Below are 115,343 nucleotides of genomic sequence, written 5' to 3' on the forward strand. Positions count from 1 at the left end.
TGTTCAATGCGCGCGCCATCCCCTGCTGACGTATCATTGCGGAATTCGAGCACCAACAGATCCGGGTTTTCCGTGCTGTATACGGTCTTCGCTTTACCACGATACAACTCAGCTTGCTTTTGCATCTTCAATACTCCTGGGTGTGAATTTGTAGTCGAAACGGGAAACATTATGCCACGCACACGTTTGCGTAGCACGAAAATAAAAAGGGCCGGATTTCTCCAGCCCTGTATTTTTACTTGCTAAACGCTGCCTGGAAGACGGCCACCAGCGCGTCGTTCTGGCTCTGCGTCAGGGTATGCCCCTTCGGATCGATAAACTGCATGCTGCTGCGGTTGTCTAAGTCACCGACCTGCAGCTTATAGTCGCCGGACGCCAGGCCCGGATCGCTTGCGCCCAGCTCACGCCAGTCGCTATCAGACAGCGGTTTGTACGTCACCGCCATGCTGCCCTGAGAGCGGGTGCTGTCGGTTACCTTCATGCCTGCCTTCTCCAGCGCGGCGGGCAGACGCTGCCAGACAACGTTGAACGGACCACGCACGACCAGCATCGGTAAACCGGTCTCATCCGCGGCGCTCTGCACATCCATAGTAGCGGCGGAGCGGTTCTGCGCGGCGTTCGCGGCGTCATTCGCGGTCTTATCAAGACCCGCGGAAATAACGTTCATCATTTCCGCGCTGTAACGTTGCAGTGAAGCGGCGTCAGCAACCGGCTTACCCGCCTGTTCCAGATTAACCAGTTTCACCATCACCGCCTGCTGATAGCCCTGCGGTTTCACCGAAATCTGATAACGGCCACGGTACTGCTGGTCTTCATCAAGACGGTTCCATTCAACCCAGTCGGTTGTCAGGGTCTGGCTGGCGTCGTCACGCTTTTCAATCGTGTAGTTTTTAGACTGAATCACGCTAACGACCTGCGGCCACAGCGTATTACCGCGTCCGTTTTCCACCAGCAGCGTTGCGGTATCGCCAGCAAACTGGGTACGCGCCCCGCTAACCAGCGCCAGCGGCTGAGCAGGCGGACGGATGTCCAGCGCTTTTCCGACAGCGCCGCTGCCGTTGGTCACCGGAATGTTATAGTCACCCGTGGTCACCGGCAGAATCATACCCTCTGGAGCATGGAGTTCAGCAAGCGGTGCGGCATCCAGATAGGATTCATCACCGCTCACCTGGCGCTTGTAGCGCGAATCAGAACTACAGGCAGCGAGCAGCAAAACAAGCGAAACACCCGCAACCCTGGCCAGGCGCGACTTTTGTACTGAGTAAGCCATCAAATCTCCCTAAACTTTACAGCAAACCGGCGTGCTTGAGCGCCGCTTCGACGATGTCACGACCTTTGTCCGTGATCGGCGTCATTGGCAGGCGCAGCGTATCGGTCGCCACAAGGCCCAACGCCTTACATGCCCATTTCACTGGGATCGGGTTGGGTTCGACAAACAGTTTGTTGTGTAACGGCATCAGACGCTGGTTGATCGCCCGCGCTTCGGCAAAACGCCCTTCCGCCGCCAGCTTGCACATTTCCGCCATGTCGCGCGCGGCGACGTTAGAGGTAACGGAGATTACGCCATGACCGCCTAACTGCATAAAGTCCATCGCGGTCGCATCGTCGCCGCTAAGCAGCAGAAAATCGTCAGAAACCCGCTCTTTGATCTGATGAACGCGACTTAAGTTCCCCGTGGCCTCTTTAATGGCGACAATATTTTTCAATTCCGCCAGACGGCCTACGGTTTCCGGCAGCATATCGCAGCCGGTACGGGATGGCACATTATACAGAATTTGTGGCAGGTCAGTATGTTCCGCGATGGCTTTGAAATGCTGGAACAACCCTTCCTGCGTCGGACGGTTATAATACGGCGTCACCGTCAGGCAGCCGACAATTCCGCTGTCATTGAAACGCTGCGTCAGACTAATGGCTTCTGCGGTCGCATTGGCGCCCGTTCCGGCAATCACCGGGATACGGCCATCGGCTAACTCCAGGGTCATCATCACCACGTCGCCATGTTCATCATGGCTCAGCGTAGCGGATTCGCCGGTGGTACCCACAGAAACGATCGCCGAGGTGCCGCTGGCGACATGATAATCAATCAGTTTTTTCAGGCTTGACCGGCAGACATTACCTTTCTCATCCATCGGCGTAACAAGCGCGACAATACTTCCCGTGAACATGGGCCATCCTCTGTGCAAACAAGTGTCTCAATGGTACGTTTGGTACGGTAATAAAAGCAAGTGACCAGAGCCCTTCTGGTTGTTGTATGCCGGTTTTTTTTATGCTTTCCTTATGATTACCCCACCTATCAAAGGAAGAACAGGTTTGACACCTTCATCGCAACATTATTTGGTTATTACTGCGCTGGGTGCCGATCGCCCGGGAATTGTGAACACGATCACCCGTCATGTGAGCAGTTGTGGCTGCAATATTGAAGACAGCCGACTGGCCATGCTGGGTGAGGAGTTTACGTTTATCATGCTGCTGTCCGGTAGCTGGAATGCCATCACCCTGATCGAGTCGACCTTGCCGTTAAAAGGCGCAGAGCTGGATTTATTGATAGTGATGAAGCGCACCACTGCCCGTCCTCGTCCGCCGATGCCCGCCACAGTATGGGTTCAGGTCGATGTGCCGGATTCACCTCATTTAATTGAGCGTTTTACAGCCCTGTTTGATAGCCATCAAATGAACATTGCGGAACTGGTTTCGCGCACGCAACCCGCTGAAAATGAAACGCCTGCGCAGCTGCACGTGCAGATTACGGCGCACAGTCCGGCATCACACGATGCGGAAAATATCGAGCAGGCGTTTAAAGCCCTATGTACAGAACTCAATGCACAAGGCAGTATTAACGTTGTTAATTATTCACAACATGATGAACAGGATGGAGTTAAGTAATGAATCCACTGAAAGCCGGTGACATCGCACCGAAATTTAGCTTGCCGGATCAAGACGGGGAACAAGTAAATTTGACCGACTTCCAGGGACAGCGTGTTCTGGTCTATTTCTATCCGAAAGCCATGACGCCGGGCTGTACCGTTCAGGCCTGCGGCCTACGCGATAACATGGATGAGTTGAAAAAGGCGGGCGTGGATGTGCTGGGTATCAGCACCGACAAACCCGAAAAACTTTCCCGTTTTGCCGAAAAAGAACTGCTGAACTTTACCCTGCTGTCTGACGAAGATCATCAGGTTTGCGAACAGTTTGGCGTCTGGGGTGAGAAATCCTTTATGGGGAAAACCTATGACGGTATTCACCGCATCAGCTTTTTGATCGACGCAGACGGTAAAGTTGAACACGTTTTCGACGACTTCAAAACCAGCAATCACCACGATGTCGTGCTGAACTGGCTGAAAGAAAACGCCTGACCGTTACCGGCCTACAGGCTATCTTTTGTAGGCCGGCTGCCACGCGTTTTACTCAAACGTGCCTTTTACGCACGCTTTTTTGTCCCGCACCATGACTTTGCCTTTCGCCCACAGATGTGTCACTTCCAGCGCTTCATTAAGCACCAGAATATCAGCGTCGCATCCGACCGCTAACCGGCCTTTATGGGCAAGGCCCAGGAATTCGGCCACCGTACGCGTAAGCGGGCACAACGCCTGCTCCAGCGGCAGATGATGAATAGTGACTAACTGGCGCAGCGTCTGTGCCAGCGAGTCGAATCCCGCCACGCCGATGCCGATCAGATTGCCGTTTTCATCAAACTCCGGCTGGCTGCCGTTACCATCTGAACTGAGGGTGAGACGCGACAACGGAACATCATTCTGTAGCGCGGTAACGATCGCCGTGGCGGGATCGACAGGCTCATCAATGCTGCTGGTGATGTCGATATAGCCACCGTCGTGCGCATATTCCAGCGCCGCATGGAACAGCGACTCGGCGCGGTTAACATGTGTTGGCAGGAGTTTTGTGATGGGCACATCGGCATTCGCGAGGATCTCATACAACGGCTCGAGCATCCTGGGGCTACTGCCCATATGAAACACGCTCACGCCCGCTTTCTGCCCCAGTAGTCCGCCGACGCGCGCCTGTGCGGCCATATTGGCCAGCGCGGCGGCGTCCGGGGCAGACGAGCGGTGATCGGAAATCGCGCACTTCACCCCAATGACCTTATCGATCAGCGCCACGTCACGATCGACGCTGCCGGTGAGGGTCGGAGAGGGCAGCGAGTAGGCGCCGGTGAGCATCCACGCGCTGATACCTTCCGTTTCCAGCGCGCGGGTCTTCGCGAGGAGCGACTCCGGATGGCGGGTTATCCCATCAGTCCCCAGTAACCCGACTACGGACGTGATCCCGGCCTCCACCAGCCGCGACAAACGCACTTCCGGCGTGCGGGTATGAGGCCCCGCTTCGCCTCCGCCGCCAATCAGGTGCACATGCTGGTCGATAAAACCCGGGCAGACAACGGCGCCTGCCAGATCAATACACTGGCAGCCAGGAAAATCGCCCGGCGCGATAGTGGGAGCAATCGCCACGATTTTGCCGCTGGCGACGAGAATATCCTGTACGCCAAGATCGTCAGGGGCGTAGACATGTCCACGCTGAAACAGCGTCAGGTTCAGAATTGAACAGTTCATAACCTTCCTTGTTAAACAATAAGTTGCATGACCCAGATCGACACCAGCGCGTTAATCACGCACACGGCGATGATGTGCGGATAATACCGCGGATCGACACCCGATGTCCCGAGGCAGCGTCCGACGTTTTGTACCGGGTTGCCCATCAGGTAGATCGCAGGTAAAAGGACGGTCGCGTCATGCCCCGTCAGCGATCCCGCCACCACCAGGCTCGCGCAAACGCCTACGCCACCGCCCATGCTCATTACCGCAGCCAGCAGTACGGTGGCAGACTCGCCTGGCAAGCCCCAGAGCGCCATCACCGGCTCGCAGACGCGGCCAACGATATCAAGCAGTCCTGTCACCGTCAGCGCCTGGATAATGACAAACGCCATCACCACGTTGGGAAGAAGGCTGGTAGTGGCGATGGTAAAACCGCGCCGCGCGCCGTCGATAAACATATCCATGACATTTTTACGTACCTGCGCGCTCATCTCAGGCCTCCCGTTGCAGACGACGATTTTCCAGCAGCGATATCCACAGCCTTAACAGATTCGCGCCGACAAACTTAAAGACCAGTATCACCGCCAGCGGGGTAATGACCGGCACGGTAATCATGGTGAACAGCGCTGCGCCAGAAGAAAAATAATTGGTTATGCAGGCGCTACCGCTGGTTTGCCAGGTGGCGAAAATCGCGCGCTCCTGCCCGGTAATGAGCCCCTCTTCCGCCATTTCTTTGGTCATCCCTGCCGCAGCGTCGGTATTTTGCAGGTTCGCAATCAACGCCAGCGAGCAAATCCCTGGAATCCCCAGTAAAGGACGCAGAACGGGCGTCATCAACTGTTGGGCGGCGCGCAGGCCACCCAGCCCTTCCGTCACCGAAATAATCCCTAACGACAGAATGACCGACGGCGCGAGTTCGAGGGCGAAAAGAAATCCGTCTTTTGCTCCCGTTCCACCGATCCCGCGAAACGAGAGGGCTTTATCTCCCGCCGCGTTGATCTGACCAAACGTGCCGTTGAGCACGGTAAAATCGAAAACCCGCCACCATTCCGTGCTTTTCGCAAACATCCCTGAAAAAAAGAGAATCGTAATGAAAAAGGCGAGATAACCGCCCCACCCCGGTTTCTGTTGCGTGTGTGTGTTGTGACCCATTTTTTTCTCCTGTCGGTCTTTTCCATGCGTGACAAAAATTCATCACCCGGGTCACGTTAAAGACAAAAAGGACGAAAAACGACAGCGTGGCGGTATATTCAGAAAACATTTAGAGGGGAGAAGCAATCCGGTAACAGAACGTTACCGGATGAAAAGAGTTACGCTGCGTCAACGCGCTGCGCATCAGGCCAGGCATGGACCACCGCTTTAATTAAGGTCGCTAACGGAATCGCGAAGAAAACGCCCCAGAAACCCCACAGGCCGCCAAAAATGACCACGGAGAGAATGATCACCAACGGGTGCAGATTCACCGCTTCAGAGAACAAAACCGGCACCAGCAAGTTTCCGTCAAGCGCCTGGATGATCAAATAGACCGCGAAACAGCTCCAGAACTCGGTCCCCAGACCAAACTGAAACAGCGCCACGCCCACTACCGGGATCGTCACCACGAAGGCGCCGATATAGGGGATAAGAACCGAAAAGCCGACCAGCACCGCCAGCAGTAGCGAATAGTTCAGGCCAAACAGCAGGAAGCCCAGCCAGGTCGCCACACCCACCACCACCATTTCCAGCACTTTCCCGCGGATGTAGTTGGTGATTTGCTGATTCATCTCTTTCCAGACCTGCCCCGCCAGCCCACGGTTGCGCGGTAGCACCCGGCGCACCGCATTCAGCATCTGCTCTTTGTCCTTCAGCAGGAAAAACACCATCAGCGGCACCAGCACCAGATAAACCGCCAGGGTCAGCAGGCCAACCAGAGACGCCAGTGAGTATTTCACTACGGAATCGCCCATCGTCAGCATGCGGGTACGCATGTTTTCCGCCATGGCGTCAATGATGCCCGCGTCCATTAACGCAGGATAACGACGCGGCAATGTCGCGGCGAAATCAGAGAGTTTATTCAACATGCCGGGCATGTCGCGGATCAGGTATATCCCCTGCTGCCAGGCCACCGGCATCACCACAAACGCCATAAGCAGTAAAATGCCTACAAACAGTACCAGCACAATCGACGTCGCCCAGCGGCGTGAACAGCCGATCTTCTCCAGGCGGACGGTCGGCCACTCGAGTAAATAAGCCAGCACGATAGACACCAGCAGCGGAGCCAGTAATCCGCTAAAAAAGAAAAGGATGCCGAAACCGGCAACCAGGATCACCAGCAAAGCAATCGCCTCCGGGTCGCTAAAGCGACGGCGATACCATTGCATCAACATTTCGAGCATAAAACCTTCCCTGAACCTCATTAGCGGGATTGCGATCCCGAATTGTATCGAAATGTCACAAAAAAGACTTCGCTTTTTATGACTGATTCAGGAAACTGAAAAGTCATTTGTGCAGGGTATTCATCCGCAGGTTTCACCGCTACACTGCCCTTGCAGGCAGAGCGGGAACGATACTGCCCGGCATCGGTCAAATGACTATCTCAAAGAAAACAGGACAGAGGTTATGTTCAGGCAGTTTAAGAAAAACCTGGTGGCTACCCTCATTGCCGCACTGACCCTCGGTCAGGCGGCGCCCGCGTTCGCAGACGCTGCGGACTCATTGCCGGACATGGGAACGTCGGCTGCAAGCACCCTTTCCATCGGGCAGGAATTGCAGATGGGCGATTATTATGTGCGCCAGCTGCGCGGCAGCGCGCCGTTGATTAACGACCCGTTGTTGGTTCAGTACATTAACGGACTCGGGATGCGCCTGGTTTCCCATGCCGACTCGGTCAAAACGCCCTTCCATTTCTTTTTGATAAATAACGACGAAATCAACGCATTCGCCTTCTTCGGCGGTAACGTCGTGCTGCACTCCGCGCTGTTTCGCTACTCTGATAATGAAAGCCAACTCGCCTCGGTCATGGCGCACGAAATTTCCCACGTTACCCAACGCCACCTGGCGCGGGCGATGGAAGATCAAAAACGCAGCGCGCCGCTCACCTGGGTTGGCGCACTGGGCTCCATATTATTAGCAATGGCCAGCCCGCAGGCGGGGATGGCGGCGCTCACCGGGACGCTGGCGGGCACGCGTCAGGGAATGATCAGCTTTACCCAGCAGAACGAACAGGAAGCCGACCGTATAGGGATCCAGGTGCTTCAGCGCGCCGGATTCGATCCACAGGCTATGCCGACATTCCTGGAGAAACTGCTCGACCAGGCGCGCTACTCCTCCCGTCCGCCGGAAATCCTGTTAACCCACCCCCTGCCGGAAAGCCGACTTTCTGATGCCCGTAACCGGGCAAACCAGATGCGTCCGGTCGTGGTGCAATCATCGGAAGCGTTCTATTTAGCGAAAGTGCGCACCCTGGGGATGTATAATTCCGGACGCAACCAGTTAACCAGCGATCTGCTGGATGAACTGGCGAAAGGCAACGTCCGCCAGCAGCGCGCCGCGCAATATGGCCGGGCGCTTCAGGCAATGGAAGGCAGTAAATATGATGAAGCGCGCAAAGCGCTCCAGCCGCTGTTATCGGCGGAGCCGGGGAACGCCTGGTATCTGGATCTGGCCACCGACATCGATCTCGGACAGAAGAAAACCCATGACGCGATCGCGCGTCTGAAAAATGCGCGCGATTTGCGGGTGAACCCTGTCCTGCAGCTTAACCTCGCGAACGCGCTGCTGCAGGGTGGACAGGCGCAGGAAGCCGCAACGATCCTCAACCGCTATACGTTTAATTATAAAGACGACAGCAATGGCTGGGATCTTCTTGCCCAGGCGCAAGCTGCGCTGAATCATCGCGATCAAGAGCTTGCGGCCCGCGCGGAAGGCTACGCGCTGGCGGGCCGTCTCGATCAGGCGATCTCATTACTCAGCAGCGCCAGCTCACAGGCGAAGCTGGGCAGCCAGCAGCAGGCGCGTTACGATGCCCGTATCGACCAGTTGCGTCAGCTGCAAGAACGCTTTAAGCCTTACACCAAAATGTAATTATCTGTCCTTTGCCCGGATAGCGATACAAGGAGAAGTCATGTCAGAAGCGGTAAAAATCTACCATAATCCGCGTTGTTCCAAGAGTCGCGAAACACTGAGCCTGCTGCAGTCCAACAGCGTGGAGCCGGAAGTGGTGCTTTATCTCGACACCCCCGCCGATGCGGCAACACTGCGTCAACTGCTGAAAATGCTGGGCATGACCAGCGCCCGCGAACTGATGCGCCAGAAAGACGATCTCTACAAAGCGCTCAATCTGGCAGACAGCAATCTGACGGAGGCGCAACTGATTCAGGCGATGGTAGAAAATCCCAAACTGATGGAGCGCCCGATTGTGGTGGCGAATGGCCAGGCACGAATCGGACGACCGCCAGAGCAGGTGCTGGACATCGTCCGCTAACCGCCCATGCGCCGCGTCAGTATCGATTGCGGCGCTTTTCTATTATTTGGCTCTCAATAATTTTCCGAGGCTACTCGCATCCTTGCCGCTTCTTTCTCTTCTTTATTTTTCTTTCTGCTAGATTGCGGACTATTCATTAAAGAAGGAAAAGGATGCCATGAATAAAAAGAACACCTCGACACCGCATGATGCCGTGTTTAAACAATTTTTATCCCATCCCGAAACCGCGCGTGATTTTTTGGAGAGTCATCTACCCCGTGCGCTGCATAAACTTTGTGACCTCAGTACGCTTCGTCTGGAGTCTGCCAGTTTTATTGAGGAGTCGATGCGCGCCTATTATTCGGATATTCTTTACTCATTAAAGACGCGCGCAGGTAACGGTTATATTTACGCGTTAATTGAACATCAGAGCTCTCCCGACCGGCACATGGCGTTTCGCCTGATGCGCTATGCCATTGCCGCCATGCAACGTCACCTTGACGCCGGACACGACACATTACCGCTGGTGATCCCGGTTCTGTTCTATCACGGTCTGGTTAGCCCTTATCCTTACTCAATGCGCTGGCTGGATGCGTTTGCGCTGCCGTCGCTGGCAGAAAACTTCTATAATCACGCCTTTCCTTTAGTCGATATTACCATCATACCCGATGATGAAATTATGCAGCATCGACGAATGGCGATTCTGGAAATAGTGCAAAAACATATTCGCTTGCGCGATTTAAATGAATTAACAGATAAACTAGTAATATTAATCAATCAAAACAACATCACCCACGAGCAGCTTAAAACAGTATTGCTTTACGTATCAAAAAATGGAAAAGTAGAAAATCAACGCGCTTTTTTCCAGACACTGGCAAACCAACCAACCGAATATAAGGACACAATTATGACGCTGGCAGAATATCTGAGAAACGAAGGACTCGAAGAAGGTCTGGAAAAAGGGCAAAAGCTCGCGGCGTTACGTATCGCAAAAGAGATGCTGAAAAACGGGCTCGACCTGCCACTCATTCTCACCGTGACGGGCGTCAGCGAAGCAGAATTACATCAGACAGACCCAGAGCAGTCTGCGGTTAAAGCTTGAGGATCTCTTTGACGAACGGAATCGTCAGCTTACGCTGGGCGGTAATCGAGGCATGATCGAGCTGGTCCAGCGCCATAAACAGCGTACGCATTTCGCGATCCAGCCGTTTAAGTAAAAAGCGCCCCACGTCTTCGGGTAGCTCAAAGCCACGTAGCCGGGCGCGCAGCTGGAGCGCCTGAAGTTTGTCTTCATCCGACAGAGGCTGAAGCTTGTAAATTTGCCCCCAGTCCAGCCGCGAGGCCAGATCGGGCAAGCCGAGATTAAGCTGACGTGGCGGACGATCGCCGGTAATCAGCAGACGCGTTTTTCCAGACTCGAGGATGCGGTTGTAGAGATCGAAAATCGCCATTTCCCACAGCGCATCGCCGGCGACACATTCGATGTTGTCGATACAGACCAGCGAAAGCTGTTCCATCCCGTCGAGCACCTCCGGAACAAACCAGGTGCGCTTGTCCAGCGGCACATAGCCGACCGCGTCGCCGCGCTGCGACAGTTCCGCGCAGGCGGCATGCAATAAATGACTGCGGCCCGCGCCTTCACGCGACCAGAGATAAATGTATCCGCTATGCTCCTGACGCAACACGTTTTGCAGTGCGGCCAGTAAAGAGGCGTTATCCCCCGGCCAGAAACTTGCGAAAGTTTCGTCGTCAGGAAGATAAAGTGGCAAGGAGAGCTGTGCCGGTGTGTTCAGAGATACCTCAACCCAGATTTCATTAAATCGCGATGAGTTTAACACAGAATTCCGCTGTGATAGAACCGGGCAGCGTTCCTGCCCGGTTTCTGCGTTACTGCTGCGGCGTATCCGCGTCTTTCGCATCCAGTACCACTTCTTCCGGACGCAATACTGAGATTAACTTGAAGATCAGACTCAGGCCAATCCCGACGATGGTGGCCAGCGCCATGCCTTTCAGTTCAGCGGCGCCAATGTGAACCTTCGCGCCGCTGACGCCAATGATCAGAATAACGGAGGTCAGGATCAGGTTCTGCGCTTTGTTGTAATCCACCTTCGATTCAATCAGCACGCGGATACCGGACGCGCCGATCACTCCATACAGCAACAGGGATACCCCACCCATCACCGGTAGCGGAATGATCTGGATAGCCGCTGCGAGTTTGCCTACGCAGGAGAGCAGGATAGCGAAGATCGCCGCGCCGCCAATCACCCAGGTGCTGTACACGCGGGTAATTGCCATGACGCCAATATTTTCGCCGTAGGTGGTGTTCGGTGTAGAGCCGAAGAAGCCGGAGATCAACGTTGATAAACCGTTAGCGAACATGGAGCGATGCAAACCCGGATCGCGTACCAGATCTTTTTTAACGATATTCGCCGTAACCACCAGGTGCCCGACGTGTTCAGCAATCACCACCAGCGCCGCTGGCAGAATGGTCAGAATAGCGAACCACTCGAAACGCGGGGTGTAGAATGTCGGCAGCGCAAACCAGTGCGCCTCGGCGATCGGTGTGGTATCGACAACGCCCATCGCGAAGGAAAGCGCATAGCCCGCCAGTACGCCAATGAGGATCGGGATAATCGCCATAAAGCCGCGGAACAGTACAGAACCGAACACGGTCACCGCCAGCGTCACCATGGAGATAATAATGGTCTTCGCATCCGCGGACTGACCTTCCGCCGGCAGCAGTCCGGCCATGCCAGCAGCGACCCCCGCCAGTTCCAGACCGATAACGGCAACAATGGCGCCCATCGCAGCAGGAGGAAACATCACGTCCAGCCAGCCAGTGCCTGCCTTCTTCACGATGAAAGAGACCAGGCAGAACAGCACGCCGCACATAATAAAGCCGCCCAGCGCCACCTCATAGCCTAACGGCAGCAGGAGCAGCACCGGGGAGATAAAGGCAAAGCTCGACCCTAAATAAGCCGGGATTTTCCCTTTACAGATAAACAAATACAGCAGCGTACCAATGCCGTTAAACAGCAGAACGGTGGCCGGGTTAATATGAAACAGAACGGGCACCAGCACGGTTGCGCCAAACATGGCGAACAGGTGTTGCAAACTAAGCGGGATTGTCTGTAAAAGCGGCGGTCTTTCACTTACCCCGATAGCACGGCGCGTCATAGTGTTTTCCTCTGTGTGTTTTGTTATTAGCAGTTGAGTTGTTTTATTCAAAAAAAAGCCGACTCTTAAAGTCGGCTGATATTTAATGATTCACTTATTTCGTCCCAAAGATCTTATCACCGGCATCGCCAAGCCCCGGAATAATGTATCCGTGCTCGTTCAATCCCTGGTCGATCGACGCGGTGTACAGTTCCACGTCCGGGTGCGCTTTTTCCAGCGCGGCAATGCCTTCCGGCGCGGCAACCAGCACCAGCACCTTGATGCTGCTGCAACCGGCTTTTTTCAGCAGATCGATGGTGGCGATAACGGAACCTCCGGTCGCCAGCATCGGATCAACGATCAGCGCCATACGCTCGTCGATGTTGGACACCAGCTTCTGGAAATAAGGAACCGGCTCCAGGGTTTCTTCGTTGCGGTACATCCCGACCACGCTGATACGCGCGCTTGGTACGTTTTCCAGTACCCCTTCCATCATCCCCAGACCTGCGCGCAGGATAGGCACGACGGTAATTTTTTTCCCTTTAATCTGGTCGACTTCAACCGGGCCATTCCAGCCTTCAATGGTCACCTTTTCGGTTTCCAGGCCCGCAGTCGCTTCGTAGGTCAGCAGACTGCCTACTTCCGAGGCGAGTTCACGAAAGCGTTTGGTGCTGATGTCGTTTTCACGCATCAGACCCAGCTTGTGTTTGACGAGTGGGTGTTTGACTTCCACGATCTTCATACTCTTCTCCTTTCCTCAGACGAGTGGCAACCACAAAAAAAATCGCCGGATTATACCGCTTTTCCTCCTGGGCGCAACATAACGTATGCATGACCTGGATCAAGCAAAGTTATTTACCTTTGGCTGATGAGTATAAAACACGCCCCGCATTCTGCGCGGGGCGGCGGGTCAAGTCGCTGAAATCAGAGCGTTTCACCGTTGCTTTTAATCACCTGCTGATACCATGCGAAAGATTTTTTAGGCTGCCGGGCCAATGTGCCGCTCCCGTCATTATTTTTGTCGACGTAGATGAAGCCATAGCGTTTTTTCATTTCGCCCGTGCCAGCGGAAACCAGATCGATGCATCCCCATGGCGTGTACCCCATCAGATCCACGCCATCCTCCACCACCGCTTTTTTCATTTCGCGGATGTGCGCGGCCAGGTAGTCAATACGGTAACTGTCGTCCACCGATCCGTCAGGCTGCTGAACGTCAATGGCGCCGAAGCCGTTCTCAACGATAAACAGCGGCAGCTGATAGTGGTCCCAGAACCAGTTCAACGAATAGCGCAGGCCGACGGGATCGATCTGCCACCCCCAGTCCGACTTCTGCACGTAGGGGTTGGCGACCAAATGCTTCGTTTCGTCATAGTCAAGCTGTGGATTATCCTCCGTCGCTTTGGTGGTAAACGACATGTAATAGCTAAAGCCAATGTAATCAACGCAGCCCTCAGACAACGCGGCGCGATCGGCGTCGGTGATATCCAGCGCGAAGCCGCGCCGTTCGAAATAATTAAGGATGTGCTGCGGGTATTTACCGCGTACGTGGACGTCGGTAAACCAGTAGCGGCGGTGCATGGCGTTCATCGCCATCATCATGTCGTCCGGCGCACAGGTCAGCGGGTATATGGGGCACATGGCGATCATGCAGCCGACCTGTAGCGCCGGGTTGATTTCGCGGGCGGCTTTCACCGCCAGCGCACTGGCGACCAACTCGTAGTGCGCCGCCTGGTACATTATCGGTTCGCGATCTTCGCCCGGCTGGTATTTCAATCCGGAGTTAGTAAACGGCGCGAAGTCTTCATGATAATTCGCCTGGTTGTTAATCTCGTTAAACGTCATCCAGTATTTCACTTTATGCTGATAGCGCGTAAACGCCACCTTCGCAAAGCGCACGAAAAAGTCGATGAGCTTACGGTTGCGCCAGCCGCCGTATTCCGTCACCAGATGGTACGGCATCTCGAAATGCGACAAGGTGATCACCGGTTCAATGCCATATTTCAGACACTCGTCAAAGAGGTCGTCATAAAATTGCAACCCCGCTTCATTGGGCTGGGTTTCGTCTCCCTGTGGAAAAATACGTGTCCAGGCAATGGACGTGCGGAAACACCTGAAGCCCATTTCCGCGAACAGCTTTATGTCCTCTTTGTAGCGGCGGTAAAAGTCAATGGCGTGGTGATTGGGATAATTTTTGCCTGGCAGCACGCCGTCGGTGATTTCCCGCGCGACGCCGTGCGCGCCTGCGGTCATCACATCGGCCACGCTGATTCCCTTTCCGCCTTCCTGCCAGCCGCCCTCCAGTTGATGCGCCGCGACCGCCCCACCCCACATGAAATTCGCTTTAAATCCCGACATAGATCCCCTCGTTAATTCGCATTAGCAAAACAGAAACCGGTTTCAGTACGATACTGAGCAAACTTAGCGGCGCATTCAAGCAACGAAATGTACCCGGTTTCATTTTCGTGGCGCAGGTCATAAAAACGGCGCCGTACGAGAAAATCGCAGCAAAAATCAACATATAAAATCGGATGCAACGCAGGCTCGCAAACGTTTGCTTTCCCTGTTAGAATTGCGCCGAATTTTTCCTTTTACCGCAAGAAATAACGTGGGGAACCAGGCAGTGACCGATAAAACCTCTCTTAGCTACAAAGATGCCGGTGTTGATATTGACGCGGGCAATGCTCTGGTCGATCGAATCAAAGGCGTAGTGAAGAAAACCCGCCGCCCGGAAGTAATGGGGGGTCTGGGTGGCTTCGGTGCGCTGTGCGCGTTGCCGCAAAAATATCGTGAACCGGTACTGGTTTCCGGCACTGACGGCGTAGGGACCAAACTGCGTCTGGCAATGGATCTTAAGCGTCACGATACCATCGGGATTGACCTGGTGGCGATGTGCGTGAACGACCTGGTGGTTCAGGGCGCTGAGCCGCTGTTTTTCCTCGACTATTACGCTACCGGGAAACTGGACGTGGACACCGCAGCCAGCGTCATTCAGGGCATTGCGGAAGGTTGTCTGCAGTCCGGCTGCGCGCTGGTCGGAGGGGAAACCGCTGAAATGCCAGGGATGTACCACGGTGAAGACTATGACGTCGCGGGTTTCTGCGTCGGGGTGGTGGAAAAATCAGAAATCATCGACGGTTCTAAAGTTGCCGACGGCGATGTGCTGATTGCGCTGGGATCCAGCGGCCCGCACTCAAACGGCTATTCGCTGGTCCGCAAAATCGTTGAGGTTAGCGGCTGCGACCCGGAAACCACCGAGCTTGACGGTAAGCCGCTGGCCGATCATCTGCTTGCGCCGACCCGTATCTACGTGAAATCGATCCTGGCGCTGATCGAGAACGTCGACGTGCACGCCATCGCCCACCTCACCGGCGGCGGTTTCTGGGAAAATATTCCACGCGTTCTGCCGGACAACACTCAGGCGGTGATCGACGAATCTTCATGGCAGTGGCCTGCCGTGTTCAACTGGTTGCAAAACGCCGGTAATGTTAGCCAGCATGAAATGTATCGTACCTTTAACTGCGGCGTCGGTATGGTGATCGCCCTTCCGGCAAGCGAAGTGGACAATGCGCTGGCATTGCTGAAAGCAAAGGGTGAAAACGCGTGGAAAATCGGTATCATCAACGCTTCTGATTCCGAACAGCGTGTGGTTATTGAATAATGAATATTGTGGTGCTTATTTCCGGCAACGGAAGCAATTTGCAGGCGATCATTGATGCCTGCAAAGAGAAGAAAATCAACGGCACCCTTCGCGCAGTATTCAGCAACAAGGCCGATGCGTTCGGCCTTGAACGCGCCAGAAAAGCGAACATTCCTGTGCATACGCTGACGGCCGATCAGTTCGCCAGCCGTGAAGCGTTTGACCGGGAGCTGACCCTTGAGATCGACGCGTATGCGCCTGATGTAGTGGTGCTGGCCGGTTTTATGCGCATTCTTAGCCCAGCCTTTGTCGCTCATTATCACGGACGCCTGCTGAATATACACCCTTCCCTGTTGCCCAAATATCCCGGCCTGCATACCCACCGCCAGGCGCTGGAAAATGGCGACGAGGAACACGGCACGTCGGTGCACTTTGTCACCGATGAGCTTGATGGCGGTCCGGTCATTTTACAGGCGAAAGTGCCCGTCTTTGAGGGAGACGACGAAGACGAAATCACCGCGCGCGTTCAGGCCCAGGAACATGCCATTTATCCCCTGGTTGTGAGCTGGTTCGTCGAAGGCCGTCTGAAGATGCATGACAACGCCGCGTGGCTGGATGGTCAACGTTTGCCGCCGCAGGGCTATGCGGCTGACGATTAATTCGGTCCCTTCACAGGCCAGAAGCGCCGTCTTCTGGCCCTGACGCGTCCGTTCGCCGGATAGCGGCAAAATACCCTCTCCGGCCTACTTTTCTTCCCGCCTTTATGTTATCAAACAGTTTATTGTCATACTTTTCTGGCACAGTTGGACATCTCAGAGCATTGCTCGCCATAATGATCAGGTCGTGTCCCGTGAATCAAACGGAGTATAAGTATTAATGGGTCAGGAAAAGCTATACATCGAGAAAGAGCTGAGCTGGTTAGCGTTTAACGAACGCGTGCTCCAGGAAGCGGCGGATAAATCTAACCCGCTAATCGAAAGGATGCGTTTCTTAGGCATCTATTCCAATAACCTTGATGAGTTCTATAAAGTGCGTTTCGCCGAGTTGAAGCGCCGCATTATCATTAGCGAAGAACAGGGTTCAAATTCGCATTCTCGCCATCTGTTAGGCAAGATCCAGTCCCGTGTGTTAAAAGCCGATCAGGAATTTGATGGTCTTTATAACGAACTGTTGCTGGAGATGGCGCGCAACCAGATCTTCCTGATTAACGAACGCCAACTGTCAGTGAATCAGCAAAGCTGGCTGCGCCACTACTTTAAACAATACCTGCGCCAGCATATCACCCCCATTTTGATCAACCGCGAAACGGATCTCGTTCAGTTTCTGAAAGATGATTACACCTACCTCGCGGTGGAGATCATTCGTGGTGATTCAATACGCTACGCGCTGCTGGAAATTCCATCGGACAAAGTGCCGCGCTTCGTCAACCTGCCGCCGGAAGCCCCGCGACGCCGCAAACCGATGATCCTGCTGGACAACATTCTGCGCTACTGCCTGGATGACATCTTCAAAGGCTTTTTTGATTACGACGCCCTGAACGCTTATTCGATGAAGATGACCCGCGACGCCGAATACGATCTGGTGCACGAGATGGAATCCAGCCTGATGGAGCTGATGTCCTCCAGCCTCAAACAGCGTTTGACCGCTGAACCGGTGCGTTTTGTTTATCAGCGCGACATGCCCAACGCGCTGGTCGAAGTGCTGCGGGAAAAACTGACCATCTCGCGTTATGACTCCATCGTGCCCGGAGGGCGTTACCACAACTTCAAAGATTTCATTAACTTCCCGAATGTCGGCAAAGCGAATCTGGTGAATAAACCGCTGCCGCGCCTGCGCCATATCTGGTTTGATAATGAGAAGTTTCGTAATGGCTTTGACGCCATCCGTGAACGCGATGTGCTGCTCTACTATCCATATCACACCTTTGAGCACGTTCTGGAGCTGTTGCGTCAGGCCTCCTTCGACCCGAGCGTACTGGCCATCAAAATTAACATCTATCGCGTGGCGAAAGATTCACGGATTATCGACTCGATGATCCATGCTGCCCACAACGGCAAAAAAGTCACGGTGGTGGTGGAGCTACAGGCGCGCTTTGATGAAGAAGCCAACATTCATTGGGCGAAGCGCCTGACGGAAGCGGGCGTACATGTGATCTTCTCCGCGCCGGGCTTAAAAATTCACGCCAAGCTGTTTCTTATTTCGCGTAAAGAAGGCGACGACGTGGTGCGCTACGCGCATATCGGCACCGGTAACTTCAACGAAAAAACCGCGCGCCTGTATACCGACTATTCGCTGCTGACCGCCGATGCGCGGATCACCAACGAAGTGCGCCGGGTGTTTAACTTTATTGAGAACCCGTACCGTCCGGTAACGTTTGATTATTTGCTGGTTTCGCCACAAAACTCGCGTCGCCTGCTGTATGAAATGATTGACCGTGAAATCGCCAACGCTCAGCAGGGACGCCCTTCCGGCATCACCCTGAAGCTGAATAATTTGGTCGACAAAGGGCTGGTTGACCGCCTGTATGCGGCGTCCAGTTCCGGCGTGACGGTAAATCTGCTGGTTCGCGGAATGTGTTCGCTGATTCCTTATCTTCCAGGCATCAGCGATAATATTCGCGTCATCAGCATTGTTGACCGCTATCTGGAACATGACCGTGTTTACATCTTTGAAAATGGCGGTAATAAGCAGGTGTATCTGTCCTCCGCGGACTGGATGACGCGTAATATCGACTACCGCATTGAGGTAGCGACGCCGCTGCTTGATCCACGCCTGAAGCAACGAGTACTGGATATTATTGACATCCTGTTCAGCGACACGGTAAAAGCCCGCTATATCGACAAAGAACTGAGTAATCGCTACGTGCCGCGCGGGAATCGCCGCAAAGTACAGGCGCAACTGGCGATTTATGACTACATCAAATCACTCGAGCAACCAGACTAACGCTATGCCAATACATGATAAGTCCCCACGACCGCAGGAGTTTGCGGCAGTCGACCTCGGCTCAAACAGTTTTCACATGGTCATTGCCCGCGTGGTGGATGGCGCAATGCAGATAATTGGCCGTCTGAAGCAGCGTGTCCATCTGGCTGACGGCCTCGGCCCGGATAACCGGTTGAGTGAAGAAGCCATGGAGCGCGGGCTAAGCTGTCTGTCGCTGTTTGCCGAACGTCTGCAGGGGTTTTCGCCCTCCAGCGTCTGTATTGTGGGGACGCACACGCTGCGTCAGGCGTTGAACGCCACTGACTTTCTCAAGCGTGCGGAAAAGGTTATCCCCTACCCTATTGAGATCATCTCCGGTAACGAAGAAGCGCGCCTGATTTTTATGGGCGTTGAGCACACGCAGCCCGAAAAGGGGCGTAAGCTGGTGATCGACATCGGCGGCGGCTCAACGGAACTGGTGATCGGCGAAAACTTCGAGCCAAAGCTGGTTGAAAGCCGTCGTATGGGGTGCGTCAGCTTTGCGCAGCTTTATTTTCCCGGCGGCGCGATCAACCCGGAAAACTTCCAGCGCGCCAGAATGGCGGCGGCGCAAAAGCTCGAAACCTTAACCTGGCAGTTTCGCATTCAGGGCTGGAACGTCGCGCTGGGCGCCTCCGGCACCATTAAAGCCGCACATGAAGTGCTGCTGGAGCTGGGGGAAAAAGACGGTTTTATTACCCCGGAACGTCTGGACCGTCTGGTGACAGAGATACTGCACTATCGCAATTTCGACGCCCTGAGCTTGCCGGGTTTATCCGAGGAGCGAAAAGCGGTGTTTGTGCCGGGTCTGGCGATTCTTTGCGGTGTCTTTGATGCGCTGGCCATCCGCGAGCTTCGCCTCTCCGACGGCGCGCTGCGTGAAGGCGTCCTGTACGAAATGGAAGGCCGCTTTCGCCACCAGGACGTCCGTAGCCGTACCGCCAGTAGCCTGGCGAATCAGTACAATATTGACAGCGATCAGGCCAGACGCGTACTGGATACCACCATGCAGATGTACGATCAGTGGCAGGCGCAGCAGCCAAAACTGGCCCATCCGCAGTTGGAAGCGCTGCTGAGATGGGCCGCAATGCTGCACGAGGTAGGCCTGAATATCAATCACAGCGGCCTGCATCGCCATTCAGCCTATATTCTGCAAAACAGTGATTTACCCGGCTTTAATCAGGAGCAGCAAACCATGATGGCGACGCTGGTTCGCTATCACCGCAAAGCGATCAAGCTGGACGATCTGCCGCGCTTTACGCTGTTCAAGAAGAAGCAATACCTGCCACTAATCCAGTTGCTGCGCCTTGGCGTTCTGCTGAACAATCAGCGCCAGGCCACGACTACGCCCCCGACGCTGACGCTCATCACGGACGACAGCCACTGGACGCTCCGTTTTCCTTATGACTGGTTCAGCCAGAACGCGCTGGTGCTGCTCGATCTGGAAAAAGAGCAGCAATACTGGGAAGCGGTCACCGGCTGGCGTCTGAAAATAGAGGAAGAACGTTCACCGGAAATCGCCGCCTGAAGGCCGCTCAGGTGCCGGTAACCGGCACCTGCGCTTTCAGTATGTCCCTTAGCGGTTGGGGTTCGCCGATTAAATATCCCTGCATATAGTCAATGCCCAGCGAGGCGACCGCGCTGCGGATCTCCTCGCTTTCAACAAATTCCGCCACCACCTGCATTTTCTTCATGCGCGCCAGATGGCAGATAGAAGCAACAATCTGGTAGTCGAGGCTGTTCGATACCATATTGCGGATAAAACTCCCGTCAATTTTTAAAATGTTGGCGCTGATATTTTTCAGCCGGGCATAGCTGGCATAGCCGGTACCGAAATCGTCAATCGCAATTTGACAGCCCAACTGTTGCAGATTATGCAGCGTTACCTGCGCCTGCTCGGCATTCAGCAGCGCGTAGCTTTCGGTGACTTCGAAGATCAACTGCCACGCCTCGATCTGGTATTTGCTCAGTAGCTTGCTGACTTCCAGTGAAAACTTCGCACGACAAATTGACGGAGCCGAAAGATTCAGGGCAAAACGGCGCGCGGGCATCTCTGCACGATTATCGGCCATAAAGCGTAAGGTATGTTCGATGACCCAGAGATCGATTCGCGAGGCCAGACCGAACTCATGCGCAACGGGCAAAAATACCTCTGGCGAGATCAATCCGCCGTCACTGTCTTTCAACCGCAGCAGGATCTCATGGTAGACATCGCCACGCAGGCCTTCGATAGGTTGCGCCATCAGGCAGAAGCGATCGTGTTCGAGCGCGTGCTGCAGGCGATTCATCATCGCCACTTTATCTTTCACATTGCGCTGCAAATTCACAGCTCCACGACGCTCCAGATTCTCCGGCGTGTTGGTCATAATCGACAGTTCAGCAATGGTACTAAGTTCGCCAAGCAGCAGATAAATATGGTTCACCGGAGACCGCACGTAGCAGTAACTCATGCCCACCTGCGGCTGGAAAGTCATACCGTCCCAGATAAAGCGAAACCGTTTGATGTGCTCGTCCAGGAGATCAATACGCTGCTGGTGTGATTCGGTGTTTAAGCGCAGCAGCAGGTCCGGGCCAGACATTTGGTAGACGTTTTCATCCGGCGACAGCTTTTCATTTATCCAGTGTGAAAGCTGCTGCTTATACTGAATCCGCAGCATAATGCCATAATTCTTCACCAGCACTTCGAGCTCAGGAACATGCAGAAAACAGAGCGCGGACCATGGGGCATTTTTCAGGGCGCGATTGAGCGCGCGGAGATTGGGCAGATGAACAACGGGATCGAGGAAAGCCAGCCTGCGCGCGCGGCTGTTGACAACCCGCTGACGCGTGGCCAATACCGCCATGTAATTGACGATAAATGAAAAAACCAGAAAGCTCGACGACGTGATCGCCAGTTGGACATCATAACCAGAATAATAGGGGGTATAGCTCTGGTAATTATGGATCGCAATAATCAGCACGGGCGCCCAAAGCAGAGAGATGAAGCGATAGCCATAGCGCATCGCGCCCCAGAGCATAACCGGCAGTAATAATGACATTGTATAATTTGTGCTGAATATTGAGCTATTTACATTCAGGGGCATACATAGCAAGGTCATTAATACAATGAGGATTAATAACCATAAGGCAACCTCTTTCTTCGAGGCTTTTGCATCAAACTGCAGTTTTAACTGGGAATAATAGCCGCGTAAATGAAGCGGGTTACGAATCACGCGAAGGAGAAAATAGAAAAACGGGACGCCAATTAAATTTCCGACAAGGATCCCCTGATAGTTAATTAATGCATTGATGTTAAACGGGGTGACGCCCATCAGATTCAGTCGGCTTTCATACATTCCGACAAACGCCGCAAACTGAAAAAGCACCAGAAACAGCGTAGCGGAGCAAAATACCTGCCAGAAAATTCGCTGGAACACCAGTCGCGGCTCGCCGTGTGAGACGCAATTCCGACGCGGATTAAAGACGCGATAGCCGCCCCAACTGAGGACGATAGCGATGAGGAAATGGGCGATTACCGGTAGCGTTTCAGCCAGCCCCACCTGCGGATATTTGCGTAAAAAGATGGCAAGAATAATTCCTGGTAATGCCGCCCAACTGAAAAAGTGCATCATGCTCATCATTAATGCTAACGGAAGATATAAAAGCACCACATCCCCGGAAGCCATATGCGCATAAGTATTGACGTGGCTCACTAATGGCAGCATTAAACACGGCAAAACCAGAGGAAGCCCCCACCACTTATCTCTGATTGCAATATAATTTTTATTCAGTCTCATAGATGCTCAGCAGAAACCCCGACTCCCGATGGGTTTTATCAGACAGGCATCCCCCCTGACCGCAAAAAGGCGATGAAAAGATCATCACGTGAGGCAACGATTTTAGTTGCCAGCGGAAAGCAAATTTTGACATACATCAAATAATTTCACCGCCATTAATTAATTATTACCTTTATTCCGGCGTGTTATCATTTATATATTATTAATGTAAATAAGATTACTAACTTCCATAACAACCCCCCATGAACAAGCTAACGCATTTTTACAACGTCATGAATTGACCATTGCGGCGCAGTATGCCTTAATGTGCTTATCGCCCGCAGGGGCATCTCTTAAGGAACCTTTTGTGAGTCAGGCTACCAGTATGCGAAAACGACATCGATTTAACAGTCGCATGACCCGTATCGTACTGCTTATCAGTTTTCTCTTCTTCTTTGGACGCTTTGTCTACTCTTCTATTGGCGCCTGGCATCATCATCAGGACAAAAAAGACGTTCAACAGTCCAGCCTCTCTGTCGAAACGCCCGCACAGCGTTAAGGTTTCTCAGCGCGATAAGATACCGACCACATGCCGCAGTATCGCTAACCGTTAATAGCAGCGGATGAGCATGCTCACGAGATTCGTATTATTGCCGTACAACACGGTTCAGAATTATCAGGCCATGATCAGACGCGTAAACAGCCGCTACTGGACGTTTGTTGAGAAGATCGGCGGGCGTTTTGGGACACCTGATGAACCGGCATCTGAACGGATAGTTCGGAATGAAGAGCGCTGGCGTAAGTCCCGGGATTACCGCCAAACGCCTGCCGGACCCTCTCATTTTACAACACCTCAACCACTTCAAATTCTTCTGCGATCAACTCCATATCTTCAGAAAAGTGACCTTCGCGGGTGAAAAATCGCTGATGCTCTTTCTGCCAGTATTGAAGGCTTAAATCGCCTTCCCCTTCTTTGCGAGCAAAAGCCTCAGTCACGTCACAAAAACGCACCAGTCGCATTGAAAGCAGCCTGGTCACGCAGATCGGGACATTCTGACCATCAAGGATAATATTATAGCTTCCAATTCTCGGGGCAGACTCTCCCTGCAGGTAAGAGGCAAACGATCCACAGGAAGCCGTTTTGATTCCTTTTTTAATCAGGTCCGCAAGCTCGCTGGCAAGTTTCGGGCTATCGCCCATTTGCCAGGCCTCTGCGCCTGGATATTTCGCTTTGAGTTCCTCAACCGCAACCATAAAAGCCCTTTTGAATTGTCGATGAAAAGAAACGTTATACCGGTTTCATCATAAGCTGTCCCGTCAATAACAATGATGTCTTTCTTCAAATATTGTGGCCCATTTTTCGCGCTAAGCAGTCATTGTAAATGTGAATAGATAAAAATAAAAAACCCGTAAAAACAGAGGGTTGAATTAATATTCGAACAGAAATGATTAGCTATAAGTTAGCGGTTCATCATTATTCCCGTGCAGTCTGGTAAAGGATAAAACAGAATAACTCTCTGAATAATACAGTTAGCCTCCCCTTTAACACCGTCTTCTCACTTCACATTTTTTGTCCATAAAAGGCATTTACAGCCCCCATTTTTTCATGTGATTATCGCTCGATACATTACCCTTGGGTTACATAAGGTCTTGTTATGGATAACTGGTCAGCGCTTTTTGACCGACAGACCCGCTATGTTCTGGAGATTAATGACAGCCCGGTAAAACCGGATGTCCTGCGTTTTCGCGGCAGGGAAGCCCTGAGCGAGCCATTCATATGGGACATTGAGTTCACCTCCCTGCATGCGAACATTCCCCCGGAACAGGTGCTGATGAAATATGCCACCTTCCGGATGCGTGGCGGTAAAAATGTCCACGGCATCGTGACCCGGCTTGAATGGCTGTCCACATCAAAAGACCAGTCCCACTACCGGCTCACGCTCAGTTCCCGTCTTGCTCTCCCGGGAAACACCCGGCAGTGCGCCGTATTTCAGAATCAGTCCGTCCCTGAAGTGGTGGAGCAGGTGCTGCGTAAGCACGGACTGGAGGGCGCTGATTTTGAATTCAGGCTGGAGCGCACCTACCCTGCGCGTGAACTTATCACCCAGTGGCGGGAAACGGATTTGCAGTTCATTCAGCGCATTCTGTCCGAGGTGGGGATTTACTGGCGCACGGAGATGGACGACGTGCGCGGTCTGGATACGTACATATTTGCCGACAGCCAGCTGAACTATCAGTTTGACGTGCGCCTGCCGTACAGCGAGCCGTCGGGTCTGTTTGACGGCGCGGCAGAATCGGTGTGGGACGTACGGACCTGGCACAACATCGCCACCGGGACCGTCACCACGCGGGACTACAACTACCGGACCGCCACCACGCCGCTGGATGCAATGGTCGGCGTGCGCAATGATGCGGTCACCACCGGGGAGCATTACCGTTACGCCGCACCTTATCGTGACGCGGGTGATGACGCCAGCCCTGAGCCGGAAACCGAATCAGGCGCGTTTTATGCCCGGCTTCATCACGAGCGGGAACTCAATAAATCAGCCCGTATCCACCTGTTCAGCAATGCCGCCCACCTTACGCCGGGGCAGGTGCTGGAGCCGCAGGGCGATGTCATTACTGCCCTGAAAGAGGGCGTGCTCCTTACGCTGGTGACCTTCCGGGGCGCACGAGATTCCCGCCTGCATGTGTCGGTCCGGGGAATGCCCTACAGCGAACGTTACTGTTTCCGCCCGGCGGAAATCCCGCGTCCGGAAATCCACGGCACCCTGCCTGCCCGGGTCGAGAGCCGGGAGAAGAATGACATTTATGCGCACCTGGACGGGCAGGGGCGTTACCGGGTCAGGCTGGACTTTGACCGGGAGGCGACAGAGCCGGGTTACGGCTACCTGTGGCTGCGGATGGCGAAACCTTATGCCGGGGAGACGTACGGCTGGCATATGCCGCTCACCGACGGAACCGAAGTGGCGATTGCCTACAGCAACGGTGATATTGACCTGCCGTATATCTCCCACGCCCTGCATGATTCTGAACATCCCGACATCGTTAATCGCGACAACCGCAGCCAGAACATTCTGCGTACCGCCGCTGAAAACGAGCTGCGGATGGAGGACCGCCGCGGTGAGGAGCATATCGCGCTGACGACGCCATATGGCGCAACGCAGTTGAATACCGGGCATCTGGTGGATGCGCAGGACAAACCGCGCGGCACCGGTACGGAACTGCGCACCGATGAGCACGGCGTTATCCGCGCCGGAAAGGGGCTGTTTGTCAGCGCGGATACGCAGGCAAAGGCACAGGGTGAAGTGCTGGATATGAGCGCTGCGCTGAAGGAAATCGACCGGCTCAACCAGCAACTACAGCAGCTGGAAATGGCCGCAGAACAGGCGCAGGCGCTGAAAGCGGATGTCGACAGCCAGATACAGATGTTTGAGCAGCGGCTGAAACCGCTTAATGAAGCGGTGCTTTTCTCGGCGCCGGAAGGCATGGCCATGACCAGCGGCGAACATCTGCAACTGGCTGCCAGCAAAACCGTCGCCATCAGTGCGGGCGGGGACATCAGCACTGGCGTCATGGGTAACTTGACCGCCCTCGCCGGAGAAAAGCTCGGCATGTTTGCCCGCACCGGGCAACTGAGCCTGAAATCCGGGGAAGGCTCTGTGGAGGCGCAGGCGCAGAACGGCAATATGAGGCTGTTTGCGGAGAAGAAGCTGACGCTGAGCTCGGCGAGTGACATCTCGTTAACGGGCAAGAAACGCATCACGCTGATAGGTGGCGGGAGCTACCTGCGGCTGGAGGCGGGGAAAATAGAGTACGGGACAACGGCGGCTTACCTGCGCCGGACGAAAAGGACGATGACGGCGGCACGAAGCGCTTTACCTCTGGATACCTCCCCGCTCCCTCCTGCGGCCGCCATGCGGGAATTTAACCCCGAAACGCTGACTCCCTGGGTGACGCCGGTTTATGCGAAATCCTGCCTGAAAGAGAAAGGCTGCACCGATGCCGGTACCACCGACGAGCCTGTAGACAACTTCGGCCAGATGACGATTTTTGCCCAACCAGTTGAAGATGACTGCTGTGGGTATGGTCATCAGCATGCTCATGAAGATGATAAAGTCGTTCAGCATGCTCAGTCAGCCAAAAAACGCAAACCCGATGCCGGGAGCGAAAAAGCCCCCACAGAGGCATCCGCCGCACCGCTTGCACTGGGGGCGGCAACTGGCGTCATGACGCAGGTGTGGGGAGAGTGGTCCTTAACCGGCGCACTGGGAGCCGCCCGCGGCATTCCTTATGTGGGCGCGATGATGTCCGCGCTGTATGTCCCGTCTGCGGGTGAAGGCAGCGGCAATGTCCCCGGACGAGATGAATTCTGGTACGAGGAAGAGCTGCGGCAGAAAGCGCTGACCGGAGCAAAAGCCACGACCCGCGTGAGGTTCTTCTGGCGGCAGGATGAACAGGGCAACATGCGGGTCTACGGCGTCCATACGGGTGAAGGCACGCCGTATGAAGGTGTGCGCACGGCTGAAATGAAGTGGGTTGAAAAAAATAATCGCTATGAGTTCACCCCCGCTCACGGTGTTGATGGCCCGTTGATAACCTGGACACCGGAAAGATCGGAAAACGGCGACATTCCATCGCATACGGGCAGTAACATCAGACCCATCGATCAGGCTACTATACTGGTTACTCCGATCCCTGACGGTAAAGACGAATTTACGACGCCGACATTCCCGGTTCTGGAAGAGCGGGAACTTAACGATTACATTCTGGTATTCCCTGCCGATTCCGGGATTAAGCCGATTTATGTGTATCTGAAAGATGATTCACGAAATCAACCCGGAACAGCTACTGGCAACGGTGTAAAACTATCCGGAGATAAACCTTGGCTAGATTTATCTGTTACAAACTCGGGAGATGGGGCTCCAATACCATCTCTGGTAGCAGATACTCTACGAGGTAAGAAGTTCAGCTCTTATGATGACTTCCGTGAAGCTGTCTGGAATGAAGTCGGTAAGTACCCAGAATTAACTAAAGACCTTACAACAGTAAACAAAGACAGGGTTGCAGATGGTCTTTCACCATGGGTTCCCAAAGAGGGTCAATACATAGGACCAAACACTATTTTTAAAAAATTCGAGATTCATCATGTAATTCCCATAAAAGATGGGGGAGGCGTCTATGGTATGGATAACATACGTATAGTTACGCCTAAACTACATGATGAAATACATTACAGGAGATAGGTGACATTATGAATATGCCAGTTTTGAAAGATAGACTTGAGGATTACACTGAAAACGAGTTTCTAGAAATCCTGTATGAGTTTAGAAAAAACACCAGAAAAGAGAAAGAATTAAAAGGAAAAAAACCGGATGAATATTTGGACATGCTAATGGATAATTTTATCAAAGTTACAAATCACCCTAAAGGCAGCGATTTAATCGTATTTCCAGATAAAGATGAGGATGGAGAACCCTCGAAAGTTCTAGAACTAGTCAAAAACTGGCGTAAATCGCAAGGACTCCCATTGTTCAAAGACTCAAAGTAATGATGAAAATAATAAGGGTATTCACTATTCATGACTCAACGGAAGAAAACAGATTTACAGTTACTTCAATGTATTCTGCCAGAAATGGGGTTTATTGACGAACGGAGATAGATTACATCCGCAAACTGGATGTGTACATCTTCGCCGACAGCCCGCTTCACTATCATTTTGATGTACGCCTGCCGTATCGCGAGCCGTCGAGTCTGTTCGACGGCACGGCAGAATCGGTCCAGGACGTGCGGGCTTGGCCACCGGTACGGTCGCTACGCAGGATTACATTCTGGTTTTCCCTGCCGATGCCGGGATTAAGCCGATTTAAGTTTATCTCAATGAGGTCAAAAAATCTTATATTCATGGCTACAAGCACTACCCGCCTAAAAATAGCCCTGGAGTGAAGTTGTGAAAAACACAACGTCTGGCCCAGCAAAATTTAAGCCAGAAGTTGACATTGAGTCTATAAATCATGATGTTTGGAAGAATGACATCCCAACTACAAATGATCAAAATTGGAAGATCAAAGAGTTCGATAACGTAAAGGGAGCATACAAAGGTAAAGAAACTAATTGGGTAGTGACTAAAGAATCACAAGGAACTATCCACTCTCATCCAATTGGGCCTCAAGAAGTCAGGAAATTAATGAAATGAAAAAAAACAATCTAATTTTAGATAAAGTTCATCATGTAGAATGAGTACTGAATATTTATGATGAACTTTCAAGCTTAGACTTTACCAAAGCAATATTTGAGCAAGTCACTAAGCTAGACGAGGATCTTTTTCAACTAACTTTCAACAATGGAAATATTCTTGATATTGGATGGACCTCTGCATTTGAGGAAGAAGGTAGATTTATAATACAAGTTATCTCAAATGAAGATTGGGAGATGCCAATATATAAATCATTTGCAAGTTGGGACGAGGAAGAGTTAAGCGATAAGATCGACGAAGCTTTGAAAAATTGTTCATATAAAAACCCAATATGAAATTACAAATTCAACATATCGGTGTTAACAACATCTGGCACGACTGGCTGTTGATATAACCATTGAGGCGTAGAAACGGCTTAGCACGATTGAGTATGGGAAGTGTTTGTAAATAGACCCGTTTTAGTTCCATGCATTTTTTGAGATCCCGGCCAAATAATGTTGTTGTCGGTATTCCTCTGGTGTCATATTGCTCAGTGATTCATGCGGGCATTCACAGTTATATTCTGACAACCATTTTTCCGTGATTTCCCGCACTTCATTCAGCGTTCTGAACAGATAAAAATCGAGTATTTCTGTACGGTATGTCCGGTTAAAGCGCTCAATGAAAGCGTTCTGCGCCGACCTGCCCGGCTGGATAAATTCCAGTTTTACTCCATGTTTCTCTGCCCAATCAGCCCGCGCCAGTGAAATAAACTCCGGAGCATTATCCATGCGAAGCATGGCTGGATAGCCGCGGTTTGCCGCGATCCTGTCGAGCACCCGGACCACTCGCGGGGCTGGCAGATTCAGATCGATTTCAATCGACAATGCCTCCCGGCAGACATCCTTAACAGTTCGTCCGGCTTCAACCGATTTGATTACGGCAATGATCTGGTGCTCAGTAAAACGGGCTTTACGTATAGCGATCTCCTTCGTTGGCAGCGTGAGTATGCCGGAAGATCTCTAAATGTGAATGGCACGATTATGCGGGATACTTACACAACCATCTCCGCGATGCCGGGCTGACGGGCGAATACTCCCCTCACTCCCTGCGCTATGCCTGGGCGCAGGACGCGATCAGCTATTACAAGGATCAGGGATTAAGCCACAAAGAGGCACTGGCGGTAACCTCAACAGATCTGGGACATGGGGATGGGCGAGGACGGTATATCGAGCAAGTTTATGGCTAAATTAATTAGCCCGATATCCATCATAAAAGCAATATAAATAGCAACATAACTTCTAGTATCAATCACTCTAAATGCTAGTATTTTCTCTTTGTGTAATACCAGATAATTGCAGATATTGCTAAAACTAAAACAGCAGAGATCCCAAAAGAAATAAAAGGTGCTATAACTTTATTCATTCCACTCCATTTATTAAGAATTAGTGGATTAACTGCAAATTCAGCAAAACTTGTAACACCAACCAAACCGAAAATAAATGTTAACCAATAATTGCTAGAGTTTCTTGCTGAATCTGACCTATATTTAAGTTCGTCCATGCGAAATCTAGCCATCTCTTTCGAAGAAGCAATTAAACTCTCTGTCCCAAAAGATTTAATGAGATATGAAAGCGTATCAGAAATTTCCCCAGATATACTACTATGATGAATTTTATTTTCTGTTTCTGCCAATGTTGTATAGGAGATAAATAGATGCTGTTCAGATGGCGGGTTATTAGCCCAAGAGCACGCTCTAGAAATACTCATATTATGATATTCAACCTGCTCAACTCTTGCCTGATTTTCAAGTATTCTTGATGAGGTATTTCTGTCATCCCAAATATCTTCTGACTCATTCTCTCCTCTTAACCAAGTCCATAAGTAAATGGATCTATTTGCATGTAGACAATAATCATTAAACTTCCTTAAATCTGGCGGCAAGGAGTTTTTCTTTTCGCTGATATCAGCTCTATTCAAAAACTTAACCAATGACTCAGAGAAATTTTTCAACAAAGCACTTTTATCCTGAGGTTGCTTATCGAAACGTAAAAGAGAAACAGAAGGCCGTCCGTGCCAAAGATAACTATATGATTTAGCTTTATTATTCTTAAATTGTGGAACCAACATGCTACTAATAACGTTTGAATATATAGAACGACACATTTCAATCGTAGATTCCCATGATTCATTCTCCTCCGTTCCTGCAATCTGGTGCAAAATCCATTCTCTATGATTATCGAACGAAAAAGTACAACCTTCTTTCTCAAAAGATTCAGTTAATACTTTCATGCTCTTATCTCGCATCTTCTGTTTTAATTTTCTTATTTCTCTTCCATCAAGATAATTTCCACCAATTGAAAAAACATCTTCAAAGCTATTTTCTAAAACTACTTCACCATCGAGCATTTGAAGTTTCGCATCAACCCATATTTTATCAAAATATCTTTGACTTATGTTTATAATTGATGATAAGAAACTGTCATCATCAATCCCATTCCATTTACCATCAAATTGAAAATAAATGATAGCGATTCCATCACGGTAGATCTTTACTCCCGGATACATAGGGTACTGCTCATTACTTATCTCCAGAACAAAGGGAGGTAATGATGTTCTTATGTAAGCCTGATTATCATTCACGAGTCTATTTTCATGGAAAAACAACTCGGAAGAAATCATTAAATCAGGAATTATTTCTTTTGGTATATCATCATCAAAATTTATTTCCCATGAAGAATCCCAATTTCTTCCTTCTGGATGTAAATTACTATATTTTATTTGATTATTTTCATTGAGATATAAAAACTTAAAATCTGAAAAACAAACATATTTAGAAAACCCTGATTTAAGAAGTTTATTAGCAGTCTTCAATAAGTCTACCGAATGAACTTCAAAACCTAACGAATAATTGTAAAACACATTTACTTGATTAATAAAAAGACGCTTTTTTTGTTTATTATTAAGCATATTAAAAAACATAGTCGAACTCACTAATTTTATAGAAATTTTATCTTAATCGTGCAATAAACCATTACATAGCAAGGTTCATCCACTCCTCGTACTTCCTCGGCGAAAACGGGGTGAGCGTCACTGTTGTTCCAGCAATCCAACCATCAACCATGTCCGCCCACTGCTGCAACATGTAAGCTCGCGGTCGCGCGTATTCGGCTTTGTTATAAATTGCTCTCACCCCTTTCTGCTCATGTGCGAGACATTTCTCTATCCAGTCCGATGGATACCCTGCCTCATGCAATAACGTGCTAGCCGTCCGCCGCATGTCATGGACGGTAAAGTGCTCCAGCGCCTTCCCTTGCGACTGTGCCACTTTTACGGTTGTAGTGATAACGCCGTTCAGGGCTGCATTAGACAGTGGTTTGTTGATGTTATAGCGCCCTGCAAGTAAGTAAGGACTTCCTCCGGCACACATTTTCAGGCCTATCAGCAAATCATTAACCTGGCGCGAAAGATAGATGACATGAGTCCGGCCTCCTTTCATACGGCCAGCAGGAATGGTCCACTCATTGGTTTTGAAATCAACCTCATCCCAGGTCGCTAAAGTGAACTCGCTTTTACGTACCATTGTCAGAAATATAATCTTCAATGCCAGTTTGAGCGTTGGCATCCCTGCAACGGTATCCAGTGTATTGAAGAAAATGCCAACTTCTCGCGGGGAAAGGCTTCTGAGCCTGGGAGTGAACGTTGCGATAGAACTCGCTTTAATATCCTGAGCCGGATTAGAAAAACTGTGCCCTCGATCATTTGCATAACGATAGACACTGCTGATTATCTCGCGAACCTGTACCGCTGTTGCATTACCTCCTCGATCTATTATCCGATCGCAAAGGTCGCGCACCATTGCCGTAGTAATTTCGGTCATTAATTTGTTGCCCAGCACAGGCAGGATATCTCGCTCAATAACCGCTTCTTTCATCGCTCTGGTACTGTCCGCCAGTGTTACATGCTTCATGTAATTGTCGGTATATACCGTCAGCGTCTCACTCTCCCGGAGCTTATTTTTACCGTAACGTTTGTCTACAGCAGGTGATATGCCTGACTTGAGCAGCTTTTTCGCGGTATGAAGTTTTTCCCTTGCTTCAGCCAGAGAAATACCGTCAATACCATACTTCCCTAATGTCAGTGTTTCTCGTCTTCCGTTGATACTGTAATCGTAGCGAAACGAGACTGTGCCTGACGTCAGCACTGCAACATACAAACCATCCCGGTCAGTAACTTTATAAAGTTTGTCCTTTGGCTTGAGGTTTTTCAGTTTGATATCAGTCAGCATAAAATCACCATTTTGGCATTATTTTTACAACGGTATCAGACAGAGAGAAAAATACACCTCTAAGGCGATACCGTGAGAAATACCGCTAAAAAGTGTGAACTGGAGTGAGGAAACATGAATGCACATAAATAAAAACCCCCTGTAAAAACAGAGGGTTGATTGCATTTTTACCTGTTCATGAAAACTCAGGAAGGGTTATCGGCTTATTCCCACTCAATGGTAGCGGGGGGCTTACCGCTGATGTCATACACCACGCGGGAAATGCCGTTCACTTCATTGATGATGCGGTTAGACACGCGGCCTAAGAAGTCATACGGCAGGTGCGCCCAGTGCGCGGTCATAAAGTCGATGGTTTCAACCGCACGCAGAGAGACAACCCAGTCGTATTTACGACCGTCGCCCATCACGCCAACCGAACGAACCGGCAGGAACACGGTGAACGCCTGGCTTACCTTGTTGTACAGGTCAGCTTTGTGCAGTTCCTCGATGAAGATCGCGTCCGCACGACGCAGCAGATCGCAGTACTCTTTCTTCACTTCGCCCAGCACGCGTACGCCCAGACCTGGCCCCGGGAACGGGTGACGGTAAAGCATGTCGTACGGCAGACCCAGCTCCAGACCAATCTTGCGTACTTCGTCTTTGAACAGCTCTTTTAGCGGTTCAACCAGACCCATCTTCATCTCTTTTGGCAGACCGCCGACGTTATGGTGAGATTTGATGACGTGCGCCTTGCCGGTTGCTGAAGCAGCAGACTCGATGACGTCCGGGTAGATAGTGCCCTGAGCAAGCCATTTCACATCTTCCAGCTTCAGCGCTTCTTCGTCGAACACCTCCACGAAAACGCGGCCAATGATCTTACGTTTTGCTTCCGGATCGTTTTCACCCGCCAGCGCGCTGAGGAAACGGTCTTCCGCCGGAACATGAACGATGTTCAGGCCGAAATGGTCACCGAACATATCCATCACCTGCTGCGCTTCATTCAGACGCAGCAAACCGTTATCGACAAAGACGCAGGTCAGGTTTTTGCCGATCGCACGGTGCAGCAGCATCGCGGTGACGGAGGAGTCAACCCCACCAGACAGACCGAGGATCACTTTGTCATCACCGACCTGCTGACGGATACGCTCAACCGCGTCGTCGATGATTTTTGCCGGCGTCCACAGCGCTTCACACTGGCAGATATCGCGCACGAAGCGCTCCAGCATACGCATCCCCTGACGGGTGTGCGTCACTTCCGGGTGGAACTGCACGCCGTAGAAACGTTTTTCCTCATTCGCCATGATGGCGAACGGGCAGCTTTCGGTGCTGGCAACGGTCACAAAGTCAGACGGGATAGCGGTGACTTTATCGCCGTGGCTCATCCAGACGTCGAGCAGCGGCTTGCCGTCGGCGGTCAAGGAGTCTTCGATACCACGCACCAGCGCGCTGTCGCTAACCACTTCAACCTGGGCGTAGCCAAACTCGCGCTCGCTGGAGCCTTCTACATGACCGCCCAGCTGCATCGCCATGGTCTGCATGCCGTAGCAAACGCCAAATACCGGTACGCCCGCTTCAAAAACGTACTGCGGCGCGCGCGGACTGTTTTCTTCGGTGGTGCTTTCAGGGCCGCCGGAAAGAATGATACCGCTAGGATTAAACTCGCGAATCTGTGCTTCAGTTACATCCCAAGCCCACAGTTCGCAGTACACGCCGAGTTCACGTACGCGACGCGCAACCAGCTGAGTGTACTGCGATCCGAAATCAAGGATGAGAATGCGATGCTTGTGAATATTGTCTGTCATTGACGCTAATTCCGAGGCAAATGAAACCAAAAAAGCGCCCGTCAGGGCGCGTAAACTTATCAGGAGCCCAGACGGTAGTTCGGGGACTCTTTGGTGATGGTCACGTCATGAACGTGACTTTCCTGAATACCCGCACCGCTGATACGGACGAATTCCGCCTTAGTACGCAATGCGTCAATAGTACCACAGCCCGTCAGTCCCATACAGGAGCGCAGGCCGCCCATCTGCTGGTGAATGATCTCTTTCAGACGGCCTTTATAGGCAACGCGGCCTTCGATACCTTCCGGCACCAGTTTGTCGGCGGCGTTATCGCTCTGGAAGTAACGGTCAGAAGAGCCTTTAGACATTGCGCCCAGCGAGCCCATTCCGCGGTAAGATTTATAAGAACGGCCCTGGTACAGTTCAATTTCGCCCGGAGATTCCTCGGTACCGGCCAGCATAGAACCGACCATCACCGCGCTTGCGCCTGCGGCAATGGCTTTCGCGATATCGCCAGAGAAACGGATACCGCCGTCGGCGATAACCGGAATGCCGGTGCCTTCCAGCGCTTCTACAGCGTCAGATACGGCGGTGATCTGCGGAACCCCCACGCCGGTTACGATACGGGTGGTGCAGATAGAGCCTGGGCCAATCCCCACTTTCACCGCGCTTACGCCAGCGTCAGCGAGGGCGCGCGCGCCTGCGCCAGTCGCCACGTTGCCGCCGATGATTTGCAGATCCGGGTACTTCGCGCGGGTTTCGCGGATACGCTGCAGTACGCCTTCGGAGTGGCCATGAGAGGAGTCGATCAACAGGACGTCAACGCCCGCAGCAACCAGCGCATCAACGCGTTCTTCGTTGCCCGCCCCCGCGCCAACCGCTGCGCCGACGCGCAGGCGACCGTGCTCATCTTTACAGGAATTCGGTTTACGTTCTGCTTTCTGGAAATCTTTAACGGTGATCATGCCGAGCAGGTGGAAGCTGTCATCAACAACCAGCGCTTTCTCGACGCGCTTTTCGTGCATTTTTGCCAGCACAACATCACGCGCTTCACCTTCACGCACGGTAACCAGACGCTCTTTCGGGGTCATATAGACGCTCACCGGCTGGCTCAGGTCCGTCACAAAACGCACGTCGCGGCCCGTAATGATGCCGACCAGTTCGTTGTCTTCGGTCACAACCGGGTAGCCTGCGAAACCATTGCGTTCGGTCAGTTCTTTAACTTCGCGCAGGGTGGTCGTGGGCAGAACGGTCTGCGGGTCGGTAACCACGCCAGATTCATGTTTCTTCACGCGACGGACTTCTTCCGCCTGGCGCTCGATAGACATGTTTTTGTGGATAAAACCAATGCCGCCTTCCTGAGCCAGAGCGATTGCAAGGCGCGCTTCAGTCACGGTATCCATTGCTGCGGAGAGCATAGGAATGTTCAGACGAATGGTTTTCGTCAACTGCGTGCTGAGATCGGCAGTATTCGGCAGAACGGTGGAGTGAGCGGGAACGAGGAGGACGTCGTCAAACGTCAAAGCTTCTTTAGCGATACGTAGCATGGGCAATATCTCTGACCTGGGGTGGATAAATATTGCCGTGGCATTATACAGAGCGTAACCGATTGCATCTACACTTTTTTGCAAAAAAACCTTGCGATCCCCGGTAAGCGGGTTACTATCGACTGAATAACCTGCTGATTTAGAATTTGATCCCGCTCACATGTTATCCTCTCAGACTTCCGCCATTTTTACCGTAAGCCGCCTTAATCAGACGGTTCGTCTGCTGTTGGAACAAGAGATGGGGCAGGTCTGGATCAGCGGCGAAATTTCGAATTTCTCCCAGCCCGCATCAGGCCACTGGTATTTCACCCTGAAAGATGACGCCGCCCAGGTGCGCTGTGCGATGTTTCGCAACAGCAACCGCCGGGTTACTTTCCGCCCGCAACACGGGCAGCAGGTGCTGGTGCGCGCCAATATCACCCTCTACGAGCCGCGCGGCGATTACCAGATTATCGTCGAGAGCATGCAGCCCGCGGGTGAAGGGCTGCTCCAGCAAAAATTCGAACAGCTAAAAGCCACGCTTTCGGCAGAAGGTTTGTTCGACCAGCAGTTTAAAAAACCGCTTCCCTCCCCTGCCCGCTGCGTCGGGGTGATCACCTCGAAAACCGGCGCTGCGCTGCATGATATTCTCCACGTGCTCAAACGCCGCGATCCGTCACTCCCGGTCATTATTTATCCGACCGCCGTACAGGGTGACGATGCGCCAGGGCAAATCGTGCGCGCCATCGAACTGGCGAACATGCGTAACGAGTGTGACGTGCTGATTGTCGGACGCGGCGGCGGTTCACTGGAAGATTTATGGAGCTTCAATGATGAACGGGTGGCACGGGCAATCTTCGCCAGTCGCATTCCGGTAGTGAGCGCCGTCGGACACGAAACGGACGTGACGATTGCCGATTTTGTCGGCGATCTGCGCGCGCCGACCCCTTCAGCAGCCGCTGAAATGGTCAGCCGCAACCAGCAGGAGCTGGTGCGCCAGCTTCAGTCTGCCCAGCAGCGCCTTGGCATGGCGATGGACTATTTTCTCGCAAACCGCAGCCGTCGCTTTACACAGTTGCATCATCGTCTGCAACAGCAGCATCCGCAGCTGCGACTGGCGCGTCAGCAGACGGCGCTGGAACGATTACAACAGCGGATGAATATCGCGATTGACAGCCAGCTTAAGCGTTCCGGCCAGCAGCAATTCCGCTTATTACAGCGCCTCAATCACCAAAATCCTCAGCCGCGCATTCACCGGGCGCAAAGCCGTGTTCAGCAACTGGAATATCGTCTGGCGGATACAATACGCGCGCGCCTGAGCGCAACGCGTGAACGCTTTGGCAATGCGGTCACTCATCTGGAAGCCGTCAGTCCGCTCTCCACTCTGGCACGCGGCTACAGCGTGACCAGCAGCGCCGACGGCAATGTGCTGAAACACACTAAACAGGTGAAGGCTGGCGATCTGCTGACCACCCGGGTCACCGATGGCTGGGTGGAAAGCGAGGTGAAAGCCGTCAAAACGGTAAAAAAATCCCGCCAGCGTAAAAGCGTTTAATTTTCACACTATACTGCTGTTATTCCTTATTTATTCGGCCTTGCCAGAATTCAGGAGAACAGCATGCCCCACTTTTACAGCGTCATCCCGCCTTATATCCTGCGTCGCATTATCGAAACAGGTTCTGAACCGCAGCAGCGGTGCGCACGACAAACGCTGAGCCACGTGCAGACCCTGATGGCGCATATGCCGGGCAAGCCCGCCGCGCCGCACGTCAGTCAGGCTGGCCAACTGGAACGCGACATTTACGATGCGAAGCAGACCCAGGAACTGCCCGGCACGCAGGTCCGTTATGAGGGCCATCCTTCGAATGGCGACGTGGCGGTAGATGAAGCCTATGATTATCTCGGCATAACCCATGACTTTTTCTGGAAAAACTGGCAGCGCGACTCGTTGGATAACAAAGGGTTAATTCTCACCGGCACGGTTCATTACGGACGCGAGTACCAGAACGCCTTCTGGAACGGGCAGCAGATGGTGTTTGGCGACGGCGATGGCGAGATTTTTAACCGTTTCACGATTGCCATTGACGTGGTGGCGCACGAACTGGCGCATGGGATCACGGAATCCGAAGCCGGACTGATCTACTTTGAGCAGGCGGGCGCGCTCAATGAATCGCTATCTGACGTGTTTGGCGCGCTGGTAAAGCAATACCATCTGGGGCAAACCGCGGACCAGGCCGACTGGCTCATCGGCGAAGGGCTGCTGGCGGAAGGTATCAACGGCAAGGGATTACGCTCAATGTCGGCACCGGGTACCGCCTATGACGATCCGCTGCTTGGCAAAGATCCACAGCCCGGTCATATGCGCGATTTTATCAAAACGCGTGAGGACAACGGCGGCGTGCACCTTAATTCCGGCATTCCTAACCGGGCGTTTTACCTTGCCGCGACGGCGCTCGGCGGTTACGCATGGGAGAAGGCTGGCTATGCCTGGTACGATACCGTGTGCGATCGCCAACTGGCGCAGGATGCCGACTTCATTGATTTCGCGCGTTTAACCATTCATCACGGCGAAAAACGTAGCGGTAAAGAAACGGCGCAGGCCATTGAGGACGCCTGGAAAGCCACAGGAGTGATGTAATGGATATCCCTGAACTCACCGATGACGCCGTTGTGGAACTGGCACGCGAAGGCGGCGTCGCGTTTATCCCGAAGCTGAGTCAACAGCGCAAAATTGCCCTTTCCACCTTGTCTGAGGCCCAGCGTCAGCGCGTTGCCGACATCCTGCGGCAAAGCCTGTCCGTCGGCACGCCGCCGGGTCAGGCGGATTCGCCGGGGCGAGGCGATCAGCGCTATTTTCGTATTCAGATCGTCTGGACCCGGCACGATCAGGCGGGATACGCCGATATCATCGTGCTGGTGCCGGAAAATGACGCGCCCGCTTCGCTCGTTGAGCTTTGGCAAAAAGGAGAGGACTGCGTGTGCGATTAAGTTCGCGTCAGGGCAAACTCAACGCGTTTTTTTGAAATCAGGCCATGGCCATTCTGGCAAAAGTAATCCACCGCGCCACAGGCTTTTAAGATCTGTAGCGGCTTATGGCAGTCCGGGCACAGCGCCGCAAGGGCATAATCGACATTGCACGTCGCACAATGCGCGGTCTCACCGTTACGTTCCAGCGGATTTTGGCAGTCTGGACAACGAAGTTCCATAGCAGTCTCCCTATCTGGATGTGTGCCCTCTCCTGAGAGAGGGCTTAAGTGATTACTTACTTTTCTTGATATGTTTAATCAGGCGCTTACGCTTGCGCATCTGCGTCGGGGTCAGCGTATTACGCTTATTCGCATACGGGTTTTCCCCTTCTTTGAACTGGATACGAATCGGTGTCCCCATCACTTCCAGCGACTTACGGAAGTAGTTCATCAGATAACGCTTGTAAGAGTCCGGCAGGTCTTTAACCTGGTTGCCGTGAATCACCACGATTGGCGGGTTGTAACCACCGGCGTGGGCGTATTTCAGCTTCACGCGGCGGCCACGCACCAACGGCGGCTGGTGATCTTCCACCGCCATCGTCATGATGCGGGTTAACATCGCGGTGCTGACGCGACGGGTGGAGCTGTCATAGGCCTCACGTACGGATTCAAACAGGTTGCCGACCCCGCTGCCGTGAAGTGCGGAGATAAAGTGTACGCGGGCAAAGTCGATAAAGCCCAGACGGAAGTCCAGCGTCTCTTTCACCTGCTCTTTCACTTCCTGCGTCAGGCCATCCCACTTGTTCACCACAATAACTAGTGAGCGCCCACTATTAAGGATGAACCCCAGCAGCGACAGGTCCTGATCGGAAATCCCTTCGCGGGCATCAATCACCAGCAGCACCACGTTAGCGTCTTCTATCGCCTGCAGCGTCTTGATTACCGAGAACTTTTCCACCGCGTCGGTAATCTTGCCGCGCTTACGTACCCCTGCGGTATCAATCAGCACATATTCACGCTCGTCACGCTGCATGGGGATATAAATGCTGTCGCGCGTGGTGCCGGGCATGTCGTAGACTACCACGCGGTCCTCACCCAGAATGCGGTTAGTAAGCGTAGACTTACCCACGTTCGGTCGTCCGACTATCGCCAGCTTGATCGGCAGATCCTGCGGGTTAAAATCATCTGCCGGCTCTTCTTCCCCGTTCTCGTCGGCGTCATACTGCGCCCAGTATTCGGCGTCTTCATCCACCTCTTCCTGCGGCGCGACATCGTCCATCCACGGCAGCAGAACGTGCTCCAGCAGGCTGAGAACGCCGCGACCATGAGACGCGGCGATCGGGTGAATTTCCCCCAGCCCCAGGGAGTAGAAATCCACAACCGCCTGGTCCGGATCGAGACCGTCGGTTTTGTTGGCGACGAGGAAGGTCGGTTTTTCACGGGAACGCAGATGCTGAGCGATGGCTTCGTCAGCAGGCATCAGGCCCGCGCGGGCGTCCACCATAAACAGTACAACGTCCGCTTCTTCAATCGCCAGCAAGGACTGTTCCGCCATACGGGTTTCTACACCGTCTTCCGTCCCGTCAATACCGCCAGTATCAATACAGATAAACTCGCGACCATCAATTTCCGCACGACCGTACTTACGGTCACGAGTCAGACCCGGGAAATCCGCAACCAGCGCATCCCGGGTACGGGTTAGACGGTTAAATAACGTGGATTTTCCGACGTTAGGGCGCCCGACAAGCGCGACCACAGGTACCATGTTTAAAGCCTCATTTTATAAATCATCAGACAACAGACGCGATTTTTGCGCCGTTGTTAAAAACAGGAAAACGGCCCCTGCACCAGGAGCCGTTTTTTAACGCGCACGACCGGAACGATTAACGTGTAATCGCGTACACGGTACCGTCTTTCGCCTGGATCAACAGTTTGCCGTCGGCAGACACCGGTTCGGTCTGGAAGCCGGAGCTGTCAACTTCCTGCTGTGCCACAAAGCGGCCATCTTCAACGTTGAGCCAGTGCAGGTAACCTTCGCTGTCGCCCACCACCAGATTGCCATTGTACAGCACCGGAGAGGTCAGCAGACGGTGCAGCAGATCGCTCTGTGTCCACAGGGTTACGCCGCCGTCAGTGGTCAACGCCAGTATGCGGTCATTCTGATCCACCAGATAAATACGGTTGCCGTCAACGATGAAATCGTTCACTGACCCCAGTTCACGTTTCCACATGATCTGACCGCTGCGCAGATCCAGCGCCGTCAGGTTACCATTATACGCCAGCGCATAGACGATACCGGCAACGATAACTGGCGTGGTATCGACATCGCTGAGACGGTCGATTTCTGTAGAGCCCGTCGCCTGAGAAATACGCTGCTGCCAAATCATCTGGCCCTGCTGCATCAGCACGGCGCTTACGCGACCGTTATCGCCGCCGACAATCGCCGCGCCGAAGGCCGTCGCTGGCGCAGACTCGCCGCGCAGAGACAGAGAAGGCATATCAAGGTTGACGGTCCACTTGATCGCGCCATCCGCTTCGTTCAGCGCCTGCAGCTGGCCGTTACTGGTATGAATCAGCACCAGGCCGTCGCTGACCACCGGACGCGACAGCGCTTCGCCCGCGACTTTGGTCTGCCACGCAACGGTACCGTCCGCGGTGTTCAGGGCATATACCTGGGCTTTTTCACTGCCCAGGTAAACATGACCGCCAGACACCGTCACGCCGCCAGACAGCAGCGCAGGCGCGCGGGAGAACCAGCCATCTTTCTCGTTGAGGTTAACCGACCAGATCTCTTTGCCGTCGTCGGCATTTAACGCTTTCACCACGCCCGCACGATCGGCGGCGTAAACCACGTTATCTGCCAGCGCAGGATGGAGGTTGGAATAGAAATCACCGATCCCGTTGCCCACAGAGGTGCTCCAGACGGTAGACGGGGTAAACTGGTTCTCAACCACCGGTAATGGGGACATTTTAACAACGTCTTCTTCGCCGCTAAACAGTGAACAGCCGCTCAACAGGGTAACGGACAGCAGTCCTGGCAGAAGTAATTTACGCAATTGCATCGGGTCCCTCTCAGATGGACAAATTATTGATTTTCATCTGCAACATTTCGCTTAGTGCCGGGGAGGCTTTGCTGTTTACGCCTGCTTCCCATGCACTACGCGCACCTTTCTTGTCGCCTTTGCTCAGCAACGCTTCGCCACGCAGATCGGCAACAATCGCCGCCCAGCCTTCACCTTTTACGGTGTCGAGGGTTTGCAGCGCAGTATCAGCCTGTTTAAGCTGTACCTGAACGCGAGCCAGACGCAGTGAGATAACCGCTTTAAGGTTTTCGTCACTGGTGGCCGCCAGTCCCTGCTGTAGCTGGGTCACGGCTTTATCAAGTTGATTCTGGTCGACAAACTGTTGCGCCAGCTCCATCGAGGCTAACGCGCCGTAGGTGTTTTTATTCTCAGCAGCAAATTTTTCCGCCGCAGACAGGTTTTCTGCGTTATCCGCGCTGAGCGAGCTCACGACGGTCTGATAAGCCTGAGAAGCAGAGCGTGCGGATTCAGTCTGGTGACTGGTCCAGTAGCGCCAGCCAATCAGCGCGCCAACCCCTAAAATCACCCCAACCGCCAGGGCTTTGCCGTTTTCGGCAAAGAAGCGTTTAATCGCATCAACCTGGTCGTTTTCGTTCTCGTAAATTTCCACGCAGTCCTTCTCCTTAAGCCATTAACGTGCGCAAATGCGTTGCAACGCTATCCTGTGCAACCGCCGTTTGCTCACCGGAGCGCAAATCTTTCACAACGACAGTACCGGCAGCCACTTCGGACTCGCCAAGCACCAGCGCAATGCGGGCGCCCCACTTATCAGCGCGGGCAAACTGTTTCTTAAAGTTGCCGCCGCCGTGGTTTGTCATCAGCTTCACGCCCGGGAGGTCATCCCGTAAACGTTCCGCCAGCGTCATTGCCGCAGACTGCGTATCCGCGCCTGAAGCCACCAGGTATATATCGACAACAGGATCGGCAGTAAATTCCGGATTCACCGCCTGAACAAGTAAAACAAGGCGCTCAAGCCCCATTGCGAAGCCCACCGCCGGGGTCGCCCGGCCACCAAGCTGTTCCACCAGTCCGTCATAGCGGCCGCCAGCGCAAACGGTGCCCTGGGAACCCAGGCTGCTGGTCACCCATTCAAAAACGGTACGGTTGTAGTAGTCAAGGCCGCGAACCAGGCGCTGATTAACGGTATAGCCAATGCCCGCGGCTTCCAGCAGTTTACACAGGCCGGCAAAGTGTTCGCGGGAATCGTCGTCGAGATAGTCGCCAAGCTGCGGCGCATCGTTAAGCAGCGCCTGTACGTCCGGATTTTTGGAGTCCAGAACGCGCAGCGGGTTGCTATACATACGACGTTTGCAGTCTTCGTCAAGCTTCTCAACGTGCTGTTCCAGGAAGGCGACCAGCGCATCGCGATAACTGGCGCGCGCCGCCAGAGAACCAATAGAGTTCAGCTCCAGGTTAACGTGCCCGGCGATCCCCAGCGCACGCCACCAGCGTGCTGTCAGCATGATCAGCTCAGCGTCAATGTCCGGCCCCTGCAGGCCAAAGGCTTCGACGCCCAACTGGTGGAACTGGCGATAGCGCCCTTTCTGCGGACGCTCGTGGCGAAACATCGGTCCGATGTACCACAGACGTTGTTCCTGATTGTACAGAAGACCATGCTCGATGCCGGCGCGTACACAGCCTGCCGTTCCTTCAGGACGCAGGGTCAGGCTATCGCCATTGCGGTCCTCGAAGGTATACATCTCTTTTTCAACGACGTCAGTAACTTCACCAATCGCGCGTTTGAATAACGGGGTCTGCTCTACAATCGGCAGGCGGATTTCACTGTAACCGTAGCTACCGAGCACGTTTTTGAGTGTGCCTTCAATGCGCTGCCAGATGGCGGTTTCGCCAGGCAGATAATCGTTCATGCCGCGAATGGCTTGAATGTTTTTTGCCACGTTTATTCTCTTTCTGAATATAAAAATGAACCCTCAGCGCTTTCCCGAACGAGACGGGAGCCATGCGGGTTCAATCATACACGGGAAGCTACGCGCTTCCCATCACGTTATTATTTTTCAACCTGCTGCACGTTGATGCGCTGCGCTTCGTCGAGCATCGTCGCTTTGGCGCGAATGCGGGCTTCAAGCTGGTCAATCATGTCGTTATTATCCAGACGATCTTTACGAACGCCATCTTCATAGAGACCACTTTTCTTGTTGCCGCCCGTCACGCCCAGCGTGGAGACCAGCGCTTCGCCCGGCCCGTTGACCACACAGCCAATGATAGAAACGTCCATCGGGGTGATGATATCTTCCAGCCGCTGCTCCAGCGCGTTCACCGTACCGATCACGTCGAACTCCTGGCGCGAACAGGTCGGGCAGGCAATAAAATTGATGCCGCGTGAGCGAATACGCAGTGATTTGAGAATATCAAAACCGACTTTGATCTCTTCCACCGGATCGGCAGCCAGCGAGACGCGCAGGGTGTCGCCGATCCCTTCAGACAGCAGCAGCCCGAGGCCGATCGCGGATTTCACCGCGCCGCTGCGTGCGCCGCCGGCTTCGGTGATACCTAGGTGCAGCGGCTGAGCGATCTGACGCGCTAACAGGCGATAAGACTCAACGGCGAGGAAGACATCGGAGGCTTTCACGCTGACTTTAAACTGATCGAAATTGAGACGATCGAGATGATCGACATGGCGCATTGCCGATTCCAGCAGCGCCTGCGGCGTCGGTTCGCCATATTTTTCCTGCAGATCTTTTTCCAGCGACCCGGCGTTAACGCCGATGCGGATCGGGATATTTTTGTCGCGCGCGCAATCCACCACCATGCGGATACGCTCTTCATTACCGATATTGCCAGGGTTGATACGCAGACAGTCCACACCATATTCCGCCACTTTCAGCGCGATACGGTAGTCAAAGTGAATGTCGGCCACCAGCGGAACAGAAACCTGCTGTTTGATGAGCTTAAAGGCTTCTGCGGCATCCATGGTGGGGACGGAGACGCGAACAATATCTGCGCCAACGCGTTCCAGCGCTTTTATCTGGTTAACCGTCGCTTCCACGTCCGTGGTCCGCGTATTGGTCATCGACTGTACGGCGATGGGGGCGCCATCGCCAATCGGCACATTCCCAACGTAAATACGCGTTGATTTTCTACGTTGAATTGGAGCCTGGTTATGCATGAAAAATCTCCCGCGTTACCCGTCTGTTACTGCGCCGGTGATTGTTCGGCATTGAGGGTCAGACGCGCAACCTGGTTAGTTCTGATAAAACGGCTCAGATCGACAGGTTTTCCTTGATACTGGATCTGCACCGCCGCCGGAGCGCCAATTTTAAGCTTATAAGGCGCCTGCCCGGTTAGGTTTAAATTGCCATCTTTACGCTGCATACCGCTGAACAGCTTTTTGCCGGTCGCATCGGTCACTTCCAGCCAGCAGTCGGCGGTGAAGTTCATCACCAGCGCGTTCGGGTCGACAGCAGGTGCCGCCGTGCCTGCCGGATCGGTTGGCAGCGTTGCTGTACCGTCCGTCGCGGACTGTGGCGCAGGGGTGGCCGGAGACGTCGTGGCGGTATCCACGTTAGCCTGAGAAGGCGACACAACGGCGTTCTGCTGCGGGTCAACCGCTGGCGCCGTTGTGGTTGGCGCTGGCGTTTGCGCGGTTTCCGCCGGACCGGTCGACGCAGGAGTATTATCCTGACTTGCTGCGGCGCTGGTATCCAGCGGCACGCTCTGCGTCGTTGCGCCATTTGCGTTCAGCTCAGCAGCGGACTGATCGGCCATCGTCGTGATCTCCTCCTGCTGCGCCTTATGGTTTTGCCACCACCAGGCGCCCGTCAGGCCGACGACCACAAACAGCACCAGCCAGGTAAACGTCATCAACCAGCCGTCGCGCTTTTTGCGCCGTTTACCTAATGAGAAGCTCTGCATCGGCGCCACTTTCGCCGCACGGACAGGGGCCTGTTTTTCCAGGCCAGGCAGCAGCTCTTCTTCAGGGATATGCACCAGACGCGCATAGGAGCGGATGTACCCGCGCAGGAAGGTCGAAGCAAGATCGGCCGGGGCCTTATCGTCTTCGATATCACGTACGGTAGACACCTTCAGGCAAAGTCGCTCAGCGACAGCCTGCTGGCTGAGTCCGAGTTGTTCACGGGCATTACGCAGACGAACGCCAGTGGATTGTGCTTCATGTTGGTCGTGAGTGGCTTCAGTATTCATTCGCTACAGCTGCTGGTGTAAATTTGGATTCAGGCGCCGGCGAGTCACAATGCCCACCCACACCGCGAAACATCTGGTCAGTTAACCTTAGTCAGACAGTATAAGCCTGTCAGGTCACTCTTAACAAAAACAGCTCAAGCCAGAGGGCTAAACTATTGTTGCACCGTACATACTGCCTTAAAGTCGACAAAAACGCACCGTTATTATTGACCAGACGAGTACAAGCGCGGCCCTCATTCAAATAACATTGCGTCACTGCACATAAAACGGGCAGTGACGCAATATTTATCAGATCGCTTTCACGTCGATAGCCTCGCCCTGCATACGTTTACGCAGGGTACGCTTGGTCCGATCGATAACATCCCCGGCCAGTTGACCGCAGGCAGCGTCGATATCATCGCCGCGGGTTTTACGCACAATGGTGGTAAACCCGTAACCCATAAGCACTTTCGAGAAACGATCGATGCGGCTATTGGAGCTGCGGCCATACGGCGCGCCCGGGAACGGGTTCCAGGGGATCAGGTTGATCTTACATGGCGTATCTTTCAGCAACTCCGCCAACTGATGCGCGTGCTCGGTTCCGTCATTGACGTGATCGAGCATGACATATTCGATGGTCACGCGCCCCTGGTTAGCGTTGGATTTCTCCAGATAGCGGCGCACCGCGGCGAGGAACGTTTCGATATTGTATTTCTTATTGATAGGGACAATTTCGTCTCGAATTTCATCGTTCGGCGCGTGCAACGAGATCGCCAGCGCGACATCGATCATGTCGCCTAATTTGTCCAGCGCAGGCACGACGCCGGAAGTGGACAACGTGACGCGACGTTTGGACAAGCCAAAGCCAAAATCATCCAGCATGATTTCCATCGCCGGAACCACATTGGTCAGGTTGAGCAACGGTTCGCCCATTCCCATCATCACCACGTTAGTGATCGGACGCTGGCCGGTGACTTTCGCCGCGCCAACGATTTTGGCCGCGCGCCACACCTGGCCGATGATTTCAGAAACGCGCAGGTTACGGTTAAATCCCTGCTGGGCCGTTGAGCAGAATTTACATTCCAGCGCACAGCCTACCTGAGAAGAGACGCACAGCGTGGCGCGGTCGTCTTCCGGGATGTATACCGTTTCAACGCGCTGATCGCCGACGGCAATCGCCCATTTGATGGTGCCGTCGGAGGAGCGCTGTTCTTCAACCACTTCCGGCGCGCGGATTTCCGCCACCTCTTTCAGCTTACCGCGCAGAACTTTGTTGATGTCGGTCATCTCATCAAAGTTGTCGCAGCAATAGTGATACATCCACTTCATCACCTGATCGGCGCGGAAGGGTTTTTCACCTAATTCTTTAAAAAACTCCCGCATCTGCTGGCGGTTGAGATCCAACAGGTTGATTTTTCCATCTTTATTGGGAACTACCGGGGTGATGCTTTCAGGCGTGACAATGTGTTCAGACATATTCTATTCCGGCCTCGTTATTACACGTTATGGCCCCTGGAGGGTTGAAAAAGAAGCGCCCCGGTGAGCGGTGCTCGTCCTAGGGCGCTGCATTGTACAAATTCTGGCGCAAGGATGCCACGTCTGCACGCGGCATTTACGAAATTATTAACGAGTACGCGGGCACACCTCGCCTTCTCCGAAGAAGAAGGCGATTTCGCGTTTCGCGGATTCCAGGGAGTCGGAACCGTGGGTGCCGTTTTCGGTGAAGCTGTCCGCATAGTCCGCGCGAAGGGTACCCGCCAGAGCGTTTGCCGGGTTGGTTGCGCCCAGCAGATCGCGATGACGCTGCACCGCGTTTTCGCTTTCCAGAACAGAGACCACGATCGGGCCAGAGGTCATAAACTCCACCAGACCGTCAAAGAACGGCTTACCGTCGTGCTCAGCATAAAAACCGCGAGCCTGTTCTACGGTCAGGTGCAGCATTTTTGTGCCGACAATTTTAAACCCTGCTGCTTCAAAGCGCGCAAAGATATTACCAATAACGTTTTTTGCCACCGCGTTTGGCTTGATGATGGAAAAAGTACGTTCAATCGCCATTATTAACCTCTGATAAGTGTTCTGTTGTTGTTTACCTGGCGCGGATTATAAAGAGCATCCTGACTGTTGCCTATGGATAAAGGTAACATTTTTTTAAAATAAGATGAGTATTAGCAACAACACGCATGCGTTCGCGGCGGATGGCCTGACAAACGGCGCTGACGACTACAGTAAGGAAAATCTCACCGCCGCAATTTGTCCTGCGCCATCCATCACCAACAGTTGATATTCTCGGTTTTCCACGAGCCGCAACGTGATCGCAGATCCTCGTTCGCTTAACGGTTCGCCATTAAGGAACCACCAGCGTTCGCCGCTTCCACCGCTGCTCTGAATCGCGACGCTCGCCTCAAGACTACCCGGTAAACGCTTCACTATCGCCCCGTCACGTATGCCGGAAAGCTGAAGCGGTAAAAGGGCGTCCTGTCCCAGCGGCGGGCACTGTACGGAGGGCGGCGGCAGCCTTGCAGCACGACGCTCCGGGGTCGGTAACCACGGCTCCAGAGGCAGCGGCCAGACGATCAGCGTCCGCTCGCGCGCCTGCGGACAGTCGGCAGCAACGCGTTTTCCCGCGCCGTCCAGCCAGACAGGAAAACGAATACCGCTCACGCCTTCCTGCTCCGGCAACAGCAGCGTCGGCGGCTGTGCGCCCTCCAGCAGCCAGCTCGCCAGACGACGGCGACAGTTGGCGTCGCCATCCGCAAGAGATTGTCCGCCAGGCCAGCAAACCGTCCCTCGCGTCACTGACGAAGGGCGCGGATCTTCCGGCAGCGATGCGCCGCGGGCCAGCAGCAAGTTGTTTACCTGATTCAACAGCGGAATGGCGCTGGCGAATCCAAACTGTCCGGCGACGGGCGTTCCATCCGGTCTGCCGGTCCAGATGCCGATCACATAGCGAGCGTTCAGGCCAATCGCCCACGCGTCGCGATAGCCGTAGCTGGTGCCGGTTTTCCAGGCCAGCGGCGCGACGCGGGGTAGCGCGCTGTCAGGTAACGGCTGCGCTTCATCCGCCATGATTCTCCGGATGATCCATGCCGCGCCCGGCGAAAGCAATGGACGCTCAATCAGCGGCTCGTCCGGTTGCAGGCGCAGCTTTCCCGCCTTACCGTGGCGGGCAAACGCGCTATACGCCGCCGCCATCTCCTCAAGCCGCGCGCCTGCGCCCCCCAGAATCAGCGACAGGTTCGGCGCGGCGCCCGCAGGCAGATACAGCGGCAATCCGGCGTTGCGCAGTTTCGCCGCAAAACGTTTTGGTCCGTAGGCTTCCAGCACCTGCACCGCTGGCAGGTTCAGCGATCTGACCAGCGCCTCACTCATGCTGACGGGGCCGTGGAAGCCGCTGTCAAAATTGCCAGGCCGATAGTCCCCGGTACGACGTGGCACATCCTGTAATAAAGACGCCGGATGAATTAACCCATCATCCAGCGCAAGGCCGTAGACAAAGGGCTTTAACACCGATCCGGGTGAACGGATCGCATTTACCATATCCACATGACCGAATCGCGTGTCGTCATTCAAATCTGCCGAGCCGACCCAGCCACGCACACTCATATCGGTATGGTCGACCACGATCATCGCCAGGGAACTGCGCGCCGGAAGCCTTCCCTTCCAGTTATTCGCCAGCTCTTCCAGTTGCCTTTGCAACCCGGCATCCAGTGTGGTGACGATTTTGTCGCGCTGGCTTTTGCCCAACATCATGCGCGAAAACAACGGCGCCAACTGCGGCATTTGTCTCGGCGCAAGCCAGACAGGCTCTTCACGCGACTCTTGCACCTGCTTTGGCGACCACACGCCCTGTGTCGCCATTCGCGCAAGCACTTTATTTCGCGCGGCCTCTGCCCGTTCCGGCCACCGGTCGGGACGCAGACGGCTCGGCGCCTGAGGCAGCACCGCCAGTAAAGCCGCTTCGGAATAACTCAACTGCGTCGGAGGCTTACCCAGGTAAGCCCAACTGGCCGCGCCGACGCCCTGCAAAGTCCCGCCAAACGGCGCACGATTGAGGTACAGGGTCAGGATGTCACGCTTAGAGAGGTGCCATTCAAGCTGAAAAGCGCGCCAGAGTTGACGAAACTTGCCGCCGAAAGTTCGCGGATGCGGGTCGAGGAGACGGGCAACCTGCATGGTTAAGGTGCTACCGCCGGAAATCACGCGTCCGGCGCTCAGATCCTGCCACGCCGCGCGAAGCACAGAGAACGGATTGACCCCCGGGTGCGTCCAGAACCAGCGATCTTCGTAATTGATGAGCGCCTCAAGGTAGCGGGGAGAGACCTCTTCAACGGTAACCGGATAACGCCAGATCCCTTCCGCGTCAGCGAATCGCCATAACGGCGTACCGTCATGCGCCACGACGACACGGGCCGGATTCACTTCGCGCAGGGGTAAGGGCCAGATTCTATCAGCCGCCAGAACGGCGGCGACCAGAAGGACAGACGCAACTGCCAGCCAGAGACAGCAGCTGCGTTTGCGACACAATCGGATCATTTACGGCTTAACAATCAGCAGATTGTCAGCCGCGCCGATCGCCCGCCATTGTGGTACATACATTGACTCCACCAGCGGCGTCGGCACCTGGTACGTTCCCGGCGTCACCGCGCGCGCCAGATACACCAGCGTGACGGGCTGCCCTTCATTGATCGCCACGGCGGCGACAAAGCGATCATCGCGGAACTCCATGTGCTGAATGTCCGCCTGTTGCATCTGGTTAATCAGGTTCTGCACTTCGCTGCCGCTTTCCTGCAGGCTGGCGCTGCCATTGGACAGGTTCTGGTTTTCCAGTTCCAGACCGGCTGGCAACAGATCCACCACCAGCGCATCGGGCACGTTCTGGCTGGCCTTCACTTCCAGCCAGACCAGCACCAGTTCGCCACTGCGTAGCGAATCCAACGCTTTGCTTTGTCCATCAGTGCCCAGAATATGGCGCTCAATGTGCAAAACATTGCTGGCTGGCGCTGGCGCGGTTTGCGGGTAGCCGCTGACATCCAGGCGCAGCCACATTGGCTGTGTGCCGCTGTTGGTCACCTGCAGCGCGGCAAGTTGATCGGCATCGAGATTGCGGGTTTGCGCGCGATCGCCCGCCAACGGCTGCGTCTCAAGCGACGTCTGCGCCTGCCAGGTTCCCGGCAGATCCTGAAGAGTGCGCGCCGCAAGGAACAACGCGTTATTCTCTTGCGTTGACAGCCAGCGTTGACCAAATGCCTGTTCAGAGAGGGTGTTCAGCAAGCTGTTCTGCGCTTCCGGCTTCAGCTTGTTTTCTTCCAGCAGCGACAGCATCAGCGCGTTATCGCGAAGCGGGCTGCCGTAATCCGCCATCCACTGACGATCGCTGTCGCGCGGCGTCGTCAACGCCAGGCTAATCGCCTCGTCGCTACGCTTCGCATCCCCCATATTTTTCAGGGCAATCCCCAGTTGCAGCAGCGGTAAACCGGACGCCGCCTGACCGCGACGCTCCCAGATTTCACGCAGCGCGCCGAGCGGCGCTTTCTGCTGACGCGCCAGCACCAGCGCGGCATAGGCCTGCACGGTAAACTTACTCGCCTGGGTGTCATCGGCGTAGCGAATCGACATCATGCCCGGATCCTGGAGATAGCGCAGCAGACGCGCGTTCCCCTGGTTGATACTTTCCGCCGGGACGCTGTAGCCCTGCTCGCCCGCCCGGACAAGAAAGTCCATCGCGTACGCGGTCAGCCAGTATTCTTCCGGACCGTTTTTATCCCACAGCGCAAAGCCGCCGTTATCACGCTGCATCTGCAGCAGACGTGAAATGCCGGTTTCTATCGCCGCACGGCGCTTTTCATCGCTGTCGCCAGCAATGCCCAACGCCTTAAGCTGCGCAGCGTTAGTATAAAGCGACGGGAACAGGCCGCTGGTGGTTTGTTCCAGGCAGCCATACGGATAGGCTTTCAGTTCGCGGATATAACGCGCCAGATTCAGCGGCGGTTTACCGCTGAACAGCAGTTGTCCCTGGGTGGTGACTGGCGAGAAATTGGCCAGTACATCGGCAGGCGCCGACCAGCTTTCGCCTGATTGCAGCATAATGCCGTGATGGGTTGTTTGCGCCGGGAATGCCGGACGAACGCCTATCTTCCACTGTTTTTGCTGCGCCCCCACCGCTTCGCCCGGCAGCGTCAGGCCAGTGAGCGTAGCCTGCAACTCGCCATCGCCAAAGCCCTCTTTTGCGCGCACCGGAATAAACAGCGTGGTACGCACACCCGGCGCAAGATTGACTGGCGCAGGCTGCTCGCTGATCAACTCAATCAGACCGCGGGTCGTCAGCCCCACGTTTAGGGTCTGCGGCTGGTCCGTAAGGTTAGTGATATCCAGCACCAGACGCGACGTGTCGCCGCTGGCCATAAAGCGCGGCATATTCAGTTCAGCGATAACCGGCGCCGCCACAACGGTTTTGCTTTCGCTACTGCCGAAGTCTTCCGCGGTCCACGCTTGCGCCATAACCCGAAGTTCACCGTTGAAATCGCCAATCGGCAACGTCACGATGCCTTCGCCCTGTTCATTTAGCGTAACTGGCTGCGCCTGTTGGGCGACAATATTGACATGGTTAACCGGGGGTTTACCCCCGCGTTTTAGCTCATCGCCATCGCCACCAAAGCGCAACGCCGCCAGACGTCCCTGGCCTTCAATGACCTGACCATAGATATCGTAGATATCCGCGCCATAGCGTTTTTGCCCGAAGAACGCCTGCCACGGATCCGGCGTGACGTAATCAGTAATATTCAGCACGCCGCTGTCCACAGCGGATACCAGCACATTTACCTGTTTCGGCGCGGCACCGTTTTTGGCGCTGGCTTTAATTTTCACCGTCAACGGCTGGTTCGGCCGCATTTTCGCCGGGCTCTCCAGCGTCAGCGCCAGGCGACGATTTTCATCGCCTAACGGCAGATGCAGCAAGCCTACGGCACGTTTTGGCGTCGCCGAACGCGATTTATCCCCAGGACGCACCACCAGCGTACTCAGATAAAGATCGTGGCGATTCCAGTCTTTATCTACCGGAATTGACAGATCCAATCCAGCCGCCGGTACGTCAATTTCTTGCCACCACACCGGGCCTTCGCTGGATTCCACCATCGCATAACCTTTGCCTGCCGCCGGCGCGGCAATATGCAGCCTGATGGTGTCGCCCGGACGATAAGCGGGCTTATCGAGCTTCAACGTCACGCGATCCGGACGTACCGCCCCGCTGCCGTCGCTGTTGTCCTGCCAGCTATAGCCCGCCCAAAAGCGTACGCTGCTGACAGCATCGTTTGGCGCTTTGACTTCCAGTCGGTAAGCGCCCCATTCCACCGGAAACGACACTTTACCGGTTTCATCGGCGCCGAGATCCAACGTCTGTTCGCCTTCGACCAGATCTTTTTGATCGAAGCGCGATTCCCAGCCCTCGCTTTCCGACCAGTTCCAGTAGTAATCACGGCGTTCACGGATCAACCGCACCTGCAATCCGGATACCGCTTTTTTCACGCCCTGAGCATCGGTATAAACAATATCAAACGCGGCGTTGCTGTCTTCGTCGACAACAGGCTGATTGACGGTGGTGTCGGTGCGATAGTCATACACTGCTTTTACCGCAAACTGCGGACGGATACCCGGCAGCGTGTCGGCTGGCCAAATCGCCTGCTCCGCACGGCGTGTGACCGGGCGGCCACCGGACTCCAGCAGGCTGGCCTGCAAGACCACCTGTAACGGCGAGTGGGCGTCACGCCACTGGCTGTCGGTACTGACCTCGCCGCGCCCTTGCGCATCCAGCGTTAACTGCACTTCGTCCAGGCTACGTGAAAGGTTCTCCTCCGCGATGTTGCCAAACTGGAAGCCAGGCAACGCCGGAACGGCTTCACGCAATGGTCGGAGGAACAGTTGGCCCTGCAAAGCATTACCATTTGCGGGCGCGCCATACAGGTAATAGCCGGTAACCGAGAAATTTACCTTGTCCGCAGGCGTTAATGGCGTTTTCTGCCCACTGAGGTTCAGCGCCATTCGTTCCGGCATAAAATCTTCCACGTGGAAGTCCCACATCCGGCTCTGGTTATCGCCCGTGTTCGCGCGGATATGCCACATGCCGGTCGGCGCGCCGCTGTCCAGCGGGTAGGTAAAGCGGTACAAGTCATTTTCAGCCTGAGTCACCACGCTGCGGATCACCTGGCCGTCCGGTTTGACCACCTCGAGCTTAACCGGCTGATCGGGCAGCGACCTGCCGTCGCTGTCGCGCAGCAGTCCATTGAGGATCACCGTTTCACCCGGACGATAGAGATCGCGCGGGCCGAACATAAAGAATTGCTTGCTGTAGCCTGGCGCGCCTGCGATATCGAACTCGGCCAGGTCCAGCGCCGGCAGTTTGAGATCCAACAGGGTGGTTTGACCGTCTTTCCGCGCTAACAGCAACGCGGCATTTTTCGAGTTCTCCAGTTGCAGATGGCCTTTCCCGTCGCTGGTGGCCTGCGCCAGCGTCTGGCCTTTCTCATCCAGCAGAGAGACATTGACGCCCTGCTGCGCCCCGCCGTTTTCCAGACTTTGGGTAAAAACATCCAGACGGCTCTGGTAGCGATGCGCCGAGACGCCAATGTCGCTTAAGGTAAACAGCGTCGCGGCATTGCTGTATTCATACTTACCGGCTTTCGCCATGACCGCGACATAAACGCCGGTCTGCTGCAGCGGTTTAATCTCGCTGAGCGGTAAGAGAAGTTTTTCGCGGGTGTTGCGCGCCGGATTCAGGTCGAAACGGCCAGAATAGACTAAATCGGCCATTTTCAGCAGCGTGTCGGACTCCCAGTTCGAAAGGGAATTGCGATACTCCCACTGGCTGACGAACGCCGCCAGCGATTCCGGCTTCACGCGGAAAAAGTTGACGTCTACGTTGTTCACATTCAACGCCATGACCGGCAGGCCTTCCACCACCTTTCCTGGCAGCAGCGACCCACGACTGGCAAAGCCGACGCTGGGCTGCACGTCACGGGTGGTGAGCGCTTTTTCGTACGTAATGTCGAAAGTCGCGTTGTTCAGCGCTTTAAGATCCCGTTCAACCGTGACCACCAGAGAACGATTAGGCTCCAGATGGCGTAAACGCAGCTCTTTCAGATTGGGCGAAAGCTCCCAGGCGCCATCGACTTTGCCGCTTTTTTTATCCACCACATGCACGGTGCGGGCGAAATCCTGTTCGGGATCGAGCGGAATGGAAAAAGTCAGCACCAGAGTGGCGGCGCCATCGAGCTGCACTTCTGATGCGTCCAACAGCGTTAAGGCTTTGCCTTCGCTTTGCTGGGCCAGCTTTTGCAACTGCGCCGGATCTTTCTGAACAGGTGGTGTGGCCTTTGTTTGCGTCGCTGGCGTATCGCTTTTGGCGACAGTTGTGGTTTTGTCGTTGTTGTCGCACCCAGCCAGCGCCAGCATCAAAATGCAGGCGGCTACGCGTATGTGTTTCATTTTTCATCCCTGGCCGACATGGCCCGTTAGCAACGTAGGACAGACATTATGCGTGAGATTTATCGTTGTGTAAGTCTGTATCCGCTCTGCGCTGTCTGAATTTTTTTTAGAAGTGTGGCGCTACCGGACAATTCGGGCGCTTTTACTTGCCCGTTATCCCTAAACGTCCGAGAATTCTTCTTTTCTGTGACGCAAAAATGGAGATGCTTATGTCCACTTCCTGGTTTGTCGCCGCCGACTGGCTTGCTGAGCATATTAACGATCCGCATATTCACGTTATCGACGCCCGAATGGCGCCGCCGGGACAGGAAGATCGCGACGTTGCACAAGAGTTCCGCGCCGGACATATTCCTGGCGCCGTGTTTTTCGATATCGAAGCGCTTTCCGACCACACCTCTCCTCTGCCCCATATGATGCCGCGCCCGGAAGCCTTTGCCGTCGCCATGCGCGAACTCGGCATACATCAGGATAAGCATCTGGTTGTTTATGACGAAGGAAATCTGTTTTCCGCGCCACGCGCGTGGTGGATGCTGCGGACGTTTGGCGTGGAGAACGTGTCGATCCTGGGCGGCGGGCTGGCGGGCTGGCAGCGCGCTGCGCTGCCACTGGAAGAAGGCGACGTGACGCTGCCGGAAGGCGAATTTGACGCCGCGTTTACCGCCGGAGCCGTGGTGCGTGTTACTGACGTGCTGTTAGCCAGCCACGAAAAAACGGCGCAAATCGTCGACGCCCGTCCGGCTGCGCGTTTTAATGCAGAAGTGGATGAGCCGCGTCCCGGCCTGCGACGTGGCCACGTCCCCGGCGCGTTAAACGTGCCATGGACCGAGCTGGTTCAGGACGGTGAATTAAAAACGACTGACGAACTGGACGCCATTTTCTTTCGCCACGGGGTCAGTCTGGATCGGCCCATTATTGCCAGCTGCGGTTCCGGCGTGACGGCTGCCGTGGTGGTGCTGGCGCTGGCCACCCTGGGGGTTCCGGACGTTGCGCTGTATGACGGCGCATGGAGTGAATGGGGCGCGCGTGATGATTTACCGGTGGAGCCTGAACCGTCTGAATAAATTCCGACAGGACTTGCTTATCCCCCAATAACCGTTCAACCGCGCGTTTTTTGTGCTGGTTCAGTTCGCGGCCTTCCCGGCACGCTGTGTTCAAAAATCTCAACGTTCAGAACAAGTAAGCCAGGCAGCCGTCCTACGGGGCGGCTTTCCGGTGGTCAGAGAATCCGGTCTTGCTTAAAGTCACGCAGGAATCCGCCCCAGCGACGTTCGTAGAACGGTGCGATATGCTCGGTAATAAAGTGGCTGATGCCCTTTTCGCCTTTCACGACCTGACAGATATCAATTGGCTCATCGCCCGGTAAGGTGTCGGTCGCCACGCTGCCCGCCGCCTGAATAATGTCCTCAATATCGCCGTCAGCCTCAATGCCTATCAACAGGTTAGATTCAGCATCGGCACTTTCTTTAATGGAACACAGAAACGCCCGCTTCACCGGCTTGAGGGTTTTAAACAGCGTGGTGAGCGAATCGATCATCTGGGCTGGCGGTTCAGCGACGTCAGAAAGGATCAATGATTCCCCTCCCTCCAGCACCTCCTGCGAACTCAGAGGATTGCCCTCTTCACCCATTAACAGGCTGATTTCACGCGGCATAAACTCTTTGCCGGTCGGCAGTTTGGCGTTAAGGAACAGCGTCTCGCCCAGGGTCATTTCAAACAGAGTGCGCACGGGCATCACCACAAACGCTTGTTCTTCCTCCACTGCCTGCTGTAGCGCGTCCAGAGAGGTAAAGAACGGAATAACGGAGGTGCCGTCCTCTTTTTCCCAGTGCTGAAGATCCAGCGCAGAGTCTTCGACGATCGCCTCGCCTTCGGCAGCGGTGCCGGGCACCCAGACGGTCGACTCCAGCAAGGTGCGGAAAAAGGCCGGACGGTGCGCGGGTTCTGTCGCCGCTTTCTCCAGCAGAATTTCTAATTCGTTTTTCGTTTCGGACATAGGCATCACACATCGTATTAAAAATGATTACAGGCCTGACGCAACGTGTCGCGTCAGGCAAAATGCCGGGAGGCGCTTCGCTTGCCCGGCCTACAAAGCGGATTTTAGGCGGTCAGCAGATTCGCAATCGTGCGCACGCCCAGGCCAGTCGCCCCGGCGGACCACTGCTCAACCGGCGCTTTGCGGTAGGTGGCCGAACAGTCAATATGCAGCCAGCCCTGCTGGTAATTTTCGACAAAGTGCGACAGGAACCCCGCCGCAGTGCTCGCACCGGCCGGATACGCCGCGCTACCGGTATTATTCAGCTCGGCAAAATTCGACGGCAGTTGGTTACGGTGGAACTCCGCCAGCGGCAGACGCCAGAACGGCTCGTTTTCCGCCGCCGCGCTGGCCAGCAGGCGGTTCGCCAACTGATCGTCAAAGCTGAACAGCGCATGATAGTCATTACCCAGCGCCGTTTTTGCCGCGCCGGTCAGAGTGGCGGCGTCGATGATCAGCTCTGGTTTCTGCGCGCAGGCGTCAATCAGTCCATCCGCCAGTACCAGACGGCCTTCCGCATCGGTGTTCATCACTTCCACATTTTTACCGTTACGATAGCGAATAATATCGCCCAGCTTAAACGCATTGCCGCTGATCAGGTTATCGGCACAGCAAAGGAACAGCTTCACGCGCTTGTTCAGACCGCGGGTAATGGCAAACGCCAGCGCGCCGGTCACCGTTGCCGCGCCGCCCATATCGGATTTCATCGAATCCATAAAAGCGCTCTGTTTGATACTGTAACCGCCGGAATCGAAGGTGATGCCTTTACCCACCAGGCAGGCATAAACCGGCGCATCTTTATTCCCAGTCGGGTTGTAGTCGAGCGCCAACAGCACTGGCGGACGCTCAGAGCCGCGGCCAACGGTATGCAGCCCCATGTAATTCTGCTCGCGCAGGTCTTCGCCTTTCGTAATACGGTAAGAAACATGATCGCACGCTACGCTGCACAGCAGGTCAACGGCGCGCTGCGCCAGCTGCTCCGGCCCCAGTTCTTCCGCCGGGGCGTTGATGGTGTCGCGCACCCAGTCGACGATCGTCAAACGGTTGTCCAGCTCCTGGCGCTGTGCGTCGTCGAGTTGCGGCCACTCGACCTTACGGCTGCCTTTCGGCCCTTTGTAGCCCTGCCAGAAGGCCCAGCTGCGATCGGCGTCCCATCCGTCACCGGCAAGCTGGACATGCTTAATACCCAGCCCGTCAATTTTACGCGCGGCGCGCTGAATCAGGCCCAGGTCGTCTTTACCGTTGAGGTGCAGGGTAATGCCGTCGCTATTAATACTGTATGTGGCTTTTTCACCCCAGCGCGCGTCGGCAGGCTGAGTGGAAAGCGTGATTTTCATGGCTTCTGTCATTGTTATTTTTCCTTAACTTCGCGCATACAGGAAAACGGGCTACCCGTAGGCAGCCCGTTGTCTTATTCGGCTTCGTCCAGCCAGACCAGCAGAATGGCCTCAAGGATCTTTTCGTTCGATGCCTGCGGGTCATCGTCGAATTCTTCCAGGTCGCAGATCCACTGATGCAGATCGGTGAAACGAACGGTTTTTGGATCGAGATCGGGGAAGGCGTCGTACAGCGCTTCGCCAATTTCACGGCTGTCTGTCCACTTAAGTCCCATACTACCCTCTGTTAATGCTCGCGCGCATGGTTGATTGTGTAACGTGGGATTTCGACCACTAAATCATCTTCGGTGACGCGCGCCTGGCAGCTTAAGCGACTCTCCGGCTCCAGCCCCCAGGCTTTATCCAGCATGTCGTCTTCTTCTTCCGTGCTTTCCGGCAGGGAATCAAAACCTTCACGCACGATGCAGTGGCAGGTGGTACAGGCGCAGGATTTTTCGCAGGCGTGTTCAATCTCGATGCCGTTACGCAGGGCAACGTCAAGAATGGTTTCACCGGTCTTCGCTTCCAGAACTGCGCCATCCGGACAGAGGTCCTGATGAGGCAGAATAACAATCTTTGGCATATTAAACCTCGTCCACGGAATGGCCTTTCAGCGCGCGACGAACCGACTGGTCCATGCGGCGAGCGGCGAATTCCTGGGTTTGTTTGTCTACGTTTTTAATGGCTTGTTCGATAGCGTCAACGTCATCGCCCTGCGCCGCCTCGCTCAGGCGCGCGGCGGCCTCGTCGATAACCTGACGTTCTGCGGCGCTGAGCAGCGCGGCATCCGCAACGAGCGCGCCGGTTAAACTTTCCAGCACGCGCGCCGCTTCGACTTTCTGCTCGGCCAGCATACGCGCTTTCACGTCCTGCTCGGCAAAGCTCATCGAATCCTGAATCATTGACGCGATTTCGCTGTCGGTCAGACCATAGGACGGTTTGACCTGAATAGAGGCCTCAACGCCGGTCGATTTTTCCATTGCGGTGACGCTCAGCAGGCCATCAGCGTCCACCTGGAAGGTAACGCGAATATGCGCCCCACCCGCTGGCAACGCCGGGATCCCGCGCAGCGCAAAGCGCGCCAGCGAACGGCAGTCCTGCACCAGTTCACGCTCGCCCTGCATGACGTGGATCGACATGGCGGTTTGACCGTCTTTAAACGTGGTGAAGTCCTGCGCGCGCGCCACCGGAATCGTGGTATTACGCGGGATCACTTTTTCCACCAGGCCGCCCATCGTCTCGAGGCCCAGCGACAGTGGAATCACGTCCAGCAGCAGCATTTCGCTGTCCGGCTTGTTGCCCACCAGGATATCCGCCTGAATGGCGGCGCCAATGGCGACCACTTTATCCGGATCGATGGCGGTCAGCGGCGTTCGGCCAAAGAATTCGCCCACGCGCTCACGCACCAACGGCACGCGCGTAGAACCGCCCACCATCACCACTTCCAGAACTTCCTGCGGCTCAACGCCCGCGTCTTTCAGCGCGCGTCGGCAGGCCAGTAAGGTACGCTTAACCAGCGAGGAAATGAGTTCATTGAACTGGTCGCGGGTGATTTTCCCCTGCCAGCCCGCCACGTTAACGGTGACCGACTCCGCGTCACTGAGGGCGATTTTCGCGGCGATGGCCACATCCAACAGTTCACGCTGTACGCGGTTATCGCTGCGATCAGCAATCCCGGCCTGTTCACGAATGTAGTCTGCCAGCATGTGGTCGAAATCGTCGCCGCCCAGCGCGGAGTCGCCGCCGGTTGCCAGCACTTCGAACACGCCGCGGCTCAGGCGCAGAATAGAAATATCAAAAGTGCCGCCGCCGAGATCGTAGACGGCAATCACCCCTTCTTTGCCGGAATCCAGACCGTAGGCAATCGCCGCGGCAGTCGGCTCGTTAAGCAGGCGCAGCACATGCAGCCCCGCCAGACGCGCAGCGTCTTTTGTCCCCTGACGCTGCGCGTCATCGAAGTAGGCCGGAACGGTAATCACCACGCCGTCCAGCTCGCCGGAAAGGGATTCGGTGGCACGCGCGGCCAGCGCTTTCAAAATGTCCGCGGACACCCGCACCGGATTCAGCAATCCCGCTGCGGTTTCGATCATCGGCAGGCCGTTAGCGCTGGCCTGAAAACGGTACGGCAGATGCGGGTAACGCGTCTGGATATCCGCCAGCGAGCGGCCCATCATGCGCTTAACCGAACTGATGGTGTTGGCGGTGTCCAGCGCGGCGTTCTCGCGTGCGGTGTAGCCCACCGTGTGGCCCTGCTGCTGATAGTGAACCACCGACGGCAACAGATGACGACCGTCATGGTCAGCCAGCGTTTCGGCCTGACCGCTACGCACGGTAGCGACCAGAGAGTTGGTGGTTCCAAGGTCAATGCCCGCCGCCAGACGACGCTGATGCGGCGCAGCACTCAGACCAGGCTCACTAATTTGTAATAAGGCCATAATTGCTTCCGAAAATTAAAAATCGAGCAGTTTTTCTTCGAGTTGTTCTGCACTGCTTCGCAGTTTATCGAGAAAACGCAGTTTACGCACGGTATCGGCCGCCGCGTCCCACGTCTCGTGATTAAGCTGTTCAACCATCTGCTGATGGCGGCTGTCGAACATGGACTGGACGCGCTTAATAAAGGCGTCGAGCCGCGCTTCGTCTTTCGCCTGTTCAATCTCGTCGAGCTCTTCGCGGAGTTCCAGTTGTTCCATGAGAAAAGCGGTGTCGCGCACCGTATGCTGCTCGCTGGCAAGGTCGAATCCGTGGAGTGAGAGCAGATATTCCGCACGCGTTAAGGGATGGCGTAGCGTTTGCCAGCCCTGGTTGATGGTGGCGGATTGCTGTACGGCGGCAAGCTGTTCAGCCTGGGTGCCACTGGCGAATTTATCAGGGTGATACTGACGTTGCAGATCCTGAAAACGCATCGTCAGGGCCTGGAGATCAAGTGGGTATTGCGCGGGTAATCCGAAGAGAGTGAAGTAATCCATAACTATCTCAGGGGTAGCCTGTCAGAACAAACCCCACACGTAAGACATTACGCGTGGGGTTATCGGTAAGCGCTCAGACGTGGAAGCTTTCGCCGCAGCCACATTCGTCTTTAACGTTCGGGTTGGTGAACTTAAACCCTTCGTTAAGACCTTCTTTGACGAAATCTAACTGCGTACCATCCAGAAATTGCAGGCTTTTGCCGTCGACGACTACTTTCACGCCTTTGTCTTCAAACACGGTGTCTTCCGCCGCCGGTTCATCAACAAATTCCAGTACATACGCCATACCTGAGCAGCCCGAGGTTCTTACACCCAGACGCAGGCCGAACCCTTTACCGCGGTTCGCCAGGAAGGTATTAACTCGCGCTGCTGCACTGTCGCTAAGTGTAATCGACATAACAAAACCTCAACTCTTCTTATTTTGCTTCACGTTTACTTTTGTAGTCCGCAATGGCGGCTTTGATCGCGTCTTCTGCCAGGATAGAGCAGTGAATTTTCACTGGCGGCAGTTCAAGCTCGTCGGCAATATCGGTGTTTTTGATCGCCTGCGCTTCGTCCAGCGACTTCCCTTTGACCCATTCGGTGACCAGGGAGCTGGAGGCGATGGCGGAACCGCAGCCGTAGGTCTTAAAACGCGCGTCTTCAATGATACCTTCATTGTTGACTTTAATCTGCAACTTCATTACGTCGCCACAGGCTGGCGCGCCGACCATACCGCTGCCGACGTTCTCGTCGCTGTTGTCGAAGGAACCCACGTTACGCGGATTCTCGTAATGATCGATGACTTTTTCGCTGTATGCCATGTTGAATTCTCCTTATCGGTACCGATTAATGATGTGACCATTCGATGCTGTTCAGATCCACGCCCTGCTTGTGCATTTCCCACAGCGGAGAAAGATCGCGCAGACGGCCAATGGATTTACGAACCAGTTCGATGGTGTAATCAATCTCTTCTTCGGTAGTAAAACGACCTAAAGAGAAACGGATAGAGCTATGCGCCAGCTCATCGGTCATCCCCAGCGCGCGCAGCACGTAGGATGGCTCGAGGCTTGCGGAAGTACAGGCTGAACCGGACGATACCGCCAGGTCTTTCAGCGCCATGATCAGTGACTCGCCTTCAACGTAGTTAAAGCTGACGTTAAGAATGTTCGGCGCGCCCTGTTCGAGATCGCCGTTCAGGTAGACTTCTTCCATATCTTTCACGCCGTTCCACAGACGGTTACGCAGCGCGCGCAGGCGCGCCATTTCGGTTTCCATCTCTTCTTTGGCGATACGATAGGCTTCACCCATACCGACGATCTGGTGAACAGGCAGGGTGCCGGAACGCATACCGCGCTCGTGTCCGCCGCCGTGCATCTGCGCTTCAATACGAATACGCGGTTTACGGCGAACGTACAGCGCGCCGATCCCTTTCGGGCCATAGATTTTGTGGCCGGAGAAGGACATCAGATCCACTTTCAGTTGGCTCAGATCGATAGGCAGTTTGCCCACGCTCTGAGTGGCGTCCACGTGATAGATGATGCCGCGCGCACGGCACATTTCGCCGATAGTCGCGATATCCTGCACCACGCCGATTTCGTTGTTCACGTGCATGATAGACACGAGGATGGTGTCATCACGCATTGCCGCTTCGAGCGTTTTCAGATCGATAATACCGTTGCTCTGCGGCGCCAGGTAGGTGACTTCAAACCCTTCGCGCTCAAGCTGACGGCAGGTATCCAGCACGGCTTTGTGTTCGGTTTTGCTGGTGATGATGTGCTTGCCTTTTTTCTGATAAAAGTTGGCTGCACCTTTGATCGCCAGGTTATCGGACTCTGTCGCACCGGAGGTAAAGACAATTTCACGCGGGTCGGCGCCGACCAGCTCGGCAATCTGATTACGGGCAATATCGACCGCTTCTTCCGCCTGCCAGCCAAAACGGTGTGAACGGGAGGCCGGGTTACCAAAGGTTCCGTCCAGCGTCAGGAACTGCATCATTTTCTCGGCAACACGCGGGTCCACCGGCGTGGTTGCGGAGTAGTCGAGATAAATCGGTAATTTCATTGCTCTATAAACTCCGTACATCGCTTCAATGCAAGGAATCAGGCAACCGGCTGGATGTACGACCGAGTTAGCGGGGCAATACGTCATTGCCCCGGCCTGATTCTGAAATACGTTTTACTACTTACTACGCGCGTAATTTAACGTCGATCGCGTCTTGAGCACGATTCGTGCGCGGTGCGTCATGGGTGTGCTGACGATCGGACACATCCAGGACTTCCTGATTATTCACCAGTTCGCCCAACGTAATGTTGTTAAGGAAACCGGTCAGGCGGTCGCTGAGATCGCGCCACAGCGCGTGAGTCAGGCACTTATCGCCGCCCTGACAGCCGCCTTTGCCCTGGCAACGGGTCGCATCCACCGACTCGTCAACAGCGCTGATCACTTCACCTACTGCAATACTGCCGGCATCTTTACCCAGCAGATAACCACCGCCTGGTCCACGTACGCTGGAGACCAGACCATTTTTACGCAAACGGGAGAACAGCTGTTCCAGATAAGAAAGGGAAATACCCTGACGCTCGGAAATATCAGCCAACGGTACCGGGCCCGCTTCGGAGTTGAGCGCAACGTCCAACATTGCGGTCACGGCATAACGCCCTTTAGATGTCAGTCTCATGTCTTACTTAACCTCAAACTCGCCCCTGCCCGGGGTTTTTATTGTAAAATGGGGGTATTGCATAGCAGGGCCAAGTCTGACATTCCTGAGTAAATTGGTCAACTATTTACTTGACTGTTTTAGTCAGGTATTTAACCTTCAGTGCCGTTTTCACCTGCCGGATGGCGCTCCGCTTATCCGGCTTACGGTATGTGCCTTCGGCCTGGCTTACTTCTCTTTCTTTAACTGCTCAATCGACGCCAGCATACCGCGCAGAATGTTCAGCTCCTGGCTCTCCGGACGCGCGCGGGTAAACAGACGGCGCAGTTTGTTCATCACCTGCCCCGGATGGTTCTCACGGATAAAACCTGTTGAAAGCAACGTCTGCTCCAGGTGACCGTAAAAACGCTCCAGATCGTCAACCAGCGGGTAAGGCGTTTCTTCATGCTCCGCGGCGTCCGGGTTTTCCTGCGTCGCCAGCCAGGCCATGCGGACTTCATAGGCGATAACCTGCACCGCCATTGCCAGGTTCAGCGAGCTGTATTCCGGATTAGCGGCAATCGCGACATGGTAATGGCATTTTTGCAGTTCATCATTGGTCAGGCCGACGCGTTCACGGCCAAACACCAGCGCCACCGGCGTATTCGCCGCTTCCGCCACGCTTTTCAGACCGCATTCGCGCGGGTCAAGCATTGGCCACGGCAGCGTACGCGAACGCGCGCTGGTGCCGACCACCAGGCTGCATCCGGCAAGCGCCTCGTCGAGCGTGTCGACGATCTGCGCGTTGCCGATCACATCGCTGGCCCCGGCCGCCAGCGCAATTGCCTGGGAATCCGGTTTCACCAGCGGATTCACCAGCCACAGATTGGTTAACCCCATTGTTTTCATCGCGCGGGCGACAGACCCCATATTGCCGGTGTGGGAGGTTTCGACCAGCACAATTCGAATATTTTGCAGCATTGTCTTTCTTCGTCTAAAGATTATTCGGCCATATTATCATAAACCGGAGACATATTCCGATCTCGCTGCTATACTCTGCGCCGTTTTCCCGTTCTTTAACATCCAGTGAGAGAGACCGATGCATCCGATGCTGACCATCGCCGTGCGCGCAGCGCGCAAGGCGGGTAATGTAATTGCCAAACACTACGAAACGCCTGACTCAGTAGAAACCAGCCAGAAAGGCAGCAATGATTTCGTGACCAACGTCGATAAAGCCGCAGAAGCGATTATTATCGAAACGATCCGCAAATCTTACCCACAGCACACCATCATCACCGAAGAAAGCGGTGAACATGAAGGTACCGATCAGGATGTTCAATGGGTTATCGATCCACTGGATGGCACGACCAACTTCGTTAAACGTCTGCCGCACTTCGCGGTATCAATTGCGGTCCGCATTAAAGGCCGTACCGAAGTCGCCGTGGTTTACGATCCGATGCGCAATGAACTGTTCACCGCCACCCGCGGTCAGGGCGCGCAGCTGAACGGTTACCGTCTGCGCGGTAGCAACGCGCGCGACCTGGATGGCACCATCATCGCTACCGGGTTCCCGTTCAAAGCGAAACAGCACGCCACCTCTTACATGAATATCCTCGGCAAAATGTTTACCGAGTGCGCTGACTTCCGCCGCACCGGCTCCGCCGCGCTGGATCTGGCCTATGTTGCCGCCGCGCGCGTTGACGGTTATTTCGAAATCGGCCTGCGTCCGTGGGATTTCGCCGCAGGCGAGCTGATCGCCCGTGAAGCGGGCGCGCTGGTATGCGACTTCACCGGCGGGCATAACTACATGACGACCGGCAACATCGTGGCGGGTAACCCGCGCGTAGTGAAAGCGATGCTGGCCAGCATGCGTGACGAACTGAGCGACGCGCTGAAGCGTTAAGCAAAATGCCGGAGCCCGCCTCCGGCATTTATTCAAAACGGCCTCAGGCCCCTTCCCGTCGGCGCCGCACTCACCCACATCACCACCGCAGCAATCATTAAGAACGTCCCTCCGGCTAACGCCAGCGTCAACCATCCTACCTGCCGCCACAATACCGGCGCACTGTTGCCGCTCAGTCTGGCCGCCAACGTCCGGAAGCTGTGCACCAGCAGCGCCAGCGATGTAATAGTGAGCGATGTCCCTGCCGCCATCGCCAGCGCCGAGGCCATTCCCCAGTAAAAAACGCCGATGACTTTGCTGAACAGCAGTACCATGATTGCGCCGGAACAGGGACGCATCCCCATTGACAGAATAATCATCAGCCGGGCGCGCCAGTCGTCATCGTTGCTTAGCTGCTGCGGATCCGGTAAATGCTGATGCCCGCAGCCGCAGTTTTCATGATGCGTATGGTGCGGCGTGAAGGCGGTGAATTTGAGCTTTCGCAGCAGCGCGCGCAGCTTTTTCAACGCCCGCCAGCAGAGCAGGAGCCCGAGGACGCCAACCAATGCGTAACTGCCCTTTTCGAGCCAGAAACTGCTCAAATGGAGTTGCCTTGCCGGAAGCTGTAGCACGCCAAGCACCAGCACCACCAGTCCAATCGCCACCAGCCCTTGCAATAGCGAGGATGCCAGCGTCAGGCCGATACTCGATTTCAGCTTAGAAGGATGGGTCGCCAGCCAGGTCGCGATCACCACCTTGCCATGCCCTGGCCCCAGCGCATGCAGCACGCCATACAAAAAGCTGAACAGCAGCAGCGAACCGCCCGCCTGTGCCGGATTCGCGGCAACGGTCTTCAGCAAAGCGCCCATCTGCTGATTAACTTCCCGCTGCCAGAGCACGCTTTTAATCATCACCTGCGGCCATGCCTGCCAGAGCCAGACGCCGCCCACGGTAGCCAGCAATAAAAACAGCGCCAGCGGCCAAAGAGCCATCCAGCGGCGTGAAGGAAGACGAGTGGGTGACATTACCGACATCTCAGGGTGACCTTCTGCGCAAATTGTTTACCCAGTTCCATATCTTCCGGCGGCGCGTCTGCTTTATCCAGCGACTGGGCAAATTTCAGGGATTCTTCGCTGGGGGTCGGGGTATGCATGGCAATGTCGCACTGCGTTGCCATCGCCGGAGAGAGCGTGGCGTCACTGTCTTCTTCATAACTCATATCGACGTAATAGCTGGGATCGAAAGTAGAAAAGGTAAAGGTTTGCCCGCTCAGCGGCTGCGGTTCAGCGAGTGGCAGAGTAAACGTCAGTACAGCCTGATGGGCTTCACGCGCCATACCGTATTCCGTGGGACGATTTTTAAATTTCACCCGCTGGCCGTTATGCCACATTTCGGTGAAATAATGCTGTCCCAGCACGTTCGCCATCACTTCCGCCGCCAGTTTCTTCCAGACTTCCGAGCCGGGTTTCGCCTCCCCCGCGTCGTAAAGCAGGTCGGCTGAGGTTAACTCATCCATCGTCCAGCGCATTTTTAACGCGATCAGCCGACCATCCTCACTCACCGTTTCTGTTTTCAGGCGGATAAAGCTATGAGGATGCGCCACCGCCATAGAGGTCATAAAAAACATCAGGTACGCCAGCGCGCTGCGTTTAACCAGTGGCATCATTACCTCTCCATTCGACTACAGGCCACGAAAAACCAGCGTGGCGAAACTGACCGAGAGGATAGCAAAGAAATCTGTAAAATTGGGCGCGGATTTCGTGTCTCGATTCAGTTCTCATTTTTGATATTTTCCCGCTGCGTTGTTCAACACGCCAACGCCAAATTTTGCTTCGCCAACGGCAATATGATGCATAAATGTTAATAAATAGTTTCAATTACATGTAAAAAATAACACAATCTGTCTCTACAAAAGGCTAACCCACCCCAAATTAAACATTAATTTAACCTTTAATTATCTAAAAAATAACAATTAAGGGCATTGATCACATTTAGCAAACTTATGATTCATTGCCTCTTCCCTTCGTTGCTAATCTCGTGGCGTGACATGCCCTGGTCCCTACAAAAGGAACAACAATGAAATTCAAACTCGCATTACTCAGTGCCACTCTGGTTTCTGCATGCATGTTGTCCGGCACGTCCTTTGCGGCAGAAAAATATGAAATCGCTGTGGTTGCAAAAGTGACGGGGATTCCATGGTTCAACCGCATGGAAACCGGCGTCAATGAAGCGGCGAAAAAGCTCGACGTCAACGCTTACCAGACCGGTCCGTCAACGCCCGATCCGGCGCAGCAAGTGAAAGTGATTGAAGATCTGATTGCCAAGAACGTGAACGCGATCATTGTGGTCCCGAATGACGCGAAAGTCCTTGAGCCGGTTCTGAAGAAAGCGCGCGATAAGGGGATTGTCGTCCTGACCCACGAGTCACCTGACCAGCAGATCGGTCAGTGGGATATTGAAACCATCGACAGCGAGAAGTACGCGCAGGCGAACGTTGACGAACTGGCGAAAAACATGGGTGGAAAAGGCGGCTACGCCATTTACGTTGGTTCGCTGACCGTACCGTTGCACAACGCCTGGGCCGACTACGCCATTAAGTACCAGAAAGAAAAATACCCTGACATGTTTGAAGTGACTTCGCGCCTGCCGGTAGCGGAGAGCATCGATAAATCCTACGCCACAACGCTGGATCTGATGAAAACCTACCCGCAGATGAAAGGCGTTATCGGGTTTGGCTCGCTGGGTCCGATCGGCGCAGGCCAGGCGGTACAGAAAAAACGGGCGAAAGATAAAATCGCCGTGGTTGGGATCGCGATGCCAGCACAGGCCGCGCCGTATCTGATGCGCGGTGATATCAAGAAAGCGATGTTGTGGGATCCGAAAGACGCTGGTTACGCGCTGGTCACGGTCGCCGATCAACTGCTGCAGGGCAAAGAGGTGACGCCGGATCTGACCATCGACGGTTTAGGGAAAGCCGATGTCGACATGGAAAAGAAAGTGATTCGCTTTAATAAGATCCTCGAAGTCACCAAAGACAACGCACAATCGCTCGGTTTCTAAGGCTTTTTGCCAACACCAGGGAAACCCAACGCCGTTCGTCTGAACGGCGCTATCAATAAAAATTAACACTTAGCGCCCTTCGGGGCGCTCGCAGGGGTATTGTCCATGACAGACACCACCGCATTTATCACTCTTGAGAATATCAGCAAGCAATTCCCGGGCGTGCTGGCGCTGGATAACGTGAATCTGACGCTGAAAAAAGGCGAAGTTCACTGCCTGGCAGGACAGAACGGCTGCGGAAAAAGCACCATCATTAAAGTGATTTCGGGCGTTTATCAGCCGGAAAAAGGGGCGCAGATCCAGTTGGATGGAAAACTGTTCCACCATCTTTCTCCGCAGCTCTCTTCACATTATGGCATCCAGGTGATCTATCAGGATTTATCCCTGTTCCCCAACTTCAGCGTGGCAGAGAACATTGCCGTCAACCGCTACCTACCCGGCGGCGATATCTGGGTACGCCGCGGCGCAATGAAACAACAGGCGCTGGCGGCAATGCGGCGCATTGGCGTGTCCATCGATCCGGACAAAAAAGTCGAAAAGCTGTCGATTGCCGACCGCCAACTGGTGGCTATTTGCCGCGCCATTGCCGCCGAAGCGCGGCTGGTCATTATGGATGAACCTACCGCTTCGTTGACCCGCCAGGAGGTTAACGGTCTGCTGCGGGTGGTAAACGAACTTAAGGCAGATGGCATCTGCGTGGTGTTTGTCAGCCACCGGCTTGATGAAGTGATGGAAGTGGCGGACCGCATCAGCGTCATGCGTGACGGCAAGCTGGTGGGCACGTATCCGGCAAGCGAGCTCGACAGCCACGAGCTGGCGTTCCTGATGACCGGCCAGCGCTTTCATTACAGCCCGCTCCCGGAAAAACCGTCGCCTGAGCAAGAACCCCTGCTTGAGCTACGCAACCTGAGCCGTCGTGGAAAATATCAGGACATCAATTTGTCGCTGCGCAGCGGCGAAATCGTGTCGATTGTCGGGTTACTGGGCGCCGGGCGCACCGAGCTGTGCCTGAGCCTGTTTGGCATGACCCAGCCGGAAAGCGGTGAAATTCGGATCAACGGTCAGCCGGTCCGGCTGCGTAATAACCAGGATGCTATCCGGCATGGGATCGGCTATGTCTCGGAGGATCGCCTGACGCAAGGGCTTATCATGGATCAGTCGATCTATGACAACACCATCGTCACGGTTTACGACAAACTGCATACGCGCAGCGGTCTGCTGGACCATCGCCACGCGCAAAAACAGGTCGCCGGACTGATCCGTGAACTGAACATTAAGGTTTCCGATCCGCAACTGCCGGTAAAAACGCTGTCCGGCGGAAACGCCCAGCGTATCGCCATTGCCAAATGGGTGGCGACCAACCCACGGATTCTGATCCTCGATTCGCCCACCGTGGGCGTGGATATCGCCAATAAAGAAGGGATCTACCAGATCGCCCGCGACCTGGCGGAGCAGGGAATGGCGGTGCTGATGATTTGCGATGAGATCCCGGAAGCCTATTACAACAGCCATCGGGTGCTGGTGATGCGTCGCGGAAAGTTGGTGGCGGAGTTTAACCCGCATCGCTGCTCTGAACAGGATATTGCCGAGGTGGTAGAGGTCATCCATGAATAATAATCGTCTCTCCCGCTTAGCGGGACACCATGAATTTTGGCTCGGCCTGCTGGTGATTGCGCTGGCGGTCGGGCTGAGCATCAAAACCGATGAATTTCTGTCGTTAGGTAACCTGACGGATGTCGCCACCAGCTACGCGATCCTCGGCATCCTCGCCTGCGGGCTGTTTGTGGTGCTGATCTCCGGCGGTATCGATATTTCGTTTCCGGCGATGACCGCCATTGCGCAGTATGCGATGGCAAGCTGGGTTATTGCCCACGGCGGCAACTTCCTGCTGGCCCTGGCGCTGGCCTGCGTCGTCGGGCTGCTGCTCGGCTTGCTCAACGGCTTTCTCGTTTACTGGCTGCGCGTACCGGCGATCATCATTACCATCGCCACGCTTAACGTCTATTACGGTCTGCTGGTTTACGCCACCAAAGGCACCTGGCTGTACGGCTTCCCGGACTGGTTTATGAACGGCATTAACTGGTTTTCGTTCACCGCCGCCGACGGTTATGACTACGGGCTAACCCTGCCATTGTTGTGCCTGGCGGCAGTGATTGTCTTTACCGCCGTGCTGATGAACTTTACCCGCCTGGGCCGACAAATTTACGCGATGGGCGGCAACCGCGACGCGGCCTCGCGCCTCGGTATGAATCTGCTGAAGCTGCATTTCTACGTTTACGGCTACATGGGAATTCTGGCGGGCGTCGCGGCGGTGGTGCAGGCGCAAATCACCCAGTCGGTAGCGCCAAACTCGCTGCTCGGTTTCGAACTCACTGTGCTGGCGGCAGTAGTGCTCGGCGGCACCAGCATGAGCGGCGGACGCGGCACGCTGACCGGTACGCTGCTCGGGGTGATCCTGTTGGCCTTTTTGCAAAACGGCCTGACGCTGCTGGGCGTCTCATCTTACTGGCACACCGTTTTCAGCGGCGCCATCATCCTGGTCAGCATCAGCGCGACGGCCTGGAACGAAAAACGCAAACTGGCAAGGGAGCTCTAAGATGAAAACGATAGCACGCGTTTTACCCGGTGATACCATCATCCGCCTGCAGTGCGTCATTATTATTGTCGTTGCCGTGATCTTTTCCGCGCTGCTGGGAAGCCGTTTTTTCAGCGCCGCCAATTTCCAGTCCATCGGCTCGCAGTTGCCGATCCTCGGTATGCTGGCGCTTGGCATGGGGATGACCATGCTTACTGGCGGCATCAACCTGTCGATTATCGCGGGCGCTAACGCCTGTTCGCTGGTCATGGCGGCGATCATCGTCAGTCAACCGGATAACCCGCTGTTTTTGGCGCTGGCGCTGCTGGCGGGCGCAGCGGTGGCCGTAGCGATCGGTGTCGTAAACGGGGCGCTCATCGCCTGGGTCGGCGTCTCACCCATCCTGGCGACGCTCGGTACCATGACGCTGATCTCCGGGTTGAACATTCTACTTTCCAACGGCACGGTGATTTCTGGTTTCCCGACAGCGATTCAGTATCTCGGTAACGCCACTGTCGCCGGTATTCCCGTCGCCCTGCTGCTGTTCCTGCTGGTTGCCGTCCTGCTATGGGTTTTGCTGGAGCACACCACGTTGGGGCGCAGTCTTTATCTGATGGGCTCCAACGAGCAGGCGACCCGCTACAGCGGTGTGAATACTGTGCGGGTGCAAATCTCGGTCTATGTCATTTCCGCTCTGCTCGGCTGGGTGGCGGCCATCTTGATGATGGCCAAGTTCAATTCGGCGAAAGCCGGCTACGGCGAGTCGTACCTGCTGGTGACCATTCTCGCCTCAGTGCTGGGCGGCATTAACCCGGACGGCGGCTTTGGGCGCATTATCGGCCTGGTGCTGGCGCTGGTGGTGCTGCAAATGCTGGAGAGCGGCTTTAATTTGCTGGGGATCAGTAGCTATCTGACCATGGCGCTCTGGGGCGCGGTGCTCATCCTCTTTATCGCATTACAGAATCGTAAAGCCTGATTTCAGGAGAAAAATGATGGCGAGTTATTTTATTGGTGTGGATGTAGGAACCGGTAGCGCCCGCGCAGGGGTGTTTGATCTCAACGGCAGAATGGTTGGACAAGCCAGCCGTGCGATTGAGATTTATCGTCCGCAGGCCGATTTCGTCGAACAGTCGTCAGACAATATCTGGCAGGCGGTGTGCAACGCCGTTCGCGATGCCATTAATCAGTCAGATATCAACCCTATTCAGGTCAAGGGGTTAGGCTTTGACGCGACCTGTTCGTTGGTGGTGCTCGACAAAGAGGGACAACCGCTGACCGTTAGCCCGTCGGGGCGCAGCGAGCAGAATATTATTGTCTGGATGGATCACCGCGCCATCACCCAGGCGGAACGCATCAACGCCCTGCACCACCGCGTGCTGGACTACGTTGGCGGTATTATCTCCCCGGAAATGCAGACCCCAAAGCTGCTGTGGCTGAAACAGCACATGCCGAACACCTGGGCCAACGCGGGCTATTATTTTGATTTGCCTGATTTCCTGACCTGGCGCGCCACCGGCGACGACACCCGTTCATTGTGCTCCACGGTCTGCAAGTGGACCTATATGGGCCACGAGGACAAATGGGATGCCAGCTACTTCCGCGAAATTGGCCTTGAAGATCTGCTGGAACACGATGCCGCCAAAATTGGCCGCTATGTCAAAACGATGGGCGAACCGTTGGGTCACGGTCTGAGTCAGCGCGCCGCCAGCGAAATGGGACTGATTCCGGGCACGGCGGTGAGCGTGTCGATCATCGACGCCCATGCCGGTACGCTCGGCACCCTGGGCGCCAGCGGCGTGTCGGGCGATGTGGCCGATTTCGATCGCCGGATCGCCCTGATTGGCGGCACCTCGACCGGCCATATGGCGATCTCTAAAGAACCGCGCTTTATCAGCGGCGTCTGGGGACCGTACTACTCAGCGGTGCTACCGGAATACTGGCTTAACGAAGGCGGACAATCCGCCACCGGCGCGTTAATCGATCATATTATTCAGTCACATCCGTGCTACGAAACGCTGCTGGCGCAGGCTACGTCGCAGGACCAAACTATCTATGAAGTGCTCAACGCGCTGCTGCGAAAAATGGCGGGCGAGCCGGAGAACATCGCCTTTTTAACCCGCGATATACATATTCTCCCCTACTTCCACGGTAACCGTTCGCCGCGCGCCAACCCCACCCTCACCGGGGCGATAAGCGGGCTGAAACTATCGCGGACTCCGGAAGATATGGCGCTACAGTATCTGGCCACCATTCAGGCCATCGCGTTGGGGACACGCCATATCATCGAGACCATGAACCAGAGCGGTTACAGTATCGACACCATTATGGCCAGCGGTGGCGGCACCAAGAATCCCGTCTTCGTGCAGGAACACGCTAACGCCACCGGCTGCGCGATGCTGCTGCCGGAAGAGAGCGAGGCGATGCTGTTGGGCGGCGCCATGATGGGCACGATCGCGGCGGGCGTTTTTGAGAGCTTCCCGGAAGCGATGTCGGCGATGAGCCGGATTGGCAAAACAGTGACCCCGCAGACCAACCGCATCAAACAGTATTACGACCGTAAATATCAGGTGTTTCATGAAATGTATCAGGATCATATGAAGTACCGCCAACTGATGCAGGCGGCGTCATGAGCCGCGCATGGCAACAGGCCACCGCCACCTGGACGCTGTATAGCGAGGCGCTGGCCGGACTGGCCGATCATCTGAGCGAGGCGCAGTGGCAGGCGTTAATGGCGGCGCTACGCACTTGCCGGGGGAAAATCGCCGTCACGGGCGTCGGCACCTCTGGCATTGCAGCGCGAAAAATCGCCCATATGCTGGCCTGCGTTGAACGTCCGGCGATCTACCTTAACGCCACCGACGCCGCGCACGGCGACCTGGGTTTTTTGGACGCGGACGATCTGGTCATTATGATCTCTCGCGGCGGGAACTCAGATGAGCTAACGCGCCTGCTGCCAGGACTCGCGGCGAAAAATGTACCGATTATCAGCGTCACCGAAAACGCTGACTCCGCCATCGCCCGCGCCGCCCGGCTGGTGATTTCAACAGGCGTTAAGCGTGAAGCCGACCCGCTAAACATGCTGGCGACCACTTCGATTATGCTGGTCATCGCCATTTTCGACGCCGCCTGCGCCTGCCTGATGAGCGAAAGTGGTTACTCAAAAGAGACGCTGTTGTCGGTGCATCCCGGTGGCGACGTTGGATTAACGTTACGCCAGACGCGTTAGCGTTTCCCGCTCCGCCGGCATCGGCGGGGCGTCTTTCAGACAACCGAACGATAAAAAAGCAAAAAATGCGCTTCAGGCGCTGCGTTTCACTCCTTCCTGACGCCCTGTACGTGAAAAATTCTGTGACCTTCCTCAGCAATCCTGACCTAAAGCATTTCATTCGTAATTATTATGGAAAAACTTTAGCTATTCTTATCAAACATACATTCGGGAGGTTCGACAGATGATGCCAACGCTTGCTCCGCCATCTGTACTTTCTGCTCCCCAGCGCCGTTGCCAGGTTTTGCTGACGCTTTTCCAGCCAGGGCAAATTGCCACCGCGGAAACATTCAGCGCGCTTAATGGCGTCGATGATGGGCTTGCCCGCGAAGATGTCACCGAAACGGGACGCGAGATCCAGCGCTATCATCGACTGAGCATCATTTCTGGCCCTGACGGTTGCTACCGGATCGAAGGTACAGCGCTCGATCAGCGCCTCTGCCTGCTGCACTGGCTGAGACGCGGCTTACGGTTATGCCCCAATTTTATTTCCCAGCACTTCTCGCCCGCCCTCAAGCGCGAGCTAAAGCAGCGGGGGATCCTGCGCACGCTCTACGATGACACCAACCTTCACGCGCTGATCAACCTCTGCGCCCGCCGTCTGCAAAAGCCGTTCGAGAGTCGCGACGTGCAGTTTTTACGCCTCTATTTGCAGTATTGCCTTTTGCAACATCACGCGGGCATTGCGCCGGAATTTAATCCGATCCAGCAGCGCTGGGTGCAAACATGCGCCGAATATCAGCTCGCCCAAGAAATTGGGCGCCACTGGCAGCGACGCGTGCGACAGGATGCGCCGCTCACGGAGTCGCTGTTTATGGCGCTGCTGTTTTCGATGGTGCGCCTGCCCGATCCGATCCGCGACAACCATCAGCAAAACCGGCGGCTACGGCTGGCCATCGCCCGTCTGGTGCTGCGCTTTCGCGAACTGGGCGCGGTGCGGTTCAACGATGAACAAGGGCTGAACGATCAGTTATACATTCACCTTGCCCAGGCGCTGAACCGCAGTCTGTTCTCGATCGGTATTGATAACACCCTGCCGGATGAATTCGCGCGTCTTTATCCGCGCCTGATGCGCACCACCCGCGAGGCTCTGCGCGGTTTTGAAGAGGAATACGGCGTTGCGTTTTCCGAAGAAGAGACGGGTCTGGTGGCGGTGATTTTCGGCGCGTGGTTGATGCAGGAAAATGATCTACACGAAAAGCAGATCCTCTTACTGACCGGCGATAACCGCATGCTGGAGCAGCAGATAGAACAGCAGCTTCGCGAACTGACGCTACTGCCGTTAAATATCAAACCGGTGCCGATGCGCACATTTCAGCAGGAAGGGTCGCCGCGCGGCGTCGCGCTGATCGTCACGCCTTACACCACGCCGCTGCCCCTGTTTTCTCCGCCGCTGATACACGCGGCGGAGGCGTTAACGCCGCACCAGCAACAGCAGATCCGCAAAATGCTGGAGTCAGGCTGAAGCCGTTACTTTTGGCCGCAGCGCCATCGCGGGCAGAGCCACCAGCGCCATCACCCAGAACACGCCGTTGCCCAGATGCTGATAGAGGAATCCGGCAAAGACCGTCATGATGGCGATACTGCCGCCCATCGCCACCGCGGAATAGACCGCCTGCAGGCGAATCACTTCACTCCCCTGCCGCGCGGCGATATAGCGCATCGCGGCCAGGTGACATACGGTAAACGTGCCGCAGTGCAGGATCTGCGCCACAATCAACCACGGCAGCGCGGTGGTCCAGCCCATCAGCGCCCAGCGAATCACGCCGCAGACGGCGGAAAGCAGCAACAGGTCGCGGGCGCTAAAGCGGCGGAACAGCTTTTTGCTAAGAGCGAAGATGACAACTTCCGCCACGACGCCAAGCGACCACAAATACCCTACCGCCGAGGCCGAATACCCGGCCCCCTGCCAGTAAATCGCGCTAAAGCCGTAATAAGCGGCATGCGCCCCTTGCAGCAGGCAGACGCAGGCCAGAAAGCGCCAGCTCTGGGTCACCAACGCTCGCCACGCCGACCATCCGGCGCTCTCCTGCTGGCGGCTTTCTCCCTGCGGCGGCACGCTCGGACGCAGCAGCATACCGAGCAGCATGGATGCAATCCCCAGGGTGAGCATTACCAGAATCGCCCGATAATCAAACAGACTCACGAGCTTACCGGTTAGCGCCGAGCCGATCACAAAGGCGACTGACCCCCACAAACGCACCCGGCCATAGTCCATCGTGATCTGTTTTTGCCAGGTGTTTGCCAGCGCATCGGTTAACGGCACCAGCGGGGAGAAAAAAAGGTTAAAGCCGACCATCACGACCATCAGCCACGCCACGTGGGCGCCCGCCCAGAATGCCAGCGCGAACACCAGCGTCAGCAGCGCCAGGATGCGCAGCGCTGAAATCAACCGCGACGGGTCGCTGACCCGGGGGGCAATCAACAGGCTGCCAAGAAAACGGGCGATCAGTCCGGCGCCCAGCAGCAAACCGATGGTTTCGGGGGTTAACCCGGCGCCATTAAGCCAGACGCTCCAGAAAGGTAAGAAAATACCGTAGCTAAAAAAATAGGTGAAGTAACCGAGCGCCAGCCAGCGCGTGGAGTGCAAGACCATGATTCCCTCCCGTTTGGAGGCGATAGTCTGGCGATAAACGCAGGCTGACGCAAGTGAACATTAACAGCGGGATAACCTCTTTTTTGCCTTAATCAACGCGGATTTGCAGGGCAAAACGGCACGCTTCTCCCGCACTTAATACACGTAATCCCGGCTGCCCCGGCATGTGGTGGGCGTTAACCGGATGCGACTGCGGCTCAAGGCAGAGGAATGACCGACCCGGCATTCTGAACAGCATCAGCCAGGGAGTTTGAGCTGAAAGCGTGATCTTCATCACGCCATGTCGGATGACCGCCCGTCCTCCCCAGCCGGAATAGCCCACATTCAGCCAGCGATCCGCGCCATTATGCGCCCGGCTGAAATCCGCTTCTGGCGGAATGTCGCTGCGCCAGGCCAACGGCAGGTGCTGTTCCCCTTCCGGCCAGTAGCCGCTGGCGGAAAACTGCGCTGTACTTTGCGCGTCAAAAGCAAACCAGGGATGAAATCCACAGCCGTAAAGCATCGGTCGCTGACCCTGATGGGTTATCGAGAGCTGCGCCGCCAGCGTTGCGCCGTCGAGAGCGTAACGCAAGGTGGCCCAATAATCGTAGCCGCAGGGGTGCTGGCTTCGCAGACGCAAAACGCAGTGCTGATCGCCAGCGTCGGCCACCTCCCAGCGTTGACGCCAGCCGTCTCCGTGCAGCCAGAACGTGGGGTCAGCATCATGCAAGGGCAGTTGAACGTCGCCGTCGCGCTGGGAAAAACGGTTTCCCGCCACACGGTTAGCCACCGGCAACATGGGAAACAGCCCACCCGCGCCGTCGCCTGTATACAATACTGGCTGCTGATGTGGTAACGAAAACAGCGTCAGCAGCCTGCCTCCTTGCGGATCCACGCGCATCCGCAGATGCGCGTTTTGCAGCGTCAGCGCGGAGCTCATGAGCGTGCGCTTTTCTGCTGCGCCGACGGGCTGGTTTTCAGCTGTTTAGCCGCCAACTGTTCTTCCAGCGCTTCCAGCGTCACGCCTTTGGTCTCCGGCACGTTACGCAGGATGTACAGAAAACCCATCGCGCAAATCACGCCATAGAGCAGGAAGCTGCCTGCCGCGCCGAGTCCGGCATTGAGCAGCGGAAAGGTATACGTCAACAGGAAACAGGCGATCCACAGCGCCAGCGTCCCCAGCGACATCGCCAGACCGCGCACCCGGTTGGGAAAAATCTCGGAAAGCAGCACCCACGTTACCGGGGCAAGGGTCATGGCATAGATCGCGATCGCCGCCAGTACCAGAACCAGCACCGGCCAGCCCATGATCCCCATGCCATACGCGCCCGCAATCAACACATAGATGACAGTCAGACCGGATGCGCCAAACAACATCAGTTTGCGTCGACCAATTTTGTCGACCAGCGGCAGCGCGGCAAGCGTAAACACCAGGTTAATGATGCCGGTGGCGACGATGGATTTCAGCGTACCGTTAATGTCGAAGCCCGCAGAGGCGAAGATCTCCTGGGCATAGTTGAAGATCACGTTGATCCCGCACCACTGCTGGAACACCGCAAGCACCATCCCGATAACCACGATCGGCTTGATCTGCGGCTGTAGCAGCGTCGACCAGGCGACTTTATGGTTATCTTTACGCAGGGAGTGTTCAATCTCTTTCAGCGTCTGCCCGGCGTACTCCGTACTGCCAATCCGCTGTAGCATCGCGCGCGCCCGCTCCGGTTTCCCCGCCTTCACCAGCCAGCGCGGCGACTCCGGCACAAAAAACATCAGCACCAGAAACGCCAGCGCCGGAACAAGCTCGGCGCCAAACATCCAGCGCCAGCCGGTCTGACCGTTCCAGCTTTCCACGATGGCCTGTTGCGTCGCGCCTGGCGCGACGGGTTCGGCGATCAGCAGGTTGATCAGCTGCGCCGCGAGTACGCCGATCACAATAGTTAACTGGTTAACCGCCACAAAGCGACCGCGCTTTTCCGCCGGACTGACCTCGGCGATGTACAGTGGACTCAGGGCTGAGGCCAGACCGATCCCGATACCGCCGACGATGCGGTAAATAACAAACATATCGAAATTATGGGCAACGGCGGTTCCCCATGCCGAGGCGCTGAACAGAATGGCCGCGAGGATCAGCGGCATTTTGCGACCGAACTTATCGGCGCACCAGCCGGAAATCAGCGCGCCAAAAATACAGCCCACCAGCGCGGAACTCATTGCCCAGCCGGACTGCGCCGGATCGGTAATGGAAAAGTACGCTTCATAAAAGGGCTTTGCCCCACCAATGACCACCCAGTCATAGCCAAACAATAAACCGCCGCAGGCCGCAACCAGACAAATGGTCCAGACGTAGCCGATATTCAGGTGTGTCTGCGCATTATTCATGTTGATTCCTCTTTCAGGGAAACGCAGGGAACAGGAGGTTGTCGGTGGTGTTTCCACCACCGGTTCAGGGTTTAGTTCCATAACGCCAGGGGGATGGCGTGGCGCAGGAGCAGCGCTTTGTCATGCGCCGGATTCGCCTGCAGTAATGCGTCGAACGCCAGCTGGCTGGCGGTAAGATTGCCCAGCCCCAGATGCCCTAACGCGGTGATAAACAGACAGTGCTGTTGGTGCTTCGCCGCCGCGGGCGTATCAAGCACCACCAGATCCGGCAACGAAACGGCGAAGAAGTCCACCTCTGGCACGTTGTCGCGCTGAGTTTCGACCCAATGCAGGAAGCTCTGGAACAACCGCTCCGCAGCGTGATGCTCGCCCAGCGCCTTCAGCGCCATGCCCTGCCAGAACAAGTAATCCACCGGTTGATCGTTATAATAGCGGCCAGCATCAAGCGAACTGCCGCCGCGCGTCGCTCGCGCAAAATAGCGCTGCGCCTCGTCGTGATGCCCCTGTTGCTGCGCGCAGTAGCCAAGCAGATACCAAATGTCATTATCCGTTTGCCCCGGCAAACGCCCCTCGCCCAGGTTATGCGGATAGCTCAGCGCCTGTTGCAGCAGGTAGACCGCATTCTGGTACGCGCCTTCGCCGATCGCCGCCAGCGCCCGATGCATCTGGTTGATCAGGTACTGGCCGGTCGCCTTCCCTTCGCCCCCTTCCCAGGGATGGAATGCCCGCTCGCGCAGGACCTTCGCCGCCGCCTCGTAGTCGCCCAGTCCGTTCCACAGGCTGAGCAATTCCACAGTGAGATCGTCGCGCTGAAAAACAACGGACTGGCGGGAGACCAGCTGTTGCAGACGCTGTGCAGCAGGGGTAGCCAGCAGTTTGTCGAGGTAATCCCGTTCAAACAGGAAGCGGGCGTTGTCCGGCTCCAGCGCCACCGCCTGCGAAAGGTACTGTCGCGCCAGTACGGCATCCTGCTGTTTATTCCATGCGTAGATGCCTAGCAGACGATGCACCGGTGCGAAATCCGCTTCCTGCGCAAGCGTGAACTGCCAGCAGGCCAGCGCCGCATCGTAACGGCGTTTGCTGTACCAGAAGCAGCCGAGTAAATATTGCGCCCACGGGCTGTCCGGTAGCGTTTGCAGCATTTGCACTTCGTCGAGCGTATTCGGGAAGCGCACCCGGTTGTGCAGACAGGCGCGTGACCGATCAATCAACGACTGCGGGTTATCGCTCAGGGATGCGCGCCAAAGCAGCGGCAGCGTTTCCTGGCTGTCCAACAGCTCCAGCACGTCGCGCGCAGCGTCTTGCTGACCACAGGAGAGCAGCCAACCCGCCAACTCACAGGCGTTAGTACCGCGTCGTCCCGTGATGGCGATCAACGCATCTTTCGTTGACTCGTCGCGACTCACCGCCCAGCGCGCATAGTGCAGCGCGTAGCTGAGCGGATAATCGCGAAGCTGCTGATCGATCCAGGTCAGCGCGTCAGCTTCACGGCCCAGCTTCGCCAACACCAGCGCCTTTAACCCCATCGCCAGGTTGTTACTACCGTTAACGCGCAGGCTTTGATTGACTTTGTCCAGCGCGTCCGCGTAATTTCCCCGCCGCATCGCTATTCGCGCCAGCGACCAGAACGCGGCATCCCGACAGTTCCCGCTCCAGCTCGCTTTAAAGTAGTGATCCCATGCCGCGTCGAAATTCCCCTGCCGCTCCAGCGCGGCGGCAAGCAACATGCTGGCTTCGCCGTCACGCGGGTTTTTGTTGAGCTTGTGCGCTCGCGCCAACGCGGCGCTCGCACACTGTGCCGCCAGCGTCCAGTCCGCGCGGTTTAGCGCCAGCGTACCCAGCGCGACGTTGTTGCGATAATCCAGCGGATCCACCTCCAGCGCCCGACGATAGTAATCCTCGGCATAACGGCTGGCATGGTTGTATTGCTCCAGGTGCTGACCAATAAAGTAGAGCTCATCGGTATTGGAGAGCGCTTCCGGCATCGCCGGCGCCGTTGCTGCCGACGGCAGGGGAACCTCCCCGGCGATGTGTTCTTCGTATTTCAGCCATTCCCGTCCATCAGGATGGCTTACCGTCATCGTGATCCGGTCCGGGCCGTTTTCCACGATCCGTGTCATCCAGCTCTGGCCCGGCGCCAGCGTCAGGGTGGTTTCATAAAAAGGCGCGCCCTCTGCGCTGAGCGTCACTCGCGCCTCATGCAGCGGCGCGATGGCGTAAACGCCAACCGACAGAACGCCGTCTTCACGCACCAGACGGAGCGCCAGATCGGTGCTGGCATTCTGTACCATGCCCAGTTCGCTGTAAGGAAGGAAGTTCTGGACGAACACCTTTTCCTCATAAGGCGCAAGCCAGGTAAAATCCGGCTGGTTATCAGTGAAAACGCCGGTCATCAGTTCGATATACGGGCCGTTATCATCGGTCAGGTTACGATCCCAGGCGACGCCAAAATCGCCGTATCCCCAGGTCCACTGTTTTTTACCCGGTGAAACGTGATGATCGGCCACATGCAACAGGCCACCACGTTCACCGTGATGCCAGGCGCCGACAAAGTCATAGTCTGACTTTTCCGCCATGTAGGAGGTCGGAACCGGCACGTTTTTGTAGCGGGAGATATCCACGCCCGCCGAGTAATCGACTTTATAGTAGGTGCCGGTGGCGATCGGAAAAGCAGAAACGTCGCGCTTGCCGTGGTCAAATACCGCCGTCACGTCCGGCGGAAATACGCTCTGATGATCGTCCCCCCCCTTCACCGCCGGGTTAGCCCACCACAAAAAATGGCGCGGTGTCGCGTTGCCGTTGAATACCTTACCGGTGATTTCAATCAGCGCGCGATCCGGATACAGCGTAAAACCAGCCATAACCTGCAAACCGCGCATCGGCTCCACCTCGCCCATCCAGACGGTTTGTTCGCCGTTTTCACCCGCCTGGACGGTGAAATCCACCGGCATAAAGGTGGTGGGACGGTGGTGCTGCGGCCAGTTAAACTCAATGCCGCCGGAGATCCACGGCCCCAGCAAGCCGACCAGCGCGGGTTTCACCACTTCGTTGTAATAGACAAAATCGCGCGCCCGCACTTTGTCGTAAGCGCGATGAATACGTCCACCCAGCGCCGGTAGCAGCATGACGCGGATAAAATCGTTCTCCATCCACACGGCCTGATACTCACGCATCTCACGTTTGCCGGTCAGCGTATCAATAACGCCATACGGATACACGGCGCCGGAAGAGCCCTGGTAGACGCGCTTTTCAAGAAACATGGGGTTTGGATCTTCTTCCCCCACCGTCCAGGTCGGAAGTGATAAGGTTTCCTGCCAGACCTTAACTGAACCGTACATGCTGCCTCCACTCAATGAATAAAAGTAAAATATCGACTTAAGGCTATTGTGGTACAGTTAACTGGCGTTAAAATGCGCAACGCTCACGCAATATAGTTAAGGGAGTTAAGTGTATGCGCCATTTAGGCTACAACAATGCGCGGGTCCGGCAGGCAAACAAACAGCTCTTTCTGGCGCATTTATGGCGTGAGAAACAGCTCAGCAAGTCGCAGCTGGCGCAAATGACCGGCCTGTCGATTCCGGCAGTGAGCAATATTCTGCAGGAGTTAGTGGATGAGGGACGGCTCTGCCACTCCAGAGAAACGCTGAGCCAGCGTGGTCTGAGCAACGGAAGCTTTCACCTGCCCGAACGCGGGGCCTGGACGCTCTGTATGAACGTGACGCCGACCAGCCTCACCAGCCAACTGGCGGACGCCCGTCTGGTCGCCGTCGGCGACTGGCGGCACGAGGTAATCAATGCCGCCACGCCGAAAGACTTGCTCAGCGCTATAGCCCGCCACTGGCGCGTGTACCAGCAGCGCTATCCTGAGATCACCCTTAATCTGGCGCTGGGCGTGCACGGTCAGGTTGACCCGATTACCGGTGCGTCGAAAACCATGCCGCAGGCGCCGTGGAAAACCCCGGTAGAGATAAAATATCTCCTGGAAGAAATGCTTGGCGTGCAGGTTCGTCTTGATAATGACTGCGTGATGCTGGCGCTGGCGGAGAAATGGCAAAACCCGGCGGCCAATGAAGATTTCTGCGTGATTAACGTCGATTATGGGATTGGTTCTTCCTTTGTCATCAATGACAGCATCTGGCGCGGCAGCCTGTACGGCAGTGGACAGATAGGACACACCATTATTCATCCGGACGGCGTCGCCTGCGACTGTGGTCGCTACGGTTGCCTGGAAACCGTGGCCTCGCTGAGCGCGCTGAAAAAACAGGCGAGGGTGTGGATGAAAACGCAACCCATACCCGAGCTGGATCCGGAGAGGCTCACCACGGACAGACTGATTGAAGCATGGCGGCAGGGTGACGTGCGTATTCAGGCATGGGTGGAACATGCGGCGAACGCCATCGGATTAAGCCTTTATAACTTCCTTAATATCCTCAATATTAACCAGATCTGGCTATACGGGCGTAGCTGTGCTTTTGGCGAAAGCTGGCTAAATACCTTACGCCAGCAAACCGGATTTAATCCTTTCGACCATGGCGATAATCCGCGGGCGAAAGCGACGCGGATCGGCTTTGGCACGTTGAGCCGCGCGCAGCAACTTATGGGTATTGGCTATTTATACGTTGAATCGCAGTTGAGCGAGATTGACCCGGAGCGCCGCGGCGGCGAGGGAAGCGTGAGGGCATTTTATTCAGATAACCGGGCATCAGAGTGACGCCCGGCATAACATCGCGACCGGATGGTCAGGCATGCGCCGCCATCCGGCATTCGCAGTGAATTACGCGTAAACCGGGAAGCGTGCGCAAATATCCAGAACGTTACCTTTCACGCGCTCAATCACCGCGTCGTCATTGATATTGTCCAGAACGTCACACATCCAGCCCGCCAGCTCTTTCACTTCCGCTTCTTTAAAGCCACGGCGAGTGACAGCCGGAGAACCGATACGGATACCGGAAGTCACAAACGGGCTCTTCGGATCGTTCGGTACGCTGTTTTTGTTTACGGTGATGTTGGCGCGGCCGAGGGCGGCATCAGCTTCTTTACCGGTCAGGTTCTTATCAACCAGATCCAGCAGGAACAGGTGGTTTTCAGTTCCGCCGGAGACTACCTTGTAGCCACGGTTCAGGAACACCTCCACCATCGCTTTAGCATTTTTCGCAACCTGCTGCTGGTAAACTTTGAATTCTGGCTCCATCGCTTCTTTCAGCGCTACCGCTTTCGCCGCGATAACGTGCATCAACGGGCCGCCCTGCGCGCTCGGGAACACGGCGGAGTTCAGTTTTTTGTACAGTTCTTCGTCACCGCCTTTCGCCAGGATCAGGCCGCCGCGAGGACCCGCCAGCGTTTTGTGGGTGGTGGTGGTCACAACGTGAGCGTGCGGAACCGGGTTCGGGTAAACGCCTGCGGCGATCAGGCCCGCAACGTGCGCCATATCGACGAACAGATACGCGCCGATGCTGTCGGCGATTTCACGCATTTTGGCCCAGTCAACGATACCGGAGTAAGCAGAGAAACCACCGATAATCATTTTCGGTTTGTGCGCTTTCGCCAGCTTCGCCATCTCTTCGTAGTCAATTTTACCGGACTCATCAATACCGTAAGGCACGATGTTGTACAATTTGCCGGAGAAGTTAACCGGGGAGCCGTGAGTCAGGTGGCCGCCCTGTGCCAGGTTCATACCCAGTACAGTATCGCCCGGCTGCAGCAGCGCGGTGTAAACCGCGAAGTTAGCCTGAGAACCAGAGTGCGGCTGTACGTTAGCGTAGTCAGCGCCGAACAATTCTTTCGCGCGATCGATCGCCAGTTGCTCAACGATATCGACATATTCACAACCGCCGTAGTAGCGCTTGCCCGGATACCCTTCAGCATATTTGTTGGTCAGCTGAGATCCCTGCGCCTGCATGACGCGCGGGCTGGTGTAGTTTTCGGAGGCGATCAGTTCGATGTGCTCTTCCTGACGTACTTTTTCCTGCTCCATAGCCTGCCACAGTTCGGCATCATAATCGGCAATGTTCATTTCACGCTTTAACATCCGCATCTCCTGACTCAGCTAACGATAAAATTTTGGCCTTAATTAGGCGGTCCTGTTGGACAACGGCCAACAGTATAACTGAATCATTCTGTGATAACAGGTCTTGACAAAGGATTTTACGCAAACGATTACCTCGGCATTCTATAAGGCTTTGCCGAATGAAGACCTTACGGTTTTCAACGGATTTCTTTTCAGGTTTGTGATGCAGATTTTTCACGTTGTAACTTTTGCAACGCAAAGTCACAAAGAACCATTTACAATGCATGGGTATTTTTTATAAGATGCATTTGACATACATCATTAAAGATTCAGATAAAGGAAGACCGTATGCTTGACGCCCAAACCATCGCCACTGTAAAAGCCACCATTCCCCTGCTGGTCGAAACGGGTCCCAAACTGACCGCCCATTTTTACGATCGCATGTTTGCCCATAATCCCGAACTCAAAGAAATCTTTAACATGAGCAACCAGCGCAATGGCGATCAGCGTGAAGCGCTGTTTAACGCCATTGCCGCCTATGCCAGCAACCTTGAGAATCTGCCCGCGCTGCTGCCTGCTGTGGAAAAGATCGCCCAGAAACACACCAGCTTCCAGATCCAACCGGAGCAGTACAACATCGTCGGCACGCATCTGTTAGCCACGCTGGATGAAATGTTCAGCCCAGGTCAGGATGTACTGGATGCGTGGGGTAAAGCCTATGGCGTGCTGGCGAATGTGTTTATTCACCGCGAAGCGGAAATCTATCGTGAAAATGCCCGTAAAACCGGCGGCTGGGAAGGGACACGACCATTCCGTATTGTCGCGAAAACCCCACGCAGCGCGCTGATTACCAGTTTTGAATTTGAACCCGTCGATGGCGGCGCGGTGGCCGACTACCAGCCGGGTCAATATCTGGGCGTCTGGCTGAAGCCGGAAGGTTTTCCGCACCAGGAGATTCGCCAGTACTCGCTGACCCGCAAGCCGGATGGCAAAGGCTACCGGATTGCCGTGAAGCGCGAAGACGGCGGGCAGGTGTCTAACTGGCTGCATAACCATGCAAACGTCGGCGACGTGGTGCATTTAGCCGCGCCTGCCGGTGATTTCTTTATGCAGGTCTCAACGGACACGCCAGTGTCGCTGATCTCCGCAGGCGTCGGTCAGACCCCAATGCTGGCGATGCTGGATACGCTGGCAACAGCGAAACACACCGCCCAGGTTAACTGGTTCCACGCGGCGGAAAACGGCGATGTGCATGCGTTTGTCGATGAAGTGAGTGAACGGGGAAATACGCTGCCGCACTTTACCGCGCACACCTGGTATCGCATCCCGACAGAGGCCGATCGCGCAAAAGCGGCATTTGACAGTGAAGGGCTGATGGACCTGACGGCGATGAAAGCGTCGCTAACCCATCCGGCTATGCAGTTTTATCTGTGCGGTCCGGTCGGGTTTATGCAGTTTGCCGCGAAGCAACTGGTGGAAATGGGCGTGAAAAACGAAAACATTCATTACGAATGTTTTGGGCCGCATAAAGTGCTGTAACGCACAGCGGAAAAACCCGCAGGCCTGACAGGCGCCGCGCCATCAGGCACTGCGCCAGCCTACAGGCAGACGCGGCTTAAATGGCCGCGTCGTCTTCCTCGCCAGTACGGATGCGTACAACCCGCGCCACGTCGAAGACAAAAATCTTACCATCGCCAATTTTGCCGGTCTGCGCAGTACGGATGATGGTATCGACACAGGTTTCCACGATGTCATCCGGCACGACGATTTCGATTTTCACCTTCGGCAGAAAATCGACCATATATTCCGCGCCACGATACAGCTCGGTATGCCCTTTCTGACGGCCAAAGCCTTTCACTTCTGTTACCGTCATCCCGGTGATGCCGACTTCAGCCAGCGCTTCACGCACGTCATCCAGTTTGAAGGGTTTAATAATCGCATCAATCTTTTTCATGGTGTTCCTGTTTTAATCGCGTAACCGGTTGCTAACCGTATCATAGCGTGCGTCCTGGTAGGGAGCTACTCTTTAAAGTCGTTGGCATCAAGCTCGTGACGGGAGAGCAATTTATAAAACTCCGTCCGGTTGCGTCCCGCCATGCGCGCCGCATGGGTCACATTGCCTCGGGTGATTTGCAGCAGTTTACGCAGATAGTTCAATTCGAACTGATTACGGGCTTCGACAAAAGTCGGTAACGCGGTGTTTTCGCCTTCCAGCGCCTGCTCGACCAGTGCATCGCTGATTACCGGCGACGAGGTCAGCGCCACGCACTGCTCAATGACGTTCACCAGTTGCCGGACGTTACCCGGCCAGCTGGCAGTCATCAGGCGCTTCATCGCATCGGTGGAAAAGGCGCGCACAAACGGTTTATGCCGCTCCGCCGACTGACGCAGCAAATGATTCGCCAGCAGCGGGATATCTTCCGTCCGCTCGGCCAGCGCCGGGATCTTCAGGCTCACCACGTTGAGGCGGTAGTACAGATCCTCACGAAACTCGCCGCGCGCCATCGCTTTCGGCAGGTCACGGTGGGTAGCCGAAATAATGCGCACATCAATGTCGATGTCGCGGTTGCTGCCGAGCGGCCTGACTTTGCGCTCCTGCAACACGCGCAGCAGCTTCACCTGTAACGGCGCGGGCATATCGCCAATTTCATCAAGGAACAGCGTCCCGCCTTCTGCGGCCTGAAACAGCCCTTCGCGGTTGCTGACCGCGCCGGTAAACGCCCCGCGCGCGTGACCAAACAGCTCCGACTCGAGCAGTTGTTCCGGCAACGCGCCGCAGTTAATGGCGATAAACGGTTTACTGCTGCGCGGGCTGGCATTATGGATCGCCTGGGCGAAGATCTCTTTCCCGGTGCCGCTTTGCCCGTTGATCAGCACGCTGACGTCAGACTGAGCCACCATCCGCGCCTGCTCCAGCAGACGCAGCATGAGCGGGCTGCGGGTAACGATTGACTCACGCCAACTGTCGTCGGTCGCCGGGGCGGACTGTTCCAGAGCTTCATCAATGGCATGGTACAGCGCGTCCTTATCGACCGGTTTGGTGAGAAAACTGAACACGCCTTTTTGCGTTGCGGCGACCGCGTCCGGGATCGACCCGTGGGCGGTAAGGATGATCACCGGCATGCCGGGCTGCACCTTCTGGATTTCGCTGAACAGTTGCATCCCGTCCATTTCATCCATGCGTAAGTCGCTAATCACCAAATCCACTTTTTCACGGTTTAGCACGCGCAGTCCTTCGGCTCCGCTCTCTGCTGTAACCACGCTGTAGCCTTCACTGGTCAGACGCATGCCCAACAGTTTAAGCAAGCCCGGATCGTCATCGACCAGCAGTAAATGCGCTGGTTTACGGCTTATCATGGCGATACCTCATCATCGGACGGAACCGGCGCGGCAGCTTTCTCTTCGCTGTGTCCCGCGTCAGGATTGTAACTTCCGGCAGGCTTACGGCTGGAAAGCCGGCGCTCGATGTCCGTCAGGTTTTCCAGTTTGCGCGTCGTCAGATCTAACTGCGCCTGCATGTGCTGTTGTTGCTGGCGCAGCGTATCAAGTTCGCTGTCGCTGGTTTGCTGCAGTTTGCTGTAGCGCTGGCGCTCTTCAGCAAGCTGAAGCTGGAGCGCTTGTCCGTCGCGCCAGATTTGATAAAGCGGGCGCACCTGCGAGGGGATCAGGGTACTGACGCCGTCAAGACGGGAAATCGTGTCGCGACGCTCCAGCGGCGTGATTTTGGCGTTCGCCAGCAGCACGCCGCGCTTAAAGGCGTTTTGCCAGCTGTCGTCGTTCAGCATTCGGGCTTCATTGCGCGACTGTACCGGCATCAAACGATCGGCGCAGTCAATGGCGCGCAGCCAGTACAGCGGATTGGTATCGGTCGCCGGGCCATGCAGCGCCCAGATATCGGTACAGTCGACCGACAGATAATCCGCCAGTTGAGTCGTAGGCAGGTTATCCTGCGCCGTTTCGCCCGCGTCATGTTTTACCGCCTGCGGTACACAGCCCAGCAGCGCCAGACAGGGTATTCCCGCCAGGATGACCCGACGGGACAGAATTCGTTGAAAAATGTGAAAAAAAACGTGTGGCATAGTTACCAGACTTATCTGTTTAGTCGTTTTTCGATGCAGAAAGCGGCAATTCGATTCGGAAGCAAACCGCTTGCGCAGGGTCCTCGACAAGATACAATTCGCCCTGCATACGGCGAATGCAATCTCTGGCGATACTCAGCCCCAACCCGCTGCCCTTCACGGCCCCTTTTCGTTGATGACTTCCCTGGAAAAAAGGCTCGAAAATCATGGTCTTTTCCGCTTCGGGAATTGGCGTACCGGTATTGCAGACGTCAATGTAAACCCGGTTTCCCTGGAAACGGCTACTGATACGAATGTTACCGGATTCGGCTCCGTAGTGCACCGCATTGGAATAAAGATTATCCAGCACGCTCATCAACAGCATCGGCTCCGCCAGACAGCGGTCAGCTGACAGCTCAACCGCGGTATGCATCATTTTAGCGCGAGCAGGCAAACTGTGAGCGGAAACGACCATATCAACCAAAGGTTCAATCTCAACGCTTTCCATCTCAACGGGGCTGTCCGCCAGCTTGCGGTTATAATCGAGCAGTTGTTCGATCAGTTTTTGCAGGTTGCGGCTGCTGTCGTCGAGGATGCCGACCACCTCTTTTTGCTCCGGCGTCAAGGGGCCTACCACCTGATCGGCCAACAGTTCCGTCCCTTCCCGCATGCTGGCGAGCGGCGTTTTCAGTTCATGGGAAAGATGACGCAAAAACTGATGGCGCTGAGACTCAAGCCAGGACAGCCGCTCGCTCAGCCAAATGATACGCTGCCCTACGGAACGAAGCTCGCGCGGTCCGGTAAAAGTGACGGTATTGCCAAGCGACCGCCCTTCCCCCAACCGGTTGATCATCCGCTCTATGCCTTTTACCGGCCCGATTATCATCCGCGTAAACAGCAATACCATTGCAAGACTGACCAGAAACAACACCAGCGCTTGCCAGCCGAAGAACTGGCCGCGTTCGGCAATCTCCTGTTGAAGCTGTTGCCCGCGCGAGAAAACCACGGTACGCGTGGCCTGCACCATCTCGGTATTGGCACTGGCAAAGGCTTCCAGACGCGCGGCAGCGGCGGTATCCGGCCCGCTGTTACGGCATTGCAACTGCGCCAGATCGTTCAGATCCTGATGCAGCGCCTGATACAGCTTATCATCTGGCAATACGCCGGCGTGGGCGTCGAGCATTTCGCTGTAGCGTTTGCGCTGGCTCTGGTACACCCTGGCAAGGGTTGGATCGTCAAGCACGCAATACTGGCGGTAGCTGCGCTCCATCTCCAGCGCTACGTTGGTCATAGCCTCGCTGCGGCGCGCATCGATAAGCGTCGTACGGTTGGTTAGCGCCGCCTGCGCGCTCAGGGCGTTCAGGCTTTGCCACGCCTGCCAGGCAAGGACCAGCAGCGGTAACAGGATCAGCAGGAATGCCAGCGTTACCAACTGTCGTAATGAACGGGGGAAAACAGACCAGCGCTTCAATGCGTTACTCTCGCCAAACAGGAATAAGAGGATGCTAACTGAGGCAAACGTCAGATACAACAAAGCCGGGTAAAACCCGGCTTTGTTATGGAATAAGGCGGTGCCTAACTCGACGTTTCGCCCGATGGTTGATAAAGCAACGCTATTATCAGAAGTTGGACGGCAGGCACCTTGTTGTGCGTCATTCGAAGTTTATGTAGCACGTCCCGAAGGGGCTGACATAAGAAGGTGAATGAGCCACTGGTGAATATTATGCAGTAACTGTGCCAACAAATAAAACATTTTGTTAACACACTGAATTTCATGATATTTATGTAAAATAAGCCCGCACCCTGCATTGCTCATTTTTCACTCCGAGTGTCGCTGATTAGCAACACCTTAAGCACAACCTTTATACCGCTATAAAAATCAATAGGTTAAGCGTCTCCTTTTGACGACACTGACCTGGCTATGTTGTCGTAAATTCGCGACACCCACTAAAAAGCCCGGTAAATATACCGGGCTCTTTGTGAAGAGGCTATTCAACAGGCAACGGCTTAACCTAGCTGCTTACGCGCGTTGCGGAAGATACGCATCCATGGGCCGTCCTCGCCCCAGTTTTCCGGGTGCCAGGAGTTACTGACCGTGCGGAACACGCGCTCCGGGTGCGGCATCATGATGGTCACACGACCGTTTTCCGTCGTGACCGCGGTAATGCCGTTTGGCGAGCCGTTCGGGTTTGCCGGGTACGTTTCCGTCACCGTGCCAAAGTTGTCGACATAGCGCAGCGCCACCAGACCTTTGCTCTCCAGCGCGGCAAGATGGGCCTCATCGCGTACTTCGACGCGCCCTTCCCCGTGGGACACAGCGATAGGCATTTGCGAGCCGACCATCCCCTGTAGCAGCAGCGACGGGCTTTGCGTCACTTCCACCAGGCTAAAGCGCGCTTCAAAACGGTCCGACTGATTACGCACAAAGCGCGGCCACAGCTCGCTGCCCGGGATCAGTTCACGCAGGTTCGACATCATCTGGCAGCCGTTACATACGCCAAGCGCCAGGGTCTGCGGACGATGGAAGAAAGTTTCAAACTCATCGCGCACGCGATGATTAAACAGAATGGATTTCGCCCAGCCTTCCCCTGCGCCCAGCACGTCGCCGTAAGAGAAACCGCCGCAGGCCACCAGCGCCTGGAAGTTGCCCAGTCCGGTGCGACCGCCGAGGAGATCGCTCATGTGCACGTCGATGGCGTCAAAGCCCGCGCGATGGAACGCGGCGGCCATTTCAACGTGGGAGTTCACCCCCTGCTCGCGCAGGACGGCGACCTTCGGACGCGCGCCGGTGGCAATGTACGGTGCGGCGATATCGTCATTAAGATCAAACGTCAGCGTCACGTTCAGGCCCGGATCGGCGTCGTTGGTTTTCGCGTCGTGCTCCTGGTCGGCGCATTCCGGATTGTCGCGCAGGCGCTGCATCTGCCAGGTGGTTTCTGCCCACCAGACGCGAAGCGTGGTCCGGCTTTCGCTGAACACCGTCTGGCCGTTAGCATTAATCACGAAACGGTCGCCCGACACGGCCTGACCGACATAATGGACGCAGTCACCGAGGCCGTATTGCGCCAGCAGCGCTTCAACCGCCTCACGATCCGCCGCACGCACCTGGATCACCGCGCCCAGTTCTTCGTTAAATAACGCGGCCAAATGGTCGCCGCCCAGCGTGGCGATATCGGCCTGGAGACCGCAATGGCCGGTAAAGGCCATTTCCGCCAGCGTCACCAGCAGACCGCCGTCGGAGCGGTCGTGGTAGGCCAGCAATTTACGCTGCGCCACCAGCGCCTGAATCGCGTCGTAGAAACCTTTCAGTTGCGCCACGTCGCGCACATCCGCTGGTTTATCGCCAAGCTGACGGTACACCTGCGCCAGCGCGGTGGCGCCCAGCGCGTTGTGTCCTTTACCGAGGTCAATCAACAGCAGGGCATTGTCTTCGGTCGAGAGCTGAGGCGTAACGGTATGACGTACGTCCTCTACGCGGGCAAAAGCGGAGATCACCAACGACAGCGGCGAGGTCATTTCGCGCTGTTCGCCGCCTTCCTGCCAGCGGGTTTTCATCGACATGGAGTCTTTGCCTACCGGAATGGTCAGGCCAAGCGCCGGGCAAAGTTCTTCGCCTACCGCTTTTACCGCTTCATACAGACCGGCGTCTTCACCGGGGTGACCGGCAGCCGCCATCCAGTTCGCGGAAAGCTTGATGCGTTTGATGTCGCCGATCTGCGTCGCGGCGATGTTGGTCAGCGCTTCACCAACGGCCAGACGCGCGGAAGCAGAGAAGTCCAGCAGCGCCACCGGCGCGCGTTCGCCAATAGCCATCGCTTCGCCGTAGTAGCTATCGAGGCTGGCGGTCGTTACCGCGCAGTTCGCTACCGGCACCTGCCACGGGCCGACCATCTGATCGCGGGAAACCATACCGGTAACGGTGCGGTCGCCAATGGTCACAAGGAAGGTTTTTTCCGCGACGGCTGGCAAATGCAGAACGCGCTTCACGGCGTCGGCAAGTGTGATGCCGCCGCGATTCAGGGCGTCGCCTTTCGCTTTGAGGGACTGAACATCGCGGGTCATTTTCGGTGTTTTGCCGAGCAACACGTCAAGCGGCAGATCGATCGGCTGGTTGTTAAAGTGACGGTCATTCAGCGACAGGTGTTTTTCTTCCGTCGCTTCACCAATGACCGCGTACGGCGCGCGTTCGCGACGGCACAGTTCGTCGAAGAGCGGAAGCTGGTCGGCGGCAACCGCCAGCACGTAACGCTCCTGGGATTCGTTACACCAGATTTCCAGCGGGCTCATGCCCGGCTCGTCGCTGAGAATATCACGCAGCTCGAACTTACCGCCGCGCCCGCCGTCGCTCACCAGCTCCGGCATGGCGTTAGAAAGACCGCCCGCGCCAACGTCATGAATAAAGAGAATGGGGTTAGCTTCGCCCAGTTGCCAGCAGCGGTCGATCACCTCCTGGCAGCGACGCTCCATCTCCGGGTTGTCGCGCTGCACGGAAGCGAAGTCGAGATCCGCGTCAGACTGGCCGGACGCCATTGACGACGCCGCCCCACCGCCGAGGCCGATGTTCATTGCCGGGCCGCCGAGAACGATCAGCTTCGCGCCAACGTTGATCTCGCCTTTCTGTACATGATCCGCGCGGATGTTGCCGATCCCGCCCGCCAGCATGATCGGTTTATGGTAGCCGCGCAGCTCCTCGCCGTTATGGCTGTTGACCTTTTCTTCGTAGGTACGGAAATAGCCGTTCAGCGCCGGACGACCAAATTCGTTGTTGAACGCCGCGCCGCCCAGCGGGCCTTCGATCATGATATCCAGCGCGGTCACAATGCGCTCAGGCTTGCCGAAATCTTCTTCCCACGGCTGTTCAAAGCCAGGAATGCGCAGGTTAGAGACCGAAAAGCCCACCAGCCCCGCTTTTGGCTTCGCGCCGCGTCCGGTTGCGCCTTCATCGCGAATCTCGCCGCCGGAACCGGTCGCGGCCCCCGGCCATGGCGAGATTGCCGTTGGGTGGTTGTGGGTTTCGACCTTCATCAGGATATGCGCCGCTTCCTGGTGGAAGTCATAGCGCCCGGTGGCATGGTCGGCAAAATAACGTCCCACGGCAGAACCTTCCATTACCGCCGCGTTGTCTTTATAGGCAGACAACACGTGGTCGGGGGTGTGTTCCATCGTGTTTTTAATCATTTTGAACAGCGACTTCGGCTGCGGCTCGCCGTCAATCACCCAGTCGGCGTTAAAAATTTTGTGACGGCAGTGTTCGGAGTTCGCCTGGGCAAACATATACAGCTCGATATCGTTCGGGTTGCGCCCCAGCGTTGTGAACGCATCCTGCAGGTAGTCGATTTCGTCTTCCGCCAGCGCCAGGCCGAGACGCAGGTTGGCGTCGATCAGCGCCTGGCGGCCTTCGCCCAGCAAATTAACGCTGGCGACCGGAGCGGGCTCGTGATGGATAAACAATTTTTCCGCATCGTTTAATGAGGAAAAAACCGTTTCCATCATGCGATCGTGAAGCTCTGCGGCGACCTGCTGCCACTGTTCAGCGGTCAGCGTGGAGGCTTCAACATAGTAAGCCACACCGCGCTCCAGGCGATCGATTTGTTGCAGGCCGCAGTTGTGGGCGATATCCGTCGCTTTGGAAGACCAGGGGGAGATGGTGCCGGGGCGAGGCGTTACCAGCAGCAGTTTGCCTTCCGGCGTATGGCTGCTCAGGCTCGGGCCATATTTCAGCAGGCGGGCAAGCTGCGCCTGCTCATCTTCGCTCAGCGGCGCGTTCAGATCGGCAAAATGGACGTACTCGGCGTAAATGTTGTGGACCTGGAGGTTGGCAGCCTGAAAGCGCGCCAGCAGTTTGTTGATACGGAATGCCGACAGTGCAGGCGAACCACGCAGAATTTCCATCATAAGTCTCTCGTCTTCTAAGCTTTCGGTGTGCCCAAGTGGGGAAACGGGCGTCATTATAAAGAATCTGCGCCGCCGACGAAACCGTTTGCGTCGAAATAAAATTGGCGTCAATTTTTGCCAGACGGTGCGGCCAATCGTTCTAATTAGTTGCCAACTGACGCAAGTTTAAGCAAAATGCCGCTCACTGATAAATACTCCTGGTCTTACTATTCCTTTTCCTACACTGAGGCAACGCACGGTACAGAGAATTAACTAATTGAAAAAATTAAAGATTAATTATCTGTTCATCGGCATCCTGACGCTGTTGTTGGCCGCCGCGCTTTGGCCCTCTATTCCCTGGTCCGGTAAAGCTGAAAGTCGTATCGCGGCGATCCAGTCGCGGGGAGAGCTGCGCGTGAGCACCATTAACTCGCCGCTGACCTATTCAACGCTTAATGGTAAGCCCTACGGGCTGGATTATGAGCTGGCGGAACAGTTTGCCAACTATCTGGGGGTGAAGCTGAAGATTACCGTACGCCAGAACATCAGTCAGTTGTTCGATGACCTGGATAACGGCGATGCCGACCTGCTGGCTGCCGGACTGGTCTATAACAGCGAACGGGTTAAAAATTACCAGCCCGGCCCGACCTATTACTCCGTCTCGCAGCAGTTGGTCTACAAAGTGGGCCAGTATCGTCCGCGTACGCTGGGAAGCGTGACGGAAAGCCAGCTGACTATCGCTCCCGGCCATGTGGTGGTTAATGATTTACAGACGCTGAAAGAGACTAAATTTCCTCAACTCAGTTGGCGAATTGAAGACAGAAAAGGCACCACGGAGCTGTTGGACGCCGTGCTTGCCGGTAAGCTGGATTACACCATTGCCGACTCTGTCGCCATCAGCCTTTATCAGCGCGTACATCCGGAACTGGCGGTCGCGCTGGATGTCACTGACGAACAGCCGGTCACCTGGTTTAGCCAACTGGACGATGACAATACGTTATCAGCCGCCCTGCTCGATTTCTTCAACAGCATCAATGATGACGGTTCGCTGGCGAGGCTGGAAGAGAAGTATCTCGGCCACGGCGACGATTTCGACTATGTCGATACCCGCACCTTCCTGCGCGCCGTTGAGGCCATGCTGCCCGACCTGAAACCCTTATTTGAAAAGTATGCCCAGGAAATTGACTGGCGTCTGCTCGCCGCGATCGCCTGGCAGGAATCGCACTGGGATCCGCAGGCTACCTCGCCGACCGGCGTTCGCGGCATGATGATGCTGACCAAAAACACGGCCCAAAGTCTGGGTCTTACCGATCGTACCGACCCGGAGCAGAGCATCAGCGGCGGCGCGCGGTATTTACAGGACATGATGAGCAAGGTGCCGGAAACCGTGCCAAAGGATGAGCGCATCTGGTTTGCGCTGGCGGCGTATAATATGGGCTATGCGCATATGCTCGACGCGCGAACGCTGACGGCGAAAACCAAAGGTAACCCTGACAGCTGGACCGACGTGAAGCAGCGTCTGCCGCTGCTCAGCCAGAAGCCATATTACAGTAAGCTGACCTATGGCTACGCCCGCGGTCACGAAGCGTACGCCTACGTCGAAAATATCCGCAAGTATCAGATCAGTTTAGTGGGCTATTTGCAGGAGAAAGAGAAACGGGTCGCGGAAGAAATGAGGCTGGCGGAAGAATATCCCGTAGTATCCCCTGCGGAATTCAGCAAACAGTCGCTGCCGCTCTCCTCCTTCCTGTCGCAAGCGTCCTCCGGCTATCTGGCGGATGCCCCTTCCTTGCTGCGCCTGCCGCAGAAAAAGGACGCAGAGTAAATTGACCGCGTCCTAGTCGGATGAAAGGTGAGCGCGTGTTGCGTTTTTCAGGGCTTTAATTTCCTGACGACGCATGCGAAAGAAGTCGCTGAGCAGCGTCGCGCACTCATCGCGCAGCACGCCTTCAATAACCTCTACGCGATGATTCATTCCCGGATGGTGCAGCACGTCAATAAGTGAACCGGCAGCGCCGGTTTTGGCATCTCGGGCGCCAAACACCACGCGGCTAATACGGCTATGCACCATTGCCCCTGCGCACATGACGCACGGCTCCAGCGTTACGTACAGCGTGGCGTCAATCAGCCGGTAGTTCTGTAACACCAGTCCGCCCTGGCGGAGCGCCATGATCTCCGCATGCGCGGTCGGATCGTGGTGACCAATCGGGCGGTTCCAGCCTTCGCCAATCACGCGTTTGTTATGCACCAGGACCGCCCCGACTGGCACTTCTCTCGCGTCCCAGGCACGCTTTGCGAGGGTAAGCGCATGACGCATCCAGTATTCGTGGCTAAATTCAACGTCTGACAAAAGGGATACTCCGGTAATCATAGCGGGCCGCATTATACACAGTAGCTATGCTTTCAACTATTCCAGTTGCTGGAGCTCTCCGCGAGGCGTGACGCGCCAACGATGCTGGCAAAAATAGAGCAGCGGGTTGTCCTGTTTACTGTCGCTGTAGCCGCTGTACAGACGCAGCGGCGTACCGATTTGACGCTCAAGCTGCGCCACTTTTTCATGTCCCAGACAGCGCATCGTCAGCACCCAGCCGCCATAGCCGCGCCGCATCTGGCTGGCGATAAGATTGACCCGCGGTAGCCACGGCGTATCAAAATACACCTGCTCCACCAGCGACTGCGGCGAACCGGTAATCAGCCAGATATCGGCATCTGAACTGAGTAGATAGGTTGTCAGACGTTCCTGGACGAGCGGAAACGCCGTCACGCTTTCCCGAAACCAGCTCACAAAGTCTGCATGCAGCGTCTGCAGCCGCGCTTCGCTGTGCCCGAAGGTGCAGCCCCACAGCAGCAAACTCATTGGCCAGCGCGCTGCGCGCCCTTTTATCAGCAACGCGCCGGCAATGACCGGCAAAAGAGGCAGCACGAGCAGCGCGTTGAGAGGCTGGCGACGCAACAAATAGCGCAGGAAACTGCCGAACATGTCCTGCTGGTGCAACGTACCATCCAAATCAAAAAATACGACACGACGCGCGTTAGTGGTCAAACCTTACTCCTCTGGATCATTCAACGTCTGTCGTCAGGAAACGGAAACCTGACGATAACTCCTGATCTTAGCCTAACAGATAGATCGTCACTTTTCCGGCAACAATCATTTACCCAGGCGATCCGCAGACGAGTCGGCTAACGCCGCGCGTAAAAAGCCCTGATGTTGGGCCAGCTTCTCTCTCGCCGCCGTAGCGTTAAGACCGGTCAGCGCCATCAGAATAGCGGGCTTAACGTCATAGTCGGTTTGTTTGAGAAGCGCTTCCGCGTCGTCGCGCGCAATGCCCGTCGCCTCAACCACCATCCGACAGGCGCGATCGACCAGTTTGACGTTAGTGGCCTGCATATCCACCATCAGATTCTGGTAAACCTTGCCGAACTTCACCATCGCGCCAGTGGAGATCATATTGAGCACCAGTTTCTGGGCAGTGCCTGACTTCAGGCGCGTTGAGCCCGTGAGCGCCTCGGGGCCGACGACCGGCGAAATCGCGATATCGGCTTCGCGGGCAATGGGTGAATCCGGGTTGCAGGAGATAGCCACCGTCGTGCAGCCCACGCCACGCGCATACTTCAGCGCCCCGATCACGTACGGTGTACGGCCCGAAGCGGCCAGTCCCACCACCAGATCCTGTGGCTTTAGGTTGATCGCGACAAGATCGTCTTCCCCCAACTGAGGATTATCTTCTGCGCCTTCGACCGCTTTAAGCAATGCCCCCGGACCACCGGCAATCAGCCCGATAACCAGACCGTGCGGGACGCCGAATGTCGGTGGACATTCCGAGGCATCAAGCACGCCCAGGCGTCCGCTGGTCCCTGCCCCCATATAGATAATACGCCCCCCGGATTTCAACGCGTCAGCCGCGGCGTCGACCGCTCGCGCAACCTCCGGGAGAGTCGCTTTTACGGCTTCCGCTACCTGCGCATCCTGTTGATTAAAACGCTCAACCAATTTAAGCGTCGGCAGCGCATCAAGATCCATCGTTTGGGGATTGCGGGTTTCTGATACTAACGCGCCGAGATTCATATTTGCTCCTCAGGAATTTTTAATTCATATTTATTATTAATAATGGAATAGAATATTCACTAAGGCGAGCAAAATTTCAGTCTGTTGCGCCATTTCGTTTTCGGGGAGAGGTTATGAACTGTTTGATTCGTATTCGTCAGCGGTATTCTGGGTTTGCGCAGAGTGATAAAAAGCTCGCGGACTATCTGCTCACGCAGCCGGATACGGCAAGACATCTTAGCTCTCAGCAGCTGGCTGCCGAAGCGGGCGTGAGTCAGTCAAGCGTCGTGAAGTTCGCGCAAAAGCTTGGCTATAAAGGTTTCCCCGCATTGAAACTGGCGCTCAGCGAAGCGCTGATGAGCGCGCCAGCCGCGCACTCTGTGCCGGTGCACAACCAGATCCGCGGCGACGATCCGTTACGTCTCGTCGGCGAGAAGTTGATCAAAGAGAACGTCGCGGCCATGCATGCCACGCTGGACGTGAATACGGAAGAGAAGCTGATCGAAAGCGTGAATCTGTTGCGCAGCGCCCGGCGCATTGTGTTGACCGGCATCGGCGCGTCGGGTCTGGTGGCGCAGAGTTTTGCCTGGAAGCTACGAAAAATCGGCCTCAACGCGGTCGTGGAGCGCGATATGCATGCGCTGCTGGCGACGGTTCAGGCGTTGACGCCAGACGATCTGCTGTTTGCCATTTCCTACAGCGGAGAGCGCCGTGAGCTGAATCTGGCGGCGGATGAAACGCTGCACGTCGGTGGCAAGATTCTGGCTATAACCGGTTTCACCCCTAACGCCCTGCAGCAGCGGGCCAGCCACTGTCTTTATACCATTGCGGAAGAGCAGGCCACGCGCAGTGCCGCGATCTCTTCCACTCACGCACAGACGCTGCTGACCGATCTGCTGTTTATGGCGCTGGTACAGCAGGATTTAGAACATGCGCCGGAGCGGATACGCCACAGCGAGGCGCTGGTAAAAAAACTGGTTTGAGCAAAGAATGCGCGTATAATGCCCGCCCGGTTTGTGATGTTTTGAGAGTTTCCTGATGGCCCTGTTAATCACCAAAAAATGCATCAACTGCGATATGTGCGAGCCAGAATGCCCCAATGAGGCGATTTCAATGGGCGAGAGCATTTATGAGATTAACAGCGACAAGTGCACCGAGTGCGTAGGCCATTATGAAACGCCCACCTGTCAGAAGGTGTGCCCTATCCCGAATACCATTTTGAAAGATCCGGCGCATGTCGAAACGGAAGAGCAACTGTGGGACAAGTTTGTCCTGATGCACCACGCCGATAAGCTGTAACGGCTGCCTGAGACCCGCCTCCGGGCCTGATAAAACAGGATGCCGTTCGGCAAGTGAATATGCCGGATGACGGCAACGCTGCTTAACTTTCAATAATGACCGTGGCGCAGGCGTAATGGCGCTCATCGGCCAGCGTCACATGCATATGAACAACACCCAGTTTCTCTGCCAGCGCTAACGCTTCCCCCCACAGCCGCAGGCGCGGTTTCCCCAGCGCATCGTTGAACACTTCAAACTGATTAAACGCCAGGCCATTGCGGATACCGGTACCCAACGCTTTTGCCGCCGCCTCTTTCACCGCAAAGCGCTTGGCAAGAAAACGCACCGGCTGCTGGTGCGTCTGCCAAATCGCCCACTCGTTGTCGCTGAGCACCCGTCTGGCAAGGCGGTCGCCGGAGCGGGAGATCACCGCTTCGATGCGGGCGATCTCCACAATATCGGTGCCTAAACCGAGGATTGCCATTAGCCGCGCGCTTCCAGCATCAGGCGCTTCATTTCCGCTACCGCCTCTTTCAGGCCGCTCATGACCGCACGCCCAATAATCGCATGGCCGATATTCAGTTCATGCATTTCCGGCAGCGCGGCAATAGCTTTCACGTTGTGGTACGTTAAACCGTGGCCCGCATTGACCTTCAGACCGAGGCTTGCGGCAAAGGTCGCCGCTTTCGCGATGCGCGCCAGCTCCTGAGCCTGGTCAGCGTCAGTTTGCGCATCGGCATAGCAGCCGGTATGGATTTCAATGTACGGCGCGCCCACCTCGGCAGCGGCTTTGATCTGTACTTCATCCGCGTCGATGAACAGCGACACGAGGATCCCCGCCTCCGCCAGACGCTTGCAGGCATCACGCATTTTGTCGCGCTGCCCGGCGACATCGAGGCCGCCTTCGGTGGTCACTTCCTGGCGTTTTTCCGGCACCAGGCAGCAGAAATGCGGTTTGGTCTCCACCGCAATCGCCAGCATTTCTTCGGTCACCGCCATTTCCAGGTTCATCCGCGTGTCCAGCGTCTGGCGAAGAATACGAACGTCGCGATCGGTGATATGACGACGATCTTCGCGCAGATGGACGGTGATACCATCCGCGCCCGCCTGTTCAGCAATGAACGCCGCCTGCACCGGATCCGGATACGCCGTGCCGCGCGCGTTACGCAGGGTGGCAATGTGGTCAATATTGACGCCTAACAGTAATTCAGCCATGACAATCCTCGTTTTTTTATTTTCGCTTCGGCATAAACTGCCGGAATAATTCGCGGCTCTTTAAAGGTTTTCCACCAAGATACGGCTTCAGCGCCATGCGGGTAAAGCGTTTCGCGGCGCGCAAGGTATCAGCATCGGGAAACTCGCGCTCCGCCAGCGCCCGCAACTGCCGACCGGTAAAGGTGCTGTTGTCGATCACCACGCTGGCGATAAAGCCTTTTTCCTCGCGGTAACGATAGGTCATTGTGTCATCCACCGCTTCACCGCTGCCGGCGCAGTGCAAAAAGTCCACGCCATACCCAAGGTGCCCGAGCAGCGCCAGTTCGAATCGACGCAGGGTCGGTTCGGGCGTACCGGTAGCGCCCGCCAGCGCCTGTATGCAATGCAGATAGTCGAAAAAGAGGGCCGAAAAACGGGTTTCGTGCTCAAGCACGCGGGCCAGCAGTTCGTTAACGTACAGACCACTGTATAAGGTGATACCGCTCAGTGGGAGGGCCAGAGAAACGGCTTCAGCGCTGCGTAGCGTTTTCACTTCGCCACGCCCGCCAAAGCGCACTAACAGGGGGGTAAAAGGCTGGAGAGCGCCTTTCAGGTTCGAACGTTTAGATCGCGCGCCTTTGGCAACAAGGCGCATGCGACCCGACTCTTCCGTGAAGACGTCCAGCATCAGGCTGGTTTCGCTCCAGGGACGACTATGCAGGACAAATGCGCGCTGCCAGCCTTCCATCATACTCGTCGTCTGTGCAGGACGCAGGTTTAGAGGTCGTCGACATAACCGAGACTGCGCAGCGCGCGCTCGTCGTCGGCCCATCCCGATTTCACTTTCACCCACAGTTCAAGGTGAACCGGGGCTTCGAACATCTCCTGCATGTCTTTACGCGCTTCAATGCCGATGGTTTTAATCTTGGCGCCTTTGTTGCCAATAACCATCTTTTTCTGCCCTTCACGTTCAACGAGGATCAGCCCGTTGATGTCGTAGCCGCCGCGCTCGTTAGTCACGAAACGCTCAATTTCGACGGTGACCGAATAAGGCAGCTCAGCGCCAAGAAAACGCATCAGCTTTTCACGGATGATCTCAGAGGCCATAAAGCGCTGGGAGCGATCGGTAATGTAATCTTCCGGGAAGTGATGAATGGCTTCCGGCAGGTGTTTACGCACAATACCCGCGATGGTGTCGACGTTCATCCCGGTCTCAGCGGAGATTGGTACGATGTCGAGAAAGTTCATCTGACTTGCCAGGAACTGCAGGTGCGGCAGCAGATCGGCTTTTTCCTGAACGTTATCCACCTTGTTCACGGCCAGGATCACCGGTGCTTTGCCGTCGCGCAGTTTATTCAGCACCATCTCGTCGTCCGGGGTCCAGCGCGTACCTTCAACCACGAAGATCACCAGTTCAACGTCACCGATAGAGCTGCTGGCCGCTTTATTCATCAGACGGTTGATCGCACGCTTTTCTTCCATATGCAGACCGGGAGTATCGACGTAAATCGCCTGATATGCCCCTTCGGTATGGATGCCGACAATTCGGTGACGCGTGGTCTGCGCTTTACGGGAGGTGATCGAAATCTTCTGCCCGAGCAGCTTATTTAACAGGGTGGATTTACCCACGTTCGGACGTCCGACGATGGCTATAAATCCGCAGTAGGTTTTATCTTCGCTCATTCCAGCTCCAGTTTTTTCAGCGCCTGTTCGGCGGCAGCCTGCTCCGCCTTACGACGGCTCGAACCGGTGCCTACCACCGGCTCACTCAGGCCGCTGACCTGGCAGTGGATTGTAAATTCTTGATCGTGCGCTTCGCCGCGAACCTGCACAACCAGGTACGACGGCAGCGGCAGATGGCGACCCTGTAAATATTCCTGCAAACGCGTTTTCGGATCTTTTTGTTTATCGCCCGGACTGATTTCGTCCAGACGGGTCTGGTACCAGTTGAGAATCAGTTTTTCGACGGTTTGAATATCGCTGTCGAGGAACACCCCGCCAATCAACGCTTCAACGGTGTCGGCCAGAATCGACTCACGACGAAAACCGCCGCTCTTCAGTTCTCCAGGCCCTAAGCGCAAACATTCGCCCAGATCGAATTCACGCGCCAGTTCAGCCAGCGTATTACCCCGCACCAGCGTTGCGCGCATACGGCTCATATCGCCTTCGTCTACGCGCGGAAAACGGTGATACAGCGCATTCGCAATCACAAAACTTAAAATGGAGTCGCCAAGAAACTCTAAACGCTCGTTATGTTTGCTGCTGGCGCTGCGATGGGTTAATGCCTGCTGCAACAGCTCCTGATGAGTAAAAGTGTAGCCCAGCTTCCGTTGAAGCCGATTAATTACGATGGGGTTCATGCGATACCAATAAATAAATGCGTCAACAATTCAGCACACGAAACAGACCTGATACACAGGCTATTCAGCCAGCCGCAGAGCGACAGCTTTACTTGCCTGTATATGGGGAACCAACGCTGTTTCGTGTGCCGTGGCGACCAGGAGGCGCCAACCTTAAACTTCGGGGGAATATTCTATACACAACGACAAGGGATGTCGTTAGCCTGGGGGGAATTATCTAATAAATAATTCACGTTGCCGCCACATTGACGACAACGTGAACGCTAAACCGCGATCAGTGGATCCCGCCAATACGGCTTAAACGGACGCCGGTCGGCCATTCGCCTTCCTGCTTGTCAAAACTCATCCAGATTGCGGTTGCTTTCCCCACCAGATTAGCTTCCGGGACAAATCCCCAGTAACGGCTGTCTGCGCTGTTATCCCGGTTATCGCCCATCATGAAGTACTGCCCCGGCGGCACAATCCAGGTCGCCAGTTGCTGGCCTGGCTGACGGTAATACATCCCTACCTGATCCTGCGCAATCGGTACGGTCAGAATACGGTGCGTGACGTCGCCAAGGGTCTCTTTGCGCTCGGCAAGTCGAATGCCGTTCTCTTTCGTTTCACTCTGCGGTACGTCAAAGAAGCCGCTGGTCGCCTCACCGCCGTTACGACGCGAGAACGTCTGTACGAAGTCGCTCGGCTGTACGTCGCTGTAGGTCACCGGTAAAGCATTTTCGCACGCCTGACCGGAGCGACAGCCAGGCTGAATGGTGAGTTCTTTGGCAACCGGATCGTAAGTCACTTTGTCGCCAGGCAGCCCAACCGCACGCTTAATGTAGTCGAGCTTCGGATCTTCCGGATATTTAAAGACCACGATATCGCCGCGTTTCGGATGACCGGTTTCGATCAACGTTTTCTGGTAGATCGGATCTTTAATCCCGTAAGCGAATTTCTCCACCAGGATAAAGTCACCAATCAGCAGCGTTGGCATCATTGAACCTGACGGGATCTGGAACGGCTCATAAATAAACGAACGCACGACCAGCACAATCGCCAGCACCGGGAAAACCGACGCGCCAGTTTCCAGCCAGCCGGGTTTCGGCGCCACTTTCTTCAAGGTGGCTTTATCGAGCGAATCACCAGCAGCGGCCTGCGCTGCGGCCTGACGCTCCCGACGTTTTGGCGCGAAAAAGAATTTATCCACGCACCATAAAATGCCCGTCACCAGTGTGGCAATCACCAGAATCAGGGCAAACATATTGGCCATGCCAACTCCTTAAGGGTTATTTGCTGTCTTTACCGACATGCAGAATGGCGAGGAACGCTTCCTGAGGCAGTTCGACGTTACCGATCTGCTTCATACGCTTCTTACCTTCTTTCTGCTTCTGCAGCAGTTTTTTCTTACGGCTGATATCGCCGCCATAGCATTTCGCCAACACGTTCTTACGCAGCTGTTTCACGGTAGAACGCGCAATAATGTGTGTGCCGATTGCCGCCTGAATCGCGATATCGAACTGCTGACGCGGGATCAGATCTTTCATCTTCTCCACCAGTTCACGGCCACGGCTCTGGGAGTTGTCACGGTGCGTGATCAGCGCCAGCGCGTCGACACGTTCGTTGTTGATCAGAACGTCTACGCGCACCATATCGGAAGCCTGGAAGCGTTTGAAGTTGTAATCCAACGACGCATAGCCACGCGATGTGGATTTCAGACGGTCAAAGAAGTCGAGCACGACTTCCGCCATCGGGATTTCATAGGTCAGCGCCACCTGGTTACCGTGGTAAACCATGTTGGTCTGCACGCCACGTTTTTCAACGCACAACGTGATGACGTTCCCCAGATACGCCTGCGGCAGCAGCATATGACACTCTGCGATTGGTTCGCGCAGTTCATAGATGTTGTTCAGCGGCGGCAGTTTTGACGGACTGTCGACGTAGATCGTCTCTTTTGCCGTGGTTTCCACTTCGTAAACAACGGTCGGCGCCGTGGTGATGAGATCCAGATCGTATTCACGCTCCAGACGTTCCTGAATGATCTCCATATGCAGCAGCCCCAGGAAGCCACAGCGGAAACCAAAGCCAAGCGCGGAAGAACTTTCCGGTTCATAGAACAGGGACGCATCGTTAAGGCTCAGTTTGCCGAGGGCATCACGGAAGCCTTCGTAATCGTCGGAGCTTACCGGGAACAGACCGGCGTAAACCTGCGGTTTGACCTTTTTAAAGCCCGGAAGCGCTTTGTCTGCCGGATTACGGGCCAGCGTCAGGGTGTCGCCCACCGGCGCGCCGTGGATATCTTTAATGGCGCAGACCAGCCAACCCACCTCGCCGCATTTCAGTTCGGTACGGTCAACCTGCTTCGGCGTGAAGATACCCAGGCGATCGGCGTTATAGGTTTGACCGGTGCTCATGACCTTCACTTTGTCGCCTTTGCGCATGGTGCCGTTTTTTATCCGCACCAGCGACACGACGCCGAGGTAGTTATCAAACCAGGAGTCGATAATCAACGCCTGCAGCGGCCCTTCCGGGTCGCCCTGCGGCGGCGGGATATCGCGCACCAGGCGTTCCAGCACGTCGGTCACGCCAACGCCCGTTTTCGCCGAGCAGCGCACAGCGTCAGTCGCGTCAATGCCAACAATATCTTCAATCTCTTCGGCGACACGTTCCGGATCGGCAGCGGGCAGGTCAATTTTGTTCAGAACCGGCACCACTTCGAGATCCATTTCCATGGCGGTGTAGCAGTTCGCCAGCGTCTGCGCTTCAACGCCCTGCCCGGCATCCACCACCAGCAGCGCCCCTTCACAGGCGGCGAGCGAACGGGAAACCTCGTACGAGAAGTCAACGTGACCGGGGGTGTCGATAAAGTTAAGCTGGTACGTTTCACCATCTGAGGCTTTGTAATCGAGCGTTACGCTCTGCGCTTTGATGGTAATGCCGCGCTCACGCTCCAGATCCATCGAGTCGAGAACCTGCGCTTCCATTTCACGGTCAGACAGGCCACCGCAGATCTGGATAATACGGTCAGACAGCGTCGATTTACCGTGGTCGATGTGAGCAATGATCGAAAAGTTACGTATGTTCTTCATATAGAGTAATTATTGTGCCTTAACGCCCGCCGTGGCAGGCTTTGAGAAGTCGCTGTTCTGAGCTTAACGTCTGTTTAACTGAAACGCCGCATTCTACACTACAACGGTGAGGCGAGGAAATGTTCATAGAGTAAGGATAGCGGGAACGGGAAGCCGCCCTCCGGCAGAGACAGGATTAGCGACTTTCTGATGATGTGGCATCGACGCGAACAAGGCCAGGCGGGAGCGCGACATTCAGAATGACCGGCTGCCAGGATTCACGTTCAGCAAGCTGACGGGAAAAGCCTCGCGCAATCAAAAACCCGCCGACGCCGCCGAGTACCGCGCCGCTTAGCGCAGCGAGATCGGAACCGAACAGCGCCTGAAAAAGGGAAGCGAACAAAAACAGCCCCACCAGCGGCGTCATATACACCAGGACGGCAGAGCCAAGCAAGCTGGCTTCAGCAATGCCCAGTTCCACTTTCTGGCCGGGTTCCAGCGGCGTGGCGCTGGGCACAACGAGCGTGTGCGTCGTCTGCGGCCCCAGCTTATTAAGTACGCGGCTGCCGCACCCGGCGCGTGACGCGCAGCTGTTGCAGGATGTTTTCACGTCGCAGCTTACCAGCGCCTGACCATCTTGCCAGGAGACGACGGTAGCCCACTCTTTGATCATTGCATCACCCCAAACTTAATGGTGTCGGCAATTCGCTTCGCCGTTTGCGGCGGCAGTTCACCCACAATGGTGATTTCGGCGTTATCACGCACGCTGGTGCTGACGGTCCGGCGACCGGTTCGCAGCATCTGATCGGTACTGGTTGGCGTCGCCCGGTTGACGTTGACAGAGAAGCTGAACAAACCGTCCGAATAAAGACGCGATTCAATCGGCATGTTGTCCATCGTCGGCAACGGTCGGCGACCGCTGGACACCTCGCTAAAGCCCTTCGGCAGCCAGGTTGGACTCCAGTTGAATTTCGCTTTTTCACCGGCCGGAACGGAGAGCAACGGCGGCAGGTTGGCTTTCGCCAGCATCTGCATGCTGTTTCCCACGTCCTGATTAACGGTGAAAGCGATTACCCGAAATTGTTCTAACGTTTCGCCATCACGGTCAAGCAGATCGACACGCATCGGCAGCTTGGTTTCAGTATCCATCCAGACGATATAGCTATAACGGGTACCGTCACGCGCGACAACGCGAATCACTTCGCACAGGCGATCGGCGATACGGGTTCTGCCCACGGAAATGAAGTCGTAGTACGGGGCAAGGCGCTTGAAGTCGGTATAGATAAGCGATGGCAGAGAATCAACAATATAGTCGCCGTTCAGGGTGAACGGCTCAAGTCCGGGTTCGAAATAGCTGATTTCGTTTCCACGCTGGACAACTTCGCGGCGAGGGCCGTCCATTTGCAGCAGTTGGGCAAGCGGGCGGTTGTCCAGACGCGCGTGGCGATAGCGTAAAGACTCTACGCCTTGTTTTGTGATGCTGACGAACGACAGCTCGTAAGTGAGTGACTGGCTGGCCAGATTCATCTGCTGCAATAACGCCCCGGACGCAGCATTGGCCGAGGCGTTTACAGAAAAGAACAGGCTACCCGCCACAAGTGACATGGCAAACCAAAGTTGCTTCATTACTGCGATTGCGTTCCTAGAGTTTGAATTCCTGGCACCTGAACAGCGGCTTGCTGTGTTTGCGCCTGCTCAAACTGAAGCTGTTCGGAGTGCAGTCGACGTTGCAGTTCGTAATCCTGCAACATGGCATTAATTCGACGACGCTGCTCCTGTACCTGCTGCTGTTGACCACCGTTTGCGGTCGCATCAGAAGGTACTCCCAAGCTAACCGGGCTGGCTTTGCCCATCATCGGCAGTGTGTTAAACACTGGCGTTTCGGGCTGCTGGGACGTTTCAGATTGCCCATTATAGTGCTGGACGCCAACAATAACTGCAAGCGATACGCATGCAGCGACCCCCATTTGGGTAAGTTGCGCTGCCCACGGGCGCATTTTTTTCCAGAACGGCATTTTTTGCCACTGGTGCGGTGCGGGCTGGGCCTCTGGAATTAATGGCGCCGTCTGGCGTACCGGCTCATCTTCAATGGCGGCCATAACGCGAGCGGAAATATCGAAATGAAGCACGTCAGGCGTGTCACCCCGCATAGAATCGCGGATCAGGTGGTAGCCTTCCCAGGTTTTTTGCATTTCCGGGTCGTGAGCCAGTTCTTTGAGCAGCTCACTGTCCAGCGTTTCGCCATCCATTAAAGCGGAAAGTTTTTCTTTCTGCATGCCTAATACCTTTTCCAGTATCCCGCTATCGTCAACGCCTGATAAGCGGTTGAACTTTATTATCAATAGCTTCCCGCGCCCTGAAGATACGTGAACGCACCGTACCCACTGGACAATCCATGATGGCCGCGATTTCTTCATAGCTCAGGCCATCCAGCTCCCGTAAGGTGATTGCCATACGTAAATCTTCCGGGAGGGACTCGATAGTACGGAAAACTATCTGTCTCAGTTCTTCTGACAACATTAAGTTCTCAGGGTTCGAAATTTCTTTCAGCGCACCGCCACTTTCGAAGTTTTCTGCTTCAATCGCATCCACATCACTGGATGGCGGACGACGGCCCTGAGCCACCAGGTAATTCTTCGCCGTATTAACGGCAATACGATACAGCCAGGTATAAAAAGCGCTATCTCCCCGGAATGAATCCAGCGCACGATAGGCTTTTATAAATGACTCTTGCACCACATCAGGAACGTCACCCGACGGCACATAGCGGGAAACCAGACTCGCCACTTTATGCTGGTAGCGCACTACCAGTAAGTTAAAGGCTTTCTGATCTCCCTTCTGGACCCGTTCAACCAGGACCTGGTCCGTTAACTGCTCGCTCATCCGAGGTAAAGTCTCCCCAAACCAAATTTCCACGCGTTCGCGAAACGCCACTCCATTAGCTGCACTGTGAGCAAGCAACAGGTTAGAGTGTCACGTTTTTGTAAAGTTCCGTTACGCATCTGTTTTTTGAGTGTCAAGTTGTAGACGGTCATTATCTCTCATTATAAGTCTACCGAGTCTGAACAATGCACTATCTCATAAGAAATGCCCATAAACCGGTTGCAGAGTACCCCAACAGCTACTTTATTTCATCCTCTAATCTGGCGCTTACGGCCCGCTACGCAAAATATATCCTTAACCAGACATTTCCTTGCAATCCCGACTTCTGTTTAGCCAGCTCAACGGAACTGAAAATAAAACGTGCTGAAACGCAGGTTATGATGCTATGCTCGCCAGACACTGTTTAGTAAATTAAACAAAGATCATGAAAACCACTCCTGAACTTTCTTGTGACGTGTTAATTATTGGTAGCGGCGCTGCCGGCCTCTCGCTGGCGCTGCGTCTTGCAGAGAAGCATCAGGTCATTGTCCTGAGCAAAGGCCCGGTTAGCGAAGGGTCCACCTTCTATGCGCAGGGAGGGATTGCCGCCGTTTTCGATGAAACCGACAGCATCGATTCCCATGTGGAAGATACGCTTATCGCCGGCGCCGGTATATGCGATCGCCACGCGGTAGAATTTGTCGCCAGCAATGCCCGCGCCTGCGTTCAGTGGCTAATCGATCAGGGTGTGCTGTTTGATACGCAAATCCAGCCTGACGGTCAGGAAAGCTATCATTTAACCCGTGAAGGCGGTCACAGTCATCGTCGCATCCTCCATGCTGCGGACGCTACCGGTAAAGAGGTCGAAACCACGCTGGTCAGTCAGGCGCAGAACCATCCCAACATCCGCGTGCTTGAGCGCAGCAATGCTGTCGATTTAATTATTTCCGATAAAATCGGCCTGCCGGGCACACGCCGGGTGGTCGGCGCCTGGATCTGGAACCGTAATAAGGAAAGCGTGGAGACCTGCCATGCGAAGTCGGTAGTGTTGGCTACCGGCGGGGCGTCGAAGGTGTATCAGTACACGACGAATCCGGACATTTCCTCGGGTGACGGGATTGCGATGGCCTGGCGCGCGGGCTGCCGCGTCGCTAATCTTGAATTCAACCAGTTTCATCCTACCGCCCTGTATCACCCACAGGCGCGAAATTTCCTGCTTACCGAAGCGCTGCGTGGCGAAGGCGCGCATCTTAAACGTCCCGACGGCACGCGCTTTATGCCGGATTTCGATGAGCGCGGCGAGCTGGCGCCGCGGGATATTGTCGCCCGCGCGATCGATCATGAAATGAAGCGTCTGGGAGCGGACTGTATGTTTCTCGACATCAGCCATAAGCCTGAGGCGTTTGTCCGCCAGCACTTTCCGATGATCTATGAAAAGCTGCTGGGGTTGGGCATTGATCTGACAAAAGATCCGGTGCCGGTGGTGCCTGCTGCGCATTATACCTGCGGCGGCGTGATGGTGGATGATTATGGACGCACCGACGTTGATGGCCTGTACGCCATTGGGGAAGTGAGCTATACCGGCCTGCACGGCGCTAACCGTATGGCGTCGAATTCGTTGCTAGAATGCCTGGTTTACGGTTGGTCGGCGGCAGAAGATATCGACAGACGCATGCCTTACGCCCGTGGCGTAAGCGCCCTTCCCGCCTGGGATGAAAGCCGTGTAGAAAATCCCGATGAACTTGTCGTTATCCAGCATAACTGGCACGAGCTGCGCCTGTTTATGTGGGACTACGTCGGCATCGTGCGAACCACCCGACGCCTGGAGCGCGCCCTGCGGCGTATTACCATGTTGCAGCAGGAGATCGACGAGTATTACGCCAACTTCCGCGTGTCGAATAATTTGCTGGAGCTGCGTAATCTGGTGCAGGTCGCCGAACTGATCGTACGCTGCGCAATGATGCGCAAAGAGAGCCGCGGTTTGCACTATACGCTTGATTATCCGGATCTGCTGGCCGTTTCCGGACCGTCGGTACTGTCGCCACTACATACTCACATAAACAAATAAAACGCATGGGTCAGCGCCGTGTAACCTTCTGAGTAACGCTGGTCTGGCCCGCGTATCACCAGCCTGTCGCTAAAGCATTCTCCCTGTTTTGGTGAAAAAGCCAACAGAACCCGATGCGGTAAACGCGCTTCATTTTCCGCAACGTCGGTCCTGAGCCTTAAATGCCAGCCCATGTCATGCGCCTGCTGGGTAAAAAGGCCACCGGTCTTTTCCGGCAGGACGACGCAGAGAAAACCTTCTTCCGTAATCAGCTCCGCCGCGCAGGCTAGCAGCGCCGGGTGATCCAGCGTCGTGGTATAACGCGCCCGTTCCCGTTGCGGCGTCGCACAGTCGACGCCCTGCTCGTAATAAGGCGGGTTACTGACGATCAAATCAAACTTAACGGTTTGCCGGGAGGCCCAGCCCTGAACGTCTTCCTGGTGCAGGGTCAGCCGCCCGGCCCATGGCGACTGCAGAATATTCTCCTGCGCCTGTTCGGCGGCATCTACATCCAGTTCAACCGCGTCGACCGTGACGCTTTCATCGGTACGTTGGGCGAGCATCAGAGCCAGCAGACCGCTGCCCGTACCGATATCCAGGATCCGCTTTACCCCGGCCACTGGCGCCCATGCGCCAAGTAAAATACCATCCGTCCCGACTTTCATTGCACAGCGATCGTGAGCGACAAAAAACTGTTTAAAGGTAAATCCATTACGACGAAGAACGGATGTAGACTGGGACATGAATAACAAACCTTGCAGAAAAAACGGCGACAGCGCCGGGTAAAAACAATACCTGAGAAGCGATATCCATACAAACAGATGAAGATTACAGCCGTAACGTCTATAATCAGCGCCCCACACAGAGGTAGAACATGACTGTAACGACTTTTTCCGAACTTGAACTCGACGAAAGCCTGCTGGATGCCCTCCAGGAAAAAGGCTTCACTCGCCCGACCGCCATTCAGGCTGCCGCCATTCCGCCTGCGCTCGATGGCCGTGATGTGCTCGGTTCTGCGCCGACAGGCACCGGTAAAACGGCGGCATATCTGCTGCCAGCGTTGCAGCACCTGCTCGACTTCCCGCGTAAAAAATCCGGCCCGCCGCGTATCCTGATCCTTACGCCGACGCGCGAACTGGCAATGCAGGTCGCCGATCACGCTCGCGAGTTGGCAAAGCATACCCATCTGGATATTGCGACCATTACCGGTGGCGTCGCGTACATGAACCACGCGGAAGTGTTCAGCGAAAACCAGGATATCGTGGTCGCGACCACTGGTCGCCTGATGCAGTATATAAAAGAAGAGAACTTTGACTGCCGCGCGGTAGAAACCTTGATCCTTGACGAAGCGGATCGCATGCTGGACATGGGTTTTGCTCAGGATATTGAGCACATTGCCGGAGAAACGCGCTGGCGTAAGCAGACGATGCTGTTTTCCGCGACCCTCGAAGGCGAGGCGATCAAAGACTTTGCCGAGCGTCTGCTGGAAGAACCGGTTGAAGTGTCTGCCACTCCGTCCACGCGTGAGCGTAAAAAGATTCATCAGTGGTACTACCGTGCCGATAACTACGAGCATAAATTCGAACTACTGAAGCACTTGTTGAAGCAGGAAGACGCGACCCGCACCATCGTGTTCGTGCGTAAGCGTGAGCGAGTTCATGAACTGGCAGAGCAACTGCGCCTGGCAGGCATTAACAACTGCTATCTTGAAGGCGAGATGGCGCAGATCAAACGCAACGAAGGCATCAAACGTCTTACCGACGGTCGCGTGAATGTGCTGGTCGCCACCGACGTTGCGGCGCGCGGGATTGATATTCCTGACGTGAGTCACGTGATTAACTTCGACATGCCGCGCAGCGGGGATACCTATCTGCACCGTATCGGTCGTACAGGCCGCGCAGGGCGTAAAGGCACAGCCATTTCACTGGTTGAAGC

The 115,343-nt window shown here is 55.3% G+C and carries 98 protein-coding genes and 4 pseudogenes (2 of these 102 cut by a window edge); 34 read left to right on the forward strand and 68 right to left on the reverse strand.

Translation table 11 applies throughout. The annotated features are described in order from the left end of the window. The 3 genes from purC to dapA all read right to left on the reverse strand — a co-directional run. Positions 1–125, reverse strand: partial view of a phosphoribosylaminoimidazolesuccinocarboxamide synthase gene (gene purC / locus OOJ60_RS10100; protein ID WP_042290911.1) — the 5' end (the start) only. Its footprint begins 589 nt before the window's first position; the window shows 125 of its 714 coding nt (coding positions 1–125); it begins with the start codon at positions 123–125; its stop codon lies off the left edge, out of view. A gap of 110 nt (positions 126–235) precedes the next feature. Next, a complete protein-coding gene (gene bamC, locus OOJ60_RS10105) occupies positions 236–1,270 on the reverse strand; it encodes an outer membrane protein assembly factor BamC (protein ID WP_205612504.1) in 1,035 nt (344 codons plus the stop codon). A 16-nt stretch (positions 1,271–1,286) separates the two neighbouring features. Continuing rightward, the gene (dapA, locus tag OOJ60_RS10110) at positions 1,287–2,165 is read right to left on the reverse strand and encodes a 4-hydroxy-tetrahydrodipicolinate synthase (protein WP_181822768.1); all 879 of its coding nucleotides are present in this window, start codon (positions 2,163–2,165) and stop codon (positions 1,287–1,289) included. A 145-nt stretch (positions 2,166–2,310) separates the two neighbouring features. On the opposite strand from dapA, the gene OOJ60_RS10115 reads away from it, so the two are divergent. After that, a complete protein-coding gene (locus OOJ60_RS10115; protein ID WP_042290914.1) occupies positions 2,311–2,883 on the forward strand; it encodes a glycine cleavage system transcriptional repressor in 573 nt (190 codons plus the stop codon). Beyond that, positions 2,883–3,353, forward strand: a complete 471-nt coding sequence (gene bcp, locus OOJ60_RS10120) for a thioredoxin-dependent thiol peroxidase (RefSeq protein ID WP_012906615.1) — start codon at positions 2,883–2,885, stop codon at positions 3,351–3,353. The genes OOJ60_RS10115 and bcp overlap by 1 nt, the downstream gene beginning before the upstream one ends. A gap of 48 nt (positions 3,354–3,401) precedes the next feature. Here the strand turns inward: bcp and iadA are convergent, their stop codons facing one another. From iadA to OOJ60_RS10140, 4 genes are all read right to left on the reverse strand, one after another. Beyond that, positions 3,402–4,565 (reverse strand): beta-aspartyl-peptidase, encoded by a 1,164-nt coding sequence (gene iadA / locus OOJ60_RS10125; protein WP_200035801.1) that lies wholly within the window; start codon positions 4,563–4,565, stop codon positions 3,402–3,404. 11 nt (positions 4,566–4,576) lie between these two features. Continuing rightward, positions 4,577–5,038 carry a YjiG family protein gene (locus tag OOJ60_RS10130; protein ID WP_205612505.1) on the reverse strand — a complete coding sequence of 154 codons (462 nt, stop codon included), beginning with the start codon at positions 5,036–5,038 and terminating at the stop codon, positions 4,577–4,579. 1 nt (position 5,039) lies between these two features. Further along, a complete protein-coding gene (locus OOJ60_RS10135; RefSeq protein ID WP_042290919.1) occupies positions 5,040–5,699 on the reverse strand; it encodes a nucleoside recognition domain-containing protein in 660 nt (219 codons plus the stop codon). Positions 5,700–5,857: 158 nt separating this feature from the next. After that, positions 5,858–6,922 (reverse strand): AI-2E family transporter, encoded by a 1,065-nt coding sequence (locus OOJ60_RS10140; RefSeq protein WP_042290921.1) that lies wholly within the window; start codon positions 6,920–6,922, stop codon positions 5,858–5,860. Positions 6,923–7,145: 223 nt separating this feature from the next. Here OOJ60_RS10140 and bepA point away from each other — a divergent pair, with 223 nt between their 5' ends. The 3 genes from bepA (at position 7,146) to OOJ60_RS10155 (ending at position 10,090) form a co-directional block, all read left to right on the forward strand. Next, positions 7,146–8,609, forward strand: coding sequence for a beta-barrel assembly-enhancing protease (gene bepA, locus OOJ60_RS10145; protein WP_060570523.1), 1,464 nt, complete (start codon positions 7,146–7,148; stop codon positions 8,607–8,609). Between the two features lie 40 nt (positions 8,610–8,649). Next, the gene (gene arsC / locus OOJ60_RS10150; RefSeq protein WP_205612506.1) at positions 8,650–9,009 is read left to right on the forward strand and encodes an arsenate reductase (glutaredoxin); all 360 of its coding nucleotides are present in this window, start codon (positions 8,650–8,652) and stop codon (positions 9,007–9,009) included. A gap of 157 nt (positions 9,010–9,166) precedes the next feature. Then, entirely contained in the window at positions 9,167–10,090 is a 924-nt protein-coding gene (locus OOJ60_RS10155) for an Rpn family recombination-promoting nuclease/putative transposase (RefSeq protein ID WP_205612507.1), read from the forward strand. Here the strand turns inward: OOJ60_RS10155 and OOJ60_RS10160 are convergent. From OOJ60_RS10160 to OOJ60_RS10175, 4 genes are all read right to left on the reverse strand, one after another. Beyond that, positions 10,080–10,781, reverse strand: coding sequence for a DnaA inactivator Hda (locus OOJ60_RS10160; RefSeq protein WP_233470889.1), 702 nt, complete (start codon positions 10,779–10,781; stop codon positions 10,080–10,082). The two genes, OOJ60_RS10155 and OOJ60_RS10160, sit on opposite strands and share 11 nt — an antisense overlap. Positions 10,782–10,875: 94 nt before the next feature. Beyond that, on the reverse strand, positions 10,876–12,165 hold the full coding sequence (gene uraA, locus OOJ60_RS10165; RefSeq protein ID WP_042290928.1) for a uracil permease: 1,290 nt from the start codon (positions 12,163–12,165) through the stop codon (positions 10,876–10,878). 94 nt (positions 12,166–12,259) lie between these two features. Continuing rightward, positions 12,260–12,886, reverse strand: coding sequence for a uracil phosphoribosyltransferase (gene upp, locus OOJ60_RS10170; protein WP_003037929.1), 627 nt, complete (start codon positions 12,884–12,886; stop codon positions 12,260–12,262). A gap of 182 nt (positions 12,887–13,068) precedes the next feature. Continuing rightward, the gene (locus OOJ60_RS10175) at positions 13,069–14,499 is read right to left on the reverse strand and encodes a 6-phospho-beta-glucosidase (protein WP_042290930.1); all 1,431 of its coding nucleotides are present in this window, start codon (positions 14,497–14,499) and stop codon (positions 13,069–13,071) included. A gap of 265 nt (positions 14,500–14,764) precedes the next feature. On the opposite strand from OOJ60_RS10175, the gene purM reads away from it, so the two are divergent. The 4 genes from purM (at position 14,765) to ppx (ending at position 20,270) form a co-directional block, all read left to right on the forward strand. After that, on the forward strand, positions 14,765–15,802 hold the full coding sequence (gene purM / locus OOJ60_RS10180) for a phosphoribosylformylglycinamidine cyclo-ligase (RefSeq protein WP_060570601.1): 1,038 nt from the start codon (positions 14,765–14,767) through the stop codon (positions 15,800–15,802). After that, on the forward strand, positions 15,802–16,440 hold the full coding sequence (purN, locus tag OOJ60_RS10185; protein WP_042290932.1) for a phosphoribosylglycinamide formyltransferase: 639 nt from the start codon (positions 15,802–15,804) through the stop codon (positions 16,438–16,440). Before purM ends, purN begins: the two co-directional genes overlap by 1 nt. Before the next feature lie 217 nt (positions 16,441–16,657). Then, a complete protein-coding gene (gene ppk1, locus OOJ60_RS10190; RefSeq protein WP_042290933.1) occupies positions 16,658–18,724 on the forward strand; it encodes a polyphosphate kinase 1 in 2,067 nt (688 codons plus the stop codon). 4 nt (positions 18,725–18,728) lie between these two features. Then, positions 18,729–20,270 carry an exopolyphosphatase gene (gene ppx, locus OOJ60_RS10195; RefSeq protein WP_042290934.1) on the forward strand — a complete coding sequence of 514 codons (1,542 nt, stop codon included), beginning with the start codon at positions 18,729–18,731 and terminating at the stop codon, positions 20,268–20,270. A gap of 7 nt (positions 20,271–20,277) precedes the next feature. On the opposite strand, the gene OOJ60_RS10200 is transcribed toward ppx, so the two are convergent. After that, complete coding sequence (locus OOJ60_RS10200) at positions 20,278–22,518, reverse strand: bifunctional diguanylate cyclase/phosphodiesterase (RefSeq protein WP_200035805.1); 2,241 nt, start codon at positions 22,516–22,518, stop codon at positions 20,278–20,280. Positions 22,519–22,864: 346 nt separating this feature from the next. Between OOJ60_RS10200 and OOJ60_RS10205 the strand changes: the two genes are divergently transcribed. Further along, positions 22,865–23,056: a YfgG family protein gene (locus OOJ60_RS10205; RefSeq protein WP_042290938.1), complete on the forward strand. Its 192-nt coding sequence runs from the start codon at positions 22,865–22,867 to the stop codon at positions 23,054–23,056. A gap of 284 nt (positions 23,057–23,340) precedes the next feature. On the opposite strand, the gene OOJ60_RS10210 is transcribed toward OOJ60_RS10205, so the two are convergent. Further along, positions 23,341–23,751 carry an ASCH domain-containing protein gene (locus OOJ60_RS10210; RefSeq protein ID WP_042290940.1) on the reverse strand — a complete coding sequence of 137 codons (411 nt, stop codon included), beginning with the start codon at positions 23,749–23,751 and terminating at the stop codon, positions 23,341–23,343. Positions 23,752–24,152: 401 nt separating this feature from the next. Between OOJ60_RS10210 and OOJ60_RS10215 the strand changes: the two are divergent. From OOJ60_RS10215 to OOJ60_RS10230, 4 genes and pseudogenes are all read left to right on the forward strand, one after another. Then, positions 24,153–26,384 (forward strand): annotated as a pseudogene (locus OOJ60_RS10215) (type VI secretion system Vgr family protein); the annotation flags it as partial. A 513-nt stretch (positions 26,385–26,897) separates the two neighbouring features. Next, a pseudogene (locus OOJ60_RS10220) lies at positions 26,898–27,743 on the forward strand (S-type pyocin domain-containing protein); the annotation flags it as partial. Positions 27,744–27,751: 8 nt separating this feature from the next. Continuing rightward, complete coding sequence (locus OOJ60_RS10225) at positions 27,752–28,048, forward strand: bacteriocin immunity protein (protein WP_407057100.1); 297 nt, start codon at positions 27,752–27,754, stop codon at positions 28,046–28,048. Positions 28,049–28,447: 399 nt separating this feature from the next. Beyond that, positions 28,448–28,693, forward strand: a complete 246-nt coding sequence (locus OOJ60_RS10230) for a hypothetical protein (protein WP_042291357.1) — start codon at positions 28,448–28,450, stop codon at positions 28,691–28,693. A 458-nt stretch (positions 28,694–29,151) separates the two neighbouring features. Here the strand turns inward: OOJ60_RS10230 and OOJ60_RS10235 are convergent, their stop codons facing one another. Next, a complete protein-coding gene (locus OOJ60_RS10235; RefSeq protein ID WP_072015022.1) occupies positions 29,152–29,682 on the reverse strand; it encodes an IS3 family transposase in 531 nt (176 codons plus the stop codon). 2 nt (positions 29,683–29,684) lie between these two features. On the opposite strand from OOJ60_RS10235, the pseudogene OOJ60_RS10240 reads away from it, so the two are divergent. After that, positions 29,685–29,921 (forward strand): annotated as a pseudogene (locus OOJ60_RS10240) (integrase domain-containing protein); the annotation flags it as partial. A 74-nt stretch (positions 29,922–29,995) separates the two neighbouring features. On the opposite strand, the gene OOJ60_RS10245 reads toward OOJ60_RS10240, so the two are convergent. The 4 genes from OOJ60_RS10245 to guaB form a co-directional block, all read right to left on the reverse strand. Then, a complete protein-coding gene (locus OOJ60_RS10245; protein ID WP_205612509.1) occupies positions 29,996–31,654 on the reverse strand; it encodes a hypothetical protein in 1,659 nt (552 codons plus the stop codon). A 52-nt stretch (positions 31,655–31,706) separates the two neighbouring features. Next, positions 31,707–32,960, reverse strand: coding sequence for a tyrosine-type recombinase/integrase (locus tag OOJ60_RS10250; RefSeq protein WP_042291363.1), 1,254 nt, complete (start codon positions 32,958–32,960; stop codon positions 31,707–31,709). A 203-nt stretch (positions 32,961–33,163) separates the two neighbouring features. Then, positions 33,164–34,741 (reverse strand): glutamine-hydrolyzing GMP synthase, encoded by a 1,578-nt coding sequence (gene guaA / locus OOJ60_RS10255; protein WP_205612510.1) that lies wholly within the window; start codon positions 34,739–34,741, stop codon positions 33,164–33,166. Between the two features lie 59 nt (positions 34,742–34,800). After that, positions 34,801–36,267, reverse strand: a complete 1,467-nt coding sequence (guaB, locus tag OOJ60_RS10260; RefSeq protein WP_042291368.1) for an IMP dehydrogenase — start codon at positions 36,265–36,267, stop codon at positions 34,801–34,803. Between the two features lie 160 nt (positions 36,268–36,427). Here guaB and xseA point away from each other — a divergent pair, with 160 nt between their 5' ends. The 3 genes from xseA to OOJ60_RS10275 all read left to right on the forward strand — a co-directional run bounded on the left by xseA (position 36,428) and on the right by OOJ60_RS10275 (position 39,234). Then, a complete protein-coding gene (xseA, locus tag OOJ60_RS10265; RefSeq protein ID WP_205612511.1) occupies positions 36,428–37,801 on the forward strand; it encodes an exodeoxyribonuclease VII large subunit in 1,374 nt (457 codons plus the stop codon). A gap of 63 nt (positions 37,802–37,864) precedes the next feature. Further along, entirely contained in the window at positions 37,865–38,884 is a 1,020-nt protein-coding gene (locus OOJ60_RS10270) for a M4 family metallopeptidase (protein WP_042291373.1), read from the forward strand. Further along, positions 38,884–39,234: a protealysin inhibitor emfourin gene (locus OOJ60_RS10275; RefSeq protein WP_042291377.1), complete on the forward strand. Its 351-nt coding sequence runs from the start codon at positions 38,884–38,886 to the stop codon at positions 39,232–39,234. The genes OOJ60_RS10270 and OOJ60_RS10275 overlap by 1 nt, the downstream gene beginning before the upstream one ends. On the opposite strand, the gene OOJ60_RS10280 is transcribed toward OOJ60_RS10275, so the two are convergent. The 11 genes from OOJ60_RS10280 to OOJ60_RS10330 form a co-directional block, all read right to left on the reverse strand. Continuing rightward, on the reverse strand, positions 39,231–39,452 hold the full coding sequence (locus OOJ60_RS10280; protein WP_042291379.1) for a zinc ribbon domain-containing protein: 222 nt from the start codon (positions 39,450–39,452) through the stop codon (positions 39,231–39,233). The genes OOJ60_RS10275 and OOJ60_RS10280 overlap by 4 nt on opposite strands. Before the next feature lie 52 nt (positions 39,453–39,504). Next, entirely contained in the window at positions 39,505–40,977 is a 1,473-nt protein-coding gene (gene der / locus OOJ60_RS10285; RefSeq protein ID WP_060570505.1) for a ribosome biogenesis GTPase Der, read from the reverse strand. A gap of 118 nt (positions 40,978–41,095) precedes the next feature. After that, complete coding sequence (bamB, locus tag OOJ60_RS10290; protein ID WP_205612512.1) at positions 41,096–42,274, reverse strand: outer membrane protein assembly factor BamB; 1,179 nt, start codon at positions 42,272–42,274, stop codon at positions 41,096–41,098. 10 nt (positions 42,275–42,284) lie between these two features. Then, positions 42,285–42,905, reverse strand: a complete 621-nt coding sequence (locus OOJ60_RS10295; protein ID WP_060570503.1) for a YfgM family protein — start codon at positions 42,903–42,905, stop codon at positions 42,285–42,287. A gap of 13 nt (positions 42,906–42,918) precedes the next feature. Further along, positions 42,919–44,193 carry a histidine--tRNA ligase gene (hisS, locus tag OOJ60_RS10300; protein ID WP_042291391.1) on the reverse strand — a complete coding sequence of 425 codons (1,275 nt, stop codon included), beginning with the start codon at positions 44,191–44,193 and terminating at the stop codon, positions 42,919–42,921. Between the two features lie 110 nt (positions 44,194–44,303). Further along, the gene (gene ispG / locus OOJ60_RS10305; protein WP_042291394.1) at positions 44,304–45,422 is read right to left on the reverse strand and encodes a flavodoxin-dependent (E)-4-hydroxy-3-methylbut-2-enyl-diphosphate synthase; all 1,119 of its coding nucleotides are present in this window, start codon (positions 45,420–45,422) and stop codon (positions 44,304–44,306) included. 26 nt (positions 45,423–45,448) lie between these two features. Continuing rightward, complete coding sequence (rodZ, locus tag OOJ60_RS10310; RefSeq protein WP_042291396.1) at positions 45,449–46,456, reverse strand: cytoskeleton protein RodZ; 1,008 nt, start codon at positions 46,454–46,456, stop codon at positions 45,449–45,451. A 288-nt stretch (positions 46,457–46,744) separates the two neighbouring features. Then, complete coding sequence (locus OOJ60_RS10315) at positions 46,745–47,911, reverse strand: bifunctional tRNA (adenosine(37)-C2)-methyltransferase TrmG/ribosomal RNA large subunit methyltransferase RlmN (RefSeq protein WP_042291398.1); 1,167 nt, start codon at positions 47,909–47,911, stop codon at positions 46,745–46,747. Between the two features lie 147 nt (positions 47,912–48,058). Then, a complete protein-coding gene (ndk, locus tag OOJ60_RS10320) occupies positions 48,059–48,490 on the reverse strand; it encodes a nucleoside-diphosphate kinase (RefSeq protein WP_042291400.1) in 432 nt (143 codons plus the stop codon). Between the two features lie 165 nt (positions 48,491–48,655). Continuing rightward, on the reverse strand, positions 48,656–50,968 hold the full coding sequence (gene pbpC, locus OOJ60_RS10325; RefSeq protein ID WP_205612513.1) for a peptidoglycan glycosyltransferase PbpC: 2,313 nt from the start codon (positions 50,966–50,968) through the stop codon (positions 48,656–48,658). Next, entirely contained in the window at positions 50,969–55,912 is a 4,944-nt protein-coding gene (locus OOJ60_RS10330; RefSeq protein WP_205612514.1) for an alpha-2-macroglobulin family protein, read from the reverse strand. 209 nt (positions 55,913–56,121) lie between these two features. On the opposite strand from OOJ60_RS10330, the gene sseA reads away from it, so the two are divergent. Further along, positions 56,122–56,973: a 3-mercaptopyruvate sulfurtransferase gene (gene sseA, locus OOJ60_RS10335; protein ID WP_205612515.1), complete on the forward strand. Its 852-nt coding sequence runs from the start codon at positions 56,122–56,124 to the stop codon at positions 56,971–56,973. Positions 56,974–57,128: 155 nt separating this feature from the next. On the opposite strand, the gene sseB is transcribed toward sseA, so the two are convergent. From sseB to trmJ, 11 genes are all read right to left on the reverse strand, one after another. Continuing rightward, complete coding sequence (sseB, locus tag OOJ60_RS10340; RefSeq protein WP_200035813.1) at positions 57,129–57,905, reverse strand: enhanced serine sensitivity protein SseB; 777 nt, start codon at positions 57,903–57,905, stop codon at positions 57,129–57,131. 104 nt (positions 57,906–58,009) lie between these two features. Further along, positions 58,010–59,293, reverse strand: coding sequence for an aminopeptidase PepB (gene pepB, locus OOJ60_RS10345; RefSeq protein WP_200035814.1), 1,284 nt, complete (start codon positions 59,291–59,293; stop codon positions 58,010–58,012). A 62-nt stretch (positions 59,294–59,355) separates the two neighbouring features. Next, positions 59,356–59,556, reverse strand: coding sequence for a Fe-S cluster assembly protein IscX (gene iscX / locus OOJ60_RS10350; protein WP_003037694.1), 201 nt, complete (start codon positions 59,554–59,556; stop codon positions 59,356–59,358). Positions 59,557–59,567: 11 nt separating this feature from the next. Then, a complete protein-coding gene (gene fdx / locus OOJ60_RS10355; protein ID WP_042291414.1) occupies positions 59,568–59,903 on the reverse strand; it encodes an ISC system 2Fe-2S type ferredoxin in 336 nt (111 codons plus the stop codon). Position 59,904: 1 nt separating this feature from the next. Then, positions 59,905–61,755 carry a Fe-S protein assembly chaperone HscA gene (gene hscA, locus OOJ60_RS10360; RefSeq protein ID WP_205612516.1) on the reverse strand — a complete coding sequence of 617 codons (1,851 nt, stop codon included), beginning with the start codon at positions 61,753–61,755 and terminating at the stop codon, positions 59,905–59,907. 15 nt (positions 61,756–61,770) lie between these two features. After that, positions 61,771–62,286, reverse strand: coding sequence for a co-chaperone HscB (hscB, locus tag OOJ60_RS10365; protein WP_042291420.1), 516 nt, complete (start codon positions 62,284–62,286; stop codon positions 61,771–61,773). A 73-nt stretch (positions 62,287–62,359) separates the two neighbouring features. After that, positions 62,360–62,683 (reverse strand): iron-sulfur cluster assembly protein IscA, encoded by a 324-nt coding sequence (gene iscA / locus OOJ60_RS10370; RefSeq protein ID WP_003037681.1) that lies wholly within the window; start codon positions 62,681–62,683, stop codon positions 62,360–62,362. Positions 62,684–62,702: 19 nt separating this feature from the next. Then, positions 62,703–63,089, reverse strand: coding sequence for a Fe-S cluster assembly scaffold IscU (gene iscU / locus OOJ60_RS10375; RefSeq protein ID WP_002913991.1), 387 nt, complete (start codon positions 63,087–63,089; stop codon positions 62,703–62,705). A 25-nt stretch (positions 63,090–63,114) separates the two neighbouring features. Next, on the reverse strand, positions 63,115–64,329 hold the full coding sequence (iscS, locus tag OOJ60_RS10380; protein WP_200035816.1) for a cysteine desulfurase: 1,215 nt from the start codon (positions 64,327–64,329) through the stop codon (positions 63,115–63,117). Between the two features lie 124 nt (positions 64,330–64,453). Further along, positions 64,454–64,945, reverse strand: coding sequence for a Fe-S cluster assembly transcriptional regulator IscR (gene iscR / locus OOJ60_RS10385; RefSeq protein ID WP_042291424.1), 492 nt, complete (start codon positions 64,943–64,945; stop codon positions 64,454–64,456). 207 nt (positions 64,946–65,152) lie between these two features. Then, the gene (gene trmJ / locus OOJ60_RS10390) at positions 65,153–65,884 is read right to left on the reverse strand and encodes a tRNA (cytosine(32)/uridine(32)-2'-O)-methyltransferase TrmJ (protein ID WP_042291428.1); all 732 of its coding nucleotides are present in this window, start codon (positions 65,882–65,884) and stop codon (positions 65,153–65,155) included. Positions 65,885–66,002: 118 nt separating this feature from the next. Here trmJ and suhB point away from each other — a divergent pair, with 118 nt between their 5' ends. Further along, positions 66,003–66,806, forward strand: coding sequence for an inositol-1-monophosphatase (gene suhB, locus OOJ60_RS10395; RefSeq protein WP_042291430.1), 804 nt, complete (start codon positions 66,003–66,005; stop codon positions 66,804–66,806). 32 nt (positions 66,807–66,838) lie between these two features. Here the strand turns inward: suhB and OOJ60_RS10400 are convergent, their stop codons facing one another. After that, positions 66,839–67,819 (reverse strand): nickel/cobalt transporter, encoded by a 981-nt coding sequence (locus OOJ60_RS10400; protein WP_205612517.1) that lies wholly within the window; start codon positions 67,817–67,819, stop codon positions 66,839–66,841. Continuing rightward, positions 67,810–68,448: a DUF1007 family protein gene (locus OOJ60_RS10405; protein ID WP_205612535.1), complete on the reverse strand. Its 639-nt coding sequence runs from the start codon at positions 68,446–68,448 to the stop codon at positions 67,810–67,812. The genes OOJ60_RS10400 and OOJ60_RS10405 overlap by 10 nt, the downstream gene beginning before the upstream one ends. Positions 68,449–68,861: 413 nt before the next feature. Here OOJ60_RS10405 and OOJ60_RS10410 point away from each other — a divergent pair, with 413 nt between their 5' ends. The 7 genes from OOJ60_RS10410 (at position 68,862) to csiE (ending at position 77,150) form a co-directional block, all read left to right on the forward strand. Beyond that, positions 68,862–69,845, forward strand: coding sequence for an autoinducer 2 ABC transporter substrate-binding protein (locus OOJ60_RS10410; protein WP_060570492.1), 984 nt, complete (start codon positions 68,862–68,864; stop codon positions 69,843–69,845). A gap of 105 nt (positions 69,846–69,950) precedes the next feature. Then, positions 69,951–71,459 (forward strand): sugar ABC transporter ATP-binding protein, encoded by a 1,509-nt coding sequence (locus OOJ60_RS10415; RefSeq protein ID WP_042291438.1) that lies wholly within the window; start codon positions 69,951–69,953, stop codon positions 71,457–71,459. Further along, complete coding sequence (locus OOJ60_RS10420; RefSeq protein ID WP_042291441.1) at positions 71,452–72,441, forward strand: ABC transporter permease; 990 nt, start codon at positions 71,452–71,454, stop codon at positions 72,439–72,441. Before OOJ60_RS10415 ends, OOJ60_RS10420 begins: the two co-directional genes overlap by 8 nt. 1 nt (position 72,442) lies before the next feature. Then, entirely contained in the window at positions 72,443–73,396 is a 954-nt protein-coding gene (locus OOJ60_RS10425) for an ABC transporter permease (RefSeq protein WP_205612518.1), read from the forward strand. Between the two features lie 16 nt (positions 73,397–73,412). Beyond that, a complete protein-coding gene (locus OOJ60_RS10430) occupies positions 73,413–75,050 on the forward strand; it encodes an FGGY-family carbohydrate kinase (protein ID WP_042291448.1) in 1,638 nt (545 codons plus the stop codon). Next, positions 75,047–75,646 (forward strand): KpsF/GutQ family sugar-phosphate isomerase, encoded by a 600-nt coding sequence (locus tag OOJ60_RS10435; protein WP_181822749.1) that lies wholly within the window; start codon positions 75,047–75,049, stop codon positions 75,644–75,646. The genes OOJ60_RS10430 and OOJ60_RS10435 overlap by 4 nt, the downstream gene beginning before the upstream one ends. Positions 75,647–75,869: 223 nt before the next feature. Beyond that, positions 75,870–77,150 (forward strand): stationary phase inducible protein CsiE, encoded by a 1,281-nt coding sequence (csiE, locus tag OOJ60_RS10440; protein WP_060570486.1) that lies wholly within the window; start codon positions 75,870–75,872, stop codon positions 77,148–77,150. Here the strand turns inward: csiE and OOJ60_RS10445 are convergent. From OOJ60_RS10445 to OOJ60_RS10460, 4 genes are all read right to left on the reverse strand, one after another. After that, complete coding sequence (locus OOJ60_RS10445; protein ID WP_205612519.1) at positions 77,142–78,281, reverse strand: 3-phenylpropionate MFS transporter; 1,140 nt, start codon at positions 78,279–78,281, stop codon at positions 77,142–77,144. The genes csiE and OOJ60_RS10445 overlap by 9 nt on opposite strands. An 88-nt stretch (positions 78,282–78,369) precedes the next feature. Continuing rightward, on the reverse strand, positions 78,370–79,200 hold the full coding sequence (locus tag OOJ60_RS10450; RefSeq protein WP_205612520.1) for an aldose 1-epimerase: 831 nt from the start codon (positions 79,198–79,200) through the stop codon (positions 78,370–78,372). After that, the gene (locus OOJ60_RS10455) at positions 79,197–80,639 is read right to left on the reverse strand and encodes a sugar porter family MFS transporter (RefSeq protein ID WP_060570484.1); all 1,443 of its coding nucleotides are present in this window, start codon (positions 80,637–80,639) and stop codon (positions 79,197–79,199) included. The genes OOJ60_RS10450 and OOJ60_RS10455 overlap by 4 nt, the downstream gene beginning before the upstream one ends. Positions 80,640–80,710: 71 nt before the next feature. After that, positions 80,711–83,977 (reverse strand): DUF5107 domain-containing protein, encoded by a 3,267-nt coding sequence (locus tag OOJ60_RS10460; RefSeq protein ID WP_205612521.1) that lies wholly within the window; start codon positions 83,975–83,977, stop codon positions 80,711–80,713. Positions 83,978–84,090: 113 nt separating this feature from the next. Between OOJ60_RS10460 and OOJ60_RS10465 the strand changes: the two are divergent. Continuing rightward, positions 84,091–85,281: pseudogene (locus OOJ60_RS10465) on the forward strand (ROK family transcriptional regulator); the annotation flags it as partial. A gap of 132 nt (positions 85,282–85,413) precedes the next feature. Here OOJ60_RS10465 and glyA read toward each other — a convergent pair. Then, the gene (gene glyA / locus OOJ60_RS10470; RefSeq protein ID WP_181822743.1) at positions 85,414–86,667 is read right to left on the reverse strand and encodes a serine hydroxymethyltransferase; all 1,254 of its coding nucleotides are present in this window, start codon (positions 86,665–86,667) and stop codon (positions 85,414–85,416) included. Positions 86,668–86,994: 327 nt separating this feature from the next. Between glyA and hmpA the strand changes: the two genes are divergently transcribed. Continuing rightward, positions 86,995–88,185 carry an NO-inducible flavohemoprotein gene (hmpA, locus tag OOJ60_RS10475; RefSeq protein WP_181822742.1) on the forward strand — a complete coding sequence of 397 codons (1,191 nt, stop codon included), beginning with the start codon at positions 86,995–86,997 and terminating at the stop codon, positions 88,183–88,185. Positions 88,186–88,261: 76 nt separating this feature from the next. Here the strand turns inward: hmpA and glnB are convergent, their stop codons facing one another. The 5 genes from glnB to purL all read right to left on the reverse strand — a co-directional run bounded on the left by glnB (position 88,262) and on the right by purL (position 96,599). Continuing rightward, the gene (gene glnB, locus OOJ60_RS10480; RefSeq protein ID WP_012906673.1) at positions 88,262–88,600 is read right to left on the reverse strand and encodes a nitrogen regulatory protein P-II; all 339 of its coding nucleotides are present in this window, start codon (positions 88,598–88,600) and stop codon (positions 88,262–88,264) included. A gap of 65 nt (positions 88,601–88,665) precedes the next feature. Further along, positions 88,666–90,000, reverse strand: coding sequence for a two-component system response regulator GlrR (glrR, locus tag OOJ60_RS10485; RefSeq protein ID WP_304502517.1), 1,335 nt, complete (start codon positions 89,998–90,000; stop codon positions 88,666–88,668). After that, positions 90,000–90,725, reverse strand: coding sequence for a two-component system QseEF-associated lipoprotein QseG (gene qseG, locus OOJ60_RS10490; RefSeq protein ID WP_060570479.1), 726 nt, complete (start codon positions 90,723–90,725; stop codon positions 90,000–90,002). Before qseG ends, glrR begins: the two co-directional genes overlap by 1 nt. Positions 90,726–90,744: 19 nt before the next feature. After that, a complete protein-coding gene (gene qseE / locus OOJ60_RS10495) occupies positions 90,745–92,175 on the reverse strand; it encodes a two component system sensor histidine kinase QseE/GlrK (RefSeq protein WP_060570598.1) in 1,431 nt (476 codons plus the stop codon). Between the two features lie 536 nt (positions 92,176–92,711). Next, positions 92,712–96,599 carry a phosphoribosylformylglycinamidine synthase gene (gene purL, locus OOJ60_RS10500; RefSeq protein WP_205612522.1) on the reverse strand — a complete coding sequence of 1,296 codons (3,888 nt, stop codon included), beginning with the start codon at positions 96,597–96,599 and terminating at the stop codon, positions 92,712–92,714. A gap of 256 nt (positions 96,600–96,855) precedes the next feature. Between purL and mltF the strand changes: the two genes are divergently transcribed. Next, a complete protein-coding gene (gene mltF / locus OOJ60_RS10505) occupies positions 96,856–98,403 on the forward strand; it encodes a membrane-bound lytic murein transglycosylase MltF (RefSeq protein WP_042291485.1) in 1,548 nt (515 codons plus the stop codon). Positions 98,404–98,415: 12 nt separating this feature from the next. Here mltF and tadA read toward each other — a convergent pair whose 3' ends face one another. The 3 genes from tadA to murQ all read right to left on the reverse strand — a co-directional run bounded on the left by tadA (position 98,416) and on the right by murQ (position 100,644). Continuing rightward, positions 98,416–98,961 carry a tRNA adenosine(34) deaminase TadA gene (gene tadA / locus OOJ60_RS10510; protein WP_205612523.1) on the reverse strand — a complete coding sequence of 182 codons (546 nt, stop codon included), beginning with the start codon at positions 98,959–98,961 and terminating at the stop codon, positions 98,416–98,418. A gap of 24 nt (positions 98,962–98,985) precedes the next feature. Then, complete coding sequence (gene yfhb, locus OOJ60_RS10515) at positions 98,986–99,621, reverse strand: phosphatidylglycerophosphatase C (RefSeq protein WP_042291490.1); 636 nt, start codon at positions 99,619–99,621, stop codon at positions 98,986–98,988. Positions 99,622–99,726: 105 nt separating this feature from the next. Beyond that, positions 99,727–100,644, reverse strand: a complete 918-nt coding sequence (murQ, locus tag OOJ60_RS10520; protein ID WP_042291493.1) for an N-acetylmuramic acid 6-phosphate etherase — start codon at positions 100,642–100,644, stop codon at positions 99,727–99,729. Positions 100,645–100,757: 113 nt separating this feature from the next. On the opposite strand from murQ, the gene OOJ60_RS10525 reads away from it, so the two are divergent. Beyond that, positions 100,758–101,606 carry a MurR/RpiR family transcriptional regulator gene (locus tag OOJ60_RS10525; RefSeq protein WP_205612524.1) on the forward strand — a complete coding sequence of 283 codons (849 nt, stop codon included), beginning with the start codon at positions 100,758–100,760 and terminating at the stop codon, positions 101,604–101,606. 55 nt (positions 101,607–101,661) lie between these two features. Next, positions 101,662–101,922: a YfhL family 4Fe-4S dicluster ferredoxin gene (locus OOJ60_RS10530; protein ID WP_042291500.1), complete on the forward strand. Its 261-nt coding sequence runs from the start codon at positions 101,662–101,664 to the stop codon at positions 101,920–101,922. A gap of 82 nt (positions 101,923–102,004) precedes the next feature. Here OOJ60_RS10530 and acpS read toward each other — a convergent pair whose 3' ends face one another. The 12 genes from acpS to rseD all read right to left on the reverse strand — a co-directional run bounded on the left by acpS (position 102,005) and on the right by rseD (position 111,534). Next, a complete protein-coding gene (acpS, locus tag OOJ60_RS10535; RefSeq protein ID WP_181822740.1) occupies positions 102,005–102,385 on the reverse strand; it encodes a holo-ACP synthase in 381 nt (126 codons plus the stop codon). Next, positions 102,385–103,116, reverse strand: a complete 732-nt coding sequence (gene pdxJ / locus OOJ60_RS10540) for a pyridoxine 5'-phosphate synthase (RefSeq protein WP_042291504.1) — start codon at positions 103,114–103,116, stop codon at positions 102,385–102,387. The genes acpS and pdxJ overlap by 1 nt, the downstream gene beginning before the upstream one ends. Positions 103,117–103,132: 16 nt before the next feature. Beyond that, entirely contained in the window at positions 103,133–103,846 is a 714-nt protein-coding gene (gene recO, locus OOJ60_RS10545; protein ID WP_205612525.1) for a DNA repair protein RecO, read from the reverse strand. Between the two features lie 26 nt (positions 103,847–103,872). Further along, positions 103,873–104,778, reverse strand: a complete 906-nt coding sequence (gene era / locus OOJ60_RS10550; protein ID WP_042291507.1) for a GTPase Era — start codon at positions 104,776–104,778, stop codon at positions 103,873–103,875. Next, positions 104,775–105,455, reverse strand: coding sequence for a ribonuclease III (gene rnc, locus OOJ60_RS10555; RefSeq protein ID WP_042291512.1), 681 nt, complete (start codon positions 105,453–105,455; stop codon positions 104,775–104,777). Before rnc ends, era begins: the two co-directional genes overlap by 4 nt. Positions 105,456–105,729: 274 nt before the next feature. Then, a complete protein-coding gene (gene lepB, locus OOJ60_RS10560; protein ID WP_060570473.1) occupies positions 105,730–106,704 on the reverse strand; it encodes a signal peptidase I in 975 nt (324 codons plus the stop codon). Between the two features lie 16 nt (positions 106,705–106,720). After that, on the reverse strand, positions 106,721–108,520 hold the full coding sequence (lepA, locus tag OOJ60_RS10565) for a translation elongation factor 4 (RefSeq protein ID WP_042291517.1): 1,800 nt from the start codon (positions 108,518–108,520) through the stop codon (positions 106,721–106,723). A 175-nt stretch (positions 108,521–108,695) separates the two neighbouring features. Further along, complete coding sequence (gene rseC, locus OOJ60_RS10570; protein WP_205612526.1) at positions 108,696–109,172, reverse strand: SoxR-reducing system protein RseC; 477 nt, start codon at positions 109,170–109,172, stop codon at positions 108,696–108,698. Next, a complete protein-coding gene (gene rseB / locus OOJ60_RS10575; RefSeq protein ID WP_042291691.1) occupies positions 109,169–110,125 on the reverse strand; it encodes a sigma-E factor regulatory protein RseB in 957 nt (318 codons plus the stop codon). The genes rseC and rseB overlap by 4 nt, the downstream gene beginning before the upstream one ends. Continuing rightward, entirely contained in the window at positions 110,125–110,775 is a 651-nt protein-coding gene (gene rseA, locus OOJ60_RS10580; RefSeq protein WP_060570467.1) for an anti-sigma-E factor RseA, read from the reverse strand. The genes rseB and rseA overlap by 1 nt, the downstream gene beginning before the upstream one ends. 31 nt (positions 110,776–110,806) lie before the next feature. Next, the gene (gene rpoE / locus OOJ60_RS10585) at positions 110,807–111,382 is read right to left on the reverse strand and encodes an RNA polymerase sigma factor RpoE (protein WP_000003307.1); all 576 of its coding nucleotides are present in this window, start codon (positions 111,380–111,382) and stop codon (positions 110,807–110,809) included. Further along, positions 111,379–111,534: a rpoE leader peptide RseD gene (gene rseD / locus OOJ60_RS10590; RefSeq protein WP_131729047.1), complete on the reverse strand. Its 156-nt coding sequence runs from the start codon at positions 111,532–111,534 to the stop codon at positions 111,379–111,381. Before rseD ends, rpoE begins: the two co-directional genes overlap by 4 nt. A gap of 272 nt (positions 111,535–111,806) precedes the next feature. On the opposite strand from rseD, the gene nadB reads away from it, so the two are divergent. After that, the gene (gene nadB / locus OOJ60_RS10595; RefSeq protein ID WP_060570465.1) at positions 111,807–113,429 is read left to right on the forward strand and encodes an L-aspartate oxidase; all 1,623 of its coding nucleotides are present in this window, start codon (positions 111,807–111,809) and stop codon (positions 113,427–113,429) included. Here nadB and trmN read toward each other — a convergent pair. Next, positions 113,414–114,151, reverse strand: a complete 738-nt coding sequence (trmN, locus tag OOJ60_RS10600) for a tRNA(1)(Val) (adenine(37)-N(6))-methyltransferase TrmN (RefSeq protein WP_205612527.1) — start codon at positions 114,149–114,151, stop codon at positions 113,414–113,416. The genes nadB and trmN overlap by 16 nt on opposite strands. Positions 114,152–114,282: 131 nt before the next feature. Between trmN and srmB the strand changes: the two genes are divergently transcribed. After that, positions 114,283–115,343 carry the 5' portion of an ATP-dependent RNA helicase SrmB gene (gene srmB, locus OOJ60_RS10605; protein WP_042291703.1) on the forward strand. Its footprint extends 274 nt past the window's final position, so 1,061 of the gene's 1,335 nt are visible here — the first part of the coding sequence; it begins with the start codon at positions 114,283–114,285; its stop codon lies off the right edge, out of view.

The organism is Citrobacter sp. R4 (assembly GCF_026719175.1).
GTDB classification, from domain to species: Bacteria; Pseudomonadota; Gammaproteobacteria; order Enterobacterales; family Enterobacteriaceae; genus Citrobacter_A; species Citrobacter_A sedlakii.

Excerpts from the sequence above, each read along its gene's own strand:
- dapA (WP_181822768.1), bottom strand. The coding sequence starts at position 2,165 with ATGTTCACGGGAAGTATTGTCGCGCTTGTTACGCCGATGGATGAGAAA.
- bamB (WP_205612512.1), bottom strand. The coding sequence starts at position 42,274 with ATGCAATTGCGTAAATTACTTCTGCCAGGACTGCTGTCCGTTACCCTG.
- pepB (WP_200035814.1), bottom strand. The coding sequence starts at position 59,293 with ATGACAGAAGCCATGAAAATCACGCTTTCCACTCAGCCTGCCGACGCG.
- OOJ60_RS10455 (WP_060570484.1), bottom strand. The coding sequence starts at position 80,639 with ATGAATAATGCGCAGACACACCTGAATATCGGCTACGTCTGGACCATT.
- OOJ60_RS10525 (WP_205612524.1), top strand. The coding sequence starts at position 100,758 with ATGAACTGTTTGATTCGTATTCGTCAGCGGTATTCTGGGTTTGCGCAG.
- upp (WP_003037929.1), bottom strand. The coding sequence starts at position 12,886 with ATGAAGATCGTGGAAGTCAAACACCCACTCGTCAAACACAAGCTGGGT.
- OOJ60_RS10225 (WP_407057100.1), top strand. The coding sequence starts at position 27,752 with ATGAATATGCCAGTTTTGAAAGATAGACTTGAGGATTACACTGAAAAC.
- suhB (WP_042291430.1), top strand. The coding sequence starts at position 66,003 with ATGCATCCGATGCTGACCATCGCCGTGCGCGCAGCGCGCAAGGCGGGT.
- OOJ60_RS10130 (WP_205612505.1), bottom strand. The coding sequence starts at position 5,038 with ATGAGCGCGCAGGTACGTAAAAATGTCATGGATATGTTTATCGACGGC.
- OOJ60_RS10140 (WP_042290921.1), bottom strand. The coding sequence starts at position 6,922 with ATGCTCGAAATGTTGATGCAATGGTATCGCCGTCGCTTTAGCGACCCG.
- OOJ60_RS10420 (WP_042291441.1), top strand. The coding sequence starts at position 71,452 with ATGAATAATAATCGTCTCTCCCGCTTAGCGGGACACCATGAATTTTGG.
- OOJ60_RS10460 (WP_205612521.1), bottom strand. The coding sequence starts at position 83,977 with ATGTACGGTTCAGTTAAGGTCTGGCAGGAAACCTTATCACTTCCGACC.
- rnc (WP_042291512.1), bottom strand. The coding sequence starts at position 105,455 with ATGAACCCCATCGTAATTAATCGGCTTCAACGGAAGCTGGGCTACACT.
- OOJ60_RS10415 (WP_042291438.1), top strand. The coding sequence starts at position 69,951 with ATGACAGACACCACCGCATTTATCACTCTTGAGAATATCAGCAAGCAA.
- der (WP_060570505.1), bottom strand. The coding sequence starts at position 40,977 with ATGGTACCTGTGGTCGCGCTTGTCGGGCGCCCTAACGTCGGAAAATCC.
- acpS (WP_181822740.1), bottom strand. The coding sequence starts at position 102,385 with ATGGCAATCCTCGGTTTAGGCACCGATATTGTGGAGATCGCCCGCATC.
- hscA (WP_205612516.1), bottom strand. The coding sequence starts at position 61,755 with ATGGCCTTATTACAAATTAGTGAGCCTGGTCTGAGTGCTGCGCCGCAT.
- OOJ60_RS10330 (WP_205612514.1), bottom strand. The coding sequence starts at position 55,912 with ATGAAACACATACGCGTAGCCGCCTGCATTTTGATGCTGGCGCTGGCT.
- OOJ60_RS10155 (WP_205612507.1), top strand. The coding sequence starts at position 9,167 with ATGAATAAAAAGAACACCTCGACACCGCATGATGCCGTGTTTAAACAA.
- OOJ60_RS10410 (WP_060570492.1), top strand. The coding sequence starts at position 68,862 with ATGAAATTCAAACTCGCATTACTCAGTGCCACTCTGGTTTCTGCATGC.
- glnB (WP_012906673.1), bottom strand. The coding sequence starts at position 88,600 with ATGAAAAAGATTGATGCGATTATTAAACCCTTCAAACTGGATGACGTG.
- xseA (WP_205612511.1), top strand. The coding sequence starts at position 36,428 with ATGTTATCCTCTCAGACTTCCGCCATTTTTACCGTAAGCCGCCTTAAT.
- OOJ60_RS10450 (WP_205612520.1), bottom strand. The coding sequence starts at position 79,200 with ATGAGCTCCGCGCTGACGCTGCAAAACGCGCATCTGCGGATGCGCGTG.
- OOJ60_RS10175 (WP_042290930.1), bottom strand. The coding sequence starts at position 14,499 with ATGTCGGGATTTAAAGCGAATTTCATGTGGGGTGGGGCGGTCGCGGCG.
- hmpA (WP_181822742.1), top strand. The coding sequence starts at position 86,995 with ATGCTTGACGCCCAAACCATCGCCACTGTAAAAGCCACCATTCCCCTG.
- OOJ60_RS10425 (WP_205612518.1), top strand. The coding sequence starts at position 72,443 with ATGAAAACGATAGCACGCGTTTTACCCGGTGATACCATCATCCGCCTG.
- OOJ60_RS10200 (WP_200035805.1), bottom strand. The coding sequence starts at position 22,518 with ATGAGACTGAATAAAAATTATATTGCAATCAGAGATAAGTGGTGGGGG.
- guaB (WP_042291368.1), bottom strand. The coding sequence starts at position 36,267 with ATGCTACGTATCGCTAAAGAAGCTTTGACGTTTGACGACGTCCTCCTC.
- rseD (WP_131729047.1), bottom strand. The coding sequence starts at position 111,534 with ATGACCGTCTACAACTTGACACTCAAAAAACAGATGCGTAACGGAACT.
- ndk (WP_042291400.1), bottom strand. The coding sequence starts at position 48,490 with ATGGCGATTGAACGTACTTTTTCCATCATCAAGCCAAACGCGGTGGCA.
- csiE (WP_060570486.1), top strand. The coding sequence starts at position 75,870 with ATGATGCCAACGCTTGCTCCGCCATCTGTACTTTCTGCTCCCCAGCGC.
- OOJ60_RS10280 (WP_042291379.1), bottom strand. The coding sequence starts at position 39,452 with ATGGAACTTCGTTGTCCAGACTGCCAAAATCCGCTGGAACGTAACGGT.
- nadB (WP_060570465.1), top strand. The coding sequence starts at position 111,807 with ATGAAAACCACTCCTGAACTTTCTTGTGACGTGTTAATTATTGGTAGC.
- sseA (WP_205612515.1), top strand. The coding sequence starts at position 56,122 with ATGTCCACTTCCTGGTTTGTCGCCGCCGACTGGCTTGCTGAGCATATT.
- qseG (WP_060570479.1), bottom strand. The coding sequence starts at position 90,725 with ATGCCACACGTTTTTTTTCACATTTTTCAACGAATTCTGTCCCGTCGG.
- rseA (WP_060570467.1), bottom strand. The coding sequence starts at position 110,775 with ATGCAGAAAGAAAAACTTTCCGCTTTAATGGATGGCGAAACGCTGGAC.
- iscA (WP_003037681.1), bottom strand. The coding sequence starts at position 62,683 with ATGTCGATTACACTTAGCGACAGTGCAGCAGCGCGAGTTAATACCTTC.
- ppx (WP_042290934.1), top strand. The coding sequence starts at position 18,729 with ATGCCAATACATGATAAGTCCCCACGACCGCAGGAGTTTGCGGCAGTC.
- lepA (WP_042291517.1), bottom strand. The coding sequence starts at position 108,520 with ATGAAGAACATACGTAACTTTTCGATCATTGCTCACATCGACCACGGT.
- OOJ60_RS10275 (WP_042291377.1), top strand. The coding sequence starts at position 38,884 with ATGGATATCCCTGAACTCACCGATGACGCCGTTGTGGAACTGGCACGC.
- OOJ60_RS10135 (WP_042290919.1), bottom strand. The coding sequence starts at position 5,699 with ATGGGTCACAACACACACACGCAACAGAAACCGGGGTGGGGCGGTTAT.
- OOJ60_RS10445 (WP_205612519.1), bottom strand. The coding sequence starts at position 78,281 with ATGGTCTTGCACTCCACGCGCTGGCTGGCGCTCGGTTACTTCACCTAT.
- iscS (WP_200035816.1), bottom strand. The coding sequence starts at position 64,329 with ATGAAATTACCGATTTATCTCGACTACTCCGCAACCACGCCGGTGGAC.
- pbpC (WP_205612513.1), bottom strand. The coding sequence starts at position 50,968 with ATGATCCGATTGTGTCGCAAACGCAGCTGCTGTCTCTGGCTGGCAGTT.
- uraA (WP_042290928.1), bottom strand. The coding sequence starts at position 12,165 with ATGACGCGCCGTGCTATCGGGGTAAGTGAAAGACCGCCGCTTTTACAG.
- rseB (WP_042291691.1), bottom strand. The coding sequence starts at position 110,125 with ATGAAGCAACTTTGGTTTGCCATGTCACTTGTGGCGGGTAGCCTGTTC.
- murQ (WP_042291493.1), bottom strand. The coding sequence starts at position 100,644 with ATGAATCTCGGCGCGTTAGTATCAGAAACCCGCAATCCCCAAACGATG.
- trmN (WP_205612527.1), bottom strand. The coding sequence starts at position 114,151 with ATGTCCCAGTCTACATCCGTTCTTCGTCGTAATGGATTTACCTTTAAA.
- bepA (WP_060570523.1), top strand. The coding sequence starts at position 7,146 with ATGTTCAGGCAGTTTAAGAAAAACCTGGTGGCTACCCTCATTGCCGCA.
- OOJ60_RS10430 (WP_042291448.1), top strand. The coding sequence starts at position 73,413 with ATGGCGAGTTATTTTATTGGTGTGGATGTAGGAACCGGTAGCGCCCGC.
- hscB (WP_042291420.1), bottom strand. The coding sequence starts at position 62,286 with ATGGATTACTTCACTCTCTTCGGATTACCCGCGCAATACCCACTTGAT.
- glyA (WP_181822743.1), bottom strand. The coding sequence starts at position 86,667 with ATGTTAAAGCGTGAAATGAACATTGCCGATTATGATGCCGAACTGTGG.
- recO (WP_205612525.1), bottom strand. The coding sequence starts at position 103,846 with ATGATGGAAGGCTGGCAGCGCGCATTTGTCCTGCATAGTCGTCCCTGG.
- bamC (WP_205612504.1), bottom strand. The coding sequence starts at position 1,270 with ATGGCTTACTCAGTACAAAAGTCGCGCCTGGCCAGGGTTGCGGGTGTT.
- iadA (WP_200035801.1), bottom strand. The coding sequence starts at position 4,565 with ATGAACTGTTCAATTCTGAACCTGACGCTGTTTCAGCGTGGACATGTC.
- rpoE (WP_000003307.1), bottom strand. The coding sequence starts at position 111,382 with ATGAGCGAGCAGTTAACGGACCAGGTCCTGGTTGAACGGGTCCAGAAG.
- era (WP_042291507.1), bottom strand. The coding sequence starts at position 104,778 with ATGAGCGAAGATAAAACCTACTGCGGATTTATAGCCATCGTCGGACGT.
- ispG (WP_042291394.1), bottom strand. The coding sequence starts at position 45,422 with ATGCATAACCAGGCTCCAATTCAACGTAGAAAATCAACGCGTATTTAC.
- purL (WP_205612522.1), bottom strand. The coding sequence starts at position 96,599 with ATGATGGAAATTCTGCGTGGTTCGCCTGCACTGTCGGCATTCCGTATC.
- OOJ60_RS10245 (WP_205612509.1), bottom strand. The coding sequence starts at position 31,654 with ATGTTTTTTAATATGCTTAATAATAAACAAAAAAAGCGTCTTTTTATT.
- iscX (WP_003037694.1), bottom strand. The coding sequence starts at position 59,556 with ATGGGACTTAAGTGGACAGACAGCCGTGAAATTGGCGAAGCGCTGTAC.
- fdx (WP_042291414.1), bottom strand. The coding sequence starts at position 59,903 with ATGCCAAAGATTGTTATTCTGCCTCATCAGGACCTCTGTCCGGATGGC.
- pdxJ (WP_042291504.1), bottom strand. The coding sequence starts at position 103,116 with ATGGCTGAATTACTGTTAGGCGTCAATATTGACCACATTGCCACCCTG.
- guaA (WP_205612510.1), bottom strand. The coding sequence starts at position 34,741 with ATGACAGACAATATTCACAAGCATCGCATTCTCATCCTTGATTTCGGA.
- OOJ60_RS10530 (WP_042291500.1), top strand. The coding sequence starts at position 101,662 with ATGGCCCTGTTAATCACCAAAAAATGCATCAACTGCGATATGTGCGAG.
- OOJ60_RS10250 (WP_042291363.1), bottom strand. The coding sequence starts at position 32,960 with ATGCTGACTGATATCAAACTGAAAAACCTCAAGCCAAAGGACAAACTT.
- lepB (WP_060570473.1), bottom strand. The coding sequence starts at position 106,704 with ATGGCCAATATGTTTGCCCTGATTCTGGTGATTGCCACACTGGTGACG.
- purN (WP_042290932.1), top strand. The coding sequence starts at position 15,802 with ATGAATATTGTGGTGCTTATTTCCGGCAACGGAAGCAATTTGCAGGCG.
- iscR (WP_042291424.1), bottom strand. The coding sequence starts at position 64,945 with ATGAGACTGACATCTAAAGGGCGTTATGCCGTGACCGCAATGTTGGAC.
- rseC (WP_205612526.1), bottom strand. The coding sequence starts at position 109,172 with ATGATCAAAGAGTGGGCTACCGTCGTCTCCTGGCAAGATGGTCAGGCG.
- OOJ60_RS10435 (WP_181822749.1), top strand. The coding sequence starts at position 75,047 with ATGAGCCGCGCATGGCAACAGGCCACCGCCACCTGGACGCTGTATAGC.
- bcp (WP_012906615.1), top strand. The coding sequence starts at position 2,883 with ATGAATCCACTGAAAGCCGGTGACATCGCACCGAAATTTAGCTTGCCG.
- OOJ60_RS10405 (WP_205612535.1), bottom strand. The coding sequence starts at position 68,448 with ATGCCACTGGTTAAACGCAGCGCGCTGGCGTACCTGATGTTTTTTATG.
- trmJ (WP_042291428.1), bottom strand. The coding sequence starts at position 65,884 with ATGCTGCAAAATATTCGAATTGTGCTGGTCGAAACCTCCCACACCGGC.
- tadA (WP_205612523.1), bottom strand. The coding sequence starts at position 98,961 with ATGCGGCCCGCTATGATTACCGGAGTATCCCTTTTGTCAGACGTTGAA.
- OOJ60_RS10315 (WP_042291398.1), bottom strand. The coding sequence starts at position 47,911 with ATGTCTGAACACATTGTCACGCCTGAAAGCATCACCCCGGTAGTTCCC.
- OOJ60_RS10210 (WP_042290940.1), bottom strand. The coding sequence starts at position 23,751 with ATGGTTGCGGTTGAGGAACTCAAAGCGAAATATCCAGGCGCAGAGGCC.
- arsC (WP_205612506.1), top strand. The coding sequence starts at position 8,650 with ATGTCAGAAGCGGTAAAAATCTACCATAATCCGCGTTGTTCCAAGAGT.
- OOJ60_RS10270 (WP_042291373.1), top strand. The coding sequence starts at position 37,865 with ATGCCCCACTTTTACAGCGTCATCCCGCCTTATATCCTGCGTCGCATT.
- iscU (WP_002913991.1), bottom strand. The coding sequence starts at position 63,089 with ATGGCATACAGCGAAAAAGTCATCGATCATTACGAGAATCCGCGTAAC.
- ppk1 (WP_042290933.1), top strand. The coding sequence starts at position 16,658 with ATGGGTCAGGAAAAGCTATACATCGAGAAAGAGCTGAGCTGGTTAGCG.
- rodZ (WP_042291396.1), bottom strand. The coding sequence starts at position 46,456 with ATGAATACTGAAGCCACTCACGACCAACATGAAGCACAATCCACTGGC.
- OOJ60_RS10400 (WP_205612517.1), bottom strand. The coding sequence starts at position 67,819 with ATGTCGGTAATGTCACCCACTCGTCTTCCTTCACGCCGCTGGATGGCT.
- sseB (WP_200035813.1), bottom strand. The coding sequence starts at position 57,905 with ATGTCCGAAACGAAAAACGAATTAGAAATTCTGCTGGAGAAAGCGGCG.